The organism is Chlamydia poikilotherma, from assembly GCF_900239975.1.
GTDB lineage: Bacteria > Chlamydiota > Chlamydiia > Chlamydiales > Chlamydiaceae > Chlamydia > Chlamydia poikilotherma.
In genome coordinates, this window is sequence record NZ_LS992154.1 from 403,701 (window position 1) to 519,043 (window position 115,343).

Here is a 115,343-nt window from a genome sequence, read left to right on the forward strand (position 1 = left end):
GGGAAGACTAGAAGAAATACATCCACAAGCTATAACTACAGCTCCACCAATCATCGTGCCGATCAAAAGTATAATAGCTAAAACGTAGGAAAAAGAGCTTTGCTCAATGAAAATAGCAACTTTTTTTTGTAACATTGTAGCATCCCGTTCCACATTGAAAAGAAGGGAACATTGACTAGGTAGGGATAGAAGAGTTGGAGAAATAGAATTAGAAAGACTTAATACCACAGAATTCCTTAAAATATAGTGGTGAAATTTAAAGAATGTATTCATTTTATTCAATACGTAACATAAAGTAATTCTTTTTAAATTCTTTTTTAGTTTTTTATGAATAAAACTGTTGTTGTTGCTATGTCTGGAGGCGTAGATTCCTCCGTAGTTGCCTACTTATTAAAAAGATTTACCCCTTATAAAGTTCTTGGCCTCTTTATGAAAAATTGGGAAGAGGAAGATAGCGACGGCCTTTGCTCTACAGCTAAAGATTATGAAGATGTGGAAAAAGTTGCTAATCAATTAGATATTCCTTACTACACAGTATCTTTTGCTAAGGAATACCGTGAAAGAGTTTTCTCTCGTTTTCTTGCAGAATATTCTAAAGGTTATACACCTAATCCCGATGTTCTTTGTAATCGCGAAATAAAGTTTGATCTTCTTCAGAGAAAAGTCCGCGAATTAGGGGGAGATTTCCTAGCTACAGGTCATTATTGTCGCTTATCTTCAGATGGCAATGGTGTTCATTTACTTCGTGGTATAGATTCTCAAAAAGATCAAAGTTATTTTTTATGTGGGACACGAAGAGAATCTCTGGATAATGTACTTTTCCCTTTAGGAGATATGACAAAAACAAAAGTACGCGCTATCGCCGAAGAAGCTGGATTAGCTACCGCTAAGAAAAGAGATAGCACAGGTATCTGTTTTATTGGGAAACGTCCATTTAAAAATTTTCTTGAAAAGTTCGTGCCCAACTTAGAAGGAGATATTGTGGATTATGATTCTCAGAAAATTGTGGGCCGACACGAAGGCGCCTACTATTACACGATAGGGCAACGACGTGGGTTAGATCTGGGTGGCTCAGAAAAACCTTGTTATGTTGTTGGTAAGGATATAGAGAAAAACATTGTATATATAGTACGTGGGGAAGATCACCCTTTACTCTATCAGAAAGAACTTAAAGCTAAGGAATTGAATTGGTTTGTATCTTTAGAATCTATAACGCAATGTAGTGCAAAAGTACGTTATCGCTCTGCTGATGAAGAATGTGAAATTCTTTATTCCAAGGGGAGTGGTGAAGCACAAGTACGGTTTTCTTCTCCTGTTAAGGCAATCACCCCGGGGCAAACAATTGCCTTTTATGATGGGGAGAAGTGCCTCGGGGGCGGGGTCATAGAAGTTTCTATGATTCCCCATTTGGTATAGTTACAGCAACACTTTCAGCAGCTTGTTCTTCATCACGTTCAAAAGTAACGCGATCTTCGAAAAGATTAGCGCGAAGTTTTCGTGCTTCTTGACGGCAAGATTCTTTAAGTAAAAGTTCTGCGAGAGGGTCTTCAAGATATTGCTCAATAACACGACGTAAAGGTCGTGCACCCATTTCTGGAGAATGTCCTTTCGTGACTAAGAAAGAAATCACGGAGTCTGGAATACTTAATGCCATTTGGTAATTTTTTAAACGGGAGTCCAGTTTACTAATTTCTAAATGGATTATTTCAGATAAGGCATCTTTTTCTAAAGGACGGAAGATAACACTTTCATCTAAACGGTTGATAAATTCCGGTTTTAAATGTTTCTTCACAGCATGTTCAATTTTTTCTTGAATCACTTTATAGTCGAAATTCGATCGAGATCCAAATCCAATCTCTCCGCTTTTCTTAATTAAGTCTGCACCTAAGTTAGAAGTCATGATAATAATCGCATGACGGAAATCAATCTTACGACCGAATGAGTCTGTAAGACGTCCTTGCTCTAAGATCTGTAACATTAAATCCATAATGTCAGGATGTGCTTTTTCAATCTCATCGAATAGGACAACACAATAAGGTCGGCGACGCACTTGCTCTGTAAGATGACCACCCTCCTCATGACCAACATATCCTGGAGGTGATCCCATCATTTTTGTAGCAGCAAATTTTTCCATGTATTCAGACATGTCTACTTGAATTAAGGCATCCTCACCACCGAACATCTCAATAGCCATTTGTTGAGCAAGTAATGTTTTGCCAACTCCTGTGGGACCTAAGAATAAGAAGGAACCTGTAGGACGATTAGGATCTTTAATCCCTGTTCTTGAACGACGAATAGCACGGCAAATACTTGCTACAGCTTGATCCTGGCCAATAACTTTTTTACGTAAAGTATCTTCTAATTTAAGTAGTTTTTCACTTTCTGCTTCAGTAAGTCTTGCAGAAGGAATTCCTGTTTGTAATGAAACTACTTGGGCGACAGCCTCTTCATCTACAGGAATCTGATGTTCTTCTTTGTGATTTTCCCATTCCTGTTTCATATTGGAGAGACGTTCTCGAAGCTTTTTCTCCTCGTCACGCAATCCCGCAGCTTTTTCATATTCTTGAGTTCCGATAGCTTGTTCTTTAGCAAGTTTCGTAGTTTCAATCTCAGCTTCGAGTTTCATTAACTCTGTAGGTTGATCCATGGTATTTACGCGTACGCGAGCTCCAGCCTCATCTAATAAATCAATAGCTTTATCAGGAAGGAAACGTCCGTGAACATACTGGTCGGACAATGTGGCCGCAGCTTTCAAAGCTTCTTCAGTAATAGCAACGTTGTGATGCTCTTCGTATTTCTTTTTCAGCCCACGTAGGATTTCGATAGTCTCGTCTACACTAGGTGGTTGGACAATGATTTTTTGGAATCTACGTTCTAAAGCAGCATCTTTTTCAATATGCTTGCGATATTCATCAATTGTTGTTGCTCCGATACACTGGATTTCTCCACGTGCTAATGCAGGTTTTAAAATGTTTGAAGCATCAATAGCGCCTTCAGCAGCTCCAGCACCTACAATAGTATGCAGTTCATCGATAAATAAAAGGATGTTGCCATGTTTGCGGACTTCATCCATAACAGCTTTGATACGTTCTTCAAATTGACCGCGATATTTCGTTCCTGCAATCATTAAAGCAAGATCTAAAGTAATTAAACGCTTCTTACGTAACGTATCAGGAACTTCATTAGAAATGATTTTTTGTGCTAATCCTTCAACAATAGCAGTTTTCCCCACACCGGCTTCACCGATAAGTACGGGATTATTTTTTCTTCTACGGCAAAGGATTAAGATTAAACGTTCAACTTCCGCAGAACGGCCAATAACAGGATCAAGCTTAGATTCACGAAACATCTCTGTTAAATCGTAACCGTAGGCTTTTAATGCTGATAGCTTATCACTTTTTTCTCCACCTAGGGTATGGCCTAAAGAAGAAGATTTGGAAGAGGAGGAAGAGTTGCCTCGAGGATTAGAAGAAGATGCGGGAGGGAGTTGAAGATTGAATGTTTCTAATTCTTTAAGAACTTCTTTGCGAACTTCTCTAGGATCAATATGTAAGTTTTCTAAAACTTGTAAAGCAACACCGTCAGCTTGATTTAAAATCCCCAAAAGGAGGTGTTCAGTACCCACATAATTATGTTCTAAAATTCCAGCTTCTTCATTTGCTGATTCAAAAGATTTTTTTACTCTACCGGTAAGCGCAGGGTCGCCATAAACCTGAATTTCCGGTCCATAACCGATTAATCTCTCGACTTCTTGCTTGGCAGTGTCAAAGTCTACTCCTAAATTGCGTAAGACATTTACAGCTACACCTTGGCCTAGTTTGAGTAGGCCTAAGAGTATGTGCTCTGTGCCTAGATAGTTATGATTTAACCTCTGAGCTTCTTTTTTAGCCAATTTAATGACTTGTTTTGCTCTGTTAGTAAACTTCTCAAACATAAAAACCTAAAAGACCGGGTAGAACTTTCCTTAAGCATATACGAAATTTAAAATAATGATGCAACTCTTCGATAAATAGATAAAGTATTACTGAGACAAAAGAATTTTTTTCACGAAAATAGTAAAGAATCCATCTCCTATGCTATACTATTTCTACATTTTTAACGAATGATTCACGACTGACACATCTCTCTATTTCATTATGACTGTTCGCATAGTAGATTCCGGAAAAGGAAGTTCTGAGGCCCATATGGCCAGAGATAAGTATTTGCTAGAACACCTCAAAAGAGGAGAAGCGATTCTCCATCTCTATGAGTGGGGGAGCCAATATCCTCTCACTTACGGCTATTTTATGCGTCCAGAAAAATTTTTAATTGATAATAGGGCCGACCTCGGCATGGACGCGGCTATCCGACCTACGGGAGGAGGCTTTGTTTTTCATCACGGAGACTACGCATTTTCGTTATTAATGTCATCGGAACATCCTATGTATGCACCAACTGTGTTGGAGAATTATTATACTGTTAATCAGGTGGTGTTACAGGTTTTGAATAAGGTTTTCCGTATCAAGGGCACGCTCTCTTTTGACGAGGATACGCATCATCCTCAGACATCTAATTTTTGTATGGCTAAAGCTTCAAAATATGATGTTTTAATGGGAGATAAGAAAGTAGGGGGTGCTGCTCAGCGTACCGTAAAACAGGGATTCTTACATCAAGGATCCATATTCTTATCTGGGAGTTCATTAGAGTTTTACCGAAAGTTTCTTTTGCCTGAGGTTATTGATGTTATAGTCCCTGCAATTGAAAAACGGGCATTTTTCCCTCTAGGTCTGTCAGCGCCTTCTTCGGATCTTTCAGAGGCAAGAAAAGAAATAAAAGAAGGGTTAATTCAAAGATTTTCAAGTGGCCATCTATGAATAAAATGCGATGGGGTTTAGTTATTGCACTCTTTTGTTCATTTATAACAAAAGATACTTTTGCCTTTACGGTGCATTTTCCTGACTCTAAGGAGCATGTGGGTGTTATTGTTCATGATAATAGTATTGAGGTTTACGAAAAGCTTTTATCAGCAATAGATGTTGCCGAGCACTATGTTGAATTGTGTCCCTGCATGGCTGGTGGAAACATACTAAAGGAGATCGTTGAGCATGTAGATACGCGTATGTCTGAAGCTCCTCGTCTGTGTGCTTATATACTTATTCAGCCTACGTTGATTGATAGTAAGGATAAGCAAATCCTTGAAAATGCAAGATTGAAGTGGCCCGATAGATTTTTTTATTTATTTACTGGATGCCCTCCAGGGTCGAGTATTCTTGCGCCCAATATTATAGAAAGTCATGTTAAGATTTCTATCGTGGATGGGAAGTACATTTTTATTGGGGGAACAAATTTTGAAGATTTTATGTGTACTAAGGGGGATGCAGTTCCTGAACCTATCGAGTCTTCACGTTTAATTATAGCAGGAACTCAAAGACCTAGAGCTTTTCGTGATCAGGATATCTCTATTAGCTCTGTGCAACTCGGGACAGAGTTAAGAAAGGAATTTCACGCGCATTATGGTCTCTGGAGCGCTTATGCAAAAAAACCCTGGTTTAATAAAAATCTCGATGATTTTCGGATACTCTCTTATCCAGAATTAACTGTTGAAGAAGCAGAATCTGCATATTGCAATGCCATTGAAGGAAGTCCTGATCTTGTAACGACAGATCTTAAAAATATTCGTGTGATTTTTTCTGGTCCTGATGAAAGTAAAAATGCAATCACCCAGGAATATGTGGATTTAATAAATAGGTCAGAGAAATCTATCAAGATTGCGAATATGTATTTTATTCCCAAAGATGAAATTATTGAGAGTTTAAAATCTGCATGTTTCGATCGTGGTGTCCGATCGGAAATCATTACTAATGGATGTACAGAAAATAGTCCTAGTCTTACAGGAGTATATGCTTGGGGTAATCGTATGAACTATTTCTTTTTATCTTATGGCGAACGTCCCTCAATATGGAAAAAATTCATATTTTCTAGAAAACAACCTAGTAGTTCTCTGTCTGTGAGTGAATATTTTGTTCCGGATACGCAGCTACATAAAAAATGTATGATTGTGGACGGGCGTTTCTTTGTAATAGGTAGCTACAACTTTGGTAAGAAAAGTGATCTTTTTGACTATGAAAGTATTGTTGTAATTGATTCTCCAGAAATTGCTCAAAAAGCCAGCATTGTCTTTAAAAAAGATTTAAGCTTATCCCAACCTGTAGATAATTCTGAGATTTTTGATTGGTATTTTAATCCTGTTCACAATCTCATTGGTCATTTACAAATTAATTTTATGCCTGCTTAAGCTTTGAATAAAATTCTATAAGGAAAAGAGAGAGGTTCTTTCTTTTCTGTTTCTCAGGGGATCCTTCTTGGTTTTTTCCGATCAATAGTTTACACTAAGTTTTTTACTGTTTATTCCAAGAGGGTGGCTTTGCTAGCGTTCTTTTATAAGCATCAGAAAAAATTCATTGGTTTAGTTATTGTCGGTGTATGCGTATCTGGAATAGGTATAGGCTGGGGACGCTATCCAGGAGAATCTGCACGTAATGGTTCTAGGAAAGTTGTATTTTCCATATCTGGGAAAAAATATTCCGAGAGAGAGTTTTTAGCTATTAAGAGATTTTTTATAAATGAGGCTTACCCCTTCACAGGAAATCCTCAGGAATGGAATTTTTTAAATGAAGGATTACTTACAGAGCGCTTTTTAACAAATAAAATTGGGGAAAAGCTCTTTTTAAAAATCTACTCTCAAGATTATCCAGCTTTCAGTAAAGAGAAGCGTTATCAAGCTTATCGAAGATTTGATACTCCTTTCATTTCTTCTGAAGAAGTTTGGAAGTCTTCAGCTCCTCGCTTATATCAAGCTTTGACGACCTTACAGGAAATAGATAATCCTGTATCTCCTGAAGGGTTTGTCGCTAGAGTTCAACTTTTTTTAGAAGAGAAAAAATTTCCCCATTATATTCTTAAACAGATGCTTGAATATCGTAGACAGATGTTTAATCTTCCTCAAGATGCTGCCCTGGCTCAGGGGAAGGATCTACGCTTATTTGGTTATAAGAATATTGCCGATTGGTTTGGAGATGCATATGTTTCCGCTGCTGTTGAAGCTTTACTTCGCTTTGTCAATGAGCAGAAAAAAAATATTGCTATGCCTTCTTTAAAAGAAGCTCGACAAGATTTTGAAGATAAGGCCCAACATGCATTTACTAAATTAAGTAAACATGCTGGTCTTACTTTAAATTTTGACCAATTTGTGGCTTCTTATTTTGATTTCCTTGGAATGAATGAATCAGAATTTTTTAAAATGTATCGTGAGATACTTTTGTGTAAGAGAGCCTTTTTACAATTAGAGGGTAGTGTAACTTTTGATTATCGTCCTCTGCAAGAATTTTTCTCTATGGGTAAAGATTCTACATCTGTAGAAATGGTTAAGCTGCCTCGTGAATACCAATTTAAGAATAAAGAAGATCTAGAAGCTTTTGAAACTTATATCAATCTCGTAGGCGTTCCAGTTAAGGATTGTCTTGATGTTCCACGTTTTGCTTTGCCTGTTAAAACTATAAAGGCCAAAGAACCGAAATTAGTGGGTCGAAGATTTTTAGTTTCCTATAAGAGTATAAGACTTCAAGATCTGGAAACGAAAGTGCCTATGGTGGAGGTACACCAGTGGCAACAAAATCCTGAGAATTTCCAAATTCTACTTCAACAGTTTCCTAAAATTGAAACATGCAATTCGAGTAAGGATTTCCAAACTCTTAAACCCTCCCTTGTGGAAAAGATATATTCCTTCACCAGAAAAGAGATTTTAAGAGCGCATCCCAAAAGAATTCTGGAAGGCCTAGCTCAGTGTAAGCACGAGAGTCATGAAGTTTTCCTCTCTTGTGGAAAAGATAGTATCTTAGAAGGAATTTTGGATGGAAATGAGCTAGCTACATTATTATTAGATAATGAGATTTTAGAAGCCTACAGTCAGGATGGTGAACATTACTATACATTTATCGTAGATACGTGTTTTGAAGGTGAAGAAGTAATTCCTTATCGCGAAGTGTTGCGTAAGGATCTAGCTAAAACCTTAATTTCTTCACATAAAAACTCCTCACAGATCGATAAGGTGATTTCCGCTTTGAAATCTCGATATCAAGAGGAAGAGGGCAAAAATCTCTGGCAAAAGCGGCTATGGTCTTTGATAGAAGAATATAAAGACGGAACGTATCAATCAGGAACTCTATCTTGGAATCTTGAAAAGTCTATAAAAACATTTGCTCGTGGAGATCAAAATATTCCTCAATCTTATCCTGTTTTAGCTTCTATGGAAGAGGGGACATTATCAAATATTGAATTTAATCCCGAAGAAGGCCCATTTTTCTATAAATGTTTATCACATCAAACATGTGTTGATCCCGCTAGTGTAGAGAAGCTATTCCTTGCTAAGGGTCATTTAAATGAAGAAATTCTTGGGAATTATATAGAACATTTTATTGATGAAGGAGTCAGATAATGTGGGATTCTGATTATCATGTGTGGATTCTACCGATTCATAATGATGTTGTCCGTTTGGGATTGACAGCTAGAATGGGAGAAAACTTGGGCCAAATTCTTCATATTGATTTACCTGCACTAGGTAGTTTTTGTAATGAAGGTGAGATTCTAGTTATATTGGAGTCTTCAAAATCCGCTATTGAAGTTTTAAGCCCTGTTTCAGGAGAAATTATAGAAGTTAATGAGAATCTAAAAGAGAATATAGAGCTTCTTAATAATTCTCCTGAGGAATCTGGGTGGTTTGTGGTTGTTAAACTCAATCAAAAATTGAATACAGAAAATCTTATTCTTAAAGATTAGTCAGGTTAATATTTCAAAAAAAGTCTTGTATTAGTTATATTTTTTTGAGCTTTGATAAGAGTTTTTTTTTATTTTCTGAAGGAGTAAAATTTTTCCCTAAAAGAGTTTAAACATATATTTTATCATGTCCTCATTAATAGTTGGCAGTATCTCTACTCCTATAGAGATAAAGAGCGTTCAGTTGAGACTTTCAAATCAGCTTAGGGTATTAACCACCATTACAGTAGTGCTAGCTTTAGCTGTGATAGGTCTCGCTTGTTATGGGCTTTTTGGCACTTCCCTGATAGCAACACAATTAATGATATGGATTATGAGTGCCTGTATGACTTTGGTGGCCCTGATTTGTTCTTGTGCGAAATATCATCTTCTTCGTCGTTATGAAAAAAACCTCCTTAGTAGTGGGGAGACCATACAGGAATAGATAAAGGAATTATGACTTATGATGATTAACATCCAAAGATTTCAACGACCTTCTCCAGAGAATCCGAATACAGCAACTCTATTATATCGACTGCATGAGGGGCCTTTAGGTGAACCCGAAGGATTGCGTACTTTTCGTAGAGTATTATCAGCGCTTATGACCGCCTTAGCAATACTCATCATGATAGTATTCACCATTCAATCGCCAACAATTACTCCCGCAGCATTGTACACAGCAATTTTCTTTGCTTGCTGTACTCTTGTATGTATAGCAATGTTTCTGGTAAAACACGTATTCTGTCAGTTTCCAGAAATTGCTAAAGATACTATTGAGATCTCCTTTAATAGTTGATCTACTGCGATTTTCCCTTTTTTATATTCGTTGCTTTTGATTTAGCCGCACGTTGTTGTTGTGCTGTTCGTACTTTTTTCACAGGTTTCAGATCTTTTGTTGCTATAGAAGAAACATTGGATGTTTCTAGGATGTCCGATGTTGACGTTGTTGCTGATGGCTTAGAGATATCAATGCCTGTAAGACTCATAAAGGCCATAGCTATAAGTCCCGTAGTAATGAAAGAGATTCCCATTCCCTGGAGGTTTTTAGGAATATCAGAATAGGCTAGTTTTTCTTTAATAGTTGCGAATAAGACAATGGCTAACCACCAACCACATCCAGCACCTAAAGAGAATATCATCATAGGGATAAATGGGTAGTTGCGTGTGATTCCAAAGAGCACTCCTCCTAAAATTGCACAGTTTACAGCAATTAATGGTAAAAAGATCCCTAAGGAGAGATAGAGATTTCTGGATACCTTTTCTAAAAGTAATTCCAAAATCTGTGTAAAGGCCGCAATAACTACAATGAAGATAATTAGCTCAAGGAAATTTAGATTTACGTTCGCTAATGAAGGAGATATCCAAGTCAGAGCTTTAGGCCCTGTAATAAATTTATGTACCACCCAGTTAATGCTTCCGGTAACTGTCAGCACTAATGCTACAGACATTCCTAAGCCGTTAGCAGTAGAAACTCGTGCTGAACAAGCAAGATAGCTACACATCCCAAGAAAATTCGATAGAAGGATATTTTGGATGAAGGTTGCTTGTAAAAAGATGCCAAAGACATTTAGCCATGTATATTCGCCTAACCACATAAAGCTACCTCTTTCCCTTCTTAGATCTAAGAATATTCACCCCCCAAATCATAATGCCTAAAAGGAAAAATGCTGAGGGAGCTAAAACCATTAAACCAAAGTTTTCATAGCCGTCAGGATGAGCTTCAGAAGCATAAAAACATTTTGGGATAAGTTGTAATCCAAGAATAGTACCGAAGCCGAAAAATTCTCTTATTATACTCACAGAAACTAATACCCATCCATAGCCTAATCCCGATGCGAAACCATCTAAAAATGCTGGAATAGGGGGTACATTTCTTGCTAGACTTTCAGCTCTTCCCATAACAATACAGTTCGTGATAATCAATCCAACGAAAACGGACAGTGTTTTTGAGATATTAAAGAAAAAGGCTTTTAAAAACTGATCAATAACAATCACGAATAAGCTAATGATAATTAGCTGAGTAATCATACGCACGCTGTCAGGAGTGGCTTTTCGTAATAAGGATACAAAAAACGAGGAACATCCTGTGACAAAGCTTACAGCAAGGCCCATAGTAATGGCTGTGCTTACTGTTGTTGTTACAGCAAGTGCAGAACAAATCCCTAAAATAGCAATTAGAGGTTGGTTATTGTCCCAAAGAGGATCAAGGAAATAACTCTTGTATGATTTATTTGCTGCCATTGTGATCTCTCTGGTTATTAAGCTTAGCGAAAGACATCAACAAACTACGATAGGGAGCTAAAGATTGTGCATAAGCCTCAGTAACACCATTACACGTTAATGTTGCTCCAGAAATACCATCGATTGATGATAGTGCTTTTGGAGATGTTCCAAATGCTGATTGTACTGATCCTTTAATTACCTCAAGACCTAGAGGTGTTGTAGCGAAATCTGTATTTTCTGATGCTGCTTGTAAGAAGATTTTCTTCCCATAGAATTGCTTTTGCCAAAGGGGATTGGCAATATTAGCTCCTAATCCTGGAGTTTCAGCTTGTTGATACCATGCGGTTCCTAAAACGGTATCCCCGTTATTTTCTACAGCCAGATAACCGTAAATAGGTCCCCACAAACCAAATCCTGAAATAGGAATAATAATAGCGCGAACTACTGAGGGATTTTTAATAACCTCAGCAGCGCTCATCATTCTAGCTTGTTCAGTATTTGCTAAGATTACGTAGAATAGTAATAAGGGCTGTTGATAAAAATGGCCATTTTGATGTTTTTCAATAAATTCTGTAACATTGATGTTTTTTTCTTCGAAGGAAAACATTTGACCACGTTTATCCGCAAGTAGGGGATGAACAAATCCTTGTGCGTACGAATCTAAAACCGAGCTCGTGACAACAGGCGCACGTTTATCTGCAACTTTAAGTAGGTGGGAGGTTTTGTCATATATAGCGGGTTGCCAAGAATCTTTCTCATAGATTTGAAATTTTCCGGAAAAATCTAAAACATGTGCTGCCGTTAGCATTTGCTGATTGCGATCAAAAATAGCTGCTCTTTCTTGGAAAGGGGCTAAGATATAGTACACAGTAGAAAGGAAAACGCTAGAGAATAAACTTAAAGCAAAAATGAAAAGTACAACATACCATGTTTGATTCAGATGGGATTTAGATTTCTCTGAAGACATAGTTTTATATTCTCCTTCGTCTATACTTTCTTATAGCAAAGTAATCAAGAAGAGGAGCAAATACATTTCCAAGAAGGATGGCAAGCATAACTCCTTCGGGATATGCTGGATTTATTAATCGGATAACAATTGTCATACAACCAATAAATAATCCGTAAATCCATTTTGCTAATTTCATGGTTGGGGATGATACAGGGTCTGTAGCCATGAATACAAGACCGAAGGCTAAACCTCCAAGGAATAACTGCCGGTAGGCTGGAATAAAGAATTTTGCAGGAGCCCAAGCTCCATGTTTTCCAACAATAAGAATGCTAAAAATTTTAAATAACCAAGCGGTGATGAAGGCTCCTATACCGAAGGATACCATTGTTCTCCAAGAGGCAATGCCTGTAACAATCAGGAATATAGCACCGAGTAAACAAGCAAATGTTGATGTCTCTCCTAAGGAACCAATAATATTTCCCCAGAATAAATTTCCCGAAGAGAACTTCCCTATACCGTAGATAACATCAGTAATTGAATAAGCTGAATCGAACTGTGTTGGCAATAAACCCAGTCCCCCTTCACTAAGAGGAGAGGTCACAAAATTTTGTAATTGTTCTAAAGTGAGTTTATCTAACACCAATCCAGGATGAGACTCTGTCCAGATAGAAAATTGTGAGTGTATCACACTTTCTGTAGGAACATGCGTCATATGCAATATGTTAGAAGCTATAGCATCTACGTGGACTTTTTTTACGGCGGGAGGTGTAGAGTTCAATGTTTGCAGGCAGGTAGATTGAGAGAAGCCATCAATAATCGATTTCCCTGCTGTAGAATTCATAGCAAGAAGGCTTTCTTTAATTTTTGTTGGGTTACTCCCTACCCAAACATCTCCACTCATCTTTGCTGGAAATGTGAAAAACAGGAAAGCTCTTCCTGAGAGAGCAGGATTGAGGATATTCATTCCTGTTCCACCAAACAATTCCTTGCTAACGACAACACCAAAAGCAATTCCTAAAGCAGCCATCCAATAAGGAATTGTTGGTGGCAATGTTAGGGGATAGAGAATCCCTGTGACGAGTAATCCCTCAGCAATTTTATGCTTTCTAACGACAGCGAAGAGTACTTCGCAAACACCTCCTACCGAATAGCTAATTATCAGTAGAGGAATAAAAATTTTACATCCTGTCCAAATAATGGCAAATAAGCCGATATCGTGGAAGATGAATGAGAGATAACTACGAAATCCAGAGATGTGTAAGAATGATTCCATGAGTTGGGGATTTACCGACCCATAGACTAAAGCTTGAACTCCTGAATTCCATATGGCTAAAAATGTTGCTGGAAATAGGGCGATAACAACAAGCATCATCCAACGTTTAACATCTACAGCATCACGAATGAACGGAGGAGATGAAGATTTATGGATGGGCTCGTAGCAAAACGTATCAATAGCGTCTGCAACTGGAGTAAAGCGTTGAAACTTGTCCTTTTGACAAATTTCCCAGATGGAATTAACAAATCGTTTAAGCATTGCTACTGAGAGGGAAGTTGAAGCTTGTACACGTTCAAGAACGTAACAAATTGGTTAGAATTTTAGGAATAAAAATTTTCCGTGATTCAGAGATTCTTTAGTTTTTTTCTTAGTTTAATTTTCCCTAAGCTCTGTTATGGTTGCCGAGAACCGGGAGAATTTTTATGCCGTGGATGTTTGGAAACTTTAAAAATAGAAAAAGTAACAGGACGTTGTCCGCATTGTTTTCACATTTTAGGAATAGATGAAATAGCGACTTGTCGGGAGTGCCTTCCATCATTTTCTCGGAAATCTTTTTGTTTATACGTTCCTTCTGTGAAAGCGCTTTCCCTATATTCTCAGGCTTGTCTTGGTAAATTACCGGCTATCAAATTTTTTACAAGAGTTATAAAATATCAGTGGGAATTTTACGAAATTTTTCCTAACAAGATTTTTTATCTAATAACAAAAATTCCTAAAGACTTTGCGAAACAGTTATCTAAAGAAACAGGAGTTCCTTATCAGGGAATTTTACCTTTACCATGCCAATTAAATAGTTTGAAAAAATACATAGACGCAGGACCTATATGTATTTTATCTGACTATCCGTTATCTCGTGAATGGCAGAATACTATTGAAAGGCATGCTCCGCGACCTACGATACTTATAAGTCTTTTTCTTTCTGAGACTCTTCGTTGATTCCAACAATAGCTACATAGCCTAAAAGACGTACTCCTTCATCAACGCATAAAGTTCCTGCTTGGATATCGCCTTTAACCATCGCTTCACCGCGGAGTTCTAATTTTCCACTAACTGTAATATTACCTTCAACAACACCTTCAATAATTGCTTCTTGAAGTTGTATATCAGCTTTTACACAACCTTTAGGACCTATAACTATCTTCCCTTTAGAAACTAAAATACCTTCAAAAGTGCCATCAATGCGCAATAAACGGTCAAAAGCTAATTCACCTTTAAATGTTACACCCTCTCCAAGGGTTGTTTCAGGTTCTTCTGAAAATAAGGGTAGGGGATCGACTTCAGAAAGTGGAGGCGTCCATTTTTGTGGTTCCTCACTTATAGGATAAGAAGAAGATAGCGGGCGCGTTTCCGAAGATTTTGGAGAATCGAAAAGGTTCGGAGGAGAATCTAAACGCTCAGACCTGGGATAGGGATAATTAGAATGTGAAGATGTTTCTTCTTCGTATAACGTCTGAACATCTTCAAAAGGACTTTTTCCAGTTCTACGGAACATTAGGAGTTCTCCTAGATTACCCAACAATGTGGTTTTTACATAAACTAATTTGACGCGTTAGAGTTTCATCTTTTTCTATTTTCTGTTCTATAGTTTTGCAAGCATAAAGTACTGTGGAATGAGTTTTTCCAAAGGCAGAACCTATAGCAACTAGAGAATCTGTGATTAAAGTTTTCGCGAGATACATAGCGACTTGCCGAGCTAAAACAAGTTCTTTAGAACGTGAGGTCCCCTTAAGATCCTGTAGCTTTACTTGAAAAACAGTAGCAACACTTTTTAATATACTTTCTACAGAGACTTTTTGTTTGGAAGGAGATCGGAAAAGCTCTTTTAATGTATCTCGAACAATACTTTCTGTAAGTGTTTTTCCAAATAAACGACAGTAGGCAGTGAGCTTATTAATAGCTCCTTCAAGTTGTCTAACATTTCCATAAATATGATCGGCAATATAGAAGGCGATTTCATTAGGAATAAGCAGACCTTTTTGTTCTGCTTTATGTTGTAAAATTGCTACACGAGTTTCTAAATCAGGAATTCCTACGTGAGCCACCAATCCCCATTCCATTCTAGCAATGATACGCTCTGATAATTTCAGTTGTCCTGGAGGCTTATCGCTAGTAATAACGATTTGTTTATTTAAATTAATTAGAGTCTCAAAAGTATTACAAAACTCTTCTTCAAAATTTTGTCTATTTTGCAAAAACTGGATATCATCGACAAGAAGTAGATCTAAAGAACGGTAAAAATTCTTCATTTTATCAATAGACTTCAGTCTGAGGTGTTGCACCAGATCATTGATGAAAGCTTCTGTAGTAATGCAATGAAGGCGAAGGTTTTTATGATGTTCTCTAACGTAGTGACCTACAGCATGGAGTAAATGTGTTTTTCCCAGGCCTACACCTCCATGGATAAATAGAGGGTTATAAGAGCGTCCGGGACGTCCTGCTATACCTACAGCTGCAGATTTGACAAATTGGTTTGAAGGGCCTTCTATGAAATTATCAAAACGGTAAACTGCGTTTAATTTTAATTCAAAGTCTTTAGATTCTTCAAAAGTTTCTGCAGGACTCTCTTGCTGCTCTCGAGGTGCAACAGGTTGCATAGGAGCTTTTTTGATTTCTGCAACAACAAATTCTAAAGCTGGCTCTCCTTGGGCATCAAGGGGAACGAAAGAACACAGATCTTGTTTATAATTATCAAGAAGGTAGTTTTGAACAAAGATATTGGGAACTTCTAAACGGATTTTTTCTTGAGTCTCTTCTATAATTTGAATAGGAGAAATCCAATTTTCAAAAGCCGTTTTGGAGCAACGTGTCTTAACATAATTCACAAACTGTTCCCAAGTACTACAATCGCTACAGGTTAACATGCTGCTCTCTTTAATATATCGAGAATTTTCTTATAGACGGGCAACTTATGCTCGTTTAGGAAGAAATTGCCAATGTACCATTGCTATTGATAAGCAATCAACAGTTTTTCTGCAAAAAACAGAAGGACGATTTCAAATGAATCAGGAATTACTATAAATACGAACGTAGCCGTTCTTAATAAATGTGGGCAAGATTAATTAGAAAGAGCAACGGGCTTCTTAATCGTTTTTTTAGGGTAGCTCATAAGCAAAGCTTCGGCGTCATTAGCAATTATAGAATCATCGCACGATGTAAGATAGACAGCTATGGCAGAAGCTTCGTCAATGCGATTCAAACAAAAGAGAGCTTTAGTTTTGTTTAGTAATGTAGGAAGATGATCTCCTTGCATCCGCAAAGCTTGATCTAGGACTCCTAAAGCTTTGGCATTCTCTCCAATTTGCAAATATAATCCGCCAAGAGTTTGGAAGTCATAAATACTTAATGGATCTAAAATAACCAAGGCTTCAAAAAAGAGAATGGCCTTTTTGTAATGTCCTTGACGAAGAAACATATATCCAGAAATGCGTAACTCTTCGAGTTCTTCATCTCCCCATCCTAAGATGGCTTTCCATTCATTATCCAACATATTTTAGCCTTGAACAAATTGAAAAATACGAGAAATAACATAATCGATCATGATATTAGAAGATTTCAATCCTACGTCAATAGCTTTGAGTAAGATTTTTCCCTCTTGAACGATAATGTCTTCTTCAGAATCAGAAGCTTCTTCTTCCTCTTCTTCGCTTTCTTCTTGATCTTTGTAAGAAAGAAAAGGTGTTACACGACTTTGATAAGAGAATTTTCCCCGAGTCAGAACCTTTAAATAGGAAGAAATTTTCTCTAAATCATCGTCTTGTTGATCAGGAGATCCTAATGAAGGTGCTAAATAAGGAGTCGAGAACCGCTGTTTATGGAAGTTATTTGGAGGCGAAAAGAAAGCCCAGTGGGTTTTCTTATTCGTCTGCATAAGAGAAGATAAAGCCGAAGGTTTTGGCGTCATGTCCAAAATTTGGGCATGTTTGGCCACATCACGGATCGTCAAACTTTCCATGTGAACTTCCTTGCGGAAATCATTCACTACTTTATTGTTAGACGCGTGTTTTTCGTAAACAGAGGTACTGTAATTAAAAATTTCTACCATAATACAGCCTTTAAAACCCTACTTTCTAAATCATAATAGGGTAAAGGAAAAAGTCAATAGTCTTAATTATTCTTAAAATCAAAAATAACAAATAATAGAAATCTTTCCCCATTCTCTCTAATGGTGTATATTTTTCTGGTGTTGTTGTTTTTAGAATGATTTAGGCATTTTTGTGTCCGAGACTCCTTCCCATATTCCGGTATTAGTAAACGAATGTTTGTCGTGGTTTTCTAATCGAAATCCACGATCTTTCTGTGACGTCACTGTAGGGGCTGGAGGTCATGCCGAGGCATTTCTTTCTACCTATCCTTCTATAATCTCTTATGATGGTTCTGATCGTGATACATCAGCTTTATCGTTAGCAAAGGAACGTTTGGAAAAATTTGGAGATCGCGTACATCTTCGTCATGCCTCATTTGAGGATCTGGCTAAAGATCCTAGGGAAGATGTTTATGATGGTATACTTGCTGATCTTGGGGTTTCCTCTATGCAGCTGGATACTTTATCTCGGGGTTTTAGTTTTCAAGGAGAAAATCATGATTTAGATATGCGTATGGATACTTCTAAGGGAATCACCGCAAGTGAAGTGTTAAACACGTTTCGAGAAGAAGAGTTGGGTAAGATTTTTCGTGAATATGGAGAAGAACCACATTGGAAGAATGTAGCTAAAGCTGTAGTGCATTTTAGAAGACATAAGAAAATTATTACTGTCAAAGATTTAAAAGAAGCAACTGGAAAGGTTTTTCCTTCATATCGTTTGCGTAAGAAAATTCATCCATTAACTTTAATTTTCCAAGCTTTACGTGTCTATGTAAATCAAGAGGACGTGCAATTGAAAATATTGCTAGAGTCTGCTATGCGTTGGCTTGCTCCTGAGGGGCGTTTGGTGATTATTTCATTTTGCAGTTCGGAAGATCGTCCTGTGAAATGGTTTTTTAAAGAGGCTGAGAAGTCGGGACTAGGAAAAATTCTTACTAAGAAAGTCATTATGCCTACCTATGAAGAAACAAGGAAAAATCCTCGTTGTAGATCGGCAAAACTTCGTTGCTTTGAAAAGAAATCCTTATGAATAAATATCGTTTTTTTCGCTTGGTTTTTTGTTTCTGTTTTCTAGGTGGTTTACTTTATTCCTATATTAATAAACAAAATGATCTGACTAAATTACGATTAGAAATTCCTTCTTTATGGTCGAAATTACGCCAAAGAGAACAAGAAAATATTGCTTTGGGTTTTCTTATTGATACAATAGAAAGTCCTGAACATCTCATGCATATAGCAAGCCTTCCCGAATATCAATATCTCCAATACCCTACAGAAGATAGTGTTTGTGTTGTGACCTATGAATCATCGTAAATACTTAACAATGATTACTTGCGGGGTGTTGCTCTCCTACTCTTTCCTTATTGTGCGTTATTATAAAATTCAGATTTGTGAGGGAAAACGTTGGGCTGCTGAAGCCTTGGGGCAACATGAATTTCGAGTTAAGGATCCTTTTCGTAGAGGAACGTTTTTTTCTCAGATGAATGTGCGTAAAGGAGATCCTGAGCAGCGACAGCCTCTAGCTGTCGATATTACTAAATTTCATCTTTGTTTAGATGCTGTAGCAATTCCAGAAGAACATCGCGATATCGTTGCTGAAAAAATATTTAATCTTGTTAGCGATGGGGATTATGGAAAGTTGCGCAGAGAATTTGATAGGAAGTCTAGACATAGAAAGTTATTTTTATGGCTGGATCGTGCTGAACGTGATCGAATTCTTTCTTGGTGGCGCGGTTATGCATCTAAATCTAAAATACCTTCTAATGCTTTATTTTTTATGACCGACTATCAAAGGTCGTATCCTTTCGGAAAACTTTTAGGCCAAGTTCTCCATACTCTTAGAGAAGTGAAGGATGAGAAAACAGGCAAAGCCTTTCCTACTGGGGGATTAGAGGCATATTTCAATCATATTCTTGAAGGAGAGCCTGGGGAGCGTAAGTTTCTTCGTTCTCCTTTAAATCGTTTAGATCTTGATAAGGTTACAAAAATTCCTAGGGACGGATCGGATATCTATCTGACTATTAATCCGTGTATACAGACAATTGCTGAAGAGGAATTAGAAAAGGGTGTGAAAGAGGCTCGAGCTAAGGGTGGGCGCCTAATTTTAATGAATGCCTATACTGGGGATATTTTAGCCTTAGCACAATACCCTTTTTTTAATCCTGCAGAGTATAAGGATTTTTTCAATGACAAGGAAAAGATAGAGGATACGAAAGTAAAATCAATAAGTGATGTTTTCGAACCGGGTTCTATTATGAAACCGCTTACTATTGCTATTGGATTGCTTGCAAATGAAGAGATGTTAGAAAAATCAGGAAAGCCTTTATTCGATCCCTCTGAACCTATCGATGTTACTCGTACCGTTTTTCCTGGAAGAAAGCAATTTCCACTTAAGGATGTTTCATTAAATCGTCGTTTAAATATGTATATGGCGATACAAAAATCATCTAATGTCTATGTTGCGCAACTTGCCGATCGTATAGTACAGAATTTAGGAAGCCATTGGTATGAAGAGAAGTTGTTATTATTGGGATTTGGAAAGAAAACAGGAATAGAATTGCCTGGAGAGGCATCGGGATTAGTACCATCGCCAAAGCGGTTTCATATCAATGGTGTTCCCGAATGGTCTCTATCGACACCGTATTCTCTTGCTATGGGTTATAATATTCTTGCCACAGGAATACAGATGGTGAGAGCTTATGCGATTCTTGCTAATGGTGGTTACAACGTGTGCCCTACTTTGATAAAGAAAATTGTAACGACTTCTGGACAAGAATATGTATTGCGTCCTCAAGTCAGGGGAGAAAGGATTCTTTCTCAAAATATCGTGGATGAAGTATTGAGAGCTACCCGATTTACTACATATCCTGGAGGCACAGGATATCGAGCTTCCCCTAAAAATCATTCTAGTGCTGGGAAAACAGGAACAACAGAGAAACTTGTTAATGGAAAGTATGATAAGCATCGTCATATTTCTTCATTTATCGGGATTACACCTATATATCCTGCAGAAGAAACCAGCGTTCCTCTTGTTATGCTTGTTTCTATAGATGATCCTGATCACGGAGTTCGAGAGGATGGCACTAAAAATTATATGGGAGGCAGGTGTGCTGCCCCGGTATTTAGTCGTGTCGCTGATCGTACATTATCTTATCTAGGGGTTCCCGAAGATAAACAGAAATATGATTACAAGAAGGAAGTCGCTTTTATGAAATCTTTGTATGAGGAGTGGAATCGTTCGGGGAAATAAGCTTATATTGCTAAGTTTTGATAACCGCGGGCTTGAGAAAATTCCTGTTTTTTCTCGCAAAGAGAGGTTAGCAACAATATAATTGTAAAAATTATTTTTAACACCTGTATAATTAAGCCCAGGCCGAGTGTTTCAAAAATTCCTGCAAAGGTATGAAAAGCAATATCTACTTTACTATCTGTTTTAGTGGGCGCTGCAAAAATGCTAAATAGTTTGGCTGCTCCTAGGATATTCCCTAATATGGGGAGCGCACGCGCGATGGTTTCTAAAATAGAGTTTTTATTATTCAACAACCAGTCATTATGCATGATACCCTGACGGTTGCGTATGCATCCCCATTGAATGATTTTGGGGAATTTTCTAGCATGGCAACAAATTGCTCATTATCTCTATAAAAACAGCTATTTTCTATTACATTAATCTTAGGATGCCGGCTCATCTTCGTCCTTTTAGAGTTTGCTTCTAATCGGAGAGGATTTTATCAGTAAACAGACTCCTGTTACTATAAAAATATCATATTTTTTTGAGCAGAGGAAAAAATTAGATGGACTATTTTAATTGTTGTAAGTAAACTAGTTCGGCGGTAATTTTTTTGAGCATTGTTGATATTCGAAAGTTTATTTACAACCCATGAGTGCGGACGAAATTTTTTTTCTACGTTCATGGAAAAAAGAGTATCTACAGACACATTAAGAACAATTTTGTATATAGAAGGGGTCATTCCTTGAAAGAGGAACGTCAGGCTAAAAAATGAATTTAAAAGAACTCCTTAACAACATAGAAGCAAAAGTTTATGGGAAAATTTCTCCCATGGAGGTAAGAAATCTTACCAAAGATTCCCGTAATGTTGGATTGGGAGATATTTTTATAGCTAACAAGGGGAAACATTGTGACGGCAATGATTTTTCAGCTCTTGCTATTGAAAATGGAGCTATTGCTATAGCTTCTTCAATTTATAACCCTTTTCTATCTGTTGTTCAAATTATCTCTTCAAATCTTCCTCGTCTTGAAGCGGAACTTTCTGCGAAGTACTATAATTACCCTTCTAAAAAACTCTGTATTATAGGTGTTACGGGTACCAATGGGAAAACTACAGTTTCCCATTTAATAAAATTCCTGTTTGATGCTTGTGGCAAGCCTTCAGGCTTGATAGGAACTATCGAGCATATTTTAGGGAACAATCGTATCCAAGATGGTTATACCACTCCGGAATCTTGTCTATTACAAAAGTATTTAGCTGAGATGGTGAAAAATCATCTAACATCTGCGGTTATCGAAGTCTCTTCCATAGGTCTTGTTTTAGAACGTCTCTCTCTCATCGATTTTGATATTGGAATTTTAACTAATATCACTCTTGATCATTTGGATTTTCATGGTTCATTTGAAGAATATGTAAATGCGAAGCTTAAATTATTCTCTATGCTTCCCGCCACGGGACTAGCTATCGTAAATAGTGATTTATCTTATGCTTCACGATTTTTAGAAGTCACTCAAGCACAACCTATTACTTATGGTATTGAACGGCCGTCAGATTATCGAGCTGCAAATTTAAGATCTTCTCCTTTTGGAACAGACTTTGATTTGATCTATAGAGGGGAATCTTTCCCATGTCGCTTACCTTTAATAGGAAAACATAACGTTTACAATATTCTTGCGTCTGTTGCTGTCACGCATCAAAGGTGTGATTGTGATTTGGAGAGTCTGATCTCTTTAGTAGCAAATATCGAATCTCCTAGAGGACGTTTAGAACCTATATTTTCGGGATCTTGTCCTATTTATATTGACTACGCACATACTCCGGATGCTTTGGAAAATGTGTGCAAAACACTACATACTTTACTTCCTGAAGAAGGAAGACTCATTGTCGTTTTTGGATGTGGAGGAGATAGAGATCAGAGTAAACGCAAAATTATGGCTCAGGTAGTCGAAAGATACGGATTTGCTGTTGTGACTTCGGATAATCCCCGAGGGGAAGATCCAGAAAACATCATCAAGGATATTTGTTCGGGATTTGTAAAAAGAAATTTTTCTATCGAAATCGACAGAAAACAAGCAATTACATATGCTTTGTCCATTGCCTCAGATAGGGATATAGTGTTAGTGGCGGGGAAAGGGCATGAGACATACCAGATCTTTAAACATCAAACCATCGCTTTTGATGATAAGGAAATTGTGCGCGAGGTATTGTCATCTCATGTCTAATCGCTATACATTGCTTACTTTCTGTATCTTTGGAATGACTTTTGGAGGAATTGCAGCTGAAAGTGCACCTCCTCAGCGCGTACGTCGCAATGAAGTGATCTTTATTGACCCAGGACATGGGGGTAAAGATCAAGGCACCGCGAGTAAAGAATTTCATTATGAGGAAAAGTCTTTAACCTTATCTCTTGCGTTTTCAGTACAGAGTTATCTCAGGAGAATGGGGTATAAGCCAGTTCTTACCCGAACATCGGATGTTTATGTAGATCTAGGGAAAAGGGCGGCTTTAGCAAATCAAAACAAAGCTGATATTTTTGTCAGTATCCACTGTAACTATTCGTCTAACACATCAGCTTTTGGTACTGAAGTATATTTTTATAATGGTAAAAATAATGTTGCTTCCAGAAGCCGTGCTTCAGAAGCTCTAGCTAAGAATGTCCTAAACGCAATGCAAAAAAACGGGGCGTTGAAAAATCGAGGAGTGAAGAACGGAAATTTCGCTGTTATTCGAGAAACAACCATGCCTGCGATTTTAATTGAAACCGGATTTCTTTCTAATTCTAGAGAACGAGCGGCGCTTTTAGATGCACGTTACCGAATGCATATAGCCAAAGGTATAGCCGAAGGCATCCATACGTTTCTTACTGGTCCTAATTTTGAAAAAACAAGTTTAGCGAATATTAAGGCCAGAAAACTTTCTGCAAAGGTGAGTTGAATTTCTAATGAGAAAAAATGAAGGGAAGAAGGGGTCGTCCTCGATGCGATTCGAACGCATGGCCTGCTGCTTAGGAGGCAACCGCTCTATCCTGCTGAGCTACGAGGACACCAGGTCCAGTACTTTATCAAGTTAGATTAAAGAAGTCACGCGTTTGCCGTTATTAAATTAGAATATGAAAGCTTACAATTTTTTTGTCGGACTATAAGATGCAGCAATCATAAGTTTTGACAAATATGAATTTTCGTTACTTATAACGATATAGAACAACTACGTATTTTTAAAAAATGTCTTGAATCCAAAGGATGAATAGATATGATACGCATATACTTCAAAAGTTTATTATTTAGGGCTACTCAACAAGTTACTTTAGGGCACTTTAATTAGGAGGCAACGGCTAATATGGCTACCATGACCAAGAAAAAACTGATCAGTACAATATCACAGGATCACAAGATTCATCCGAATCATGTGCGTACTGTAATCCAAAATTTTTTGGATAAAATGACAGATGCTCTAGTCAAAGGTGATAGGTTAGAGTTTAGAGATTTCGGCGTTTTACAGGTTGTAGAAAGAAAACCTAAAGTAGGGCGCAACCCTAAAAACGCTACTGTTCCCATTCACATTCCTGCAAGACGTGCCGTGAAATTTACTCCAGGAAAAAGAATGAAACGCTTAATCGAGACTCCTTCGAAGCATTCCTAATTTCGTGCCTTTCTCTTTTATCTAATTTATCAGGGTCAAGTTTTTAGGATTACTTAGGGACTTGACTCTAAAATTCTTTGTTATTATTGTCTGGACGCAATCCGTTTCTGAGTAAAAAATTGTGAATAGTGATGGGATCACAGCTAAGATTGCAAGAATGTATCGAAGTGTTTCCCCATTCGAATTTTGATTCGCAGGTTAAGCAGTTAATCTATGCTTGTCAGGATAAGAAACTTCGCAATTTTGTTTTTAAGTTTTTCCGACACCATCCTTTATTAAAAGTTCACGACATAGCGAGAGCAATTTATTTGCTTATGGCTTTGGAAGAGGGGCAAGATTTGGGATTAGATTTCTTGAAATTAGAACAAGAAGGTTCTGGAGCCACACGTTTATTTTGTCGTGGGGGTTTCCCTTGGAAAGGTCTTCCTTATCCAGGAGAACATGCAGAGCTTGGACTTTTACTTTTGCAAATCTCTAGATTTTACGATAACAGTTTAAAATATGCTGAAATGATGAACTCTTTCCAACAGGCATTATTTATGCATGAAGCTACAATTTTTCCTGCTTTATGGAGCCAAGAATATACTCGATCTATAAAGGAAAAGACCACATTAAGTAAATCCTTTCTATATCAGCTAGATCAACAGGTAGCTAGTGAATATAGCTTTACAGATCCTAATCTGGGATTTTGGATGCAACGAACACGTTCGGCATCCATTTTTGTTTCTGGATCAGGATGTAAAAGTGGTGTCGGAGCTTATTATTCCGGAGACGTGGGTATAGTAAACTACGGTCCGTGTTGTGGAGATATTAGTGATTGTCAGGGGTTTGGCCTTTGTGGTGCTGTTAAAGATTTTTCAAGTGTAGAAAGTCATGGTGTTACGGAAATCTCTTTTCTTTGTGCTACAGCACTTCCTTGTCGCAGGATTACAGGATTTTCTTACCTACAAGATGCTTATCTAGGAGCAAAAATTCGTCATCATATCAAGATCTCAGAAAGGCAGTGTGAGGTACGCTCTTTGATAGAAGAAGACCCTTGCAAATCTACATTTTCGATTTTCTGTAGGGGAAAAAGTTGCCAAGTAGTTGAGGGTCCTAGATTGCGGTCAAGTTCTCTGGATTCCTATAAGGGGCCGTCAAACGATGTAATAATTCATGGAGAAAGGGATTCCCTGCGTATTTTATGTTCCAGTCCCCATATGGAAATTTTTTCTTTACAGGGAAAAGAAAGGTTTTGGGGAAGTAATTTTTTGATTAATATTCCTTATCAAGACGCCAGCGTCTCTGTTGTTTTTGAAAAACGCAATTAATAGTTTATTATTTTTTTGAAAGTTCAGAATAAAATAATCTTATAATTGTTTTTTAAGAATTATTTGTATTAAAATTAACCTTTCTGTAAGAGGAGAAAACGTTATTATGGAGCTTCTTCCCCACGAAAAACAAGTGGTAGAGTACGAGAAAACGATAGCCGAGTTCAAAGAAAAAAATAAAAAAAATTCTTTACTCTCCTCCTCAGAGATACAGAAATTGGAAAGGCGATTAGATAAGTTAAAAGAGAAGATCTATTCTGATTTGACGCCGTGGGAGCGTGTGCAGATCTGCCGTCATCCTTCTCGTCCTCGATCGGTGAACTATATCGAAGGGATGTGCGAGGAATTTGTCGAGCTTTGTGGAGACCGTACATTTCGCGATGATCCCGCTGTTGTTGGGGGATTAGCTAAAATCCAGGGCCAACGCTTTATGCTTATTGGTCAGGAAAAAGGATGTGATACCTCTTCTCGTATGCATAGAAATTTTGGGATGCTTTGTCCCGAAGGTTTCCGCAAAGCCTTACGCCTAGCAAAAATGGCAGAGAAGTTTGGTTTGCCTATCATTTTCTTAGTAGATACCCCAGGAGCCTTCCCCGGTCTTACCGCCGAAGAACGTGGTCAGGGGTGGGCTATTGCTAACAACCTTTTCCAATTAGCTAGATTAAAAACCCCGATTATTGTTCTTGTTATTGGCGAGGGATGTTCCGGAGGTGCTTTAGGAATGGCAATCGGCGATGTGATTGCTATGTTAGAGCATTCCTATTATTCTGTAATTTCTCCTGAAGGTTGTGCCTCTATTCTTTGGAAAGATCCTAAAAAGAATAGTGAAGCAGCTGCCATGTTAAAAATGCATGGTGAGGATCTCAAGCAATTTGCTATTGTGGATGTTGTAATTAAGGAGCCGGTGGGTGGGGCACACCACGATCCCGCTACTGTATATCGCGATGTTCAAGATTTCATTCTTAAGGAATGGTTACGGTTAAAAGACCTATCGATAGAAGATTTATTAGAAAAGCGGTATCAGAAATTTCGAACTATAGGTCTCTATGAAACTTCTTCTGAAAGCGGTCCTGAGGCATAAAAAGCATCTTACGCTATTAGGTTTTTCTCTACTTGCTATTTTAGGACTAACCGTCTCTTCTCAAGCAGAGATTTTTTCTTTAGGCATTATAGCAAAAACAGGACCGGATGCTTTTGTTCTTTTTGCTCGCAAGGAAAACAATCGTCTTGTAAAGGCCTCTCAGTTAAGCCAAGAAGAGGTTTTAGATAGATGGTCAGACATCTCTCCTAATTCCGACACGATAACTTCTGCACAAGCAAATGCGTATATTTCTCGTTATGGAAGAGGAACCACATCCATAACTAGCAGATTGTCACGTCTTATTTCTCAGCATATAGATCTATCACGTTTCGGTTCCTTAGCCTTATTTTTAGTCATTGTCGCAATTTTTAAGGCGATAACTTTGTTCTTTCAGAGATTTTTATCCCAGGTAGTTTCTATTCGTGTAAGTTGCGATCTTCGTAGGGATTATTTCAAAGCTCTACAAAAGCTTCCGATGACATTTTTCCATACTCACGATATGGGGAATCTTAGTAGTCGCGTGATTACTGATTCTACAAGCATTGCTCAAGCAGTAAACTCTTTAATGGTTAACTATGTTCAAGCTCCGATAACCCTGACATTAGCTTTAGCAGTATGTTTATCGATATCCTGGAAATTCTCTCTTTTGGTATCGATTGCTTTTCCTGTATTGATTCTTCCTATTGTAATCATTGCTAGAAAAATCAAAGCTTTAGCGAAGAGAATACAGAAAAATCAGGATAAATTTTCTTCGGTGCTTTTAGATTTTCTTGCAGGAATTGTCACTGTAAAAGTTTTTCGTACAGAGTCTTTTGCTTTTAAGAAATATTGTGACCAAAATGACCAGATTGCTGCTCTGGAAGAAAAAAGTGCAGCCTATGGTTTGCTCCCACGCCCACTATTACATACAATAGCTTCTTTATTCTTTGCTTTCGTTGTGATCATTGGTCTCTATAAGTTCAATATTCCTCCTGAAGAGCTAATTGTATTTTGTGGGTTATTATATCTTATTTATGATCCTGTGAAAAAATTCGGAGATGAGAATACAACTATTATGAAGGGTTGTGCCGCTGCGGAAAGGTTCTATGAAGTGCTTTCCCACCCAGATCTTCATAATGAGTCTGAAGATAGTGAAGAATTCTTAGGTTTAACAAGAAGCATAGAATTTCGAGACGTTTCTTTTTCTTATGATAATGAAAAGACAGTTCTCAAGGATCTGAACTTCACGATAAACAAAGGTGAGGCGATTGGTATTGTTGGCCCTACAGGAAGTGGGAAAACAACGATTAGTAAATTATTGCCTAGACTATATGAGATATCGCTGGGAGAGATTCTTTTGGATGGAATTTCTATTAAAGACTATAGCAAATCTTCTCTTAGGAATCATATTGGCTGTGTTTTGCAAAATCCGTTTCTATTTTATGATACTATTTGGAATAACCTTACTTGCGGTAAGGACATCCCTGAAAATGATGTCATTCATGCATTAAAGCAAGCCTATGCTTACGAATTCGTTCAAAAAATGCCTCAAGGAGTACATAGCCTTCTTGAGGAATCCGGAAAAAATCTTTCTGGAGGACAGCAACAAAGATTGACTATAGCGCGAGCCTTATTGAAAAATGCTTCTATCTTGATTTTAGACGAAGCTACATCTTCTTTAGATGCTATTAGTGAAAACTATATCAAAGAGATCATTGGGCAGCTAAAAGGTCAGTGTACTCAGATAATTATTGCTCATAAGCTCTCTACTCTTGAATACGTAGACCGGGTAATTTATTTAGAGCAAGGTAAGAAAGTTGCAGAGGGAATAAAAGATGAGCTTTTATCTTCATGTCCTGCTTTCTTAAAAATGTGGGAATTATCAGGAACTAAGGCTTGGGAAGCGTCTCCAACAAATTCAGAATTAATTACACCGTTCTCTTTTGGCTAAAGCAAGAATTAGATTTGGCTAGGGATAGAAGCTTCTACAATAGCATAGATAGAAGAGGTGAATGCGTAAGAAAGCTTTTCAGCTAACACATCTCTATGTTTTTTAAGGTATTCCCCGCCTTCTTGCGTAGCATAATCTGAAATAATTTTTATCATCATGCAACGTAGGTTATGATTTTTGCATAATCTGGCAATAGCATATCCTTCCATATCTACAAGCTGGAATGTCTCGTGAAATCCATGTTTATAAGGAGTGTGTGCAGAAACTAAAGTGGCTTTTGGGAGATTAGGAATAGCTATGATCTCTAATTCAATTGCAGAATCGAGTTGTTCTGGGGTGGTTTTGCTAAGCTGTGATACACTATTGATAGTATAGAAATTCTGCAAAGGAAGATCTGGAGAACAGCTTCCAGCGAAGCCAAGATTCACACAGGAATCATAATTTTCTAATTTAATGTCTTTTAAAGCTTTTATAACGCCATCTTTTCCCCATTGTTCTAAAAGGATCATATCCATAGCTATAGACATATGAGAGTCTCGGCATTGATAAAAATTTTTATCAGTTCGAATGAAAGCAAAATCTTCAATGAGAGATTTAGCTTCATTCATATCCGCGAGAATAAGAAGAATTTTACAAAGGTAATTAGATAAGGCAGCTGACATAATTTGATAATGTATAGAGAGATTTTTTCCCTGAATTAGATAATACAAGAGTTTCATCGTTTACATATGTATCGATGAACTTTCGAATAACTGCGGTATCTTTATTTCTAGAATATTCTAAAGCTTTATTTTCAGAACCTTTAGGATCTTTTAATGCTAGAAATAGAGATTTTCTTAATGCTAGGGTTAAAATATCTACAATAGTTTGTGGAACTGTTTTTGACACAACAAGGCATCCTAAAGGTAAGGGAAGTTGTGTTCTCTCTTCCCATAGTTTCCCAAGATCTGCTCTTAAAAATAATTGTGTATTGTAGCTGAACCTTTCCTCATGAATGATCGCACCTGCATGTACATCATTACGTAAAATGGCCTCAAGGATCTCGCTATATTTCATAGGGATGAGTTCGGCATTAGGATAGAATATCTTACAGAGTAAATGTGCTGTTGTTGTTTCACCAGGAGTTGCTATAGACTTTAGAGGTGCTATAGGATCGGAAGCTAATACTAGAGGTCCTACACCGCAACCAATAATTGTGCCTACTTCCATAAGAGTATAATTATCTGCAACTTTTGGAAATAATGCCGCCGATATTTTTATTAGAGAAAAGCGATTTTGCAAAGCTAATTCATTTAATGTTGCAATATCTGCAATAGTGATTTGATTTAGTAATGAGAAACCTTCATGACGTTCTAAAAAAGAACGAAATAAAAAAATGTCATTAGGGCAGGGTGAAAAAGCAGCTGAGAGTATCATGTCATTTGTTTCATTAAGTCGATAGCAGCTTTCATATCTTTATCCAGGTTGCCTTGATTTTCTAACCATTGGATATAAGATGCGGGGACTTCAGTTAGGGGTTTACCTCTATATTTTCCGAAAGGCATTTTAAATGCTTTAGGATGACGGCTCTCTTCCATTAGAGCAAGTACTTGTTCCGCAGACAGATCTCCTATAAGTGCTGAAAACACATTGTGGAGGGTAATCACATCGTCTAAAGCGCGGTGGGCTTGGTTTTCTGCAAAACCATATACCTGACGTAAATATTGTAAATTATGTTTGGGTAAGTCTGGGCGATATTTCTGTGCCCATTTTAATGAATCTATTGTCCTTAAAGATAAAGATTCTAAGGAATGTCTACGACATTCCTTTTCAAGTAGTGGGAAGTCGAAACTATCATTATTATGTGCAACAAGAACAGCTTCATTTCCGCAAAAATCACAAAATTGCTTGTAGGCTTCTGGAAATTTTGGAGCAGAGGTCACTGTAGATGTAGTAATCCCATGAATTTTTGATGCTTCCTCAGGAATAGGAATTTCAGGATTTACATAGGTGACAAAGGATTCTTTAGTAGCGTTGTTATAGGCAGCAATTTCTATAATACGATCTTTATCTATCTGTGTTCCTGTAGTCTCCGTGTCGTAAAAAATTAGTGCTGTCATCAAATCTTCCTAATTTATTCCTGTCTTTCTTTACGTGCTTGTTTTTTCAATTCGTCAAGATTCATATTTCCTGAAGATATCAAACCTATAGCGTGAGAAAAACTATCGCAAACCAACCTAATTGTGTCGATATATACGCGCAATAATGTTTCATTAATTTCACCATTTAGACAAGGAACTACTAAACGATAGAAAATTAATCCTTGTTCTTCATCCATTCCAAATCCAGGAATGTCCACATCTCTATTTAGCAAGTGGAGCAGGCGTGCTGTAGGTTCTTTGTGGTTGTCATAGAGTTGGTAAGGGAAGTAGCAGATCATCTGAAGAATTTCTCCTTCACTACGAATCACAAAAAACAAAGGTAATTCGTGATCTTCAGCTTGGATATTGATATAAGTTAATCCGCTTTCTCTTTCTAAAAGAGGCTCTAATCCTGCATGTGTGAGATATTTTGATAGATTATTTTGATTTAAAGACCATGTTGTCATTTAAAACACTCCAAATTGTTCATAAAATATGCTTAAAATTCTTTGTCAGTAAGCTTAGAAACCCGAGTACTATCTACTTTTTGATTCTTATGAAATTTCCGTATACTCTTGCTAAGAAAATCAGAAGTAGATGAGGGTTCTTTTTTTTCATTTTGTTGTAGGAGTTCATTGATATCTGTATCGGGAGGAAATTCTGAAAGTAGTGTAATTTTCTCTGCCGATTCTGCAATGACAAGAATTTTGTTTACCACGCGAATGATGTAGATACAAGTTTTTTGATTTAAGGAGCGTCGATCAAGAATTTTAATTGTTGAAGTATTTCCAAAACCTTGACCTTTAGATTTTAGGAACTTCTTAAATGCCCACACCCCAATACCAAATAGTGTAAGAAGCAATATTAAAGATCCTAGCATCTTAAACATTTCCAGCTTCATATTTTCTGGAAACATTCCTTGAAGATTTATTTGCTCGCTAGAAGTATCAGCAAGAGCAAGATCGTCCATGCAAAATGTTAGATAAGAAAAAATTTTATAAGGCATATTTAAGACCTTTTTGAGTTTCTATAGTCATAGAATAACTAAGAAACAATTTGATTTTAGGACATTCCACTAACGAATTGTTTTCGATGAGTTCTTTATAAGTTAATGTTTGATAGGTTCCAAGAATAAATTAAACTGTAACTTTGTATATTCCTGCAAGAACGATGTAATTAAGATGACTAATTTTGAAATTTAACAGAATATACTTGAATCGATCTTGAAGGGTTTTTAATAGTTTCTTTCTTGATCGTGTTTTATGTTGATTTTGTTCTTTAGAATAGATGTAATTTTTTAATGATCAATCTATGCTGATATTGGAATGTATAGGAAAGTCATGATAAGTTTAAGGGGAGTGGTAAGATTGCTTTATGGATAGATTACTGATTACAGATATAGATGGTACAATTACGCATCTTCCACATCATTTAGATCCTGAAATTGTTAAGAATTTACATTACCTTCATAATTCTGGATGGCAAATATTTTTCCTTACCGGAAGATATTTTTCTTATGCGAATCAGTTATTCAAAGACCTTTCGATTCCATATTTATTAGGATGTCAAAATGGTGCTTGTGTTTGGTCGTCTGAGGAGAATAAATTTCTTTATTTTCAAGATATTCCTAATGAGATTTTATATGCATTAGAGATGTGTGTGGAAGATGGTGATGTGATTTTATCCATAGAATCTGGGGCTGTGAACCAAGATCGATATTATCGATTTACATCCTGTCCTAGTGAAAAGGAACTCTTACGTCATTTAGATCCTGTATATTTTCCCTTTGCAAAAGATAGAGAGAGGTTAGTAGAGAGTAAAAAGCTCTCTAGAGATTATCCTCATGAGCTGTTTGCTGTTGCAAAAATTTTTGGTAAAAAAAATGAAGTAGAAAAGATACAAGAAAGAATTATCAAGTCTAAAGAGTTAGTTGAGAATTTGACTATCACATTCATGAGATGGCCTTTTGATTTTGATTATGCTATTTTATTCATGACAGATAAATCCGTATCTAAAGGTTATGCTGTTGATCGTATTGTCGATTTGGTCTACGAAGGTGAAAAACCTTTCATTATGGCTTCTGGGGACGATGCTAACGATATTGATTTAATTGAGCGTGGAGATTTTAAGATCGTGATGAATTCTGCTCCGAAACACATGCACGGCATAGCGGATTTCCTTGCCTCCCCAGCGAAAGATTTGGGAATTCTTCCAGCGTGGGAGGCTGGTATAGAAATGTATCAAAGAATTAAGAATTCTTAGGGAGCATTTCAGGACCAATTCCCATAATATTTGCTCCATGATCTACATAAAGAGTTTCTCCGGTAATGGCACTGGCTAGCGGAGAAACTAGAAATGCGGCTGCTGCCCCAACTTGTTCCGTGGTCATCGGCTTAGGAATTGGAGTCCAATTTAAATAATAATCTACCATTTGTTCGATAAATCCGATAGCCTTCCCTGCACGGCTCGCTAGAGGGCCTGCAGAAATAGTATTTACACGAACTCCCCATTTTCTTCCTGCTTCCCAAGCAAGCATTTTGGTATCACTTTCTAATGCGGCTTTAGCTGCGCTCATACCGCCTCCATAGCCAGGTACTGCGCGTGAAGAAGCTAAATATGTTAAGGAAACACTGCTGCCACCAGGATTCATAATAGGTCCAAAGTGTGCTAATAAGCTAACTAGAGAATAACTCGAAGTGCTTAATGCAGCTAGATACCCTTTACGTGATGTTTCCAAAAGTGGTTTAGAAATTTCCGGACTGTTGGCTAGAGAGTGGATTAAAATATCAATATGACCGAAATCTTTCACAACCTGTTCAACAACCTCAGAAATAGTATATCCTGAGATCCCTTTGTAGCGTTTGTTTTCTGCGATATCTTGAGGAACATCTTCAGGTGTATCGAAACTTGCGTCCATGGGATAAATTTTTTTGATTTCTAGGAGATTTCCGTCGGACAACCTTCTTGACTCATCAAATTTCCCTAAATCCCAAGATTGAGAAAAGATTTTATAAATAGGTACCCAGGTTCCTACGATGATAGTAGCTCCTGCTTCTGCTAATACTTTAGCGATTCCCCAGCCATAGCCCTGATCATCACCAATACCTGCTATAAAAGCTACTTTGCCAGTTAAATCGATCTTTAACATTCGCCAACCTTGTTTCTAAGTCCATACTGATATGAGGAGGTTAGCAGATTCTTTTATTATTACGAAACTCTTTGAAAATCTGTTTTGATCGATAGTCATCTAGGTATTTTCCTGTCTTTGTCTTCCAAACTGTCAATTAAAATTTTTATTTACATTTTAATTTCACTGCCATAAACTCTCTGCCCCTTGCGTAAGTTTGCAAGGAGAATCCTATGTTTAGTGTGATCTGTAAGTGAATAGGATAAAATTAAAATAGGAGAAAAATCATGGCATTTCCATTGGGGAATATTCGTTCTTTTTTAGGTTTTGGAGAACCTCAAGAAGAACCAAACGCTACAGAGAACACATCATTGGTTTCTACTGTTGCTGAAACAGTGTTGACTAATTCAACTACAACACCTACTTCACAAACATCGCCAAGTACTTCTACGCTGACCTCTTCTGCTTTTGTTTCGGAAGCAGGGGATGCTGCTATGGTTGCAGCTAATGTAGCTTTATCAGCTTTAGATGCAAGCTTAGAAGATGTATATGTAGATATGGAGCCAGTCCGACGTGATAGCGCGTCACAAACAGATCAAATAACTTGTGAAGAATTTTTAAAAGAAAGGTATAGAGATCAAGTTGTTTTCCGAGATCATGTGAGAGATGTTATTTCTTATCGGTCTGCTTCATGTGGAGCTGATCTTTTTGCACGATCGTCGATACTCACACAACCTCCTCGTGCAAGTATGGAGTGCTTAGATGATATTTCGCTTTTTGAAGATGCTGAGACGACACCTTTAGCAGCTACATCAGAGTCTACAGAGAATAAATCTCCAATATTACGAACACAAGTTTTTGGTTTTTTCATAGATCTTTTAAAGCAAGATTTACTTCACGATAATATTAGTGGGGGTAGGGTCAAAACTTTCTTCGATTATATATCTGGAGGTATGACGAAAGAAGAGTACAAAGAGTTATTGGATTTAATTAAAGAGGGAGATTTTACCTCTACCCAAGATATTACTAAGTTTTGCGACATATTTATGTCGACACCCGTATTCAAATGTTCAAATGAATTGCAGACCTTATTTACGTTCTTTAAAGGAGAAGGGGGTGCTGTTACTTTGGTCATGTTGCACGAACTAATGGGTATATTGACGGGAACGTTTGGTTTGCCGCTTCCTGAAGGATTGAGCTCTTTCTTACTTGCACTAAAAAATTTATATGAGACTACACATCCTGGCGGGGAATCGAACATAGCTGCTGCAGTATCCATTGTTTCTTTAGTTGCCGGGGTATTACAAAGTGAAACAACACGTCGTGTTATGCAATCATGTTACAATGGTTGTGCAGATTCTTGTTCTGGAAATTGTGGTTGTTCGGGTTGTGGATGTGCTGATGGTGCTGTAGGTTGTGGAGGCTTTGGTTCATTCTTATGTGGTCTTTTCGCAGGATGCTTCAATTTAGATACTCGTCGAGGTGGTATTACAGAAGAAGAATTTAAGAAGTTAGAAAGCAAATATAGCTCTGCTGTAGTTTTGATTGCTTTAAATAATTTGGGTGTAAACACAGTAGATCTTCTTGCTGGTAAGCAGGTAGTGTTGCCTAATTTAGATCAAGTTAAGTCTGAATGTGAGTCTGCTTCTAAAGATCTTAACCGTATTATAAAAAGTAAAACTAAAGAGATGTGGGCAGAAGCTGCGTCGAATTACTCTAATCTTTTGTCTCACCCAGTTCTTAAAGAGGGAATTATTGCAGGTTTGTCCGATCGTCATATCATTATTAATGATAATAGATTGCGAGCAAAAGTGCTCATAGATTGTTCTTGGGGATCTCATGGATTTGTTTCGACTAACGAACCTTTTGATTCATCAAGATTGGTAAGTTCTCTTACTTCTCTTGTTGTTATGAAACGTGGGGAGAAGGTACATCGTAGATTAGGTGCTGCTGATGCTTCTGACGTTATGACTTGTGTATCTAGAGTACTTTCTGCATCTGTATCTACGGGAAATAATATTTGGTTGTCTACTGAAGACCTCATGACACTAGTTTGTGTCGTTTTAGCATACAGAAATCTTTCTGTTGTTGATGGGGAAGGTTCTGATAATACTAGAATTCATGATGTTCAGGAGATCAAAGATCTCTTCGCCGTAGTTGAAGAGAATCGCATTCGAGTAGAAAGGAATAAACCAAGTGATATCAGAGCTAGTATGAATGCTTCCATTCTCTACACTCATATAGCTAGAAACGCATCTAAGAAAGAAAACAACTACAGAGCTTTTAAAGATAGAGCAAGAACTGAAGTTAGGGACAATCTTGTTATTAAGATGTCAATGCCCTGGATGAGAGCTTCAGGTTTGGTATTAAAGAATGCCTCTGCAAAAGGACGTGATGAAGTGGATCGTCCTGTTGTAAGATCTCCAAGAGTTTCTGGAGGTATCTATGTTGCTCAGCAATATAGAGAAACTTCTGTGTAATTTAAGTACATTAAACCATTTTTGAAAACTAACAAATCCGAGCATGTAATAACTCAACCACAGTTGTTTATAGGTGTCTCAGCCGTAAAGGATACCGAAATAAACAACAAATATGGTTATTACATGCTCATTTTTTTAATTCAAATTTTTTATATACATTTCGTCTTATCTTCTCTAATCTCCCGTGGACTAATTTTTTAAAAATCAATGACTTTGGGTTAATTTGCCCTGTGTTTGTTGTTTTAGTTAAGGAGAATAGAAATGACATCGCCTATAGGTAGAGGTAATACGAATCCCAGTTTTATTTTTGATAATGGCAGTTCAAATACTGGTGGAAATTCTACTAACGAGATCGGAAGAGGAGCGCAGCATTTAGGAGGGGTTAGGAGGGCAGCTGCTAATATTTATGGTTGGTTTCAACAAGGTGGTGGAGGTTCTACATCCATGCCTAGGTCAATTCGATCCCCCGTTCCTACACAACCTGTGTCTGGGATTAGCGCACCACAAGTAAGTGCTCCGACTTCTGGAGTTGATCCTGGAGTACAAGCGCTTTTAAATTTACTCATGCAACATACGGGACCTGCGGTTACTACACAACCTGTGTCTGGGATTAGCGCACCACAAGTAAGTGCTCCGACTTCTGGAGTTGATCCTGGAGTACAAGCGCTTTTAAATTTACTCATGCAACATACGGGACCTGCGGTTACTACACAACCTGTGTCTGGGATTGGCGCACCACAAGTAAGTGCTCCGACTTCTGGAGTTGATCCTGGAGTACAAGCGCTTTTAAATTTACTCATGCAACATACGGGACCTGCGGTTACTACACAACCTTTCTCTACAGGAAACCAAACACCACAAATGCTTCAGGCACTTTTAAATTTATTTGTACAGGGTTCTGGAGGTGTTTCTGGTCAAGGTTCACAAATGCTAATAAGTTTGCTGCAAAGTATTACGTCTACTTATGGGCCTTACCAGCAAGGGTTTGGAGCTTTAGCAAACTTAGTGAGCGGTCAGGGAACTACTTCATCTAGTATAGGAACAGCTGTACAAGCATTAAGTGGATTAGCGAGTTTGGCAGGTCCTGCAGGTACTGCTGTAGGATCGTTAGCTTCTATTCTTGCAGCAGCAGCAACCAGTGAGTCTGCACGTCGAGGTGGGAGGTTCTGCTACGATAACTGCCATACATGTTGTGAGGGAAATTGTTGTTGTCCTCGATGTGGATGTAGTGATGGACAATGTGGTTGTGGAAGTTTAGGAAGGTGTTTATGTGGTCTATTCGGGAATTGCTGTGGTGTCCAAGTTGATTCAAGAAGAGCTTTAGAGGAAGAATTACAAGAAATAGAGAATGAGTTTGGTGATTCTATATTTTTGATAGCATTAAGCAATCTAGGTATGGATACCGTCGGTCTATTATCTGGAAGTACGGCTATAACACTTCCTGATATGGGTGGAATTCGAGAGGAATGTAGGAATTGCTCTAGGGATCTTCCAGGGATTTTGAAAAATAAAACGAATGCTATGTGGGGCACTGCTTCACAAGACTATTCCAAGATTTTGCAAAATACATTTTTACGAGGAAGTCTTGTTTCTGGAATGGCAAGTTTCTGTGATATCAATACTAATCAATTAAAAGATTGTGTGCGCATACTTTATAAATGGGGGGGAAATGGAGGTGTTACAGCTGCATCATACTTTGATATGGAAAAGTTAGCCCTTACTCTTCCAGACCTTACCGTGACCTCACGTCATAATTCAGCAGTAGGACCCCTAGGTGTGATTACAGCTGCAAATGTAATGCAGGATTTAGGAAAGGTTTTAATGAAAGCATCTCACGGAGGACGCCAAATTTGGATCGATGTCAGTGAGTTGATGACTCTCGTATGTATGATTCTTGCTTATCGAGGTATCTGCGTTGTTTCTGATGCTACAACTTCTGAAGGAGCAAGGATATATGAAGTAGGTGAAATGCAGCAGTTCTTTAGAGATGTCGATAATTGTCGGTTAATGAATGAACGTAATCGTGCACCTGCTCCTTATGTTTCCTCAGTAAATCCTTATGCAGATCTAGCAGCGAGATGTTTCGCTGAACACGGTCAACGTACTGAGAGAATGAGAAATCCTGGAGACGCATCTAGACAACAGCTACTAACAAACCTATCTAGTAGATGGATGTTAGCAGCAGGTATTACTTCCATGACTCCTGTTACAACACAATCTCCAGCTTTAACAGCTCCTATAATTACACGTGCTCAAGTTAGTAGACTAGGAGGGATATCATCTACAGTAGGGGGACAAAACGAGCGTGATTATTATCAGGAAGGCGCGCGCCCTCGAATAGGCAATGGCACTAATCAAAGAGGGAATAGTCAGGGACAGGGGGACAGAGGTAACAATAATGAAGGAATGAAAGAAACTCGAGTTTAACGTTTCTGTAGTAGGTGGGGGACTACTTCTCTGGGATCTCCGGATGAGGATGCTGTAACATCTATCTTTTCTTGAGAAAATGGCGATGTAAAGGTTAGGGCATGTGCATGGAGTAGAGGACGAAATACATTTCTCGGCTGTACTTTCTTGCCATAATCTACATCGCCAACAACCGGATGGCCTAAAGTTTGCATATGTAGACGGATTTGATGTGTCCTTCCTGTAATTGGTTCACAGCGTATTAAAGTATAGTGTTTATAAGTACGCAGCACGGACCAATTTGTAATTGTTAACTTCCCATAATCTTTATTTGTATTTCCGAAAATTACAGCACCGCAACGGCGTAATTTAGGAGCAGTGTGAGAAATTAACGTGCCTGAAGATTTTTTTGGATGACCAAAAACTAAAGCAGTGTATTGTTTATGTATTTTTCGTTTCTTGAACAGTTCTGCGAGGGCATTAGCAGCATTTGCATTTTTGGCAAACAGGATACATCCCGTGGTGTCTCTATCTAGCCTATGGACTATATTGAGTCCCGTTGTTTTTGCCAGATCTTCCGTAGAGATGTGCGAAGGTTTGTCATAGATACAACAATTTGGATCTTCCCAAAGGATTTTTGGTTCTGATCTTATTTGCAAGGTTAACGTAATGCAATCTCCAGGTTGAACTTTATAAGATTCGAACCTTTCTAAATGACCGTTTACACGACAACCGTGATAACGCACCGAATCAAGAATGATATGTTTTTTATAATCGGGAAGCCGAGAACGTAAGAAAGATGATAATCTTTCTATATGATCAGCAACCCATGAGAATTCTTTCATAAAGTAGCAAAAATTAGAACTTAGGTAAAATTTTACGAGAATTTGTATGGCAAAGATAGCTTTTTCTGAAAGAGCAAAGAAATTTCCTGTGGAAAAGTTAAAAAAATGGTTTGCAGATAATAAGCGTAGCTTCCCATGGAGAGACAATCCTTCACCGTATAATGTCTGGGTTTCCGAAGTAATGCTCCAGCAAACTCGAGCAGAAGTTGTAGTAAATTATTTTCTTGAGTGGATGAAGAGGTTCCCAACTATAGAAGCATTAGCGACCGCTAATGAAGAAGATGTGATCAAAGCTTGGGAAGGTTTAGGTTATTACACTCGAGTACGGAATCTTTTGTATGGAGCCCGGATGGTCATGAAGGATTTTGGAGGAGAACTTCCTGACGATCCTTTAGATTTAATGCAGATAAAAGGATTAGGCCCATATACGGTGCACGCCATTTTAGCTTTTGCTTTTAAAAGAAGAACAGCTGCAGTAGATGGCAATGTTTTGCGGGTACTTAGTAGAGTATTTTTAATAGATGCTTCTATAGATTTAGAATCTACTAAAACTTGGGTATTTAGAATTGCCCTATCTCTTTTGCCCGCTAAAGATCCACAGATAGTTACCGAAGCTTTGATAGAACTTGGAGCGTGTATTTGTAAACGTGCTCCGAAATGTGAAATTTGTCCTTTAAATACTATGTGCGGAGCTTATAAAGAAGGTCGGCAAAAATCTCTTCCGATACGTCATGCTAGGAAAAAAATTGTTACATTATTTCGTTGGGTAGCGATTGTTCTCTATGAAGATGCTATCGTTCTTGAACAAAGAAAACCTGAGGAGATGATGGCTGGTTTATACGAATTTCCTTATATAGAGGTTGAGTCTTTTGATGGTCTTTCGGATATAGAAGGGATTATCCAAGAAATGGAGAAACGTGTAGGAACTCCATTAGTGTTTTATGGAGAATTAGAGGAACAACGTCATGCTTTTACCCATTATAAGGTACGTCTTATTCCGAGAATTTTCCGTGCAAAATCTAAACCAAAATCTGAGTTTCTCTATCCTATAGAGATCTTAGATTCTTTACCTTTCTCTTCCGGACATAGGAAAATAAAGGCTTGGTTATTAGAAAATGCTTATACTATTCCTAATCCTGAACTTGTGAAGGTTTAAGTTCATGAAAAATATAGACTTTTCTCAATTGATAGAGCTTGTTAGAAAAATGGTCGCCGATGGTATTTGTCCTTGGACAGATCATCAGGATTTTGACTCTATACTTAGCCATATTCTCCAGGAGTGTAAGGAGCTTTCGGAAGCTGTTCATGAGGGCTATTCTATTAAGGAAGTCACCTCGGAAGCCGGGGATGTTCTTACTCTTGTGTTGTTGTTGTGCTTCAAGATGGAATTTCTAGGAATGTCTTCATTAGATGCAATTATTAGTGAAGCTCTTGCTAAAATTCGTCGTCGTGCTCCTCATGTTTTCGATCCAAGTAAAAGAATTTCTTATGAGGAAGCAAGAACGGCATGGGCTCTTGCTAAACTCGAAGAGAAGAGTGAAAAATAGGACATTTACTAAAAGGCTTTCCTCTTTAGTAAAATTCACTGAGTGTGTTATCAAAGAGCGGTAAGTTGGGGACCTTTTAAGAGAAGAGACCTACGAACCGGGTCAGGACTGGAAGGTAGCAGCCCTAAGAAGAGCTTTCTTTTGCTAGAAGTGTTTCTCCAACTTACTCTTTTTCTTTTTCAATTTTAAACTGATAACATTCCGATATTTGTAATGTTGAATAGTATATGCAATACTATGGGCGCAGCAATATGGCGTTCTTTTTCGTAAAGAAACCCTGTAAGTAGAGAAAAAATTAAGAGAACAGGGACAAATACCAGGCTTCCCCAAGAATGCTCTACGTGGGTAAGAGCGAAGATTACTGAAGAATATAAGAGAGCATAAATTCTGTTCATTTTATTTTTCAGAAATGTTTGTAGAAAACCTCTGAAGAATATTTCCTCAGCAAAAGGAATTAAAATCCCTAAACTTAAAATAAATCCACGATCATATACTGTAGATGTCAGTGTATCTTGGACTTCTTGAGTTAATGTTTGTTCTTGTAGGGCCTCGATAGGCAAAATGAGCATTAATCCTTTATTTAGCACGAGACCAATGATTTGAGTAATAGGGATTACAATAATCCACATCCGTATTGCAGAAAAAATTGCGCCTAAAAATGTTGCCTCAGGCCTATTCGCTGAATAAATTACACTGCGTGTAACTTCAATAGGTAGTCCTAGAAGATAAAAGATATAGGCAGATGCTAGAAAGATCCCGTGTAATGAGCGTGCAGCGATATCAGAATCCGCTCCTATAATAAAAGGAATTAATCCTGGAAGAAACAAAAGGACAACTCCGACAAGAATATGTCGTAGTTGTAATGGAGTTTTTTCTGAGGGTTTTGGCCAAGTAAAAAAATTTCTCGATACAACAGCTGCTAGAGCTAGAAATATAAGAAGGAATAACCAAGAATGGATCATAAATTACGAATAATTTGCACAGACATAACCTTCAACTCTGGCGACGACTTCTCGAAATAGACGGTGATGCATAAGCCCCATAGGTGTAGATTCAAAATGTTTCGTTTGCCATCCGTAACGATGATAATCACTTACTGTTGTAGCAATAGGCTGGCTAGATTCAATGATTTCTTGATAGATCATCGAAACCTTATTGTGACGAATATCGAAAACACGAACACGAACAGAAGCTGTTATAGAGTCGTTGCCAAACATATCTTGTGATGTTTTTTGCTCTAAAAGTTCTGTAGCGACCACAAACTCTGCTGGAAGAAATTCGACTATCGCTTGTGGAGAAAACTCGGGAACCACAGGAGAATAAAATTGCGAGACGACCCGTGGAGATGCAGAATGTTTAATTAAAAATAATTTTTCGGAAGAATGGAATCTCTTGCCAATCTCTTGAGTGAATTCTGCTTGTAAATTCCATGGAAGTACTTCGGAGACTTTCCCAGAACGGTAAAATACTGGTAACATAGCAACAACGCCCTTAGCCTTACTTCCTGATTTGTAAAGCTTAGGATGATAGCTTCCCGATGCTGGTAGAGAACAGCCAGATAGGTTTATAGACAAAAGTCCACAAGAAACTAATAAGAGGAGTTTTCGCATAATTGCTGTCCTTACATTAACGAATACCGTTTGCTCGGGTATTGAATTTTACTTTTGTAAAAGCACCCTATTTTTTCAAAGGAATTCGTGTTTGCCTATAGATAGGGATACTGAGTTATTCTTCCTGTTAAGTTATAACAAAGAAAAAAATAAAAACAAGTCCCGAAATCATAGAAAACCCAGATTCATTTCTATAGGTTTTCGTTATTTTACTTGAGAAGATTCTTGCTGATGATGCGAACAAGGACAATCCCATTCTTTAGGAATTAGAGTGCATCCGGGAATTAATAGCGCAGAGGATGAGAATACAAGAATAGAAAGAAACCATTTCATTACTATACATATCCTTAACATTGTCTTTTTCTATCTGTTCATAAACGTAAGAATACTTTTATGCAAAGTCTATTTAAATATTTATTTAGAATGAATTTAATCTTTTTTAGATGTCTATAGGGATAATCTGAGATTAATAAAAAAATGCCCGTGATCTTATGGGCATAATTTTTTAATAAAGAAAGATTTAGAGAATCTTTAGGATTAACTAATCCTCAGTTTTAGAAGAGGACTGGTCCACATTTTCATTAACGTTTCCAGAATTTTCTACATTTTGGTTGTTCCCATCGGTAGGACCAGATTTTTTATCCTCGTTGCTAGTTTGGTTAGAACTGCTCTCGGTTTTGTTGCTTTCATCTACAGGTCCTTTTGACTCGTCACTTGATGTCGGGTTCCCATCTAGACTTGTTTTTGTTTTTTCTATATCTACTTCTTTAGGAGTCGATAATTCCGATAATTTAGTCTCTCTCAGATGAGAGCGATATTGATGAAGTACTATTAATAAAACTATAGCACAGAGTATCGCACCTGCTGTTAAGGCCCAGAGTGCAGTAATTCCGGTTACAATGGCGCAGACAATGCCAATTGCAGATAGCAAGGCAGCGGCTGCCATAACCACGATAGATATGATGTTTGATCTTTGTATTTTCTTCTTAATGTCTAAAACAGACTTATCTAAATTAACAAAATCAGTACTTGTTGAGACAGAGGTCTCAGATGTAAACTCTGGATTTGGTAATGAAGGTACAGATGATGTCATAATTTTCACCTAAATTAGTGTTGATTTGTAAGCATTCTATGGGAAATTATGATTTTAAGTCTTTTAATTAGTGAGATTTAGTTTAATTTGTTCTCTTTTTCCAGAGAAACAACGCACTAGTTTAAGAAGCGTACTTTGCTTTGTTAGCTGCTTATTGCTAACGGTTTCATGTAATACTCTGGTGACTAGCTTAATTGAATCTTGTGTTAGGTTCATAGAACATTTGTAAAGGATTTAGAAATAAAAAAGGAACCGCAGACGTATGTCTCGATTCCTTAATATTCCTAAGAACGTAATAAATGTCTTACTGTTGGTTAAGAAGCTCAGCTCCTAATCCATTAGCAAAATCTGGCTCAGTATTAGCAAATCCTAGCGCTGGAGTGCTAGGGTAAGAGGTGTCACCAAAAGGTACAAAAGAGAGTTTGGGACGTGCTCTATAAATTACTAGAACTAAAATTACCGAAAGAACGAGAGCAACTACAGGTATGGCCCATAGACCCACAATCCCAGTAACAAGAGCGGCCGCTATACCTGCAGCGGATATTAATGCTGTAACCACAATCGTAATGGTAGAAAGGGCTTTCGCCTTTCTTAATCCTCTCTGATAAGCTTCGGGAGAAATAAAACTCTGTGGTTTTACCACTATGTCCGGAGTTAAAGAAGATGACATGCTTTTATCCAAAAATTAAAGTATTAACTACATTATTCTATCAAAAATAGTTTTTTAAGTCTTTTAATTATGAGTATTTTAGTTTACTTTAATTCCCTAGAAAAGAAGAGAGGAGATTCTATAGGGATACCTTTCTCCCTCACTACAACAACTGTTAAGAATGTGTTAGGATTTTTCTCTGAAAATTCTTGAAGAGCAACGACGAGAGCAGCTTTTGCAGCTTTTAGATGTAAACTATCGATAGGAAGGTCTTCGTCGTCATACCGGTCTCTTCGATTTGCCTCAGAGAATAATAGAGGGATTTGCACCATGGTTGCAGGAATTTCCCCAGAAATAGCTTCTTCAAAACATTTTATATAGGTTTCTTTACATACATGGAAAGCTGTTCTTGGATCATAATATTCTGGTGTTAGAGGATTATAAACGTGAGAGAAATAGAAAGGTAGGCCGGTATTTGGAGGGTTTCTTACTCCTTCGGTAGTTTCCCAGATACATTTTTTTGAGCAGGCTCCTGGGGTTAATATAGTACTATTATTCGAGGTTTGTTTTGCCTTCTCCCAGCAGCTAGCGCTTACAGTTCTATAGAAAGAATAGCGTCCCCAGAATAGATCTTCTCTGTTCATTTCCGCATCAGCAGGATTTACCATCATTAATGTGCACTCAGAGGTTATTCTAGGTTGCGTGGTATCACCAACAGTGGAAATTAGAATAATTCCTGGATTGCTATTTAATCGCCACACGACCTGCTGTATGCTATCTGGAAGAGGACGTATTCCATAGGGAAGATTGCGCCAACGAGACTCTGTCCATAAAGTTGTCAATAGGTCATCATATTTAGGAATAGTAAATGGTAGAATACCTACATGCGATTCTCTTTCAACGGGGCTATGTTCTCCCCAGGGTAATCCTAGAGGAATAGAAGAAGTTGTTTTTGTGGCCATAGTATTAGATTGCGTATTTATCAAATCTAAAAGACAGCATAACACCATTAAAATGGAAGCTAGAGATAGGATTAGGATAAATGCTGCTGAGGGGAATGCTATAGCAAAAATAATGCCCGATAAAATTAAAATCCCGGCAAGGCCAAGAATACATCCTAAGAGCTTTTTCTCATATTTTTTTAAGAATTGAGAACAGGTTCTAGATGGATCAACATCAAACGATGGAATATCTGATTTTAAAGATGCTAGTTGTATTGACATTTGTAGTTTTCAAACGTGTGATGATTCTATTTTAATCGGGATCATTTCAAAAGATTCCCGACTTTAACTAACTATTTCCTGCAGGATAATAATTATAACTCAAGTTTTTCTATTTTAGCCAATTAGTATTAATTTTTTTTTAAAAAACAAGGAAATATAAATATAAAAATTTCTCTAAATATTATCGTTTTGGTATATCCCAGAGAGAATACTGAATTATAATTTTCTATTGATTGAACTAATCAGTCTCAGAGAAGCTCTAATTTTTTTATCCGTGTTTAGTAATTTATAGTTTCCATGCAAAATACTGTAGATTTCGATTATTTTGGTCTAAGCGATATTGGAATGGTGCGTTCTAGGAATGAGGATTTTTGGCAGGTAAATCTGTCCTCAAGAGCTGTTGCTATTGCAGACGGTATGGGAGGATGCCTAGGAGGTGATGTAGCTTCTCATGAAGCTATTTTTAGCTTAATGGAATTGATTGATGCCAGGCAATCGCAGTTAGCGGAGTTTAAGGATGATCAGTATAGAGAAACATTGAGGATAATTCTTTCTGAAGTTAACGGCTTAATTTATGAGCACAGTCTCATGGAATCACGTCTTCAGGGTATGGGAACTACATTGAGTTTCATGCAATTTCTTAGGAACAAGGCTTGGTTGCTTCATGTTGGAGATAGTAGAATTTACCGCTTGCGTGGCGAAAGTCTTTCTTGTTTGACAGAGGATCATTCTTTAGCAAATCAGTTGAAAAATCGTTATGGGCTTTCTAAACAATCAGATAAGGTGTATCCTTATCGCCATATTCTGACTAATGTTTTAGGAAGTCGTCCTTATGTGATTCCCGATATCAGGGATATTTCCTATAAGAAAGAAGACTTGTTTGTTTTTTGCTCGGACGGCTTGACAAACATGGTTTCTGATGCAGATATGCGGGATATTTTACTTCAATCTACGACCTTAGAAGAAAGTGGAAATATTTTAATTTCCCTAGCAAATAGTCGTGGGGGATCTGATAATGTTACCGTGGTGTTAGTCCGAATACAGTAATATCCGATTTAAGGAACTGTACAATGATCTACTTGGATAACAACGCCATGGCTTCTCTAGAGCCAGGTCTTTTGCATTTTCTACAACAACTCTTTCATGAGGGGATTTACGCCAATCCTTCGAGTGTACATAGTCCAGGAAAAAAATCTCGCAAGATAATTCATGAAACGACAACGTTGATTCAGAAGACCCTATCTTTTCCTGGGCAGGTAATTTATACTTCGAGTGCTACGGAAAGTTTAAATTTAGCTATTGCGAGTCTTCCTAAAGGAAGTCATGTGATTACATGCAGTTGTGAACATCCTGCAATAATAGAGCCTTTAAAAAATGCCAATCTTTTCGTTTCGTATTTAGATCCTCAGCTTGGAAACTGTACAATCAGTCCAGAACAAATAGAAACTGCTATTATACCAACAACCTCAGCAATCGTATTAGGATGGGTAAATAGCGAAATTGGTGCGAAAATAAATATAGAGGTGATTGCTGATATTGCTAGGAAGCATAATTTACAATTTATTGTAGATGCTACAGCAATTATCGGTAGAGAAAAAGTAACCATTCCTAAAGGTGTCACTATGGTTGCTTTTAGTGGACATAAGTTTCACGCTTTATCGGGAATAGGAGCTCTTCTTATATCTCCAGGATTTAAAGTTTCTCCCTTGCTTTGGGGGGGCGGTCAGCAAGGAGGTATACGTTCTGGAACAGAAAACCTCTGGGGGATTGCTTCATTATACTATATTTTCAATATGCTTACGGAAAAACAAGAAGAAATAGCTTTAAAAATCTTACAATATCGCAATTATTTCGAGGCATGCTTAAAAGAACGTATTCCTGAGGTTAGAATTCATTGTGAGTATCAACCTCGTGTGAATAATGTTTCCGCTATTGCTTTCCCTCTATTAGAAGGTGAGGTGATGCAAATAGCTTTAGACGTTGAAGGTGTAGCTTGTGGTTATGGATCAGCTTGTTCTTCGGGAGCTACTACAGCTTTCAAATCTTTAGTTGCCATGAAAATTGATCAGGATATATCTCTAGCTACCTTAAGGTTTTCTTTTTCTCATTTGCTAACACAAGAAGATCTTGATTTAGCTATAGAGAAGATTATAAAGGTGAGTACCCATTTGAGAAGTGCTTGGTAAAGTTACGAAAGTAAATTTTTAATAGAGACGCTTTTAATTCCATATAGCGATACTTCTTTAACTTCTAGAAGAAGATTATCAGTAATTACTGACGTTCCAATTTCTGCAGGAGTATCGAGTAATTGTAAAACTAACTGTGCTAGAGTTTCTACTCCATAACGCGTAAGTTCAATTCCCAACTCTTTCTGTAGATCTTTTAATGGTGTATTTCCAGGAAACGTTCTTTCTATTAAAGAGACAGTTTTAGGCTTTAGTTGAGCGATATTTGATGTGTTAAATAGGATTTTAAAAATCGCATTTAAACTCAGAATACCCATAGGTTCTCCAGAAGAATTCAATACGACAGCTACGCTAGAACGGTTATCTCTAAATTCTTTCAATATACGTATCAGTTTAGATTTTGCTGTGATAAACCAGGGTGAATGGAGATTATGAATTAATGCATCGTCAGGATTTTTATTCACAAAATCTTTAGGGAGCGCTATCCCTATCACATTTTTACGTGCCTTATGGTATACTGGGATAAACTCCATATCAGTGTTTTTTATCTTACGACATAAATCCTTAACATTTGCCGTAGAAGGCAACATTGTTACCAGATCTAAGGGTTGACATACCTGTTCCGCGGATGTCGCACTTAAAGAGAAAATATTTGTGGCAATAACATTAAAATCTTGTTCTTCATGATGTGTTTCTAAAGCTTTTTGAAATTCATCACGACTTAATGTTGAGTTCAACTTCTCTTTTTTTATTTTTAGTAGATAGTAAATTCCTTCTGTAAGACTCCCTATGAATTGAATTAATGGATAAAATAGATAGTGAGAATAATACAGTATAGGAGCACCCCAAAGTGCTAACTTCTCAGGAATTTTACGTGATATCGTTAAAGGGAAAAGCTCAGCAAAAATTACGACAAGAAAGATCTGAGTAAAAGGAGCGTAATCTGGAGAGAATCCCAGAGCTTTATAACAATTCCTAGCTGATTCAGAACTAATTTGAAGAGCTATGTTCACTCCAAGCATCACGGTCCCGAATAAACGATAAGGACGACGAATAAGAAAATTAATATAACGCGCTTTCTTATGATCTTTTGTTAGATAGTATTGGAGGCGTACACGATTGAAGGAAACGCAGGCCATTTCCATCATAGAATAGAATCCTTGAAGGACAATACATAAAAAATTGACCCCAAGCCAAAAGAAAGGAGAATCAGTCATGCATTTTCCTTATATACACTCGGCGTATGCGATTAGGAGCAGCGTCCAAAACTTGAAACATAAGATTGTTCCAAGTAAGTTTTGTTCCCGTAATCGGAATAGATTCCATCTGTTCAGTTAACCATCCTCCTAAAGTTGCACTATTGTTATTTGTAGGGAGATTGATATTAAAAATTTCACTGAGATCACTTAGTTCTAAAGTGCCTGCTGCGATAATAACATCTTTTCCTGACATTGTATAAAGAACTTTTTCACTTCGTTGATCTATGATCTCTCCAGAAACAATTTCAAAGAGATCTTCTTGAGTAATTAATCCTTCGATTGAACCATATTCATCAATGATCATACCTAAAGTTTCATCTTCAGCAGCAAGATGACAAAGAGCAGTTTTTGCTGATATTGTCTCAGGCATATAATATGGCTTATTCAATAAAGGCAAAAGGTCTTCAGATGATTGTAAAGGTTTACCATGAAGTAGCAAAGCTTTCGCTGTACAGATTCCTAATAAGTTTTGTAAATTGTCATTACATACAGGAACTCTTGAGCAATGTTGCTGAGAAAATAGATCATAGAGATTATCCAGAGGTGTTTGAATATCATAGAACAAAACATCTTGACGAGGTTTCATACGCTCTTTAACACTACAATCACTAAGAGATAGATAACCGTATAGCAGACGACTTTCATCCTGATTAACAACACCAAAGTCTTTGCAACTTTGTAAAACCTCCTTCAATTCCTGAGGTTGAATAATATCTATCTTCTGAGCTGAAAGAATCCATTGTACAATATAATTAATCCCGCTAATTGCCCAATAGAGTAGAGGTCGAAATACCTTTGTAAACACTAAAATAAGAGGAGCAACAAAAGAGGCTATCTGTGTGTTAAATGGGAGGGCTACCGCCTTGGGTAAAATTTCACATAGAATCAGAGTTAAAGCTAAAGGGAAACCAACAATAAGTAACCACGAAGCTTTGTCACCAACAAGTATAGCTACGCAGTTTTGAATCCCAATATTTAATCCGATATCAAGAAAGATTAAAGTAATGAGTAGATGGTGGGGATGAGAGAGTAGAGAAGCTACTAACTGCTGCTTTTTATATCTAGAGCGCTTGTAATGAGAAATTAAAGAGGTTGGGAGAGAGAAAAGTGCTATCTGGGATAATGAAATAAATCCAGAACACAGGGTAAAACATATGATTAGAAAAATCAGAACAGTAGAAATCATGCTTGTGTCTCAATCCATGCTCTTCGATTCTATAATCGGAGAGAAACATACTTTAGTATAGCCCTTGGGAATTAACCCTAGTCTACGAATTAAAGCAGATTCAATCACTGCAGGATCATCCCAATGTTGAATATGCAATCGAAGTTCTTTTTGTTCTTCTTCAGCATAAAGGATTTTCTCTTGAAGTCCTGATACACGCTTCTGTAAACGCATTTCCTCTTGTTTCAGTTCATGAATAGCACGGTCATACATAAATCCACTAATAAGCATGCAGAGGATTAACCACCAAGAGTTAACCACAATTTCTTCAAGGCATCTCTGCCAGGGAACTTTTTGCATCTTCTAACTTTAAACAAAAGGAACAGTAATTCCCTGCTGTTTTTGATACTTACCTTTTCTTTCTGCATAAGAAACCTCACACATCTCGTCTGCTTCAAAAAACAAGACTTGAGCTATTCCCTCATTAGCATAAATTTTTGCTGGAAGGGGAGTGGTATTAGAAATTTCTATGGTAACGTATCCTTCCCATTCAGGTTCAAAAGGGGTTACATTAACAATGAGTCCACAACGTGCATACGTGGATTTCCCTATACACATTGTTAAGACGTTTCTTGGAATACGAAAATACTCTACACTATGAGCAAGAGCAAATGAATTCGGAGGAATGATACAAACATCATCAGTAATAGAGATAAACGTATCTTCTGTAAAATGCTTTGGATCGACAAGAGAATTATATACATTAGTGAATACTTTAAACTCTCTAGACAAACGAAGATCATAACCATAGCTGGATAGACCGTAGCTGATTAATTTCTCTCCAGTTTCTGCGTCTGTATTTATTTGGCCATCTGCAAAAGGCTCGATCATTCCGTGAGCCAGTGCCATTTTACGGATCCATTTATCTTCTTTAATGCTCATTTAGAAACCTTAGTAGTTAGATTCTATAGAACGTTTTCATAGTATTTTGATTTCATAGAAACCATAATCTTGGCTATACCAGGGATACAGTTTTCTATACGACAATAGAATACATCTTTCGTCGGTATATGCAAATACCTAAAAAATTCAAAGGTCTTTTAACTTTTGAAATAGAATACACTGTCTCTCTAGAAGAGAAGAACTTTGTATTCGATGCGATTCTACGGCGATGTTAGATAATAGCGTAGGAAAAAGGCAAATCTTATTTTTTTCTTAAGATTTTTTTAATCATTCTTAGCTATGAGCATCCACTCCTAAGTTTGTTTTTATGCGAGAGAGCTATCTTAATTAGTTTTGTTCTCATTTTTTAAGATATTCTTATCTATATTTTTCGAAGGACTTAGTGTTGACGTTATAGAATTAGCCTATGTATAACGACATTTTGGCAGACGTGTTATGTGATGGAAATTTCAAAAAAAACTAAAGGTCTTATTTTTTTCTAAGATTTCTTATGAAGAATAGTAAATAATGTAGCTCATGCACATTTCTTAGAAGACAGAAATTCCTATCCTTTGTGAGACTAAGAGAAATGCGGTAACATATGACACATCAGGTATCTGTCTTACATCAAGATAAAAAGTTCGATATTTCTTTGCGGCCCAAGGGATTAAGGGAGTTTTGTGGTCAGAAGCAACTTACAGAACGCTTGGAATTGTTCCTTCATGCTGCTGTGCAACGCGGAGAAGTTCCTGGTCACTGTCTTTTTTTTGGGCCCCCAGGATTGGGTAAAACATCACTTGCTTATATCGTTGCTCATACCGTGGGTAAAGGATTGGTCGTTGCTTCAGGACCTCAACTTGTTAAACCATCTGATTTATTGGGATTGTTAACAAGTTTGCAAGAAGGTGATGTTTTCTTTATTGATGAAATTCATCGTATGGGAAAAGTTGCCGAAGAATATTTATATTCTGCAATGGAAGATTATAAGATTGACATTACTATTGACTCAGGTCCTGGTGCGCGATCTGTTTCTGTAGATCTTGCTCCTTTTAGTTTAGTAGGAGCAACGACACGTTCTGGAATGTTAAGTGAGCCCCTGCGTGCTCGTTTTTCCTTTACCGGACGTATGTCATATTACTCGGATGAAGATTTGACAACCATTCTTAAACGATCTTCTAATTTATTGGGAATTGATGCTGATTCTTCAGCATTACATGAAATTGCCCGAAGATCTAGAGGAACACCTAGATTAGCCAATAATCTCTTGCGTTGGGTTCGGGATTTTGCTCAAATGCGCGAGGGTAATTGTATTAATGGCGACGTAGCCGAAAAAGCTTTGGCTATGCTATTAATAGATGATTGGGGATTAAATGAGATTGATATTAAACTCCTCACCACAATAATAGATTATTATCAGGGTGGCCCTGTGGGTATTAAAACTTTATCGGTGGCCGTAGGAGAAGACATCAAAACCCTAGAAGATGTGTATGAACCTTTCTTGATTTTAAAAGGTCTATTAAAGAAAACATCTCGAGGAAGAATGGTTACCCAAATTGCTTATAATCATTTGAAAAGGTGTTCAGATAACTTGCAGAGTTTAGGAGAAGAAAAGTGAAGATATTGAAGTACATCCTTTTAGGACTTTCCTTCAGTATGGGCGTAGCCGGGTATACAGAAGTTAAGGTTTCTGATACTTTTATGGTTCAACCTATTGTTTCCGAACCTAAAATTCGCGTTCTTCTTTTGAATGAGAGTACCACCGCTTTAATAGAAGCTAAAGGTCCTTATCGCCTTTATGGTGACAACACGTTGTTGCAACATTCACCTCAAGGTTTGCGTTGCGCTGCCCATGCTCTTTACGGAGGTGTCCGATGGGGAGAAAATTTTCCTGGAGTCCAATGTTTAAAGATCGAACCTATTGATGATTCTGCATCACTATTTGTAAACGGTCTACAATATAAGGGAGCTCTCTATATTCATAAGACGGATAAGCATTGTATTGTTGTGACTAATGAGCTAACTGTTGAAGAGTACCTAAAATCAATTCTTTCTACAAAATATCTCAGAGAATTAGATAAAGAAGCTTTATCAGCATGTGTAATTTTAGAAAGAACGGCTTTATATGAAAGGCTTCTTGCTAAAAATCCTCAAAACTTCTGGCATATTACAGGATCTGAAGATAATTACGCGGGTTATGGAGCTACACGACAATTCTATGGTGTTGAAGATGCCGTAGATTGGACATCGCGATTGATTGTTGATAATCCTGAAGGATTGATTATTGATGCTGATGGCTTGCTTAAAGCTAATATTGATCGTCTTGCTGTAGAAGGTTACAATGCACGTCAAATTCTTGAAAAATTCTATAAAGATGCCGATTTCGTAGTTATAGAATCTTGGAATGATGAAGCTAATGAAATTAGCTAATATGACTTGTGTAACTTATAGCAACTAGCATCATATAAGAATCTAACAATACTTTTTCTGATAGGCTTTCTGATGCAAAATCTGAACTATCTGCTATTTTTTGATAAGGAAGAAAATTCTCTCTTATTTTTGGTAGGTTAATTTCTATCCTTTCTTCTCCTGTATAGAACGTTGTGAATAGGCTATACTTGGAACATTTAAGCTCATAAGCTAAAAATTTACTAGGATTCCAATGTTCTATAGGATTCGCGTTTGCATCGAGCCAGGTAATATTTTCATGATTAAGGAATCCTTTATTGAAGATTTCCTTATGCTGTTTTCTGAAACGAATGGCTTTACAGACAAAATCAAAAAGAGAAGTATTTTTAGACAATTCATTCCAAAGGAAATGATTGGCATCTGTATCTAATGCCCAACGGTTATTGTTTCCTTTTCCCGTGTGACCATATTCATCTCCTGATTGTAGCATCGGAATCCCTTGGGAAAGGAATAAGGTTAATAGAAAATTACGCATCTGACGTTCGCGTAAAGCAAGAATTTTCGGATTTTTGGTTTCTCCTTCTTCTCCAAAATTGTAGCTATAGTTTGCATTGTTTCCGTCACGATTATCCTCTCCATTTCCTTCATTATGTTTGTCATTGTAGGAAACTGTATCGCGCAAAGTAAATCCATCATGACTGCAAATATAGTTAATCGAATTGCAAGGAGAGCCTTGTGGATAGAGATCTTGAGATCCGGAAATCCTTGAAGCGAAGGCGCCAACAAGATGTTGATCTCCATTTAAAAAGGATTTTATAGTATCACGATACTGTCCATTCCATTCGCTCCAACGTGGACTTAAGGTAGGAAAATAACCCACTTGATACAAACCAGCGGCGTCCCAAGGTTCGGCAATGATTTTCGTTTTTGAAAGCACAGGATCATAGCTGATAGCGTGTAAGATTGGTGAGAAAGGAACGGGATTGCCTAAGGGGTCACGTGAGAATACAGAAGCAAGATCAAAACGAAACCCATCTACATGCATCTCCTGAACCCAATAGCGTAGGGAATCCAAAATCCATTGTGTAGTGGGCGTGTGGTTAGTATTTAATGTGTTCCCACATCCTGAATAGTTAGCGAATTCTCCTTGAGAATTCACCATATAATATGAAGAAAGGTCTATCCAAGGCAAAGGGCAAATTGTGTTTTCTAATCCTGTATGATTAAAAACAACATCGAGAATTACCTCAATATTTGCCTTATGTAAAGCTTTCACTAGAGTTTTAAATTCTCTGATTGGTGCGCAGGGATCTGAACCATAAGCATAGCGTCGACAAGGAGAGAAAAAGTTTACAGGAGAATATCCCCAGTAGTTGCAGAGGTAAGGTCTGTTAGCAGTTCGAAAAGGGTGGTAAGTTTCATCGAATTCAAAAATAGGGAGAAGTTCAATAGCGTTGACCCCAAGTTTTTTTAGATAATCTATCTTTTCGATAATACCTAGAAAAGTCCCTGGATAACGTACTTGAGAAGAATTATTCCAAGTAAAAGAGCGGACATGCATTTCATAAATGATTGATTCTTCTTTGGGTAAATTGAGACAGCGATCTCCTTCCCAAGAAAACTCTTCATTTTTTAAATAACTAAAGGCATAGTCTCGAGAAGTTTTTATAGAGCCGAAAGTTTGTGGAGAACGGAGATTTTTTGCATAAGGATCAGAAAGGTATTTTTTAAAATTAAACTTAGCTGTTGCGTTTGTAGGACCATCTATGCGAAAAGCATAAGACCACTGATCAGAAATCCCTTCCACCTCTATATGCCAGATAGCTCCCGTGCGGTTTTTCTCATGTGACAAAACTATTTCTTGGATATGGAAATTCTTATCGGCAAGAGCAAGAACTACTTGAGTGGCTTGTGAAGAAAATAACGTGAAACGATAACGGTTAGAAGAAAGCCGAGTTGCTCCCAAAGGTAGTGGAGAGCCTGGATAAAAACTAATTTTGCCCATTGTCAACTCGATAGCACAATGGGTTGAGAAAAACAAGAAAGTTTTTGATTTTAAGTCTTTGAAATCGTTTACTAACAAATCTACAATATGTTAACTTAAAGAAATAACAATTATCACAAGGAGATTCCCTCATGTCCAGGCAAAATGCTGAGGAAAATCTAAAAAATTTTGCTAGAGAACTAAAGCTCCCTGATGTAGCTTTTGATCAGAACAATACGTGCATTTTGTTTGTTGATGGCGAATTTTCCCTTCACCTCACTTACGAAGAACATTCTGATCGTTTGTATGTCTACGCTCCCTTGTTAGATGGTTTGCCAGATAATACTCAAAGAAAATTAGCTTTATATGAAAAGCTTTTAGAAGGATCTATGCTTGGTGGACAGATGGCTGGAGGCGGCGTTGGAGTTGCTACTAAAGAACAACTCATTTTAATGCACTGCGTTTTAGACATGAAATACGCTGAAACAAATCTTTTAAAGGCCTTTGCTCAATTATTTATTGAAACTGTGGTAAAATGGCGAACTGTTTGTGCTGATATTTGCGCTGGTAGGGAACCTTCTGTAGATACTATGCCTCAAATGCCTCAGTCTGGTAGTCCTGGTGGAATACAACCTCCTCCTACAGGCATTCGTGCGTAACTTAATCCAGGGTGCGTCACGAGTCTTTCTCTATATGGCAAAGACGCTCCTTGTTCCTAAATGTGATTGTTTGATTTTTTAAATCGAAAGTGCGTTGAGATTTTCTAGCGTTTTCTTTGATTCAGTTAATTCTATGATTTAAATCATAGATGGGATGTTTTGTCTGTTTTTAAGTATCCTCTACTGTTCTTTTTTCTTATTTTCCAATGACTCATATTGACGATATTACTTGGCAGATGTATAACACATTGTCTTGTGAATATTAGCTTCTAAGATAAGCTGACCAAGACTCTGATATTGAATCTTAGGTTATAGGCCATACCTAACTAGATATTTTAAAAAGCATTTCGTATGTGCGTGTTCTCGTGAACAGTACATAACGCCTTTCAAATAAACTGTGGGTAGTTCAAATTTATGGATAGAATTACAAATAACATGATTTTCTCGATAAATTCATGGTATGCGTAAGAGTGTCTTTTGTCGTATCTTTGAGGTAATAATTAAGGCTACTTATAACAGAAGTTAGATTTCAAACCTTTAGGCTTAAGGCTTGTAGGTATGTCAGATTTTCGTAATATTAACAAGGCAATACGCCTTCTGCTTGCTATAAGGAAAGAAGCGTTAGCTCTAAAGGAAATTTAATAGGTGATTTTATGATGTTTGGTTATTTTGTCGGTTATTTAGGAGCAGATCCTGAAGAAAGAATGACCTCGAAAGGTAAACGCGTAGTTGTATTGCGTCTAGGAGTAAAATCTCGCATAGGAACTAAAGATGAAACTGTGTGGTGCAAATGTAATGTCTGGCACAACCGCTATGATAAAATGCTCCCTTATTTGAAAAAAGGATCAGGGGTAATTATCGCAGGAGATATCTCTGTAGAAAGTTATATGAGTAAAGATGGAACTCCCCAATCTTCTTTGGTGATCAGTGTCGATACAATTAAATTTAGTCCTTTTAGTAGAAGCGAATCTCGTTCTCAATCAGCTGAAGACAGCTCAGTTCAAACGTCTTACGAAAATGTGTCTGTGGGATTTGAGGGAGAAAGTTTGGATGCTGAAGCTGTAGCGGATAAAGATATGTACGCTGGCTATGGTCAAGGTCAACAATATGTATCTGAAGATGTGCCTTTTTAATGGCTAACGAAATAACGATTTTTATAGAGAGGTAATTTTGGTTCTATTTCATTCTCAAGCGTCTTGTAGTAAACGTGTTAAAGCTGATGCAATTGTTCTTCCTTTTTGGAGGTCTAAAGATAAAGTTAAATGCGCAGCTTCAATCGGAAAAGAATATGAATCACTTTATAAAGTTGCCTTGGACAACTTCTTAGCAAAAAGCGGAGAAGTCGAACTTATTTATAGCTGTGGACAGGGGAAAGAGAAACGTCTTGTACTTCTAGGATTAGGAAAGAACGAAGAGCTAGCTTCTGAAGAAGTTTTAGCAGCTTATGCTAAAGTAACACGTGTGTTACGCAAGGCAAAATGCACAACGGTGAATGTTGTACTTCCTACAATTTCTGAATTACGTATTTCCATAGAGGATTTCCTTGGAAATCTAACTTCTGGGATCCTATCTTTAAACTATAATTATCCTAAATACACTAAAGAATCATCGAAAGATCCTTTATTGACTAAAGTCAATGTAATGGGAATTGTTCCTAAGATTGCAGATAGAATCTTTAGAAAAGAAGAAAGTATTTTTGAGGGTGTTTACCTGACCCGAGATCTTGTGAATGGTAATGCAGATGAGGTAACGCCTCAAAAATTAGCAAATATTGCTAAGGGATTGGCTAAGGAATTCCCTAGCATTGATGCTAAGATTTTAAATAAGGATGCTATTCTTAAAGAAAAAATGGGTCTTTTAGCTGCTGTTGCTAAGGGATCTGCTGTAGATCCTTGTTTTATCGTTTTAAGCTATCAAGGTAAGCCGAAGTCCAAAGATCAAACCGTACTTATTGGAAAGGGCGTAACTTTTGATTCTGGAGGCTTAGATCTTAAGCCAGGCAAAGCTATGTTGACTATGAAGGAAGATATGGCTGGTGCTGCTACAGTATTAGGTATTCTTTCAGGAATAGCTACTTTAGAGCTTCCTGTAAATGTTACTGCTATTATTCCTGCTACAGAAAATGCTATAGATGCTGCTGCTTATAAGATGGGCGATGTCTATACAGGTATGTCAGGATTATCAGTAGAGATTGGCAGTACAGATGCGGAAGGTCGTTTAATACTTGCAGATGCAATGACTTATGCTTTAAAACATTGCAAGCCTACAAGAATTATTGATTTCGCTACATTAACAGGAGCGATGGTTGTCTCCTTAGGAGAGGATGTAGCTGGCTTCTTCTCTAATAATGATGTATTGGCACAGGATCTTTCAGAAGCTTCAGCAGAAACTAGTGAAGCTTTATGGAGACTTCCTCTTGTTGAAAAATATGACAAAGCTTTGCATTCTGATATTGCTGATATGAAAAATATTGGTAGTAACCGTGCGGGAGCTATTACAGCGGCACTTTTCTTAAGACGTTTTCTTGAAGATCAACCGGTAGCTTGGGCGCATTTAGACATTGCAGGTACTGCATATCGTGAAAAAGACGAAGATTTCTATCCAAAATATGCTTCTGGTTTCGGTGTTCGTTGTCTTATTTATTACATAGAAAAATTTCTATCCAAGTAGTTGTTATTAAGCTTCTTTTGATTTAGTAATGCGTATTTGTTTTTAAATTATTAAAAATAAATACGCGTTTTATTAAAGTTTTTTCAATTTTCTGCCGATAGATGAGGTAAGTAATTACCTGTCTAATTAGGGGAAATGAAAATGTTAGGAGTACAAAAAAAACGTAGCAGCAAGAAAACAGCTACCAAAGCTGTTCGTAAACCTGCTAGAAAAGCTGCTGCTAAGAAGACTGCTACTAGAAAGCCTGTTGCTAGAAAGACAGTTCGTAAGACAACTGCTAAGAAAACTACGGCTCGCAAAACAGTTAGAAAAACTACGGCTCGTAAGACTGTAGCTAAGAAGACTGCTACTAGAAAGCCTGTTGCTAAGAAAGCAGTTCGTAAGACAACTGCTAAAAAAGCTACTGTTCGTAAGACAGTTGGAAAAACTACGGCTCGTAAGACTGTAGCTAAAAAAGCTGCTACTAGAAAGCCTGTAGTTAGAAAAACTGTTCGCAAGACAGCTGCTAAGACTACAGCTCGCAAAACAGTTAGAAAAACTACAACAGCTCGTAAGACTGTAGCTAAGAAAACTGTTGCTAAAAAGCCTGCAGTTAGAAAAACGACAGTTCGTAAGACAGCTGCTAGAAAGACAGTAGCAAAGCCTGCTATCTCATGCCACAAACATCATAGACATACAGCTTCTTGCAAGCGTGTGTGTTCTTCTTCAGCTAAAAGAAGATGTGGTTCTAAAAGCCGTGTTCGTACAGCTCATGGCTGGCGTCAACAGTTGATGAAACTTGTTTCCCGATAGAAACTAGATCCATTAGACGATAGACGATGGTGAACGGTAAGGGTATAAAAAACCTCTTACCGTTTTTTTTTGCCTACATTGTAGATTCTACAGACTCCCTCTGTACAGTTAGATGAGTAAAGGGTATAGTAAATCTTTACGCGTATATGTGCTAGGAGGTTTAGGAGATGCAAGAATACACTTGCTTCCAAAATTTTTCCAAATTCTATAAGGAAAAGGCTCCTGCTCTTACAGTCATTGGTTCAAATTCTGAAGAGGATAAGAACGTATGTATAGAGCTTCTTGTTTCTGGGAAAGCTCAAGAATTCGATGCTTCGGGATTAACAGTTAGTGATTTATCAAAATGGACAGAATCTTATGGATTATTTGCCTCGAAAGAGGTGATTTCTATTTTTCAAACTGAGAAGTTACCTCAACAAACTCGGGATTTTCTTATCCGTTATGCAAAAAATCCTCACCCACATCTCACTATATTTTTATTCACTACGAAACAATCCTTTTTTCAATCTTTACTTAAGGAATTAGTTTCTGCTGCTTCTTTATCACTATTTGGTGAGTGGCAATCGGATAGAGAGAAGCGTATGACTATTCTTCTTTCTCAAAGAGCTTCGTCTCTGGGAATAACTTGTTCTTTGGCTTTAGCTTCGGCATTTATTAAGAAATTTCCTCAGGGAGAGATGCATAACCTTATTGGTGAATTTCATAAATTACTTTGCTGCATAGGGAAAAAACAAACATTAGAGTATGGAGATATTGAAAGTTTCGTAGTAAAAAAAGAACAGGTGTCTTTGTGGAAATTGCGTGATGCTATTTTGCAGAGGAATGCTTCAGAAAGTCAGATATTACTACAAGCTTTGCTTTATGAACATGGAGAAGATCCTCTAGGATTGATAGCTTTTCTTCGTGGTCAGTGTTTATATGGTTTACGTAGTTTAGAAGAAGAAACAGGGGATAGAAAACATCGGTTTTTTATTTCCTACGGTAGAGAACGACTCCATCAAGCGCTTAGTCATTTATTTTATGCCGAGAGTATTATTAAGAATAATGTGCAAGACTCTATAATAGCTGTTGAGACTTTGCTGATTAGGATGACAAATTCATGACTTTATATATTTTCCCAAATACTTTAGGTAATCGACGTGTGGATCTTCTGCCTGCAGTTATCGGAGAGATTATTCCTAAGCTTCAAGGTTTAATTGCCGAGAGTGATCGCGGGGGACGTGCATTTCTTAGTCTGTGGAAAGTACAAGAGACACATAAGTTTCCCATTGCGGTATTAAATAAAAACGATCGTTCTGTAAAAGCTTGGGATTTTTATCTAGAGCCTATTATAAAAAAGCAAGAAAACTGGGGATTAGTTTCTGATTCTGGGCTTCCTTGCATTGCAGATCCTGGAGCAGGACTTGTACGTCGTGCTCGTGCTCTTAATTTATCGATTCAAGCGTTTTCGGGTCCATGTTCTATAACCCTAGCGCTTATGTTGTCAGGATTACCTGGACAAAACTTTACTTTTTTAGGGTATCTTCCACAAAATCCTAAGGATAGAGCACGTTGCATAAAGAGTAGCTCAGGAAAACAACATACGCAAATATGTATCGAAACACCATATCGCAATGTTCATACCTTCCAAGCGTTACTAGGAATTTTGCCAGGATACACTGAGTTATGTGTAGGTATAGACATTACTGGAGATCAAGAGTTTGTCTCTACAAGATCGGTAGATACTTGGTTGCGATCTACAGATCTTGATAAGGTGACTGAACAAATTACAAAGACACTAGCGATTTTTCTATTTCACACTCCCGGGTAATCTTGCTTAGAACTGAGGTAGAAACCTTTACTTGAAAGGTTTCTCAATGCAATTCCTTAGATATCCATCTTGCTGCAACAAGAACCTTCTGAGCAGCAGCTTTCAACAAGGGTTTGCTCTTGTTTTACAGGAGTATTTTCTGCTTTTTTAGCAAGCGTTGCATAATGGTTTTTTATATTACGCATTTTCTTACAAAGAACAAATGGTTCTATGATTGACCAGGCAAATAGGATAAGAATAGGTGTGCCCATCAATTTTATATAAGATGGGTCCATGGAAGGCACGTCTTTACGCATCCTTATTTTCCCAGACGCCATAGCAACGATATAGAGCACATTCCACAATATGGGTGTGGCAATAATAATAAAGGCACATAGATATACAAGATTTTTGTATTTTCTGAAGTGTTTCTTAGGAGCTAAGGGTTCATTTTTAAATAAGATTCTATAAAAAATTAGTACTGGAATGGAAGGTGATAGGAAGAAAATCAAATTAACGATCGTCGACATAATACTTTGTTGGGGCACAACATTCTCCTTGTTTTTCGATCAATATACCTTAGCTTTTCCTCTGTAAATCCGTCGACATTTTTATTATTAAATAATTTTATATTTAAAAAAGTTTTTTTGTTCTATTTGTTTATTAAAAATTGATCAATGTAAATTTTAAAAATGAAAAATATAATTAAAGATATAAAAGCACAAAATTCTGGAAAAGCCATTCCTAATGATCAGATTCAATTTTCCTGCGGAGGTGATGGTGTTACCGAGAATGTTATGCGTAAACCTTGGAACGTTTCGAATCAAAGAATTACAAATATAGCTCGTGGATCTGGAAATCCTGCTAGTGGGAGTATCACTTTAAAAAGTGATCTTAGTGATTATCTTCAAAAGGGAGGTGTCACTACAAGAGGAGTCTTTCTAAGGACAACAGGTGGCTTGATGATTGGGGATATCGATATGGGATCTACCCATACTGTAGTTGGTTTGCCTATATCATATAAAACCACTATTGTTAATGATAATGATACGGCTTCTGTAGGTATGGTCTCAGAAGATATAGGTTCTCTTGCTGATAAGCTAACCGATCTTATCAATCAAATAAACGATCTCTCTTCCGCAGGTGGTTTAGATAAAATCATAAAAGATTTAGGAACACCATCTGGTGGAACTTTAACAAAACCGAACGAGGCTCAATGGTTAGTGCGTGCTGGAGGAAACTCTATGGCTGGCGATTTAGGATTCAAAAAAAATGAGCAAAGTACACCTACAGATCCAGAGCCTACTATTAAAAATCTTGCAATAACAGGTTCTGTAGCAAGTGGTGGTTCTGCTGTTGGAGCTATTTCTACGGCAACTCCAAAAGATAAGCTTCAAAGGATTGTTGCTGTAAATGACCTTACAGAAACCCTAAATGAGATAGTGAAGAATACTACATATCCCAAATGGACGGGTATGGACGTTTCTTTTGTTTGTTTAAAACAAGTCGCCAGCAGTTCAACTCCACCATCTTCTACAGATTATGAAAAATCTAGCAATGCTGATAATTATATAACAACAGTAGATGCAAACAGTGTTAAATTATTGCGTAGGGGCATTTATTGCGTTTCCTTTATCTATGATTTCACTCAACCAAATCCTCCTTCTACACCACCTGCTCCAGCTACAGATGTTAGTTGTGCATTAGCTATTACTCCTAAAAGTGGTACAAAAACAGAATGCTATAAAGTGACAGGTAAGTCTGACACTACATTCATAGGAAAGACTTATATTTTTATTGAGGATGCTCAAGCATCCACGGAAGCAACACTGAGTTTCGAAGTCACAGCTACTTCATCAATTGCTAAACAAACATGGACAGTATCTTTTATAGGCGCTGCTTATTAAATTATAGAATAAGGCTAAGAAATAAACTTAGCCTTATTTTAAGAAACTACGGTGTAGCTGTGAATGTTGATGGAAGTAAAGTTACTTGCCATGACCATGAGCTAATCTCAAGAGTTGAGGAGCTGCCTGTTGGTGGATTGAATTTCAATTTAAGATCAGAAGCATTTTGAACAGGAATTTGACAAAATAAATTTTGTCCCGAGCTTAAAGCAGCAACACTATAAACAACAGTATCTGTTGAGGATGATCCACCACCTGTTGTTGTCGATGGATTTAATACCACACTAATATTTGCAGTTGTATTTCCAGTCCAATTAGCTGTTACAGATAACGAGAGAATTCCTGGAGCAAGAATTTTGATAGTTTCTGTATCAGAGTCTTCTATCTTTAAATACTGTTCTGTTATTGGGGTGGTAATCGTGTTATTAGTTTTTGGAGTTCCTGTTGGTCCTGAGCTTGTTGCTCCAATTACATTAGAACCCTTGCTTATAGGTTTCGGAAAAGGTGGCCTAGGTACGAATGGCGATGGACCTGGTGCGGGAGGGGGCGGTGGAGGAGGAGATGGAGGTGATGTGGTCACTGTTTTCCATTCAAAATAGTCCGTCACTGAGGTTGTGCCGCCCTGAATTGCATTCCCTAATAACCCAATTTGTGGTGTTGTGACTTTAGCTTGTAAGTATTCAACATTTACTGCGTCTTTAGCATTACTTGGTGTTCCTAATCCTTTAATAGTGTGATTTTTCATCTCTAAATCACCTGACATCGTACTTCCTGCAATTTTTACAAATAGCGAAGTGTCTGGTGGGGGTGGCGCATCTGGATCTGAGTTATTCTGAGTCAGTCCTAAAGCTGTTTCAATAGTGCTGACTTTTGAGGATACATCAGAGATCTTTTGTACTGCATCATTAATATCAGGGTTATTCGTGACTGTATTAGCCGTATCCATAACATACTTTACGGTTGCAGCAGCTGATGGATCTAAAGTAGTCGATCCTGCACCCCCAGTTGTAGGCATGAGTATATTGATAATTGAGTGACCGCTCATATCAATATTCCCCGTCATGGTTCCACCTGTTGTGGGAAGGTATCCAGATTGAGGATCATTTTTTGATACATAATTAGACTTTAAATAATCTAAAGATACCGCATCTGAGTCTTGTCTAGGGTTAGGTAAACCACTAATATTTTGGTTATTCATATTAATGGTTTTCATTGATGTGATTGTTGTCTCTGTCAGAGTAAATAAAGATGGATCAGGATTTGTCGTTGCTCTTGTTCTACTAGTAGTATTAGATGATAAATCTGTAGTTTCGTTATTATCTATTTTATCTTTCATATTTTTAATAACAATTAATTGTTGTTTTTAATAAATGCTAATAACAATTATTAATGTTTTATTAAATTAAAAAGAAAGATTCATGATTTCTTCAGCAATAGTATCATGAAATAATCGACCCTGTTTATTTAAGAATAAGAACTCATTATCGAGATCAAACAGTTCTTTAATTAGAGGAATGGACGTGAGAGATTGTATTAGTGAAGATGGGAAATCTTTTAATCGCGCTCCTTTGGTAAGACGTAATCTTAAGGCCAGAGCTTCTTTTATACGTTCTTCTTCTGGTAGGGATTCTCTAGATTCATGAGTGGGAAGATTTTTCCGCACAGCACGTAGATACTCTGAAATTCTTGAGAAATTTTTCGAGCGTATATTATCAGTATATTGTGATGCAGAAACGCCTAACCCTAAAAAGGGCTTATCTGTCCAGTAGTAGAGGTTATGTTTTGATTCAGCTTGAGATTTTGCATACGAGGCAAGTTCATAGCGAGAAAATCCCCGAGAAGATAGAAGTTCTTCAGCTGAGAGACTCATAGCTGCTAATATATCATCATTAGCAATAGAGGGAGCTAGAATACGACGGTGCTTATAAAACGATGTATGAGGATCTAAGGTCAGATTATACAGCGAAATATGCGAAATAGGTAGAGTCAGAGCTTGATGGAGATCTGAAAGAAAATCTGACAAAGATTGTGTGGGGAGACCATAAATAAGGTCTATGGAGATGTTATTAAATTCATGTTCATAGCAACGGTGGACAGCATCTATAGATGCTGCTGCGCAGTGTATTCTTCCTAAGGCTTTAAGAAGGGGATCATGAAAGGTCTGTGCTCCAACACTAATCCTATTAACTGGAGTTAGAGTAAGATCTCTTAAATACGCTTCCGATAAATCCTCGGGATTTGCTTCCAAAGTGATTTCCTTAGCATGAGGAGCTAGGACTTTACTTATGTTATGTAAATGATGGGGAGGAATTAATGAAGGTGTTCCTCCACCAAAAAATACAGTATCGATAAAATATGTGTCTTGAACAGTAGATAGCTTACTCAATCCTTCTTGAAGAATCGCATTGCAGTACAAACTTACAGATTCCGGATTGTATGGAATCGTGTAAAAGCTACAGTAGTGGCATTTCTTTGAGCAAAAAGGAAAATGAATGTAAAGGGCTAAGGGTTTTTTACCATTCATTAGCATCGGGGTCAACAATACCCCCGCGTCTCCAACGATTACGATCACTGAAAGGATCTTCGTCATCATCACTGGAATAATCGATTTCTACAGCTCCTTCTTCGCGATCTTCATCGGGAAGTTCGATCTCAACAGTTTCACCTGGATCAATATCGATTTCTGTTTCTGTAGCTTCAACAAACTCCATGTCTGACATGCTTGGTCCATCAGGATAGACAGTTTTTGCAGGACTACGTCTTGGAGTAACAAACTCCTCAACTTCGCCACTTTCTTTTAGAAGTTGCAGGCGCTCCTTCTCTTCGTGGATTTTATTTTCTAAAGAACGTATTTCTTCCTTGTGTCTATCGATTTCTTTTTTTGGAACTAAACCCAATTGCATCCACTGGGTTAAGTCACGTAATTCAGATTCGAGTTTTTTTAGACGTTCACTTTTCATCTAGTGGGCACCATCCTGTATTCTAGAGAGCAGATGTAATGTATCCCTTGCTTTTGTTCAATAATAGAAAAAAAAGCAAAGATTGTTTTTTTTGAAAAATAAAAATTTGCTATGAAACGAAATTCAGATCGCATCTATCGAGAACAAACATCATATGGATTCCGAGTTTGCTGGACAAGTCCATTCTTCGGATATGGACTGGATCGAGGCTATGTTTCAAAGGTTTCTAAATCATGAAACCTTGGATCCTTCATGGAAATATTTTTTTGAAGGGTACCAATTAGGTCAAGAAGGCGCTAATTCAGCATCTTCTGGAAATGAAGAAGCATACACTACTTTGCAAGAAAAGAAAGCCCAGTTTCTTTGCATGATATACCGTTATTACGGATATCTACAAAGTCAGATTTCTCCTTTATCTCCTGTTAATCCCTCTCCTTTAATTCAAGAAAAGATCAAGAATATAGATCTTAATGAAATTGTCCCTTCTTTAGGTCTTCTTCCTCAGCCCAAGGTTCCTGTCCGTGATTTGATTCAGGCATTAAAAAACTTTTATTGCCGAAGTATTTCGGTAGAAACTCTTACGTGTTCTCCTCAATTACAAGAATATGTATGGAAGCTCATGGAGAGCAAGTCTCCTCAAAGATCTCCAGCCGAGCTTTTGCGCACATATCAAGATATGTGTAAAGCGACATTCTTTGAGGAGTTTCTACAGATAAAATTTACGGGGCAAAAAAGATTCTCTTTAGAAGGTGCTGAAAGCTTAATTCCTATGCTTGAACATCTTGTGCACTATGGTGTTGCTCAAGATATCACGAATTACATTCTTGGCATGTCTCATCGTGGACGATTGAATGTCTTAACAAATGTATTAGGTAAGCCTTACTCTCATGTATTTATGGAGTTTGAGGATAATCCTATAGCTCGAGGTTTAGATGTTGTCGGAGATGTGAAGTATCACAAAGGGTATGTTTCTAGATCTCATAGCAAAAACGGTGAGGAGGTAACTTTTGTTATGTTGCCAAATCCTAGCCATCTGGAAGCTGTAGACCCCGTTGTTGAAGGTGTTGTTGCTGCTTTACAGCATCAAGTAGATTCAGGAAAAGAACACTCATGTTTGGCGCTTCTTGTTCATGGAGATGCTGCATTTTCAGGACAGGGAATTGTTTATGAAACTTTACAACTAAGTCAGGTTCCAGGGTATTCTACGGGGGGAACTCTCCATATTGTTGTAAACAACCATATAGGATTCACTGCGCAACCTAGAGAATCAAGATCGACACCTTACTGTACTGATATTGCTAAGATGTTGGGGATTCCTGTATTTCGTGTGAATGCTGAAGATGTTACTGCTTGCCTGCAGGCTATAGAGTATTCTTTAAAAGTACGTGAAGAGTTTAATTGCGATGTTATCATCGACTTTTGTTGTTATCGGAAATATGGTCATAATGAAAGTGACGATCCTTCAATAACAGCTCCTTTGCTTTATGATGAGATTAAGAAAAAATCGACGATTCGTGAGATTTATAGAAAGTATCTATTAGATAATTATTCTTCAGAAATCTCTGAGGATGATCTAAAAAAAATCGAACAAGGCGTTCAAGATATCCTCAGCAAAGAATTTCAAACATTGAAACAGGAAGAAAGTCAAACTTTACCTAAAATAGATTGTCGTCATTGTGATCGTATGGATCTCGGTGAATTATTAGTAAACGATATCGATGTTTCCTTAAGCAGGGATACGGTATTTCATATAAGTTCTAAATTATGCGGTCTTCCTGAAAATTTTACACCCCATCCTAAGGTTAAAGCTCTTCTTGATAAGAGAATGAAAATGGCTAATGGGGAAATTGGTTATGATTGGGGAATGGCTGAAGAGCTCGCTTTTGCCTCTTTGTTAATAGAGAAATTTTCCCTACGTCTTTCGGGACAAGATGCTATTCGTGGAACCTTTAGTCAGAGGCATTTATTGTGGAGTGACGTGAGATCCGGAGACACCTACACGCCCTTATATCATCTGTCTTCTGATCAAGGATCTGTAGATATCTATAATTCTCCATTATCAGAATATGCTGTTTTAGGCTTTGAGTACGGTTATGCTCAACAAGCGGAGCGTACCCTTGTTTTATGGGAAGCGCAGTTTGGAGATTTTTCTAATGGAGCGCAGATTATTTTCGATCAGTATATTTCTTCTGCAATTCAGAAATGGGATTTACATTCTGATCTTGTTGTTCTCTTGCCTCACGGTTATGAGGGCCAAGGTCCAGAACATTCTTCAGCACGTATAGAAAGGTATTTACAACTAGCTGCAAATTGGAATTTTCAGGTTGTTATCCCTTCAACCCCTGTGCAGTATTTCCGTATACTTCGTGAACACACGAAGAGGGATTTATCCTTGCCTTTGGTGATCTTTACTCCAAAAATGCTTTTGCGCCATCCTGAATGCACAAGCTTTATAGAGGAATTTACTGTTCCTGGAGGATTTCGTCCTATCCTTGAAGATGTAGAACCTAATTACGATGCTAAGGTTTTAGTGTTGTGCTCTGGAAAGGTATATTACGATTTTAAAGGATATGTACCTCAAGAACGTAAGAAAGACTTTGCTTGTTTACGTATTGAGAGTTTGTATCCCTTACATCTGGAAGATCTCCTCTCTTTGATTAGCAAATACTCTAAAGTTGACCATTATGTATGGCTTCAAGAAGAGCCTCAGAATATGGGAGCTTTTGATTATATATTCATGGCAACTGAAGAGATTTTTCCTAAAAAACTTACATGTATAAGCAGACCAAGAAGTAGTTCCACAGCTACAGGATCTGCACGTCTTAGCCAACAAGAATTTTTAACATTAATGGAAACATTATTTTCTCTAGGTAATGTATGATTACAGAAGTACGCATTCCCAATGTCGCTGAATCCATAAGCGAAGTAACAATAGCTTCTCTTTTGGTGACTTCAGAAAGTCTCGTTCAGGAGAATCAAGGCATCATGGAGATCGAAAGCGAGAAGGTAAATCAGCTTATCTATGCTCCCACATCTGGAAGGATTGTCTGGTCAGTTGCTGAAGAAGATGTTGTTGCTGTTGGAGGGATCGTTGCTAGAATCTATGATGCTAACGAAGCTGTTCCTGATAGCTCTATAGAGGAAATGCCTGCTACTGAACTTGTAGATGCAGAGATTATCTGTTTCCCAAGATCTAAAGCTCACGAACCTCCTGCAGAGGGTAAAAATTTTGTCCCTTTACGTGATAAAATTCAAAATACATCCCCATCTTTAGGATCTAAAAATGAAGTTCGTGAGCGTATGTCCTCAATACGTAAAACGATTTCTCGTCGTTTAGTTTCTGCTCTTCATGAATCGGCAATGTTAACAACATTTAATGAGATTCATATGACTCCTCTTATGAAACTTCGTAAGGAGAAACAAGAGATCTTTTCTTCTCGTTATAATGTGAAATTAGGCTTGATGTCTTTCTTCATAAAAGCAGTTATTGAAGGGTTGAAAGCTTATCCTCGTGTGAATGCATATATTGATCAGGATGAAATTGTCTACCGTCAATATTATGATATTTCTATTGCTGTAGGAACAGATCGTGGTCTTGTTGTTCCTGTGATTCGTGATTGTGATAAGCTCTCGAGTGGGGACATTGAAGTAAAACTTGCAGATCTAGCAAGTAGAGCTCGTGATGGTCTGATTTCTGTTCCAGAACTTGAGGGAGGAAGCTTCACTATTACTAATGGTGGTGTTTACGGTTCTTTACTTTCTACGCCTATTATTAATCCGCCTCAAGTGGGGATATTAGGCATGCATAAAATAGAGAAACGTCCTGTAGTTATCGACAATACCATAGCTATTGCCGATATGATGTATGTTGCTTTTAGCTATGATCATCGTATTATTGATGGGAAAGAAGCCGTAGGCTTTCTTATCAAAATTAAAGATGCCATAGAACAACCCGAAAATCTGCTTGATCTGTAGGTTTGTTATCTAGGAAGAAGAAGAACAGCCGTAATGTTATTCTTTTTTATTGGTGTATCTATCACATTAGGCTCCGGATAATAGTTGCGATAACGAGAAGAGAAGAAAATCTCGTGCTCAGTATATGTACACCTTTCGGAGATTGTTATTTTAGAACTAGAAATCCCCTGATCTAATAACTGTTTTCTGGCTATAGCTCGGAAATCCATATGATTTTCTTTCGGCATAAAAGTAAAGAAGCTTGGAGGAAAAAGTTCTCTATAATCAGGGTAAATAGCGTAATCAGGTCCTAAAGAAGGACCGATAACGACAATTAAATCTTGAGGACGTGAGTTATAAACACGTTTTAATGTGGCTATTGTTACAGCATAAATATTCCCCACGAGCCCTCGCCATCCTGAATGGACATTGGCGACAACATGCTTTTCTGGATCATAAAAGATAGCTGGTTGACAATCCGAATGACGGATATGTAAAGAAATCAGGGGATCTTGGGTATACAATCCATCTGCGGGGCATCCTGCAGGGGTCGTATACGTAGCATGGCGTAAGCTTGTACCGTGTACCTGATGAAGGTCGCAGAAACGTTCGGCACCTAGGTTTTTGCGGATCTGTTCGTTTTTAGGAACATAGACGTAGCCTTCCGCATCTTTTTGTTTGGGGAATAATCCATGACCTAGGGGTAGATCAGAAAGTTCTGGAAAGGTCAGTTTAATTAGATTATTTTCAGAATTCGATTGCGTCATAGTTAAAAAACCTATTATTCAGGATCTTTCCATACACCATGTTCTTGTAAAAGATGGACAAGCTCTTCTTCAGCATCTTCCATAGGAATATGCGCTTTCACGCATGTGTGTTTTACATAGAGGTCGATCATCCCTGTTTTAGATCCTACAAATCCAAAATCGGCATCCGCCATTTCTCCAGGTCCATTAACAATACATCCCATAACAGCAATTTTTAATCCTACAAGATGTTTTGTTCTCTCTTGAATACGTTTTGTCACTTCAGGAAGATCGAAGAGCGTTCTTCCGCATCCAGGACAAGAGATGTATTCTGTTTTTACTAAGCGTACGCCGGCACTTTGTAAAGTGCCAAAGGCTATTTCTCGAATAGCGGGTAGAGGGATGTTAGGAAGATCCAAAATTACAGCTTCCCCTAAGCCATCGAGAAGAAGGGCTCCGAATTCTGTAGCTATAGATACAGCGGCTTCACACTCGTCATCAAGATCTTTTGAAAATACTAATTTCACAGGTTGCCCTTCACACTGTTTCTTTTCGAAGAATTCTCTTGTACTGTGAATAAACGGAGTTGTAGCGTGACAGTGAACGAAGGGAGCGCTTAATACCTGCTCGCTATTCCAGATTTCTTCGTTATAAGCATAAAGACAAGGGACTTCATGATGATGAAAAACCAACATGTGTTCTTTTAATTTTTCGACAAGAGAGGTTCCTATAAAACTTTTCGGAACAACTATTCCATCAGGGGTTGTGAAGTCTTTTTTCCCGTTTACAGGATTAACACCGAGTTGCTCAAGTAGCTTGTCAATAGGATTATTTAGAAGATGTTCTTCTGTAAGTTTAATGAATACACCATAAACAGAACCCCATGGGGTTGTTTTTGTGATTTTCTTAGAAGCATTGACGAAGCTTTCTGAGTTTTCTAAAGCGAAAGGGTTTTCCTTTTTAGGAAGATTAAGATACATCGTAGTATGCTTTAGCAAACTTTCGCAGACAGGAATTTCTGTAGTAGGACAGCCGGTCAATGAGCAGCGAATAGTATCTCCTAAACCTTCTGTTAGGAGAGTGCCAATACCCACTGCAGACTTGATAATCCCATCCATACCCATCCCTGCTTCGGTAACGCCTAGGTGTAGGGGATAATGCCAGCCACGAGCATCAAGATCTTTTGCTAGTTGACGATAAGCAGCAACCATGACTTTTGGATTGCTAGATTTCATAGAGAAAACAACATCGCGATAGCCAAGTTTTTCACACACCTCGATATATTCAAGAGCAGAAACCACCATACCTTCTATAGTGTCTCCATAACGTTGCATAACACGTTCAGAAAGGGAACCATGATTCACCCCAATTCTCATGGCTTTGCCTAAGCGTTTACACTTTTCTACAAGAGGAGTGAATTTCTCTTCCAATCGAAGAAGGCTATCGGCATAGTTTTTATCTGTGTATGTTTTTCCAGTGAACATATTGCGTTTGTCAACGAAATTTCCTGGATTAATACGTACTTTATCTACGAAATCAGCAACATGCATAGCTGCTTGAGGAAAGAAATGAATATCTGCTACAAGAGGAATATCAATCCCCATAGCAAGTAAACGTTCTTTGATATGTTCACACGCCTGAGCTTCTTTGATTCCTTGTACAGTCACGCGAGCGATTTCACATTTGGCTTCTACTAAAGCACAGATTTGTGCAACTGTAGCGTCAACATCTGCAGTCGGTGTTGTTGTCATAGATTGTGTCTTTATCGAATGCTCACTGCCCACATAAAGATTCCCAATTTTAACTGAGTGCGTATAACGTCTAGTAGCTTGTTTTTTAGAGGGCGAAATAACCATAAAGACCTAAAATAATTTTTATTGTGGGCGTAAAGATTTATTAAGAGAGCAAAACAGCTCTGGAGTAAAAACGACAATAAATTTAACCCATTTAAGGGTATTCATCAAAAAGAAAAGAAGAGATTCAGTAAAGGAAAATCTTGGTTCCAATAAAGACATTAGATTTGAAATAAAATTTCTATTTTTAAAATTTTAATTTCAAATGAAATGTATACAACTTATTCTTATGAATTAAGAATGGTCAAGGTTTAGTAATAGACCATTCTTCAGTAGCGTAGAGTGAAGATTCGCGATAGAAATTTTTAAGAAAAGTTTTTCTTTAATCATCATCGTCGAAATCATCGATTTTTCCATAGACTATAGGTTTGTCTTGGCGCAGGGGATTACTTCCTATACCGTACAGACAAACAGTTAGATCGCTATTTTTATCATTGGCTATTTCAGATAAGGCTAAAGATAACGCTACTAACACCCTACTTTCGAATTGTACATCAAGCGGTGCGAATGTGTTGATATAGAATTCATTGTTGTGATCTTTTGGGAACATGATATCGTGTCCATAAATCCCAATATCGTGTACTCCATCTGAAATTAAGGATTTAAAGAGGTCGATAAACATCTTTTTTTGATCTTCGAGGCTTCCTTTCCCGTAAAGAGGATGTCGTTTATCACCAGGTCGTTCATTAGCTGTTTTCGGATAATGTCCAAAGGGATTCCAGATGTTAATGAGGTGCTTGGGGTTATCATTTTGGTGGGAGGAGTATCTAGAATTTATCCATTCCGTGCGTCTCCATTGCCCAGGAGTTTTAGGTGTTTGGGAAAATGCTGTTAAGTTTGTATTCCAATTGTGATCTCCAGCTTCGAATCTAAACATGTCTAGAGCGCTATTGTGAATAGTATTAGGATGTGCAAGATCTGCTTCAGGTGGTATGAAACAAACCCGAGATATCTCTGTACCGTCAGCTACAAGCGGAGAAAAGAATGTTGGAATTTTAAAAGTTGCCAACCTAACGTTAGAGTTGCTTTTTGTTGTGAATACATTGATATCTTCTACGCCAGGAGCTTGCATGTCTTTGGGTAGAGAAAAACTTTCCTTAAAGTTTGTTTTCAAAGTCTCAGCAAGATCATTAGAAATAAAATCATAGCTTCTGCTTTTTTCAAAAGCACCCCGGATTCTTTTTCTAATACTTCCCTTAGTGCTATTAGGTAAAAGTCCTAGAGATGTTCCTAATAAAATTGTTCCCAGAGTAATTCCTACGGCCGCAGCAACTGCTAGGCCTGGGACTCCAAGTGCTCCTAAAGTAACTCCACAAGCAATTCCGGCAACTAGAGCAATTCCTCCTAAGATCGCAAGAACCTTCTGAGTAGTCTCTCTGGTGCGTGGATTATATAAAACTCTATTCAGATATCCTTTTAAAGAAGGACTCTGCTTAGGAATTAAATTAAATATTTGATGTGGTGGTAGCGGATTATTATCCGATGAAATTTTTTTTGGCGACATAATTAAAATTATAAATAATATTAAAAATAAAGTAATTTACTTTTGATAATTTTTATTTAATAAATTTATTTTATGTTCAAAATTAGTTGTTTATAATTTCTATTTTATAAAGGAAGTCCTAATCCAGGAGAACTTACAACAACCACGTTCATGATTGTTTCGGGATTTGAGGTTGCGAATTTAGCTAACGCGGCAACTAGACCTGTTTGTATAGCTGATTTCCAAGAAGCGGCTTCTTGAGGATTTTGAGAGAGCTGAGGCGGTGCTGTAGATATTAAGGGTACTTGAATCATATCAGCGCCTTGATTAACAGCTTCGTTTAGACAATTTGTATAGGCAGTTTGTGCTAGGGCAAACGCAACCACGGGATGGTGATTATGAGATTCGGGATCAGGTCCTTGAATGAAACCTAGAAAATTTGGTAATCCAAGTTTCTTCTTATTGCTAGATCCGTCAGAGTTTTTCCAGGGTATAGAAATACACTGTCCCTCTTGTATAGTAGGAATTTCACAAAAAATGTTTAATGCATCTAAGTTTGAAATACTTGTATTATTTTCTAACGCGATCAGAAGGTTACAACAGCAATGAACACGCGGAGAATAGATAACTCCTGTGGTCGCAAATAGAGCTGTCTTTGAATGCTTAATTTTCCAAGCTTTATTAAGTAGAGAGGGTGTGGTTTCTCCAAAAATACCGGGTAAACTATTCCAGTCTGTAATTACCTCTCCGTATTGTTCTAAGATTTTTGTGTGCTTTGTATTTTCATTAATTTCAATGAGAGGGGGCAAACTCTTAGGAAAAGATTTTATATCTGTTCTTGTGGGTGTTTTAGTTTGTAAACACGATCTTCTAAGAAGGAAAATGGATATAAGGAGTAGAGGAATAGCTAAAGAGCAGATAGAAAGAAGAGGGAGGATTCCTGTAATTACAGAAGTAATAACTGCTCCAATTGTTGCTAAACCTGTAATGATAATCATAATAATGTGGAAAACTTTTGATATCTCACAACTTTGTTTAGGAAGTATCTCAGATGAATGCTGTGTTTGTTCAAAAGATGGAACAATAGAGATAGTTGTCATTTAATCATAAAGTAAGGTGCTTTAACGTTAGCCGTGTATATTCGCAATGATCGAAGGAAAAATCATATAATTCTAAATTTTCAAGCGAAAGTAACACTGTGTTATAGTTTTATGTGTATTTTTTATTAATTGCTTATATCTTATTATCTAATGTCTGTGGATATAGTAGATGCTGTCCAATAAAGTTGGCAACTTAGATTTTAATTAGGAGACTATTCTTGAAAGATCTTTATAATTAAATAGCAGAAAATCTCTAACTAGTTTCTTCAAGTATATTTAGGCAGTAGATGATCAGAGGGTCTAAGAAAAGAAATCATCTTTTTTATGTAGATAAAATTATCATGCACCTCAAATAAGATTCTTATTGAAGATGCATGACTTTTTGTATTTTATCTTATTCTACCCTAAAGGAGGATTGTCGATGTCGGTAACGACAATAATTATCTCCGCGTTAGGATTTTGTGTTGCAAAGTTTTGAGCGGCAGTTACCAAAGCAGCTTTTACAGCATCTATCCATAGATTGCGAGCACTACGTCCATTTATAACTAGCTTGTCAGATGGGGCAAAGGCATTGGATGAGAGAAGAGGTACCTGAACATACTTAGAGCCTTTTTGTAGAGCCTTAGCAAGGCAGTTCTCGTAAGCCTGAGTAATAACTTCATAACATCTTTCTGAACTATTGTTTAACTGGTTAGCTGTAGGTCCTAAGAGTTGTGCAAGAAATGCGGGACCCTCAGGTTTATTATCATTATTCGTTCCGTCACGATTTATCCACTTACCAGCGCTACATTCACCCACTTGTAACCGGTTCTTATTTTCTTTAGAATTTTCCCATCCCTCTGAACTTACTGCTCGTGTGAAGTAGTAGTTTGTCCCACTACCGTTCTTGAACATGGTCGCGTTGGCAGCATTTACCAGCATGGGGCGAAGACCCGTTGTCGAGAATCTCGGTTTAGTAATATCGCCGCAGGTAGATACTAGGGTAGTTTTAGTATTCGGAAACTTCCAACCTTTGAAGGTGGTAGTAGCATCGATGGCATCGAATCTCGGTGTATTAATAGAATTTGAGGATGGCAGTTGTGTCCAACCATTAAGTAGTTGTTGAGCACTAGGAATAGGTAATAAGGATGCAGGTGCATCCGTAGGCGGTGTTTGAGTTGCGGTTGTGGGTAAATCCTGAGGTTGTGTTGGGGCTGGTGCAGGAGTTTCTACCGGAGTGGAAACAGGATCGGGTTCTCCTTCGGTCTCTCTGACCGGTTGAAGTGAAGTTGGTGGGGTGAATTCCGGAATAGTTAGGTCGGGATGTATAGGGATTTCTTCTTCTATAGGTTGGGGAAGAGGGGCAACTCTTGTGGGTTTCTTATTGAGAAGAACGCAGCAGGCTACAGCGATTATAGAGAATACCACCACAGCGGCTGCAAGAGCTGGCATGGCCAGGGTAATAGCTAAAGCTAGGGTTGTCACAAACCCTACAAGAGATAAAGCAGCCACGGTAGCAAGAGCAGCTCTCTTAGCAACTCCCTGTTTATTTTGTATTGGAGAAAAGGATGTCCCAAGAATAGGATGAGACGATCCGTGAGTATTGATAGGTGGTAACATTAAGATATGGATTGTTTTTAAAAGCTAAACATAATCAATATTTTAAAGCATATCTCCTCTAAGATATAGGAAGTTTTTTTTCAAGAAATTTGTCTCTGAAAGGCAGAAAGAGAAGGAGAACATCTCGGCGTGCAAATGAAATTTTTTATTTCTCAATTTAATAAACAAAAATATTAAGATATTTACAATTAAGCAAATGTAAATATCTTAATATTTCTTGTTGTTTTAAAAATAGAACTTAAAAGGTGACTTTAACGCATCCACCATTGATTTTACACTGGCAGGCTAAACGTTCGTTTGAATCCTCAGGTTCACCAAGAAAATCTTTTTCTTCATCAGTGAAATCAGAAAGATTTTCTTCTCCTTCTAAAACTTCAATAACACATGTACCACAGACGCCCTCAGTACAAGCGAAAGGAACACCCGAAGATTCACAGGGTTCAGCAATACTAGAACCATTTTCCAGCTCAAACTCTTGTGTTTCGTCATCGGATGAAATGATTAACTTTGCCATTGGATTTCCTGAAAATCTTTTGTTATAAAAACTAAACAATTCGGAGTAGAGGGATTCGAACCCCCGACCTATTGCTCCCAAAGCAACCGCGCTAACCAGGCTGCGCTATACTCCGTACAAATGTCTCTAAGAAATAAAGACGTTAGCATAGAAGAAAATAGTCTACAAGATAAACATAAACTAAAATTCGCTATTTTGTGACATAAGAGTTTTTCTTGAAGATATATATTTTTTGTCATTATTTAAGAAAATAGGAGAGTCTCAGAAGGGAGGAGCTTGGTGACAAGCAAACAAGAGAAACTATGGAGAATGGCTCTCATTCCCTTGGGTATTCTTCTTTCTTTTTTAATACCTTTACCTCAAGGGATTTTAGATGCGGGTCTGTGCATCAATTTTATCCTGTCTTTAACTGTTGTCTTTTGGGTGTTTTCTTTAAAGTCTAGTCGTGAGGCTAAGCTTTTCCCCTCATTATTTCTATATCTTTGCTTATTTCGTTTGGGATTAAATCTTGCTTCAACCCGATTGATTTTATCCTCGGGTTGGGCCTCACCTATGATTTTTTCATTAGGGAATTTCTTTTCTCTAGGAAGTTTGGGAGCGGGAACTGTTGCTTGCTCTCTATTTTTTCTAGTTAATTTTCTTGTGATTGCTAAGGGATCGGAAAGAGTTGCTGAAGTTCGTGCCCGATTTATTTTAGAAGCGCTTCCCGGTAAACAGATGTCGTTGGACGCTGATCTCTTATCTGGAAGATCCTCGAGTATTGATGTTGAAAAACAAAAACAAGATCTTTTTGAGGAGAGTGATTTTTTTTCCTCTATGGAAGGAGTATTTCGTTTTGTAAAAGGAGATGCAATTGTTAGCTGTATTTTACTTGTTGTTAATTCCATAGCTGCTTCTTATTTTTCATACTCTTTAGATGGTGTTGCGGATAATTTATGGCTGACAGTTGTGGGAGATGCTCTAGTAAGTCAAGTGCCGGCCTTATTGACATCGTGTGCCGCAGCGACATTGATATCCAAGGTGGGACAAAAAGAATCCCTGCTTGAGCATATAACGGATTATTATGAGCAAGTAAGGATTCATTTTAAAACAATTGCTGTTTTACTTTCTTCATTACTATTTGTTCCAGGAACTCCTAAGGGGCTTGTAATCACCTTTGTCATTGCACTATTTGTTACACATAAACAGAAAAATAATATTCAAGGACTGGAACTTATACCCGAAGAGTTTCAACAAATGCATCTGTTGATTCCAACGGATTATAAAGGAATAAATCCTAAGGAAACATATATTCAAGCCTGTGAGACTATCTTCAATGAAATAGGAGTTTTGTTGCCTAAGGAAATAAGGATTATTTATACTGAGAAAAAAGCTTCTTTACGGTATGGTGGGCAATATTTTTCTATCAAAGAGATCTCTTTGATTCATCTTTTGCCGCTATTAAGAAATCTAGCTCCAGATGCTATTCACGGAAAACATATTAAAATTCTTATACGAGATACACAAAATGTTTTTGGAATCTCCGTTGACGAGATTATTCCGAAAAAAATTTCTGAAAATTCTCTTCTTTTTTTAATAAAAACTCTGGTTAAAGAACGTATATCCTTAAGATTGTTCCCTAAGATACTGGAAGCAATAGCGTTGTATGGATCTCATGAAGACAGTCTGGAAATTCTCTCTGAGAAGATCAGGAAATACTTAGGGAAACATATAGGAAGAGCTCTTTGGGATAAGGAAAATATTTTAGAAATTATCACTGTAGATTCACATGTAGAACGAATGATAGGTGACTTATACTCAAAATCTAATCCCTTAATGTGTGATAAGGTTGTTCATCAGGTGCAGCATTTACTTGACCAATCTGAGGATGGAGGGTTCCGAGCTATCATTACCGGATGCGAATCTCGTTTTGAATTAAGAAAAATGATCGAACCTCATTTCCCAGATCTTCTTGTTTTATCACATAATGAACTTCCTGAAGAAATTCCTATTTCCTTATTAGGATCTGTTTCAGATGAGGTTTTGATACTTTAGTTATGAAATTATTCTAATTAAAACGAATAAATTATTTTAATTAGAATATTGTTTAAAATATTTTTTTTATTTATTCTTAAAGTAATTACTGAAGAAAAAAATTTGTGAAAACACAAAATACGCAAAACGTTTCTGAGATTTGGGAATTATATTGGGAGAATCGAGCGATTGAGCATCGAGATACTCTGATTGATTTTTATTTACATTTAGTCAAATGCGTGGTTCATCGTTTGATTTCAGGTATGCCTTCCCATGTAAAAACTGAAGACCTATATGCTTCCGGAGTTGAGGGATTAGTACGCGCTGTGGAGCGTTTTGATCCAGAGAAAAGTCGTCGTTTTGAAGGATACGCCCTATTTTTAATAAAAGCTGCGATTATTGATGATTTAAGAAAACAGGATTGGGTTCCTAGAAGCGTTCATCAAAGGGCAAATAAGCTTTCAGATGCAATGGATACTCTAAGACAGTCTCTAGGAAGAGAGCCCACTGACGGAGATCTTTGTGAGTATTTCCAAATTTCCCAACAAGAACTTTCTGGTTGGTTCGTTTCAGCGCGTCCTGCATTGATTATCTCTTTGAATGAGGAAAGACCTTCGCTATCCGATGGGGAACCTGGAGTAGCTTTAGAAGAGCGTATTCCTGATGAACGAGCGGAAACAGGATACGATATCGTCGATAAGAAAGAATTCTCTTCGTTTTTAGCAAATGCTATAGAGGGACTAGAAGAGAAGGAACGAAAGGTCATGGCCCTATATTATTACGAAGAGCTAGTTCTTAAGGAGATTGGAAAAATCTTAGGGGTTAGCGAATCGCGTGTGTCCCAAATTCATTCCAAAGCACTTATTAAACTTCGAGTAGCTTTGTCAGCCTTCCTTTAAGAAAGGGATCGGGATTCTTTCTTAACAGGAAGTGCAAAGTTTATAATAACTCCAAGACTTAAGCATAGTCCTCCGGCAGCACTTAACAATAAGAACCAGAGATTTGTAGTAAGTATTAAAGCTGCACAGCTTCCTACTACAGCTAAAATTGCTAGAGTAATAAGAACTATGGAAGTGATGCGTACACACAAGGTGGAGGGAATAAATTTCTTTGTTTTACTTTGTACTTGTTGAATGCTTGCAGTGTTGATTGAATTTGAAGTTATAGCAGCCACAAGAAACCTTTAAAAGATAAAAAAATCGATACATTTTAATATAAAAAACAGATTTTTTTCTATTGTTTTTTCTTCATGATATTAAATTTAGAAGGGAATCTTGCATATAAGAAGTCCGATGGTTAAGATGGTACTTCAATTATTAAGATTTTTTTGTAGTCGCCATGCGGGATTTCATAAGACATTTGAGGGATCGAGGAATTCTAGAAGATTTTTCCTCTGGATTAGACAGTGTAACCTCTCCTACTTCCGCATATCTTGGATTTGATCCCACAGCAGCCTCTCTTCACATTGGACATTGGATAGGGATATGCTTTCTACGTAGAATGGCAAATTTTGGTATCACTCCTGTGGCCTTAGTAGGCTCTGCTACAGGGATGATAGGAGATCCTTCTGGGAAAAGTATAGAGCGTACCCTATTGGAAAGTAATCAGGTAGTGCATAACAGTCAGAAGCTTTCTGAATGTCTCTCTCATTATTTGCCTGGAGTGCAAATAGTGAATAATATGGATTGGTTTAAAAATACTACAGTCATTGATTTTCTTCGAGATGTAGGGAAGCATTTTAGATTGGGAACAATGTTGAGCAAGGATACAATTAAACAGCGTATCCAATCTGAAGAGGGCATTAGCTATACTGAATTTAGTTATATACTCTTGCAATCGTATGATTTCGCCTACTTGTTTGAAAAGCATGGTATATCCTTGCAGTGCGGGGGAAGCGATCAATGGGGAAATATTACCTCTGGAATTGATTATATTCGTCGTAGAGGATTAGGACAAGCCCACGGCTTGACTTATCCGTTATTAACAAATAGCCAGGGTAAGAAGATCGGAAAGACTGAGTCGGGAACTATTTGGTTAGATCCTACTCTAACATCTCCCTATGAGCTATACCAGTACTTTCTAAGATTGCCAGATTCAGAGATCCCTAAAATAGCACGTACTCTAACTTTATTGAGTAATCAGGAAATTTTTGATCTAGATCAGGAATTTCTTTCGGATCCTATCGCTGTGAAAAAGTTTGTTGCCGAAACTATAGTAGCTTCTATACATGGTGAAGATAGACTCAAGGAGGCCGAAGCAGTTACTCAAAGTATGCATCCTGGTAAGGTATCTTTAGTTTCTGAAAAAGATTTCCAAGATCTTATTTCTATGGGACAGGGAGTGTCTTTAGAGAGATTACAGACTATTGGCAAACGATGGGTAGATCTCTTTGTTGAAGTAGGATTTTGCAACTCTAAGGGAGAAGCTAGAAGATTGATCGAACAAAAAGGTCTCTATGTAAATAGAGACGCTATAGCGGATGAGCAAAGTGTGTTTGAAGACTCTCAATTGTGTTACAATCAATATGTTTTATTAGCACAGGGAAAAAAGAAAAAATTAGTTTTGCGTCTAATTTAAGTGTTGAGGAGGACTAGTGGCAGAGCAAGCAGATATTGGGCTAATTGGTTTAGCTGTTATGGGGAAAAACCTTGTATTAAACATGATAGATCATGGTTTTTCTGTTTCTGTCTACAATCGGAGTCCAGAGAAAACTCAAAAGTTTCTTCAGGAGAATTCTCAAAGCACAAACCTTCAGGGGCATGAAAATTTAGAAGCTTTTGTTTGTTCTTTAAAACGTCCTAGAAAAATCATGCTTATGATCAAAGCAGGAAGCCCTGTAGATGAAAGTATTGAATCATTATTACCTTATCTTGAAGCCGGAGATATTATTATTGATGGAGGAAATAGCTACTATAAAGATTCAGAAAGACGATGCCGGGACCTTAAGGAAAAAGGCATTCTTTTTATAGGCATGGGGATTTCCGGAGGTGAGGAGGGAGCTAGGTACGGCCCTTCTATTATGCCTGGAGGCAATAGTGATGCTTGGCCAGCTATAGCGCCTATTTTTCAAGGTATTTCTGCTAAAGTTAGCGGTAACCCCTGTTGTTGTTGGGTTGGACCTGGAGGGGCAGGACATTATGTAAAAACTGTACATAATGGCATTGAATATGGAGATATCCAATTAATTTGCGAAGCTTATGGGTTGCTAAGAACACGTTTAGGTATATCTCCTGAGTCTGTATCAGCAATTTTTTCTGAATGGAATAGTCGGGAATTAGAAAGCTACCTTATGAGAATTTCCGTAGAGGTACTTTCTTTAAAAGATTCTGACGGCTCTCCAGTTATTGATACAATTTTAGATGTTGCAGGGCAAAAAGGTACGGGCCGATGGACTGCAATGGATGCTATTGATTCTGGGGTTCCTCTTTCTTTGATTATTGAATCTGTATTAGCACGCTTTCTTTCCTCATGGAAAACTGTTCGAGATCAGGCAGCAAAAGAGCTTCCTGGTATTCCTATAGTTTTTGAAAAACCTAAAGATCCTCATCTTTTTATCGAAGATGTATTCCAGGCGCTATATGCTTCAAAAATCATTAGCTATGCTCAGGGATTCATGCTGTTAAAACAAGCGTCAGAAGAGCATCAATGGAACCTGAATTTGGGAGAGTTAGCTTTATTGTGGAGAGGAGGATGTATTATCCAAAGCGTATTTTTAGACGCTATCCACAAAGGTTTTGAAAACGAACCCGAAGCACCTTCACTAATTTTACAAACTTATTTCAAATCCACATTGCAAAACTCTGAATCCGGATGGCGTAGAACGATTGCTTATGCAATTGGCTCAGGATATCCTGTACCTTGTTTAGCAGCTGCTTTGACATTCTATGATGGTTACCGAACAAAAGATTCCTCAATAGCCTTAGCTCAAGGATTGCGAGATTATTTCGGAGCGCACTCGTATGAACGTAAGGATAGGCCTCGAGGAGAATTCTACCACACAGATTGGATAGGCACTAAGACTACAACGCTTGTAAAATAATTTTTGAAAAATGTAGGGGTTCTGCCGTAATAACGAGCTCTCCTGACAAGTCTCTTGTTTCTTTAGGGGTACTTTGGTACCCCTTCCTTTATTCTAAAACTATTTGAGTTTCGACTGCTTGCGTGATAATAACAAACAAAGATAGTAAGAGTTTTATCCCTTGAAAATCTTGATTCTTGGGTAGAAAATGAACTAGTCTATTTTAAGAACTTCAATAAAAGCAGTATTCGGAATAGAAACTTTCCCAAACTCTTTCATACGCTTTTTACCCTTCTTCTGTTTTTCCCAGAGCTTGCGTTTTCTCGTAATATCCCCGCCATAACACTTTGCTGTGACATTTTTTGAAAGAGCACGAATTGTTTCCCGAGCGATTACTTTTTTATTGATAGCAGCTTGAATAGGAATTTTAAATAGTTGCTGTGGGATTACATCAACAAGCTTTTCACAAATACTTCTTCCGCGAGCCTCTGCTTTATCTCTGTGTACTAGACACGAAAAGGCATCAACAGGTTCGTCATTGATTAAGATTTCAAGCTTTATAATTGATCCCTTGCGGTAATCTCCTAAACGGTAATCAAAAGATCCATAACCTTTGGTTACAGATTTTAATTTATCATTAAAATCAGAGACGATTTCATTTAAAGGTAGATCATAAGAAAGGACTAACCTATGTTGATCTAACATTTCTGTCTTTAGGCATACACCGCGCTTATCTAAACACAGATTCATAATGCTACTTAGGTATTCTTGAGGAGTGATGATGTTTACATGTACCCAAGGTTCTTCCAAATGCTCAATAATTGAAGGATCAGGATAGGCTGTAGGGTTATCTATTAATAGTGTTTTTCCGTTTTTTAAGATGACCTTATAGATGACGCTGGGTGCTGTAGCAATAATATCAAGGTCAAATTCTCTAATAATTCTTTCAAAAATAATCTCTAGATGCAGCAAGCCTAAAAATCCACAGCGAAAGCCAAAACCTAGAGAATGGCTACTCTCTTGCTCTATAGTTAAAGCAGAATCATTAAGCTGTAAACGGCCTAAAGCATCTTTTAAAGTGTCAAAATCTGATGAATCAATAGGATAAATTCCAGCAAAAACTACAGGATTAATTTCTTTGAACCCGTCCAAAGGTACTTTTGCTGGATGTTTTACTGTAGTGACAGTATCACCGATTTTCACATCTTTTACTTTTTTCAAATTAGCAATGAAATAGCCTACCTGACCTGCTCTTAGTGACCCTTCAATTAAAGTGGCTTCGGGAAGGAAGGCTCCAACACCTAAAACTTCAAAAGCTGAACCTTTTGTTGCCATAAAGGTTATACGATCACCTTTTTTAATTTCTCCGCTGATAACACGAACATAGACCATGATCCCTACATAAGGATCGTAATGAGAGTCAAAAATTAAAGCCTTTAGTTCGGTTTCTTTAGGAAGTTTTGGAGGAGGAATTAGTTCAATTATTGCCTCAAGAATTTCTGAAATTCCTTCTCCAGTTTTTGCTGAACAGGCAATCGCATGGGTAGTGTCTAATCCTATGTAATCTTCGATTTGTTTCCGAATTCGTTCAGGATTAGCAGCAGGCAAATCAATCTTATTTAAAATAGGAATGATCTCTAAATCACGCTCTAATGCTAGATAAACATTGGCTAAACTCTGAGCTTGCACACCTTGAGCTGCGTCAACAATGAGTAGGGCTCCTTCACAAGCAGCTAAAGATCGTGATACTTCATAAGAAAAATCCACGTGGCCGGGGGTATCTATGAGATTAAGCTGATAAACTTCGCCATTGTATTCATAATACATAGTTACGGGGTGGGCTTTAATAGTGATGCCACGTTCCCTTTCAAGATCCATAGAATCAAGGAGCTGCTCACGCATCTCTCTTTGCTCAACTGTGCTCGTACTTTCAAGTAAGCGATCAGCAATTGTAGATTTTCCGTGATCAATATGCGCAATAATAGAAAAATTTCGAATATTTTCTAATTTATACTCTTTCAAAATACAACAGGAGTTTTGTCAGTTTCAGAGAGAGTCATGTTAGACTGAGGATAGTTAGTTGTCAATACTACTAGAATACAAGAAGGTGAGTTTAATTTATTTACGAAGATTAAAATAGAATAATACTTGTATTTGCAACTTACATGTTTTATTGTTTTCAGAACATTGTGTTGTAAATATAGAAATCTAGAAATTCAATAATTGTAATTTAATATTTTGATTTTTATTTTATTTAGTATGACTCATGAGATCTTCGAATCTTTTTGTTCTCCAAACACTTCCAAAACAAGAAGTGGTTTGTCGATACATGCAATCGAAGAGACCGACAATATTTCAAATAATTGTACTCGTTGTTTCGAGTATTTTATGTATTGTTTCAGGTCTGATTTTTTTATCAACTTTACCCTCATCAATGAATCTTACTGTTTCTTTACTCCTCGGTGGTTTAGGTTGGTGTATTCTATCTTTTGTCACCGCGCAGCTTATAATTAAGCATTCGCAACCAAAAAACATCCAAATTCCTTTAGGGTTTCGCCAGGTGATTAAATCAAAATTCCCTAAGGTTTTTTTTGATTTAGTAACCACTCAGGACTTAGATATTATGAGATTTAGAGAGTTAGTAACTTCTATTTCTAATTTCAGAGGGTATCCAGACTCATCAGTTAAGAATAATTTGGATAAACTTTCTTCACAGTTAAGAAATGCTATAGAAGCTTTTAGTGTTAAGGATTTAGATAGAGAAATCAAGAATCAGGAGATTCTTAACTTGGATGACTTATTTGTAGAACATTGCCCTCTATATTGGATGAAACGTTTTATAGAGTTAGGTGATGATGAAGTGTTAAATGAAAATGAAATAAGACGCAGCTGGGACCATTCTGGAGCCTATTGGTTTTCTGAATTAGGCTTGATTCATGAGTCTTCTGATAATAATTTAAAACCACAAACAATTTTTAACCTTCATTTGTATGGACTTGTTCAAGAAATAGACGAATCAGAATACTCGTGTTTGATGTATCATGTTAAAAATAATACTTGGAATCATCAAGATGTAGCAATGATAGTTGATAGATTATTGATTGTTTGCCAGGGAGATTATAGCAGATATATTAGTGAAAAAGATAAAGATAAGACATCTACAGAGCTTCGTGTAGAATTTACAGAAGAAGACGTAAAAAGCCTTCTTTTATGTATGTGTCTACACGGGTTGTCTTGGAGGCAATTAGAACTCATTCGATCGACACCAATTTCTTCTTGGCAATTTTTATCATGGATAGATAGATCTACTCCTAAGCGAGGTATGCGCATACTTGCTGGATGTTTTCTGAAAGATTTTATTAACGAATCTAATCCTAATTATGAATCTGGTATTGCTCTATCAACTTATTCAGAATACAGAAATGTTACTCAATATAGAAGGTATAGAAATCAAAAAGATGCTAATGCCCTTAGCAATATTTGTTGCTATTTTAGTCATCGAATGAGGTTTCATAAGAAAAAAATAGAAGCAGATCTCCATTTAAAGAATATTATGAATTTTCATAGATACGTTGTTGATGTAAGAACTGGAATAAGAACTAGAATTTCTGAAAATATTTAAAGACAAAAAAATCCTCACTTGTGAGTACAGGTGAGGATTTTTTCTATTAAGATCCTTGCTTCAATTATGAAGAAGCATTCTCAACAGCTGGTGTTCCCTGAATCGTTGGCGAAGAACTAGCGGCTTCAGAAGCAACAGCGGCCTCTTCTCCTGCAAGTTCTTGTTCTTTGATAGCAGATTGAATTAAGAACAGCTTATTAAGTTTTGTTGCCGAGACTAACCACACAGCAATAATCGCAAAGAGGGCTACTGCTAGGTAAGGAGTCATGGCTCCAATACTTCCGCAAACTACTAGAAGACTTTGTTGAATTAAAGAACCTCCGGATTTACCGAAACGAGCGGCAACTACGTCAATAGCGGCCTTTCCTTTAACTTTTTGTTCTTGATCCAATGGAATGTAAGCCATTTCTTTGGTCGCGTCAAATAGAGCATACTTTGTAGATTTAGATAGAATATTTTGGATAGCTCCCACCATAACAGCAAGCATTAATGGTGAGGTTCCTAACATAGCTACGATTCCTGAAGCCTGATCTCTAAAGATAACTAGAACAAAGAAAAGCACGCCTGTTAATAATACCATAACCGGTGTTACAAGAGCTCCTGTTAACCAACCAAATTTACGGATAACGTTACCGCCAATAAATAGCATTACGATAACAGAAACGACTCCGGTCCAGAATGAGAAATTACCCATAAATTGACTATATTCGTTAGCATTTGGGTATTGCATCTTTAATTGGCTTTTCCAGGTGACTTCTACGAGATTAATGCAAATCCCGTAACAAATAACAAGGAGAGCTAACAATAACATGTAAGGGGATCTTGCTAAATAGGCAAAGCTTTCCTTCATGCTCATCTTTGGTTTGGATTTTTTAGCTTTGTTTAATTCTTTAGGATCATAGAATCTAGGATCAGTAAGAACACACTTATTCATCCACCAGTAGCATAGGATAATAACACCACCGGAAAGAATAACCATACTCATTAAGAGATAGAGAGAGAGTCCCCAAGGATCTGTATTTCCTGCAGCACTAGCACGTAGCTTAGAAGCCCAGATAATAGAACGTCCAGAAGCTAGTAAAGCGATATTGGCGCCTACTCCGAATAAAGCGTAAAAACGCTTAGCTTCGCTGATTTTGGTAATTTCATTAGCAAAACCCCAGAACATCAAGGAGAGCATAACACTTCCCCATAGCTCGGAAAGCACGTAAAATGCGGCAAAGGTCCAATTTCTTAACATCGCGACACAGCCCATCAATCCTTGAGGGAGGATAGTTTGTAATTTGTCGGCGAAATCCGTTGGATGTAAAATGTGGCGGAACGGATAAATTACTGTTGGAAATAGGGCGAAGAATAAAAGAAATGGGGTGATAATTGTGTAGAAGAGGGCTGGTTTACTTAAAATGTTGCTTAGCTTGGCGTAGATAAGCATAAAGACAACAGCGCAAGGAACGACAAGCCACAATTTGATGAAGGGTATAGCCTCTGCACCAGAGCCGGGAGCCGTTACGATAAGAGTGTCTTTTGTATCACGCAATACGGTGTAGTTGAACGCAATACAGAAGAACATTAGGAACATTGGCAGCACCTTTTTTAGCTCATGCATGTGTATTGGCCAAAGAAAGGAGCGCAATTTTCCAAAAGGTTTTTCCGCTGTTTGTGTCATATTTACCCTCTGAAATAGCTTGGTTTTATAATTTATAAGTTATTAATAGTTTTGTCTTTAAAACAATTAATTTTTGGTTTTTTAGCCTTATTAGCATACCAATTTTTTTCTCTATTGACAAGAAAAAAGGAGAGGAGAAACCGGAGACTCTCCCAGAGCACTCGAGAAACCAGGGAAAATCGGCTAAAATATTTATTTTACTTAGCAGGTCGTAGGGTCTTTTTAAACAAAAGACTGAGGAGAATCCAAATTTGAAGAAGTAGTTCTTACAGCTTCTACATATGCATTCCATAGCTCAACGCTAACCATTCCATTGCGGATGGAACGAATAAGCTCTCTTTTTAAAGAAGGTAGGGGCTTTTTTGGGCTAAATCGTGCTAAGAGATCTTTATCTCCTACTTGTCTGGCTAATTCTAGAACACGTTCTATATCAGTTTTTGTGAAGTTAATAAAGTCTCTGCGTTTTTTGGATCCTCTAGGAGCTCGAGGTTTTGGATTAATGGCTCGTGGTGAATCAGATTCTAAAATAAATGTTTTTAACATTTTTAGAAACTGCTCGGGGGCGGCGCTTTTCATTTTTTTTAATGTAAAATGGTGCATATAGCCACCACTCGGTCCAGGAAGATAGCGACATAAATCGTTTTCCTTATCTCCGCAGACCTTTCTAATAGCTTTTAAGATCAGTTTTTCAATTTCTTCATTTATATTCGACTGTTCTACGGCCATGAAACCCACCTTTATAACTTGCTAAATCTTCGTAAAAATTAATCGATGCTTACTTTACAAATTTTATAAGAAAGAATTTGGCATACTTTCAATTTAACGTTTAGAAAAATAAAATTAAAGTTCTGTTTATTTAGAGACGTAATTTATGTTGGATTTTGCTTTTTTTCGCAATGTTATTTTCCGGGAAAAGATCGTTTTGTTTCATAAATAACTTTAAAAGAAACAATCATAAGGACAAGAAGTCTTGCTATAACATTTGTTTCTTTATAATTAAAAGCCTTTTCATTGCTATGAAACTTGTTTTTTTCTTTCTTTTATAAAATGCAAAAAACATGAAATTCATCTTTCTGATTTTCTTTCATTGTTTTCATCTTTATTAATTCCTGCACAAAATTTTCTAAATAAATAGTGGGATTTTTTTGTCTCTTTTATATACCTTATGACTTTCATTGTTCCGATTTTATTAGTTTCTTGAGGATAATCTCCCTAAATGGAGGCATATGTTGTTGGCACGTCTGTTCAAAAGAGTAAAACTTTCAATCTCCTTAGTTTTAATTTTTATTGTTTTCGGATGCTCTTCTTCTAAGGTGCACAATAGTGATAATAAAATTTATGTATTATCCATGAATCGGATGATACATGATTGTGTGTCTAGAATTGTAGGAGATAAACTTTGTTCAATAGTTCTTATCGATGGAGCTATAGACCCTCATGCATACGAAATGGTCAAAGGTGATGAGGATAAAATGGCGATGAGTAGGCTAATCTTCTGTAACGGTCTCGGTTTAGAACATACAGCAAGCCTACGCAAACATTTAGAAGGTAATCCTAAAGTTGTCAATATTGGAGAACGATTAATATCCCGTGAAGTATTTTCTCCTTTGGAAGAGGACGGATTTTATGACCCACATATTTGGACAGATATTAGTATTTGGACAGAGGGAACTAGAGAGATAACCGCCGCTTTAATTGCTGAATTTCCAGAATATGAAAAAGAATTTACTGCTAATTCCAAGGAAGTAATAGAAGAAATGCAAATGTTGGATATTTGGGCAAAAAGATCTTTGTCTACAATACCCGAAGAATCTAGATATTTGGTTTCAGGTCACAATGCTTTTAGTTATTTTACAAGACGTTATCTAGCGACTCCGCAGGAGGTGGAAGCAAATATTTGGAATAAGAGATGTATTTCTCCTGAAGGAATATCTCCTGAAGCCCAAATTAGCATTCGCGATATCATGCTTGTGGTAGATTATATTCATGAACATAATGTTACTGTTATGTTTCCTGAAGATACTTTAAACCAAGATGCGCTTAAAAAAATTGCTTCATGCTTAAAAAAAGGACATAGTGTTCGATTGGCCAGCCGCCCTTTATATAGTGATAATGTTAAAAATGACTACTTTAATACATTTAAGCATAACGTTTGTGTAATTACTGAGGAGCTAGGAGGAACTATTTCTTGAATAGACAAAATGAAATTGCTTGGTCAGTACATGATCTATGTGTGAACTACGATCATTCAGATGTTTTATGCCATGTTTCCTTTTCTTTAAGAAGAGGATCCTTGACCGCAGTTTTAGGCCCTAATGGTGCGGGAAAGAGTACACTTTTAAAAACTTCACTCGGATTAATACGACCTTCTGCGGGCCATACTTTGTTTTTTGGAAATAAGTTTAAAAAAGTGCATCAACGTGTTGCCTATATGCCACAGAGGGCTAGTGTGGATTGGGATTTTCCTATGACAGTTCTTGATCTTGTTCTCATGGGTTGTTATGGATACAAGGGCATGTGGGGAAGAATAACGGCTGATGATCGCAAGGAAGCTTACAATATTTTAGAGCGTGTAGGTTTATCTACTTTAGCTAATAGGCAAATAGGAAAACTATCGGGCGGACAGCAGCAAAGAGCATTTCTTGCTCGAGCTCTTATGCAAAAAGCAGATCTATATCTTATGGATGAATTATTTTCTGCTATAGATATGGCTTCGTATCAGACTGTCGTAGATGTGTTGCGTGATTTGCAAGAACAAGGACGAACTATCGTTGTTGTGCATCATGACCTTAGTCATGTACGCCAATTATTTGATCACATTATCTTATTGAATAAGCATCTTATTTGTTCTGGACCTGTCGATGAATGTTTAACTAATAAAAACATTTTTCAAGCTTATGGGTGTGAACTAGAGCTTTTAGACCGTACTCTTAAACTATCTAGGGGAAAGCAACAGGGAGCGTATTAAATGCTCGATTGTGTTTTTATTGATTCTATTTTTTTGTCGAGCTTTATAGCTGTCACTTTAATTTGCATGACAACTGCTTTATGGGGAACTTTGCTGCTTGTGGGTAGACAACCTCTTTTGAGCGAAAGTCTTTCTCATGCTTCTTATCCGGGACTGCTTTTGGGGGCTTTATTAAGTTATAAAGTATCTTTTTTTACAGATTCTATTATTTTAGTGATTGTTTTTGGTTGTTTGGCTGCCATTTCTGGTTATGGAATTATAGTATTTTTAGAAAGAGTATTAAGAGTTCATAAAGATGCTTCTCTATGTTTTGTTCTCGTTGTTTTTTTTGGTATAGGGGTTATTTTAGCCAGCTATGTCAAAGATTGTTGTCCCTTATTATATAATCGTATCAATGCCTATTTATACGGACAGGCGGCTACTTTAGGTTATGTGGAAGCTAAACTTGCAGCCTTTGTTTTTCTTATTTCCTTAGTGACTTTGTGGTGGTGGTATCGTCAAATTGTTGTGACTATCTTTGATAAAGATTATGCTTCAACTTGTGGATTGAGCACTCATGTCTCTGGAAGCATTGTTCTTATATTTATTTCCCTAGTGATTGTAAGTGGTGTACGTTCCGTAGGTATTGTATTGATATCTTCAATGTTCGTTGCGCCTTCCTTGGCAGCCCGTCAATTATCTGATAGGTTAAATGTCATTTTCCTTCTTTCCTGTTTGCTTGGAGGAATCTGTGGTGCTCTTGGTAGCTATGTTTCAGTGGCTTTTAGTTGTAATGTTTCTGGACATACAGGTGTAATTACTTTGCCTACAGGTCCACTTGTAGTTGTTATATCCGGTTGTTTAACTTTTCTTTGCTTGCTGTTCTCTCCAAAATCAGGATGGGTAATACGCTACATACGTAGGAAACGTTTTTCATTTTCTAAGAATCAAGAACATTTGCTGAAAGTATTCTGGTACTTGCTAGAAGATCAATTACCTGAAGTCGGGGCACGTGATTTTGTTTGTTCTCATAAATATCAGGAATATTTTGGACCTAGGCCTTTCCCAAGATTTAGAATTTGGCTTCTTGAATGTCAGGGTTTTTTAAAACATAGAGATTATCGCTGGGGTCTTAGCGAGAAAGGAAAGATCAGAGCAAAAAAGTTGGTTCGAGCTCATAGATTATGGGAATGCTATCTCGTACGTTCTCTAGAATTCAAGGAAGAAGATGTTCATGGTTTCGCAGAAGAAATGGAGCATGTTTTAACAGATGAATTAGATTATGCGATTACAGAAATGTTAGATAATCCTCATTACGATCCACATGATAAATTAATTCCAGAGAAACCAAAAAAGAAGGAGGAACTATGATAGGAGCCTTTTCCCCATATCATGGGGTGTCCTTTATTCAATTTTTCATTGTATTTTTCTCAAGATTTTTTTCTGGAGAATTGTTTCTAGGACACTTGTTTATCGATGATATTCAGGTTGTCGTATTCTTGGCTATTGCTCTTTCCGGAGCATTTGTAGGCAGTTTTTTAGTTTTAAAAAAGATGGCAATGTATGCTAATGCTGTTTCTCATACAGTATTATTTGGCTTGGTAAGTATTTGTTTGTTCACTCATCAATTAACATCATTATCTTTGGGAAATCTTACTCTAGCCTCTGTTTCAACCGCTCTACTTACAGGTTTTCTTATTCATTTTATAAGAAATATTTTTCGGGTTTCTGAAGAGGCAAGCACGGCTCTAGTATTCTCTTTATTATTTTCAATGAGCTTAATTCTTCTAGTATTTCTAACACGTAATGCACACATAGGAACTGAACTAATCCTAGGTAACGCAGATTCATTAACTTATGGCGATATTTTTCCTGTGTATACTATTCTTTTAGTTAATCTATTTGTTTCCGTGATTGGATTTCGTAGTTTTGTTTGTGTTTCTTTTGATTCAGTATTCTCTTTTTCTTTAGGGATTCCTGTAAAAATCATTGATTACTTAATCATTTTACAATTGTCAGCAAGCCTAGTAGGAGCATTTAGAGCCGTAGGGGTTTTAATGGCTTTAGCTTTCTTATTAATCCCTGGACTTATTGCTAAAGTTTTTGTTGTTTCTGTACGGGGCATGCTTTTTTGGTCTTTAATTTTCGGTGCTATTACAGCATTAATAGCTCCTGCATGTTCTAGAGCAATTTTAACATCATATGATGTGGGATTATCAACTTCAGGCATTTCAGTTTTTGTATTAATGGCTTTTTATGTTGTTGTTTCTTTATTTCATTATGGAAAGAAGTTAGCTTATAAAAAATTTTATTCAAAAAATAGCCTGAATACAGAATTGACAACTCTCTAATCCAGGAGTTATGATTTTTTTTTCAATTTGTTAAGGTTACTATTTGAAACATTTAGCTATTTTCGGATCCACTGGAAGTGTGGGGCAGCAGACCTTAAAAATTATTCGGTCTTTTCCTCATTTATTCAATGTGGTTGCTCTTGCTTCATACGGTAATAATAAGGATTTATTTTTCGAACAAATTCGAGAGTTCTCTCCTTCTATAGTTTCTGTATATGACGAACAAATTTATTTTAAAATTCGTAAAGAATTTCCTGATATCAAAGTATTTCTTCGTGAAGAAGGATTATTAGCAGCTGCTACAGCTGCAGAAATTGATACTATTGTTGCTGCATCTTCAGGTGTTGTAGCTTTACCGGCAATTATAGAAGCAATGAAACTAGGGAAAACCCTGGCATTGGCAAATAAAGAAGTTTTAGTTTCTGCTGGTGAGATTATCAAAGGGCTTGCTAAGCAATATCAAACAACGATTTTGCCTATAGATAGTGAGCATAACGCCCTATATCAATGTTTAGAGGGGAGGAATACTTCGGAAGTGAAAAAGTTATTGCTAACTGCTTCCGGAGGTCCTTTATTATACAAGTCTAGAGAAGAATTAAATCGTGTAACTATTGAAGATGTTTTGAAGCACCCTATATGGAATATGGGGGCTAAAATTACTGTAGATTCTTCGACATTGGTAAATAAAGGCTTGGAAATAATAGAAGCCCATTGGTTATTTGGATTGGAAAATGCGGAGATAGATGCTGTAATTCATCCTCAAAGTTTAATTCACGGTATGGTAGAATTTCAAGACGGGACGGTGTTTTCTGTAATGAATCCTCCTAGTATGCTCTTTCCTATACAACATGTATTAACCAATCCAAAACGTTGTCCAGCACCTCACAAAGGGATAGATTTTTCTATAAAACAAACATTAGAGTTTTTTCCTATAGATGAGGAGCGTTTCCCAAGTATTGGTTTGGCTAAATGGGTATTAAAAGAGAAAGGATCTTCGGGACCATTTTTTAATGCTGCTAACGAGGTCTTGGTTCAAAGATTTTTAACAGAAGAAATTGCTTGGTGCGATATTCTAAATAAGTTAACAAGGCTTATGGAAAATTATAGAGTTTCTTCGTGTACTTCATTAGATGATGTTTTTGCTGTTGATAAAGAAGCTCGAGCCCTTGCTCAAGAGATATAACCCGGTACGTATATGACAATAATATATTTTATTCTTGCAGCCCTTGCTTTGGGGGTTTTGGTATTGATCCATGAATTGGGTCATTTACTAGCAGCCAAGTCTGTAGGTATGGCTGTTGAGAGTTTTAGTATTGGTTTTGGTCCGGCTTTATATAAAAAGAAAATTGGAAATATAGAATATCGTGTAGGTATTTTCCCTTTTGGTGGTTATGTTCGTATCAAGGGCATGGATAAAAGAGAAAAGGGTATAGATGCCGATCCTGATTCTGTTTACGATATACCTCAAGGTTTTTTCAGCAAATCTCCATGGAAAAGAATCATTGTTCTTGCCGCAGGTCCTATAGCTAATATTTTATTGGCTTTTGTTGCCTTTGGAGCATTGTATATTTCGGGGGGTAGAAATAAGGCTTATTCTGAGTATTCTCGTATTGTTGGTTGGGTAAATCCTATTTTAAAAGAAAAAGGTCTAAATCTTGGTGATGAGATTCTTACATGTAATGGCAAACCCTATTACTCGGATAAAGACGCCCTTACCTCAGCTTTATTAGATAGACATCTATCTTTCAGGGGAGTCCATCCCGCGTATCTTTCAAAAACTTCTACCGAATTTTCCTTGGATACAGAATTCAATGTTAATAAAGATGGTATCCCTCTTGCTGGAGCTAGCTATCTTTTATACCGTCATCAGGAGCCTATTTCAAAAGAATCTCCAATGTATTCAGCGAACATATTACCGGGTGATCGATTAGTATGGATGGATGGACAAATCTTATTTTCTCCTATGCAAGTTTCTCAGATACTTAATGAAGCTTATGCATTCGTTAAAGTTTCTCGTTATGACAAGGAATTATCATTACGTATTCCTAGGATGTTAGCGAGCACATTATATCTATCTCCTTATGTAAGGAATGAACTTATCGATAATCAGTATGAAGCCGGCATTAAAGGTAAATGGTCTTCTTTATATACTTTACCCTATATGATCAATAGTTACGGTTATGTAGAAGGAGAATTACAGCCTATAGATCCAGAATCGCCATTTCCTCCCATGGAAGATAAATTAGAATTAGGGGATCGTATTTTAGCTATAGATGGTACTCCTGTTAGTGGAAGTACCGACATTTTACGTTTAGTTCAAAACCATAAGGTCTCAATAATTATTCAAAAAATGAGTTCTGAGCAACTGCAGGATGTAGATTCTTCAATTGCTGACGAAAGGTTTATCCGTTCTTATGATCCTAAAAACTTATTAGCAATTGTTAATTCGATAGGAAGTGCTCAAGAAGTACGTGAGTCAGGTCAATATCGTTTGTTATCTCCGATTCAACCTAAACCATGGATAAGCATTTATTCTGATGATCTTTTAAATAAACGCCGTGAAATGGCAAAAAAATTTAAGAATCAGGATCAACAGCGTTACTATCTAGATAGAATAGAAATAGAAAAACAAAAATTATCTCTTGGAATTCCTTTGAAGGATATGACAATAAAGTATAATCCTACTCCGGATGCTTTAATCATTAATATTTCTAAAGATAGTCTACGTACTATGAAAGCTTTAGTTGTAGGGCGACTGAATCCTCAGTGGTTATCAGGACCAGTGGGGATTGTTCATATGTTACATAAAGGATGGTCCTTAGGAGTTTCCGAAGCTCTATTTTGGATTGGGTTAGTAAGCATCAATTTAGCGGTTTTAAATCTTCTTCCGATTCCTGTATTGGACGGAGGCTATATTTTACTTTGCCTCTGGGAGATGATTTCAAGACGTCGTTTGAATATGAAGCTTATTGAAAAAATGTTAATCCCATTTTCTCTATTATTGATAGCTTTCTTTATTTTCCTAACGTTTCAGGATTTATTTCGTTTTTTTGCTGTGAGTTAGGTTTCCAGGTTTTGGGAAAACCATAAAGATTGTAAGGGTGAGAGCCGAAACAATGGATAACGTAAATATCCTTGTTTTTGCTCGTATTTAGTCTAGAGCTCTTCTGTTTATTTTCCTTTACCTTTTGCTCTATTTCCTCGGGAACTTGTTCTATGGCAGCAGTTTTGCTGCCGTGTTTTAGAAACTCCCTCATGAGGAAAATAGATTTCCTGTTTGTGATGATATAGGTGTGGTTTGTGTTAATCACATATCCTTTGTGTGGAGTATCTAAGGAAGTTTCTATCGTACACACTTTCCCATCATTTTCATATTCTAAACGGAAGGGAAGAAATCTGCTGCGTTTATTTCCACTAAGTATAAGAACTTCTACTGTAGAAGGGAGCTTACCGACATCAAGCATTTTTTTTGGGCAATAGGTAAGTAACTGTCTACCTAATTTTCCCCCAAAAATAAATTGTACAATGGCTAAAGATCTATAACGTCTAGCTAATGTAGATCCTGCATTTGGAGGAGCCATCAATATGGCTTTACCATACTTTGCTTCTTGAGGGCAGTCAGGTTTGGCTAAGGCCACTCGAACGATAACACCTCCTATAGAATGTGTTACAAAGTTGATGGGAACACCAGGTTTTAACTCTGCTATCTTTTTAATTAATTTAACAAGATGATCTGCATGTCTTTCTAATGTGAATTTGCGAGTTTCATAGTTCCAGATAAATACGTCGTAATTTTCTTTTTCTAAGACATTACCAATAGGTTTTAACGACCTGTAAGATCTTAAAAACGCATGAACGCAGATTACCGACTCTTTTTGCTGAGATGTTTCTCTAATCCCACCAATTCCTGAAGGAAGTGTTTGAATTATAGAAGTATCCGCCAAAAGGGATATTCCAGATATTAAGAATAGTAAAATTAATAATAATTTATTCATTTGCACACCGATATAATTATTTTAATAAGTTTTTTATTAAAAACCAGTGCGTTTAATTAACTTCTTTTAAAAAATAATTAAGCAGTTAATTATAAAAGCAATAAAAATCACTATTTAATAATCGAATGAGGATAAATTGATATTTGAGCTTGATTAACTGAAAAGATCTTACTAGTTTCAGATAATGTTTGATGAGGGGTATTTGTAGAGGTCATTAGGGTTTGTCCTAGAGTAGGAGCAAGGTCGAGTAATTGTGAGATTCTGTGATTGTCTAACCCTGCATGAATATCGTCCATACAGAATAAGGGACATGTATTATAAATGTTTTTTATATAAAGACATTCTGCGAGTCTAAGAATGGCGAGTAAACTGTGTTTTTGCCCTTCGCTAGAGAATTGTGCAACGGGGAGATTGTTAATCATTAGAGTAAAGTCCTCTCGGTGAGGGCCTACGGATGTGGTTCCTAAATCTAAATCACGCTGTAGTGTTGTTGTTAGCTGTTTTCGAAGTTCCTCAGCAATAATCTCCTGAGAAATCCCATCATGTTTAATTAGTGAGCTTTTGAATTTAATACGCAGTTGTTCTGATAAGGAATTACTCCATAATTCTTGAACTAGTTTATTTAGTTGTTGGCAGCAAGAGTATCGGCTTAAGGTTAGATATGCACCTAGAGTGGCAAGTTGCTCATTCCAAACTGTTAATGTGGAAGTTTGTTTAGTTTTGAGTAGAGTATTTCTTTGTAATAAGGCGCGATGATAATAAGATAACGAATGTTTATATTGAGGATCGCATTGAGATAAAAGTAGATTAAGAAATAGTCTACGGTCTGCAGGAGCTCCGGAAATCAAAGAGCGATCTTTAGAGGAAAATAGAACAATAGGTATTATGCCTATCAATTGTGATAGGGTTTTTATAGGAGAGTGGTCACAAAGAATTTTTTTCCCTTGCTTATCTACATAGGTAGATAGTGTATGAGGAAATCCGTCTTTTTCAAAGGTCATCTCTAGAAAAAAATAAGGAGAGCCAAAGAAAATAGCCTCTGTAAGATGTGCAGTACGGAAAGACCTGCCTAAAGACAAAACATAGAGGGCTTCAAGAAGATTCGTTTTACCCTGGGCATTTTCTCCAAAAATGTAATTCATATCTGGAGAGAAAGCAATCTCGGTTTCTTTATAATTCCTGAAATTTTTAAGACGCAGGGAAATAATCTTCATTAATCATCATGCAATCTCATCGGCATAATAACGAATAGGCTACGGGTAGAATCAGTAATAATTCCCGGATTATAAGAATCTGAAATGCCTAAGCGTACTAACTCATCTTTACTATGTTTTAAGATATCGAGGAAGAAGAAAGGATTGAAGGCAATTTCTAATAGCTCTCCAGAATAGTTTACTGCCATACTAACCTTGCCCTCACCAACCTTTGTACAGTTTGCTGTTAAAGTGAGTTCGCCGGGAGTAAAGGTGAACTTTACGGAATGCGAAGATTCATTGGTAAATAATGCTACTTGTTTTAATAAGGTAATTAACTCTTCTCTGTGAAGGTCTAATTGTACACTGCTTTCTGTAGAGATTACTGGAGAAAAATCAGGGAATTCACCAGAAAGTAGTTTAGTAATTAATAGTGTGTTACCACACTCTACAGCAATTTTTGCTTGATCTAAGAAGATAGTAGCTTCAGAATCTTCGGAACAGAGTTTAATGATTTCTTCAACAGCTTTAATAGGAATGATATAATCACCAGAAAAGCTTTTATCTAAAGAGATCTCGGCATCGGTCTTTGCTAATCGTTTCCCATCCGTACCTACTACAGTAACACTACCATTAGCAATGGTTAATAAAACTCCTGTAAGAACATAACGACTTTCTTCTCGAGAAACGGCGAAAGATGTGCGTTGTAACATTTCTCTGAGTTGTTCTGCAGGGAGAGTAAATCGTACAGAATTTTGGATATCGGGAAGCATAGGGAAGTCTTCTTTGCCCATGCTGAGTAGACGGAAGCAAGAAGATCCTGAGGTGATTTTTGCCATTTCTCCAGTAGTTGCAGAAATTTCAAGATTAGCCTCTGTTAGTTCCTTTACTAGTTGAAAAAATCTTTTAGAGGGAATGGAAATAGCGCCAGATTCATAGACTTTTGCCTGAGCTACGCATCGGGTGCTTACCGTAAGATCTGTAGCGGTAAAGACAAGCTCGTCGTTACATGTTTCGATAAGTACATGGGTGAGCACAGGGATAGGAGTATTTTGAGGAACAACGCTTTGGATTTTTTTTATAAGATTTCCTAACTCATTTCGGGATACGACGAACTTCATATTTTCCTACAACTGTAAGTCATTAAATTCAATCCTGCCCCTAAGAGAATAGGGGGTTCCTCAGGATCTTTTCGAGAAAGTTTCCTGGGATAAAGCAGGATATTACTATAAAGGGATTTTATGGTCTTCTAGATATTTCCTAGGATTTTTCTAATCTAGCTACTTGCTAAGTTCAAGAAAGAAAATTGGGTTTTTTGTTATACTTCTTCCCGACTCTCTAGGTTGAGAAATTGGGAAAAATTATGGCCAGTAAGGAAATTGTTTCTAACCGCAAAGCCTTACGTAATTATGAGGTTTTGGATACTTTAGAAGCTGGAGTTGTGCTTACCGGAACTGAGATAAAGTCCTTACGTGATCATGGTGGAAACCTTGGTGATGCCTATGTGGCTATTTCCAAGGGTGAGGCGTGGTTATTAAATGCCAGCATTGCTCCCTACCGTTTTGGTAATATCTATAATCATGAGGAACGAAGAAAACGCAAGCTTCTTCTTCATAGATATGAGATTCGAAAATTAGAGGGTAAAGTAGCTCAGAAGGGAGTAACGATTATTCCTCTAGGAATGTTTCTTTCTCGAGGGTATGTAAAAATTCGTCTTGGCTGCTGTCGTGGTAAGAAAGCTCACGATAAGCGACAAGCGATTATGGCTAGAGAGAAACAACGAGAAGTAGAATCTGCTATGAAGCGTTATCGTTGATGAATACTGTGATATGATTTTCTTTTGCCCAAGCCAAAGCTTCTGTTTTTGTAGAGAAGGTCATGAGTACTGTAGCCATGGCATCAGCAAACGCACAACTCGGATGAATAACAGTTGCAGATACAATAGGGTAATTGTGTAGTTCTAAGGGTTTCCCTGTATGGGGATCTAAGATGTGCGTATAGATTTTGCCATCTACAAACCATTGTTGATGGTAATTTCCGCTTGTGGCAGCTGCAGTATTTTTTAGTTCTATGATTTCGGATGTCGCTGAAGAAGCGATACGCCAGGGTCTTCCTGAGGGATGGCACCCTGAAATTTTAATTTCTCCTCCCCATTCTACATAACTATTAAAACAAAAGCTCTGGCAAGTTTCTAATAAACAATCGACAGCAAATCCTTTTACCGCACCACAAAGATCAAGTTGTAGATCAGAGTGTTTTTTAGTAAGTATTTGGTTGTCTATATCAAGATCAATATATTTCCATCCCGAATGTTCGTAATAAGATTTCCATACTTGTTCATTGGGGATCGAATGTTGTTTAAGATGTAATAGCCAAAGAGTTTTTAACGGTCCTAAAGTAGGATCAAATCTCCCACCAGATATGCGGTAAAAGTTGTCTACCATTTCTAAGAAATTACATAATTTTTTAGATAAAGGAATGGCTACTCCTGCAGGTGTGCGATTAATTTTCGAAAGTTCCGATTCTCTATTCCAGTTATTGTAAACAGTATCAATAACATGAAAGACTGCATTGATTTCTTTTTTTAGCTGTTCGGTTTCTTGATATGATAAATGCTTTCCTATGACAATACGATAGGGCATTGTCATTGTTTCTCCTTCCAAAGTCGTAAGCTTTGGGTTGCTGCATCCATTAAGAATCGAGGAGAAAAGAATTAGAAAGAGGACTTTTTGTAACTTTCCCATGTATTTTTCATCAACATTGCGACTGTCATAGGTCCCACACCTCCAGGTACCGGAGAAATAGCTTTGCATTTGGCAACAATATTATTGAAGTCTACATCGCCAACTAATGTGTACCCTTTCTCGTTATTTGCTGTCACTCGTGATGTGCCTACATCAACAACAACAGTTTGAGGAGACACCATATTTTCTTTAATAAATAAAGGTACACCTACAGCTGCAATAATAATATCCGCTGTTTTTAGAATCTCAATAAGGTTTTGTGATTGGCTATGAAGTAAGGTTACTGTAGCGTTTGTTGAAGGATTTTTTTGCATTAACATAGCAGCTAAAGGCTTACCAACAATATTACTTCTTCCAACAACAGCAACGTGACGTCCAAGAAGAGGAATCTCATAGTAATTCAGTAATTCAATAATGCCCGCAGGTGTGCACGGATTGAATCCTCCTAACTGCCCCAATAGAAGTTTTCCCATATTAATAGGATGAAGACCATCCACATCTTTTTCGGGAGCAATAGCTTGAATCACAACATTTGCATCTAAATGTTTGGGCAAGGGAATTTGTACTAAGATACCATGAATAGTAGGATCATTATTTAATCTGTTAATAAGCTTAAGAATGTCGGTAAGAGTAGCATCAGAAGGTAATCTATGAGCTTTGGATATCATACCCAGATCTGTAGCTTTTTTTATCTTCATTCCAACATAAACTTCGGATGCTGGATCATTACCGATCAACACTACTGCAAGACCGGGAGGTGTTGTGCTGTCAGAGATTTCCTTTTTGATTGTTTCTAAGACCCGCTCGGCAACGGGTGAACCTTTTAGTAACATGAGCGACTCCTTAAGAAGCCTCTCATGTTACGGATTCCTTGAGTTATTATACAAGGGAGTAGGTAAATTATTCCGCTATAGATGAAATCGATAGTAAAAGCGTGTTTTGCATCTAATAGTAAGGAATGCAGACTCCAATTAATTTTATGATTAAAAAAGGCAAGGGTTGGGTAGGAGAAATAAGAAAATACTAAAACAAATATAGAATTAATAAGGGGTATCGATAACCACCTATCATTAAGAAAGATTTTATGCATTTTATGGAGAAGAGCTGAGGTAGTGATATATAGAAATGTATGAATTCCAAATAGATATGAAGATCCAATATCACAAAATAGGCCAAGAATTAAGGCGTGAATTAGTATTTCTTCTTTGGGTAATCTATAAAAATTAGCTACTAGATAGGGAGCAAAGAAAATTGGGCATAGGTCAGGATAGTATTGAGGACAGATAAAGAAACTCAATACAGAGAGAGAAAGACATTGAAAAGATACTAACCGGTCCATGAGGGGATACAAGGTGGGTTCACTAAAGTTCATAGCAAGATTCAAGATTGTTTTCTCTTATTTTCTTAATATTGTCTTTATTTTTCTTATTTATTCTTCCAAACATTCTGTTAGTTAGAAATTTCTATTAATTTAAATTAATTGCTTTGTTTAATTAATTAATTTTTAACTAAAATTAATTTATAGGTTTGATTAGAAAATTTTTATTTCTATGAGCGGGACAAAAAAGAAAAGAAATAGACGAGATTTGTCTCGGGTAATTCAGAAGAAGACAGAGCAGCTTTTGAATAAACCTAAAAAATTAAAAGGAAAGAAGTCTAAGTTTCTTATTTCCAAAGATCAAAAACAACTTCGCCATCGTGCTGAGAAGTATGACAATTTAGTACGCTCCCTATTAGATAGGAAAACTCATGATTCTAATCATGTTTTAATTTTTAACTATCAGGATGGTTTCGTTTTTACCGATATTAATAATTTTGGAAAGTATTCTGTAAAGCTATAAGTATGAACTTAAAAAGCTAATAAAAACTTGCAGAACGGGACAAACCCGTAATAAGGCTGAGGTTAGCCTGGGCTAATTTTTGCGCTCCAGAAGCTGCTGCAATATTGAGATCTCCACAATCTCAATATTGCCGGACAGTTTGGTACGAGTACCTCATCTGGAACGACGGCGGCGCACTTTCTTGCGCCTACCGGCTCTCTTCCCTCCTCCCTTATTTTTAGGTTTTTTCGCAAGGTGCCGCCACCTTGCGTTTTTTTTTGTCTTTTTCTCTTTTAATTGTTTCTTAAGTTCTTTTTTTTGAATTAATTATTTTTTATTTTAAAATTAAAACATAACTAATGAGTATTTTTTAAAAACTCTGAGAATAAATTATGTCAATTTCTGGAAATAGTAATATTTCTCCTTCAGGACCTGATAAATGGGACCCCGCAATTATGGGGAAACAACCGGAGTCATTATCGGGTCCTAAAGAGTCCGTATTTTCTGAAACAAAGGAGACCTCTTCTAGAAAGCAGGAGGCTATGATTCAGTCTGGAGCCAGTGCGAATTATGAGACTGATCTCCAGATTAATGAGGGAAAATATCGAAAGACTCAGGAAAAAGCCTCGTCCTCTCCTAAATCAAAATTGCGCGGTGCCTTTTCCAAAGTTCGAGCTAGTGTTCAGGGATTTTTATCGGGATTTGGTACAAGGGCTTCTAGAATTTCTGCTCGTAAGGCAGAGGCTGATGGAGAAGGAAGATCTCTGTTGCCCAGCGATATGGAAATGGTCAGTAAGAAGGGGAACCGTATTTCTCCAGAAATGCAGGGATTTTATTTAGATGCATCTGGGATTAGCGACACCTCTTCTGACGTTTCTATGCTTTCTCTAGAGTCGTTGCGATCCACGTCCTTAGCCTCATTATCGATATCAAGGGAGGAGATCAGTGCTGCAGAAACTTCTTCAATAGCTTCATTTCAGACGGCTAGAGCGTCGATAACAGAGTCTACAGTGACTGCCTGGACAGTGAATCGCCTAGGTGGAGAAATGATTAGCACAATCTTAGATCCAAATATAGAGACCTCTTCTTTATTGCGCAGAGCTTCTCTTGTTGGTAATGAGGGTATGATAGATGTATCGGATTTAGAAAATCGCAGTCTTAGCACAGATATGCGTGCAGAAAACACCTCAAAAAATACAAAAATTATTGATTCAGGTCGTGATGCTGGCAAAGTTGAGAATGTGGATTTAAAGGGATCGGGGATTTTAGAAACCTCCGCGAAAGAAGCTGAAAAGAAAGAAAGTCGAGAAGATCTTTTAAAAGACCAGCTTGCTATAGCAAAAATGATGGCAAGTTTACTATCTTCCGGGGCTTCTGCGTCTGTTTACGTGCCTTTAGGAGCTACATGGTCAGGGGGAAGTACAAGCTTTCCTCCTCCAAAATTTTCTGGGACAGTAACGCAAAGTTATAATGATAAACCGGAGCATTCTCCTATGGGAATCTCTAGTAATCAAGGACATACGGATTTTTCATCTATAGATAAATCGGGAAATATGGTAAAAAGTTTTCCGTTATTTGCAGATCATAGTGAAAAACCCTACCGTTTCCCTACCGACCCCTCTTCTAATGATACCATTCCGGATTTAAGTCGCGAGGGGAATGTAAGTTTTTCTGTTCTTTCAGATAATGACCCGGTATTTTCACCAGTTCCTGAAGAAAACCCTGAACCGAAATACGATGCTTCTGCAGGATCAACGGGATTTGATACGGTAAGTTCAGCATATTTATTTTCCTCTCATCAGGGAATATCTTTGCTAGCACCACTGCCGCGTTCTTTATCTGAATATAAACATGAAGTAGAGAAGCGAAAAGGCCCTGGAGCACCGCCAGATCCTTTAATTTATCAATATCGTAACGTGGCTATAGACCCGCCATTGATTTTTAGACCTCCACAACCATTTGCTTCCTCATCGCGTCTTGGGGTGCAAGGGAAGCCGGAGGCTGCTTCTGTGCATGATGACGGAGGAGGATCTGGAGGAGGATTTTCAGGACAAAACCGGGATCGAGATAACAGGCGTTTTTCTGATAAAGATGAAAAAGGCAAATCTATGGAATTAGATTAGGGAGATTCAAGTGCGTATAATACCTTTTGATCCTTACGGAGCATTTCTTCTTCAAGGAGTAAGTAAAGATCCACACAGCAATATGCCATTAACTCAGAAGATCTCTGATGAAATAGCTAAAAATGAAGCTATGCGTTTGGCTTTATTAGCTATTGCTGATCAAGAGAAAGACGAAAGACAGAGAAGACATCGTTTTAAAATTCTCAACCGTAAACAGGCAAAAGTTCTTCTATCCCAATTGCGTAACGTAGATTTAGATTTTAGAAGTTTGAAAAATGCGGGCTTTAAAGAAGATGAAGATAGCCAAGAAGATCGTGAATCTCAAAAATACGAGAAGAGTTTCAATATAGCTAAAAGTAAAAAACCGGTAAAAATAGGGGCGTCTGCAGCTCAGGCTATTGCTAATGCCGCAGAAGCTTGGGTTATTGCTCGCAATAGGGGCGTCTTGGATATGGCCTCTCTATTGTTTTGGAGTAAAGATGATGAATGTTAGGCAGCACGTTTTTCTTTAGGCAGTTGAATGACTTTTTGATCCTCATCACTAATCGGGTAAGAAAGAGCACTTTGTTTCTCTAGATCTTCCCAGATTCTATTCAATTTTTTCACTTGTTTGTTTGTAAGATTATCTAGGATAAGCATGTCTTCGGAATTTATACAAAATCCGGCTTCTGACCAATTTACAGATCCCGCAATCAGAATTTTTTGATCCACAATCGCAAATTTATGATGTAGACGATAAGGAGTTGTTTTCGTGTGTAGTGTCAGACTGGAATCTTTTAAAGCTTGAATCTGCTTGATTGATAATGTCTTAAAATCTTTATCAATCAAAATTTTCACGTCTACACCGCGTTTTTTAGCCTCATTAAGCTCACGAAATACGGGAGGATAGGTTAGGGCAAACATGGCTAATTGGATGGTTTTTTTTGCAGTCCTTAGTGTTTGTAAAACTGCTGACAATGCTTTTCCCTGATCGCCTGGTAGAGAGAAGTATTGTACATTTTGACCATCGACAACACAATTTCCGCAGGACTCATCCTTAATATATTGACAAAGTTCCTTACTTTTTAAACCAATGATTAAATTGCTATCTTGAAGAAAGGAAACATGTGTATAGTTTGCCGATCCTAGCCAAACTTGCTTGTCGTCTATGGCTAGGGCTTTTTGATGCATTAGCTTTCTTCCTTCAGAAGGATGTTCAACTAATGTTACATGGTTGTTTTTAGGGAATTCTTGAATTTTTGCCATTTTTTCATAATGAATGGTGACATTGCGTTCTGCATTAGCTTGATTGGCAAGGCTTGTAAAAATCTCAGGAGCGGTCAGATGATAAATACGAAGAAATATACTTTTTTCTGCAGAATCTATGGCGTCGCAGATTACCTTAAGAGAATCATCACCACACTGTTTGGAATAAATCACAGGCTCTTGCGAAGCTGTAAAAGTTTGAAATGTATCGGGAGTTTGAGATTTCGTAAGAACACCAAAGAATAATAGTGATCCTACAATTAAAATGATTTTTAATTTCGAGTTTATTTTCTTTTTCATAGCTTTAGTTGGATTTAGTATTTCTCTTTTAAAAATTAGTAATAAGAGTTTTGTTATAAAAAAGTCATTATTTTTAAAGAAAACTTAATGCGTCAGCTAGAATAACTTAGATTAATATTTAGGGAAATACTCATTCCATCGATAGGAAACTTTTTGGATAGTTTCCTTGTCAGCTTCGACTTCTTTAGGATAGTCAGGCTTCATTAGGGAATTAAGGATGATAGGAAAAGTGTATTGAGGTCTGTGATTAATGACCTTATTGAAACGTATGTGCAAATCTGTTGCAGGAGCAGCACGTGTGAATGTTTTCCATAGGAAACTTTTTGGACTCGCTAATGTCTCTTGAAGATTTTCTGTAAGGACAATGAATGGCCACGAACGCAAATCAGTATGATCTAATAACGTATCGATATTTAATTGTTGCAGTGTAGTCTGAAGAACGAGACAACCGGGGCAAAAACTTCCTATATCGGTGATATTAGGGATGAGTTTTCCCCGATATTTATAGGAAAGATCACGAATTATTGGGCCTATACCCATGAAAATAGCTTTAGAACCTTTATTTAATTTAGGTCCTGTATAATCTAGAGTATCATTTGATGTTTCTGAGAAGATAAGTAGATCACGTTCGGGAATAATACGTGATAATATTGTTTCTAGAAGTTTAGGAAAGTTATCTAGATCGACATAGTGATCTGTTACCATTAGGAATTTTGTTAATGATAATTGTCCTTCTCCAAGAATTCTTAAAGATGTTGCTAAAGATTCTTTCCAGTATCTCTCTTTAACAACAGCAGCTGTTAGTGCATGAAATCCTGCTTCGCCATAGCTCTTTAATTGACGTACTCCTGGCATGACCATAGGAAATAGAGGTGAGAGGTATTCTTGAAGCTTATTCCCTAAGTAGAAATCTTCTTGATAGGGTTTACCTACAATTGTGGCAGGATAGATAGCATCTTTCTGGTGATAGATCTTTCTACATTTAAAAATTGGGAAGTCATGCTGAAGGCTATAGTAGCCAAAATGATCTCCGAAAGGTCCTTCAGGTTTCCGTATATTGCAAACTCCCTCTCCGATAAGGATAAATTCAGAATCGTAGATTAGAGGGTGTGGTGTATCAGGATCGTTTTTATAACGTAATTTAGATCCTTGTAAAAATGTACAAAAGAGAAGTTCTGAGATGTTTTCAGGTAGGGGAGCTATTGCAGAGAGTATCAAGAAAGGGTTTCCTGATAAAAACACTGTAACCGGAAGATTTTTATTATTCTCTTCCGCCTCATCGAAATGCATCCCACCTCCTTTTTGGATTTGGAAATGCAAACCTAAGGTATCGCTATCAAACCTTTGCATGCGATACATCCCTAAATTAGGAATTCCAGAACTAGGAGATTCTGTATAAACCAAAGGAAGTGTGAGAAAAGCACCACCATCTTCTGGCCAGCTTGTCAGCATAGGCAACTGATGTAAATCTACAGAAGCCATTTTTTTATGGGGAAACTTTGAGAAGCGAACTTTACGTAATCCTAAAGATAAGCCTCTAAGTAACAAATTACGACTTTTCCATAATTGAGATATCTTAGGAGGAGAAGATAATAAACGAATAGCCTGAGGTATTAAATCTTTAGGGACTCTAGAAAAGATTTGATCCACACGTTTATGCGTGCCAAATAGATTTGTAATAACGGGAAATGAGGTCCCTCGAACATTATGAAATAAGAGAGCGGGACCTTGATTTTCAATAACCCTACGATGAATCTCAGGAAGCTCCAAATAAGGATCTACAGGAGCAAAAACATCAATAAGGTCATTTTGGGATCGCAAAAGGGAAACAAGACGTCTTAAGGAAGACATGGCTATTCCCCTTTGTTATAAAGATTATAAACCTTTGCTTTTAGCTCTTGCTATTACTTTTTCTAAGCCAAGCTTATCGATAAGCCGTAGGGCGGAAGCAGAAATTTTAAGTTTAAGAAACTTATTTTCTTCTGTAGACCACAGTCTCTTGGTAACCATATTAGGGAAGAAACGACGTGGGGTTTTCCCTGTAACTTTTAAACCAATTCCTTTTTTCTTTTTTGCAATACCCCGGATGGTGTAGCTATTGCCACGGCGAGGTCTTTTCCCAGTAAGTGGACACTTTCTTGACATGATTTCCCTACATTAACTTCGTCGTTATCGCAAGAATAAGACATATATAATTGAAAAGAACCTATGTTAGACATTTTCTGATATATCTGAAAGATTTTTTCTTCAAAAAATTTTAATTATAGCTACTTAAAAAGAAATTTTTTCTTGATTTTACTTAGAATAGTAAGATCTAGATCTTAAAGATGGGAAAAGATATCCGCTATATTTGCGTTGAATGCATCGTGAGATAGAATTTCTTCTACGGAGGGTTTCACCCTATATACCCAATTATTTTTCGATAGGGTACCCGGCATGTTTATGCGTTCATATTTTAGATTATTGGATACTAAATCAGGACAAAGAGCAAGATAGTCATTAATTAAGTTAATATGAAAAATAGACGATGTTTTATGAGATAATGTAAGAATATGTTTTTGATCTTCTTCTGATAGGACTGGTGTGAAAAACATTCCTAGAAATTTCGCAAATTTTTGAGCTTCTTTTGGGGCATGACGCCACCATAGGGCTAGCGTATCAGAGTCGTGAGTCGATAAGGAAGTTACTGAAAGAGGAGAGTAGTTCTCTAAGGAAATAAAATTTCCGTCTCCCTCCCAGTTGCGCTCCCACCGAGGAATTCTTGTTCCACATATCCCTAATTTTAATAATGTTTGTTTTACATCTGTGGGGATACTTCCCAGGTCTTCTCCTATCGGAAGCATACGAGATGCGCGTAAGATCTGTGTAAGCATCTGAGTTCCCTGGCTAATATATTCTTCTGGATCTTCCGGTTGGAATTTTCCATTTCCTGAAGTATCCCAGACCCATAAGCGAAAGAATCCTACGATATGATCTAGTCTATATAGAGAATAAAAATTTTCTGCATAACGAAGACGAGCTTTCCACCAGGTATAATTATCTTGAGCAAGATTATGTATATTATAGATAGGAAGGTGCCAGTTCTGTCCCTCAGCATTGTAAATATCTGGAGGGGCTCCAGCAGATCCTGAAGAGGAAAAAAACTGTCTATAATACCAAACATCACAGCTATCCTTACTAATAAGAATAGGAAGATCTCCTTTAAGGAAAATTTGATTGTCATCTGCAAAAGCCTTTACTTGAGACATTTGTTGAAAGCAGAGATATTGTAGATAAGCAAAGAAGTCACATTCCTTTTCGAATTCCTTTTCGAATTTTGTGAAATTTTTAGTATCTGTATATACTTTAGGCCAATTATTTATAGGAGCTCCCTTTAGGTGATACTTAATCGCGCGAAATACTGTATAGGGGCGCAACCAATATTTTTCCTTTTCACAAAAAATCTGAAAATCTTCGTCTTTTAATGCTCCAATTTGAACTGCGTACTGATAGTAGTCGCGGAGAAATTCCCATTTAGCAGCTTTGACTTGTGGATAATGTACATAGGGAAGTTTAGAAAGCTGCTGCATAGTTCTTAGCTTGGCATTAGCATAGGCAACTGATTGAGCGTGGGGAAGACTTGCTAAGGAGAGATAAAGAGGATTAAGAGCTACTGAAGATATACTATTGTACGGGCTACTATCTTCACCGCTATCGTTAATGGGAAGAATTTGTATAATTTGAAATCCATGTTTTCGACACCAAGAGATCATAGGAATAAGATCTAGAAACTCTCCGATACCACAGCTATTTTGTGTATGTAGGGAAAATAAGGGAACGCAGACCCCTTGTTTAGGGATAGTTCCCAGAGTTTTCCAGCTTTGCTTAGCTGGGGAATTTTGGATATAGCGTAGAGCTTTAGAAAATGGAGTCATAAATCATACGAACCTAAAACCTGCATGTTTAGACAAATTTGTAGTTGTCAGTAGTTATAAATGATACATACCTAAGACATGTAGATCAGGAAGATTCCCAGTTTCTAATGCAGCGATCCAAATTTTTGCATGCATGGAAAATAGAGTTAGATAGTGGAAAAGCTTATCTCCATTTAGATAATTCATATTTAAAACATCAGATAGGTAAAGCTGTTGTGAGATTTCTCCATAACCAAGAATTCCTTTGATATTTGATTGAGGAGAAGCATTTACAGAAAGAGCAGCTTTAAAGATCCGTTCACGGAATACGTTTTCAGGAAGCATTCCAAGAATTGTTCCTAAAGCAATATCACCAGAATTTCCATCCTCTTCAAGTTGTACTGGAACTTGAGTATCGCTGAAACGAATCAAACATGCTTGGTTCTTATCAGGAACTAAAGAAGTATTTAATTTTGTTCCTAAGGATTCTAGAAGTTGTTCGAACTGATTTTGCATGGTAATCCGTAAAAATTAAGACCAAGGATAAGGTTTGGGGAAGTCTGTGGCTTTTGGGTAATCTTCATTATTAATATTCACTGCATCCAAAGCATTAGCCAGCATCGTGCCTAATTGCTGACGTTTTTCTGCTGAAGCAAATAATCTTGGAGAAGTTCCTCTTAAGGCAACGAAGAAGAGATTTAGCATGCCTGTAATAGCTTCTCTATCATCACCAACGAGATCTCGAACCCCACGTTCCATTTTTGAGGGTGTGGGGAATTTATCATTAATTAACTTAAAGAAAGTATCTGCTACTTTCTCAAATTTAAGATCAGGCACTGATATCCCATCAGCTTTTAAAGATGCAGTAAGTGTGGGTAGTTTCGTTTGAAAGAAATCATAACCAGTAAGCACGGATTGAAGATTACGGGTTTCCGTCATCATTACTTGTAATTTTGGAGGTGGAACCGAAGATCCTTCAGATTTTAAATCTGCAGCCATACCTTTAAGAATGAAAGAGGAAACGGTCCCCATTTCTTCGAAGCTATAACGTGATTGAAGAGTTGTTAATAATTGTTCACAGGAATGAAAATCAGAAGTTACCTGAAGATAGAGAGCTCGCAATCCTGGGGCGGAAGTATTTAATAGAGACGCATATTCTTGGGAGGCAAACAAAATATTTTTACCGCCGACAACAGCTTGTTTATTTTGTTGCGTGTGGTTTTGTTGTGCTTTAATTAAAGTGTCTTTTAAAGCACCTTTAGAAGCAGGCGTTGTTTGGACTAAGTAATCTAGAGCAATGCTTTGAAGTGCGGGATCAGAAAATTTAGATTTAACAAGATCTAAAACATCTTCTTCGGAGGAATCATCATGCAGAGAATCTCGAATGCTGCGTAAATCTTGACCTGAAATTTCCGCATTACTTTCGGTATATTTATCAGCAAGATCTGCGTCGGATTTATCTCCAGTGCCTTCGGATTTTTTCTCTGTCTGAGCAGCGCCTTTTCTTCTAGATTCTAGAGTCTGGAATTTTTCTTCTTTCTTTTTAGTCCGTGTCGCTGCCTGAGGATTTGATACATCCTGAGAATCCTTAATCATGCTGATGTCGGATTGCTCTTGGCCAGCCACAACTTCTCGGGCATCAGCTTGCGCTGCTGCAGCTTGCATTTTTGCAACGTCAACACCTTGTGAACCGCCTAAGCCACCAGCTCCTCCAGATGCAGCCATATACCCTCTTTAAGAATCGAAAGATACTTATTAGAAAATTTGAATTCTTCCTAATGGCTGGATACGAATCTCAGGGAGAATCTCTTGATATGAAATCACAGCAATATCGGGGAATTCTGTTTCTATTAATTTCCTTACATATCGTCTTACGTCAATTGCTGTCAACAGCACAGGGGGTTGACCTCCGGGAGGTGTTGGTGTAATCGTATTTCTCATAGATTTTAAGATGAGGTTTACGGAATCGGGATCTAAAGCAAGATAAGATCCTGCAGAGGTTTGCTTAATCGCTCCACGAATCATCTCTTCAATTTCTGGATCTAATAAATAAACAGAAATAGCGGACTGGCCCTGAGAAAATTTAAAGCTAATATAGAGTTTAAGAGAAGAACGTACGTATTCAGTAAGTAATACAGTATCTTTTTCTGTTTGTGCCCATTCACTCAATGATTCTAAAATTGTACGCAAATCTTTAATAGATATTTGTTCTTGGACTAAACGTTTGAAAATCTCAGTAAGCTTTTGTAGAGGAATAAGTCGAGTAACTTCTTTAACAAGATCAGGAAACGAACGTTCCATAAATTCAATCATAGAACGCACTTCTTGAATTCCCAAGAACTCTTGAGAACTTCTATGGAAGAAGTACGAAAGATGGAGAATAATTACCTCTAAAGGCGTCCAGTATTTAATCGCTGCTTTTTCTAAAATAGCTTTAGCATCTTCACTAACCCAAGCAGAAGGTAGGCCTGCAGCATTTTTATAAGTTAAGAAAGGAAGATTATATCTCTTGAGATTCTCTTCTACTTCATTAGTTAACACGTGATTTGGGGGAACCTTTCCTCGAACATAGGGAACTTCATTAAGAAGGATCATATAGTCGTATCCTTCTAGAGAAGGAGAATCCGTACGTACGTGAATTCCTGGATAACGAATACCTATATCTTGATAGAGAGCCTGACGCATTTTAGGAATCATATCGTCGATAAAGCTTTGCCCTGATTTTGTTCTATTTTGAATTAATTTAGATAGATCTTTACCTAACTCTAAAATTACCGGTAGGGTTAGTGCATAATCGTCTGGATTGTCACCAGCTGTTGCTGCTCCGTCAGCAGCAGCTCCTACTGTTGTTGATGCTCCCGATGCTCCTTTTTTAGTGGTATTGTTTTTCTTGGCAAGAAGAATAACGCCAAGAAGACCAAAGATAAAAGATAGAATCGAGAAGGACCAAAGCGGGAATCCTTTGAAGAATCCCACACCTAAAGTTGCTGCAGAAGCTAAAAGCAATGCTCTAGGTTCCTTAACTAACTGAGAAGAAATCTCTTTACCTAAATTCGTGTTTTTATCGCTAGAAACACGAGTAGTCACAATACCAGCAGTTAAGGAGATAAGTAGTGAAGGAATCTGAGAGACTAAACCATCACCAATAGATAAAAGGGTGTAAACGTGTGCAGCTTGAGCGAGATCCATTCCGTGCATAGCTACGCCAATAGTCAAACCGCCAACGATATTAATTAAGGAGATAACGATACCTGCGATAACGTCTCCTTTAATGAACTTCATAGCACCATCCATGGCTCCATAAAGCTCACTTTCCTTCTGAATCATTCCTCGTTTATCACGAGCTTGTTGTGCATCAATCATTCCTGCTCGCAAATCCGCGTCAATAGCCATCTGCTTACCAGGCATAGCGTCTAATCGGAATCTCGCAGCAACCTCGGCAACACGCTCAGCACCTTTAGTAACAACGATAAACTGAATAATTGTAATGATTAAGAAGATAATAAATCCAACAACGTAGTTCCCTCCAACGACAAAGTCTCCGAAAGCTTGAATGACGTGACCCGCATAAGCTTTAAGAAGAATTTGTCTCGACGAAGAAATATTAATTCCCAAACGAAACATCGTTGTAATTAAGAGTAGAGATGGGAAAACTGATAACTGCAACGCGCTAGGAATATATAAAGCCACCATCAATAAGAAGACAGAAACCGCTAAGTTGATAGTGATCATCAGGTCGACAATAGTCGGAGGTAGGGGCAAGATGATCATTAAAACAACGCCAATCATCCATAGAGCAAGGATGAGGTCGCTGGATTTATTGATCATGTTTAGGG

Annotated in this window: 106 protein-coding genes, 2 tRNA genes and 1 other RNA gene (2 of these 109 cut by a window edge); 51 read left to right on the plus strand and 58 right to left on the minus strand. The window is 37.3% G+C overall.

Annotated features, from left to right (window positions below; all coding sequences use genetic code 11):
* Window positions 1-228, minus strand: the 5' portion of a protein-coding gene (locus tag C10C_RS01805) for a hypothetical protein (protein WP_174222224.1). The gene continues 309 nt to the left of window position 1, outside the view; the window shows 228 of its 537 coding nt (coding positions 1-228); it begins with the start codon at window positions 226-228; the stop codon falls past the left edge of the window.
* A 99-nt stretch (window positions 229-327) separates the two neighbouring features.
* Here C10C_RS01805 and mnmA point away from each other — a divergent pair, with 99 nt between their 5' ends.
* The gene (mnmA, locus tag C10C_RS01810) at window positions 328-1,416 is read left to right on the plus strand and encodes a tRNA 2-thiouridine(34) synthase MnmA (RefSeq protein WP_117274153.1); all 1,089 of its coding nucleotides are present in this window, start codon (window positions 328-330) and stop codon (window positions 1,414-1,416) included.
* Here the strand turns inward: mnmA and C10C_RS01815 are convergent.
* A complete protein-coding gene (locus C10C_RS01815; protein WP_117274154.1) occupies window positions 1,394-3,934 on the minus strand; it encodes an ATP-dependent Clp protease ATP-binding subunit in 2,541 nt (846 codons plus the stop codon). The two genes, mnmA and C10C_RS01815, sit on opposite strands and share 23 nt — an antisense overlap.
* Before the next feature lie 202 nt (window positions 3,935-4,136).
* On the opposite strand from C10C_RS01815, the gene C10C_RS01820 reads away from it, so the two are divergent.
* The 6 genes from C10C_RS01820 (at window position 4,137) to C10C_RS01845 (ending at window position 9,586) form a co-directional block, all read left to right on the plus strand.
* Window positions 4,137-4,853, plus strand: coding sequence for a lipoyl protein ligase domain-containing protein (locus C10C_RS01820; RefSeq protein ID WP_117274155.1), 717 nt, complete (start codon window positions 4,137-4,139; stop codon window positions 4,851-4,853).
* On the plus strand, window positions 4,850-6,274 hold the full coding sequence (locus C10C_RS01825; RefSeq protein ID WP_117274156.1) for a phospholipase D-like domain-containing protein: 1,425 nt from the start codon (window positions 4,850-4,852) through the stop codon (window positions 6,272-6,274). The genes C10C_RS01820 and C10C_RS01825 overlap by 4 nt, the downstream gene beginning before the upstream one ends.
* A 129-nt stretch (window positions 6,275-6,403) precedes the next feature.
* Window positions 6,404-8,473 carry a hypothetical protein gene (locus C10C_RS01830; protein WP_174222225.1) on the plus strand — a complete coding sequence of 690 codons (2,070 nt, stop codon included), beginning with the start codon at window positions 6,404-6,406 and terminating at the stop codon, window positions 8,471-8,473.
* Window positions 8,473-8,814 carry a glycine cleavage protein H-like protein gene (locus C10C_RS01835; protein ID WP_117274158.1) on the plus strand — a complete coding sequence of 114 codons (342 nt, stop codon included), beginning with the start codon at window positions 8,473-8,475 and terminating at the stop codon, window positions 8,812-8,814. Before C10C_RS01830 ends, C10C_RS01835 begins: the two co-directional genes overlap by 1 nt.
* A 124-nt stretch (window positions 8,815-8,938) precedes the next feature.
* Window positions 8,939-9,235: a hypothetical protein gene (locus tag C10C_RS01840; protein WP_117274159.1), complete on the plus strand. Its 297-nt coding sequence runs from the start codon at window positions 8,939-8,941 to the stop codon at window positions 9,233-9,235.
* An 18-nt stretch (window positions 9,236-9,253) separates the two neighbouring features.
* The gene (locus C10C_RS01845; RefSeq protein ID WP_117274160.1) at window positions 9,254-9,586 is read left to right on the plus strand and encodes a hypothetical protein; all 333 of its coding nucleotides are present in this window, start codon (window positions 9,254-9,256) and stop codon (window positions 9,584-9,586) included.
* 1 nt (window position 9,587) lies between these two features.
* On the opposite strand, the gene nqrE is transcribed toward C10C_RS01845, so the two are convergent.
* Genes nqrE through C10C_RS01865 form a run of 4 tightly spaced genes read right to left on the minus strand, consistent with a single transcriptional unit; the run spans window position 9,588 to window position 13,496 of the window.
* Entirely contained in the window at window positions 9,588-10,385 is a 798-nt protein-coding gene (gene nqrE, locus C10C_RS01850) for an NADH:ubiquinone reductase (Na(+)-transporting) subunit E (protein WP_117274161.1), read from the minus strand.
* 4 nt (window positions 10,386-10,389) lie between these two features.
* Complete coding sequence (gene nqrD / locus C10C_RS01855; protein ID WP_117274162.1) at window positions 10,390-11,031, minus strand: NADH:ubiquinone reductase (Na(+)-transporting) subunit D; 642 nt, start codon at window positions 11,029-11,031, stop codon at window positions 10,390-10,392.
* A complete protein-coding gene (locus C10C_RS01860; protein WP_117274163.1) occupies window positions 11,018-11,980 on the minus strand; it encodes a Na(+)-translocating NADH-quinone reductase subunit C in 963 nt (320 codons plus the stop codon). Before C10C_RS01860 ends, nqrD begins: the two co-directional genes overlap by 14 nt.
* A gap of 4 nt (window positions 11,981-11,984) precedes the next feature.
* Window positions 11,985-13,496 (minus strand): Na(+)-transporting NADH-quinone reductase subunit B, encoded by a 1,512-nt coding sequence (locus C10C_RS01865; protein WP_117274164.1) that lies wholly within the window; start codon window positions 13,494-13,496, stop codon window positions 11,985-11,987.
* 81 nt (window positions 13,497-13,577) lie between these two features.
* On the opposite strand from C10C_RS01865, the gene C10C_RS01870 reads away from it, so the two are divergent.
* A complete protein-coding gene (locus tag C10C_RS01870) occupies window positions 13,578-14,174 on the plus strand; it encodes a hypothetical protein (RefSeq protein ID WP_117274165.1) in 597 nt (198 codons plus the stop codon).
* Here the strand turns inward: C10C_RS01870 and C10C_RS01875 are convergent.
* From C10C_RS01875 to C10C_RS01890, 4 genes are all read right to left on the minus strand, one after another.
* On the minus strand, window positions 14,140-14,730 hold the full coding sequence (locus tag C10C_RS01875; protein ID WP_117274166.1) for a bactofilin family protein: 591 nt from the start codon (window positions 14,728-14,730) through the stop codon (window positions 14,140-14,142). The two genes, C10C_RS01870 and C10C_RS01875, sit on opposite strands and share 35 nt — an antisense overlap.
* Window positions 14,731-14,746: 16 nt before the next feature.
* Window positions 14,747-16,099 carry a chromosomal replication initiator protein DnaA gene (gene dnaA / locus C10C_RS01880; RefSeq protein ID WP_117274167.1) on the minus strand — a complete coding sequence of 451 codons (1,353 nt, stop codon included), beginning with the start codon at window positions 16,097-16,099 and terminating at the stop codon, window positions 14,747-14,749.
* 194 nt (window positions 16,100-16,293) lie between these two features.
* Window positions 16,294-16,725 carry a type III secretion chaperone gene (locus tag C10C_RS01885; protein ID WP_117274168.1) on the minus strand — a complete coding sequence of 144 codons (432 nt, stop codon included), beginning with the start codon at window positions 16,723-16,725 and terminating at the stop codon, window positions 16,294-16,296.
* Between the two features lie 3 nt (window positions 16,726-16,728).
* Window positions 16,729-17,280: a DUF5399 family protein gene (locus C10C_RS01890; protein WP_117274169.1), complete on the minus strand. Its 552-nt coding sequence runs from the start codon at window positions 17,278-17,280 to the stop codon at window positions 16,729-16,731.
* 172 nt (window positions 17,281-17,452) lie between these two features.
* Between C10C_RS01890 and rsmH the strand changes: the two genes are divergently transcribed.
* From rsmH to C10C_RS01905, 3 genes are read left to right on the plus strand one after another with little or no spacing between them, the layout of a single operon-like run.
* Window positions 17,453-18,349 (plus strand): 16S rRNA (cytosine(1402)-N(4))-methyltransferase RsmH, encoded by an 897-nt coding sequence (rsmH, locus tag C10C_RS01895; RefSeq protein ID WP_117274170.1) that lies wholly within the window; start codon window positions 17,453-17,455, stop codon window positions 18,347-18,349.
* Entirely contained in the window at window positions 18,346-18,633 is a 288-nt protein-coding gene (locus C10C_RS01900; protein ID WP_117274171.1) for a hypothetical protein, read from the plus strand. Before rsmH ends, C10C_RS01900 begins: the two co-directional genes overlap by 4 nt.
* Window positions 18,620-20,569 carry a peptidoglycan D,D-transpeptidase FtsI family protein gene (locus tag C10C_RS01905; RefSeq protein ID WP_117274172.1) on the plus strand — a complete coding sequence of 650 codons (1,950 nt, stop codon included), beginning with the start codon at window positions 18,620-18,622 and terminating at the stop codon, window positions 20,567-20,569. Before C10C_RS01900 ends, C10C_RS01905 begins: the two co-directional genes overlap by 14 nt.
* Before the next feature lie 2 nt (window positions 20,570-20,571).
* Here the strand turns inward: C10C_RS01905 and C10C_RS01910 are convergent, their stop codons facing one another.
* Window positions 20,572-20,877: a hypothetical protein gene (locus tag C10C_RS01910; protein WP_231913643.1), complete on the minus strand. Its 306-nt coding sequence runs from the start codon at window positions 20,875-20,877 to the stop codon at window positions 20,572-20,574.
* 442 nt (window positions 20,878-21,319) lie between these two features.
* On the opposite strand from C10C_RS01910, the gene C10C_RS01915 reads away from it, so the two are divergent.
* A complete protein-coding gene (locus C10C_RS01915) occupies window positions 21,320-22,771 on the plus strand; it encodes a UDP-N-acetylmuramoyl-L-alanyl-D-glutamate--2,6-diaminopimelate ligase (protein ID WP_117274174.1) in 1,452 nt (483 codons plus the stop codon).
* Window positions 22,764-23,483 carry an N-acetylmuramoyl-L-alanine amidase family protein gene (locus C10C_RS01920; RefSeq protein WP_117274175.1) on the plus strand — a complete coding sequence of 240 codons (720 nt, stop codon included), beginning with the start codon at window positions 22,764-22,766 and terminating at the stop codon, window positions 23,481-23,483. Before C10C_RS01915 ends, C10C_RS01920 begins: the two co-directional genes overlap by 8 nt.
* Before the next feature lie 35 nt (window positions 23,484-23,518).
* Here the strand turns inward: C10C_RS01920 and C10C_RS01925 are convergent.
* Window positions 23,519-23,592 (minus strand) — tRNA-Arg (locus C10C_RS01925).
* Window positions 23,593-23,885: 293 nt separating this feature from the next.
* Here C10C_RS01925 and C10C_RS01930 point away from each other — a divergent pair.
* The 4 genes from C10C_RS01930 to C10C_RS01945 all read left to right on the plus strand — a co-directional run bounded on the left by C10C_RS01930 (window position 23,886) and on the right by C10C_RS01945 (window position 28,509).
* Window positions 23,886-24,188: an HU family DNA-binding protein gene (locus C10C_RS01930; protein WP_006344016.1), complete on the plus strand. Its 303-nt coding sequence runs from the start codon at window positions 23,886-23,888 to the stop codon at window positions 24,186-24,188.
* Between the two features lie 125 nt (window positions 24,189-24,313).
* Window positions 24,314-25,498, plus strand: coding sequence for a hypothetical protein (locus tag C10C_RS01935; protein ID WP_174222243.1), 1,185 nt, complete (start codon window positions 24,314-24,316; stop codon window positions 25,496-25,498).
* Between the two features lie 106 nt (window positions 25,499-25,604).
* Window positions 25,605-26,579, plus strand: coding sequence for an acetyl-CoA carboxylase carboxyltransferase subunit alpha (locus tag C10C_RS01940; protein ID WP_117274177.1), 975 nt, complete (start codon window positions 25,605-25,607; stop codon window positions 26,577-26,579).
* Window positions 26,545-28,509 (plus strand): ABC transporter ATP-binding protein, encoded by a 1,965-nt coding sequence (locus C10C_RS01945; protein ID WP_117274178.1) that lies wholly within the window; start codon window positions 26,545-26,547, stop codon window positions 28,507-28,509. Before C10C_RS01940 ends, C10C_RS01945 begins: the two co-directional genes overlap by 35 nt.
* An 8-nt stretch (window positions 28,510-28,517) precedes the next feature.
* On the opposite strand, the gene C10C_RS01950 is transcribed toward C10C_RS01945, so the two are convergent.
* The 5 genes from C10C_RS01950 to C10C_RS01970 are packed head-to-tail and all read right to left on the minus strand — an operon-like array spanning window position 28,518 to window position 31,635.
* Window positions 28,518-29,171 (minus strand): phosphorylase family protein, encoded by a 654-nt coding sequence (locus C10C_RS01950; RefSeq protein ID WP_117274179.1) that lies wholly within the window; start codon window positions 29,169-29,171, stop codon window positions 28,518-28,520.
* Complete coding sequence (locus tag C10C_RS01955) at window positions 29,152-29,925, minus strand: 1,4-dihydroxy-6-naphtoate synthase (RefSeq protein ID WP_117274180.1); 774 nt, start codon at window positions 29,923-29,925, stop codon at window positions 29,152-29,154. The genes C10C_RS01950 and C10C_RS01955 overlap by 20 nt, the downstream gene beginning before the upstream one ends.
* Entirely contained in the window at window positions 29,922-30,608 is a 687-nt protein-coding gene (locus C10C_RS01960; RefSeq protein WP_117274181.1) for a putative quorum-sensing-regulated virulence factor, read from the minus strand. Before C10C_RS01960 ends, C10C_RS01955 begins: the two co-directional genes overlap by 4 nt.
* A 14-nt stretch (window positions 30,609-30,622) precedes the next feature.
* Window positions 30,623-31,096 carry a type III secretion system chaperone family protein gene (locus C10C_RS01965; RefSeq protein ID WP_117274182.1) on the minus strand — a complete coding sequence of 158 codons (474 nt, stop codon included), beginning with the start codon at window positions 31,094-31,096 and terminating at the stop codon, window positions 30,623-30,625.
* A gap of 32 nt (window positions 31,097-31,128) precedes the next feature.
* Window positions 31,129-31,635 carry a FliO/MopB family protein gene (locus C10C_RS01970; protein ID WP_117274183.1) on the minus strand — a complete coding sequence of 169 codons (507 nt, stop codon included), beginning with the start codon at window positions 31,633-31,635 and terminating at the stop codon, window positions 31,129-31,131.
* A gap of 368 nt (window positions 31,636-32,003) precedes the next feature.
* Here C10C_RS01970 and C10C_RS01975 point away from each other — a divergent pair, with 368 nt between their 5' ends.
* Window positions 32,004-32,891 (plus strand): HAD-IIB family hydrolase, encoded by an 888-nt coding sequence (locus tag C10C_RS01975; protein WP_117274184.1) that lies wholly within the window; start codon window positions 32,004-32,006, stop codon window positions 32,889-32,891.
* Here C10C_RS01975 and C10C_RS01980 read toward each other — a convergent pair.
* On the minus strand, window positions 32,878-33,777 hold the full coding sequence (locus C10C_RS01980; RefSeq protein ID WP_117274185.1) for an enoyl-[acyl-carrier-protein] reductase: 900 nt from the start codon (window positions 33,775-33,777) through the stop codon (window positions 32,878-32,880). The two genes, C10C_RS01975 and C10C_RS01980, sit on opposite strands and share 14 nt — an antisense overlap.
* 266 nt (window positions 33,778-34,043) lie before the next feature.
* Here C10C_RS01980 and C10C_RS01985 point away from each other — a divergent pair, with 266 nt between their 5' ends.
* On the plus strand, window positions 34,044-36,236 hold the full coding sequence (locus C10C_RS01985) for a hypothetical protein (protein WP_117274186.1): 2,193 nt from the start codon (window positions 34,044-34,046) through the stop codon (window positions 36,234-36,236).
* 261 nt (window positions 36,237-36,497) lie between these two features.
* Window positions 36,498-38,663: a hypothetical protein gene (locus tag C10C_RS01990; RefSeq protein WP_117274187.1), complete on the plus strand. Its 2,166-nt coding sequence runs from the start codon at window positions 36,498-36,500 to the stop codon at window positions 38,661-38,663.
* Here the strand turns inward: C10C_RS01990 and C10C_RS01995 are convergent.
* Window positions 38,660-39,487: an RluA family pseudouridine synthase gene (locus tag C10C_RS01995; RefSeq protein ID WP_117274188.1), complete on the minus strand. Its 828-nt coding sequence runs from the start codon at window positions 39,485-39,487 to the stop codon at window positions 38,660-38,662. The genes C10C_RS01990 and C10C_RS01995 overlap by 4 nt on opposite strands.
* Window positions 39,488-39,533: 46 nt before the next feature.
* On the opposite strand from C10C_RS01995, the gene mutY reads away from it, so the two are divergent.
* The 3 genes from mutY to ffs all read left to right on the plus strand — a co-directional run bounded on the left by mutY (window position 39,534) and on the right by ffs (window position 41,199).
* Window positions 39,534-40,643 (plus strand): A/G-specific adenine glycosylase, encoded by a 1,110-nt coding sequence (mutY, locus tag C10C_RS02000; protein WP_117274189.1) that lies wholly within the window; start codon window positions 39,534-39,536, stop codon window positions 40,641-40,643.
* Between the two features lie 4 nt (window positions 40,644-40,647).
* The gene (locus C10C_RS02005; protein ID WP_117274190.1) at window positions 40,648-41,034 is read left to right on the plus strand and encodes a MazG nucleotide pyrophosphohydrolase domain-containing protein; all 387 of its coding nucleotides are present in this window, start codon (window positions 40,648-40,650) and stop codon (window positions 41,032-41,034) included.
* 64 nt (window positions 41,035-41,098) lie between these two features.
* Window positions 41,099-41,199, plus strand: an RNA gene (gene ffs, locus C10C_RS02010) — signal recognition particle sRNA small type.
* Between the two features lie 20 nt (window positions 41,200-41,219).
* On the opposite strand, the gene C10C_RS02015 is transcribed toward ffs, so the two are convergent.
* The 6 genes from C10C_RS02015 to C10C_RS02035 all read right to left on the minus strand — a co-directional run bounded on the left by C10C_RS02015 (window position 41,220) and on the right by C10C_RS02035 (window position 45,609).
* Complete coding sequence (locus tag C10C_RS02015) at window positions 41,220-41,996, minus strand: CPBP family intramembrane glutamic endopeptidase (protein ID WP_117274191.1); 777 nt, start codon at window positions 41,994-41,996, stop codon at window positions 41,220-41,222.
* A gap of 3 nt (window positions 41,997-41,999) precedes the next feature.
* Complete coding sequence (locus C10C_RS02020; RefSeq protein WP_117274192.1) at window positions 42,000-42,644, minus strand: CT253 family lipoprotein; 645 nt, start codon at window positions 42,642-42,644, stop codon at window positions 42,000-42,002.
* Between the two features lie 204 nt (window positions 42,645-42,848).
* A complete protein-coding gene (locus tag C10C_RS05265; RefSeq protein ID WP_275667693.1) occupies window positions 42,849-42,977 on the minus strand; it encodes a hypothetical protein in 129 nt (42 codons plus the stop codon).
* A gap of 208 nt (window positions 42,978-43,185) precedes the next feature.
* On the minus strand, window positions 43,186-43,737 hold the full coding sequence (locus C10C_RS02025) for a hypothetical protein (RefSeq protein ID WP_117274193.1): 552 nt from the start codon (window positions 43,735-43,737) through the stop codon (window positions 43,186-43,188).
* 304 nt (window positions 43,738-44,041) lie between these two features.
* A complete protein-coding gene (locus C10C_RS02030) occupies window positions 44,042-44,407 on the minus strand; it encodes a hypothetical protein (protein WP_117274194.1) in 366 nt (121 codons plus the stop codon).
* 83 nt (window positions 44,408-44,490) lie between these two features.
* Complete coding sequence (locus C10C_RS02035) at window positions 44,491-45,609, minus strand: hypothetical protein (RefSeq protein ID WP_117274195.1); 1,119 nt, start codon at window positions 45,607-45,609, stop codon at window positions 44,491-44,493.
* A 297-nt stretch (window positions 45,610-45,906) separates the two neighbouring features.
* On the opposite strand from C10C_RS02035, the gene C10C_RS02040 reads away from it, so the two are divergent.
* Together C10C_RS02040 and C10C_RS02045 are read left to right on the plus strand one after the other, a co-directional pair.
* Window positions 45,907-46,656, plus strand: coding sequence for a PP2C family protein-serine/threonine phosphatase (locus C10C_RS02040; protein ID WP_117274196.1), 750 nt, complete (start codon window positions 45,907-45,909; stop codon window positions 46,654-46,656).
* 23 nt (window positions 46,657-46,679) lie between these two features.
* A complete protein-coding gene (locus tag C10C_RS02045; RefSeq protein ID WP_117274197.1) occupies window positions 46,680-47,795 on the plus strand; it encodes a cysteine desulfurase family protein in 1,116 nt (371 codons plus the stop codon).
* Window positions 47,796-47,797: 2 nt separating this feature from the next.
* On the opposite strand, the gene C10C_RS02050 is transcribed toward C10C_RS02045, so the two are convergent.
* From C10C_RS02050 to dcd, 4 genes are read right to left on the minus strand one after another with little or no spacing between them, the layout of a single operon-like run.
* Complete coding sequence (locus C10C_RS02050; RefSeq protein WP_117274198.1) at window positions 47,798-49,012, minus strand: CNNM domain-containing protein; 1,215 nt, start codon at window positions 49,010-49,012, stop codon at window positions 47,798-47,800.
* Window positions 49,005-50,240: a hemolysin family protein gene (locus tag C10C_RS02055; protein WP_117274199.1), complete on the minus strand. Its 1,236-nt coding sequence runs from the start codon at window positions 50,238-50,240 to the stop codon at window positions 49,005-49,007. Before C10C_RS02055 ends, C10C_RS02050 begins: the two co-directional genes overlap by 8 nt.
* 9 nt (window positions 50,241-50,249) lie before the next feature.
* Window positions 50,250-50,579, minus strand: a complete 330-nt coding sequence (locus C10C_RS02060; RefSeq protein WP_117274200.1) for a hypothetical protein — start codon at window positions 50,577-50,579, stop codon at window positions 50,250-50,252.
* Window positions 50,580-50,588: 9 nt separating this feature from the next.
* Window positions 50,589-51,161 carry a dCTP deaminase gene (gene dcd, locus C10C_RS02065; protein WP_117274201.1) on the minus strand — a complete coding sequence of 191 codons (573 nt, stop codon included), beginning with the start codon at window positions 51,159-51,161 and terminating at the stop codon, window positions 50,589-50,591.
* 601 nt (window positions 51,162-51,762) lie between these two features.
* On the opposite strand from dcd, the gene ruvB reads away from it, so the two are divergent.
* Complete coding sequence (ruvB, locus tag C10C_RS02070; protein ID WP_117274202.1) at window positions 51,763-52,776, plus strand: Holliday junction branch migration DNA helicase RuvB; 1,014 nt, start codon at window positions 51,763-51,765, stop codon at window positions 52,774-52,776.
* Window positions 52,773-53,588, plus strand: coding sequence for a SpoIID/LytB domain-containing protein (locus C10C_RS02075; RefSeq protein WP_117274203.1), 816 nt, complete (start codon window positions 52,773-52,775; stop codon window positions 53,586-53,588). The genes ruvB and C10C_RS02075 overlap by 4 nt, the downstream gene beginning before the upstream one ends.
* On the opposite strand, the gene C10C_RS02080 is transcribed toward C10C_RS02075, so the two are convergent.
* A complete protein-coding gene (locus C10C_RS02080) occupies window positions 53,581-55,572 on the minus strand; it encodes a glycogen debranching protein (RefSeq protein WP_117274204.1) in 1,992 nt (663 codons plus the stop codon). The two genes, C10C_RS02075 and C10C_RS02080, sit on opposite strands and share 8 nt — an antisense overlap.
* A gap of 131 nt (window positions 55,573-55,703) precedes the next feature.
* Here C10C_RS02080 and C10C_RS02085 point away from each other — a divergent pair, with 131 nt between their 5' ends.
* From C10C_RS02085 to C10C_RS02110, 6 genes are all read left to right on the plus strand, one after another.
* Complete coding sequence (locus C10C_RS02085) at window positions 55,704-56,210, plus strand: type III secretion chaperone Slc1 (RefSeq protein WP_117274205.1); 507 nt, start codon at window positions 55,704-55,706, stop codon at window positions 56,208-56,210.
* A 653-nt stretch (window positions 56,211-56,863) separates the two neighbouring features.
* Window positions 56,864-57,343, plus strand: a complete 480-nt coding sequence (locus C10C_RS02090; RefSeq protein WP_117274206.1) for a single-stranded DNA-binding protein — start codon at window positions 56,864-56,866, stop codon at window positions 57,341-57,343.
* Between the two features lie 37 nt (window positions 57,344-57,380).
* Entirely contained in the window at window positions 57,381-58,880 is a 1,500-nt protein-coding gene (locus C10C_RS02095; RefSeq protein ID WP_117274207.1) for a leucyl aminopeptidase, read from the plus strand.
* Between the two features lie 141 nt (window positions 58,881-59,021).
* Window positions 59,022-59,672 (plus strand): histone H1-like repetitive region-containing protein, encoded by a 651-nt coding sequence (locus tag C10C_RS02100; protein WP_117274208.1) that lies wholly within the window; start codon window positions 59,022-59,024, stop codon window positions 59,670-59,672.
* Between the two features lie 167 nt (window positions 59,673-59,839).
* On the plus strand, window positions 59,840-60,775 hold the full coding sequence (locus C10C_RS02105) for a DNA polymerase III subunit delta (RefSeq protein WP_117274209.1): 936 nt from the start codon (window positions 59,840-59,842) through the stop codon (window positions 60,773-60,775).
* The gene (locus C10C_RS02110) at window positions 60,772-61,482 is read left to right on the plus strand and encodes an SAM-dependent methyltransferase (RefSeq protein WP_117274210.1); all 711 of its coding nucleotides are present in this window, start codon (window positions 60,772-60,774) and stop codon (window positions 61,480-61,482) included. The genes C10C_RS02105 and C10C_RS02110 overlap by 4 nt, the downstream gene beginning before the upstream one ends.
* Before the next feature lie 56 nt (window positions 61,483-61,538).
* On the opposite strand, the gene C10C_RS05230 is transcribed toward C10C_RS02110, so the two are convergent.
* Window positions 61,539-62,009, minus strand: a complete 471-nt coding sequence (locus C10C_RS05230; RefSeq protein WP_231913644.1) for a hypothetical protein — start codon at window positions 62,007-62,009, stop codon at window positions 61,539-61,541.
* Window positions 62,010-62,153: 144 nt separating this feature from the next.
* Between C10C_RS05230 and C10C_RS02120 the strand changes: the two genes are divergently transcribed.
* On the plus strand, window positions 62,154-63,368 hold the full coding sequence (locus tag C10C_RS02120; RefSeq protein ID WP_117274212.1) for a hydrolase: 1,215 nt from the start codon (window positions 62,154-62,156) through the stop codon (window positions 63,366-63,368).
* Between the two features lie 46 nt (window positions 63,369-63,414).
* Here the strand turns inward: C10C_RS02120 and C10C_RS02125 are convergent, their stop codons facing one another.
* The 3 genes from C10C_RS02125 to C10C_RS02135 all read right to left on the minus strand — a co-directional run bounded on the left by C10C_RS02125 (window position 63,415) and on the right by C10C_RS02135 (window position 66,328).
* A complete protein-coding gene (locus tag C10C_RS02125) occupies window positions 63,415-64,704 on the minus strand; it encodes a hypothetical protein (RefSeq protein ID WP_117274213.1) in 1,290 nt (429 codons plus the stop codon).
* A gap of 66 nt (window positions 64,705-64,770) precedes the next feature.
* A complete protein-coding gene (hemW, locus tag C10C_RS02130) occupies window positions 64,771-65,892 on the minus strand; it encodes a radical SAM family heme chaperone HemW (RefSeq protein WP_117274214.1) in 1,122 nt (373 codons plus the stop codon).
* Window positions 65,882-66,328 (minus strand): hypothetical protein, encoded by a 447-nt coding sequence (locus C10C_RS02135; RefSeq protein ID WP_117274215.1) that lies wholly within the window; start codon window positions 66,326-66,328, stop codon window positions 65,882-65,884. Before C10C_RS02135 ends, hemW begins: the two co-directional genes overlap by 11 nt.
* Before the next feature lie 154 nt (window positions 66,329-66,482).
* Between C10C_RS02135 and C10C_RS02140 the strand changes: the two genes are divergently transcribed.
* Window positions 66,483-69,209, plus strand: a complete 2,727-nt coding sequence (locus tag C10C_RS02140; protein WP_117274216.1) for a 2-oxoglutarate dehydrogenase E1 component — start codon at window positions 66,483-66,485, stop codon at window positions 69,207-69,209.
* Window positions 69,206-70,303, plus strand: coding sequence for a dihydrolipoyllysine-residue succinyltransferase (sucB, locus tag C10C_RS02145; protein ID WP_117274217.1), 1,098 nt, complete (start codon window positions 69,206-69,208; stop codon window positions 70,301-70,303). The genes C10C_RS02140 and sucB overlap by 4 nt, the downstream gene beginning before the upstream one ends.
* 5 nt (window positions 70,304-70,308) lie before the next feature.
* Here sucB and pgeF read toward each other — a convergent pair whose 3' ends face one another.
* The 7 genes from pgeF to C10C_RS02180 all read right to left on the minus strand — a co-directional run bounded on the left by pgeF (window position 70,309) and on the right by C10C_RS02180 (window position 77,692).
* Window positions 70,309-71,049 carry a peptidoglycan editing factor PgeF gene (gene pgeF, locus C10C_RS02150; RefSeq protein WP_117274218.1) on the minus strand — a complete coding sequence of 247 codons (741 nt, stop codon included), beginning with the start codon at window positions 71,047-71,049 and terminating at the stop codon, window positions 70,309-70,311.
* Between the two features lie 14 nt (window positions 71,050-71,063).
* On the minus strand, window positions 71,064-72,884 hold the full coding sequence (locus tag C10C_RS02155; protein ID WP_117274219.1) for a 4-hydroxy-3-methylbut-2-en-1-yl diphosphate synthase: 1,821 nt from the start codon (window positions 72,882-72,884) through the stop codon (window positions 71,064-71,066).
* A gap of 319 nt (window positions 72,885-73,203) precedes the next feature.
* Window positions 73,204-74,385: a hypothetical protein gene (locus C10C_RS02160; RefSeq protein WP_117274220.1), complete on the minus strand. Its 1,182-nt coding sequence runs from the start codon at window positions 74,383-74,385 to the stop codon at window positions 73,204-73,206.
* Between the two features lie 104 nt (window positions 74,386-74,489).
* Window positions 74,490-75,464: a hypothetical protein gene (locus C10C_RS02165; protein ID WP_231913645.1), complete on the minus strand. Its 975-nt coding sequence runs from the start codon at window positions 75,462-75,464 to the stop codon at window positions 74,490-74,492.
* A gap of 399 nt (window positions 75,465-75,863) precedes the next feature.
* Window positions 75,864-77,063 carry a macro domain-containing protein gene (locus C10C_RS02170; protein ID WP_117274221.1) on the minus strand — a complete coding sequence of 400 codons (1,200 nt, stop codon included), beginning with the start codon at window positions 77,061-77,063 and terminating at the stop codon, window positions 75,864-75,866.
* Between the two features lie 238 nt (window positions 77,064-77,301).
* The gene (locus C10C_RS02175) at window positions 77,302-77,577 is read right to left on the minus strand and encodes a 2Fe-2S iron-sulfur cluster-binding protein (protein ID WP_117274222.1); all 276 of its coding nucleotides are present in this window, start codon (window positions 77,575-77,577) and stop codon (window positions 77,302-77,304) included.
* Window positions 77,578-77,617: 40 nt separating this feature from the next.
* Window positions 77,618-77,692 (minus strand) — tRNA-Pro (locus tag C10C_RS02180).
* A 194-nt stretch (window positions 77,693-77,886) separates the two neighbouring features.
* Here C10C_RS02180 and C10C_RS02185 point away from each other — a divergent pair.
* Both C10C_RS02185 and C10C_RS02190 read left to right on the plus strand, forming a co-directional pair.
* Window positions 77,887-79,611 carry an EscV/YscV/HrcV family type III secretion system export apparatus protein gene (locus C10C_RS02185; RefSeq protein WP_231913648.1) on the plus strand — a complete coding sequence of 575 codons (1,725 nt, stop codon included), beginning with the start codon at window positions 77,887-77,889 and terminating at the stop codon, window positions 79,609-79,611.
* 104 nt (window positions 79,612-79,715) lie between these two features.
* Window positions 79,716-80,489, plus strand: a complete 774-nt coding sequence (locus C10C_RS02190) for a FliA/WhiG family RNA polymerase sigma factor (protein ID WP_117274224.1) — start codon at window positions 79,716-79,718, stop codon at window positions 80,487-80,489.
* On the opposite strand, the gene C10C_RS02195 is transcribed toward C10C_RS02190, so the two are convergent.
* On the minus strand, window positions 80,486-80,764 hold the full coding sequence (locus C10C_RS02195) for a hypothetical protein (protein ID WP_117274225.1): 279 nt from the start codon (window positions 80,762-80,764) through the stop codon (window positions 80,486-80,488). The genes C10C_RS02190 and C10C_RS02195 overlap by 4 nt on opposite strands.
* 164 nt (window positions 80,765-80,928) lie before the next feature.
* Here C10C_RS02195 and tyrS point away from each other — a divergent pair, with 164 nt between their 5' ends.
* Window positions 80,929-82,167 (plus strand): tyrosine--tRNA ligase, encoded by a 1,239-nt coding sequence (gene tyrS / locus C10C_RS02200; protein ID WP_117274226.1) that lies wholly within the window; start codon window positions 80,929-80,931, stop codon window positions 82,165-82,167.
* Between the two features lie 16 nt (window positions 82,168-82,183).
* On the plus strand, window positions 82,184-83,629 hold the full coding sequence (gnd, locus tag C10C_RS02205; protein ID WP_117274227.1) for a decarboxylating NADP(+)-dependent phosphogluconate dehydrogenase: 1,446 nt from the start codon (window positions 82,184-82,186) through the stop codon (window positions 83,627-83,629).
* A 192-nt stretch (window positions 83,630-83,821) separates the two neighbouring features.
* On the opposite strand, the gene lepA is transcribed toward gnd, so the two are convergent.
* The gene (gene lepA, locus C10C_RS02210; RefSeq protein ID WP_117274228.1) at window positions 83,822-85,630 is read right to left on the minus strand and encodes a translation elongation factor 4; all 1,809 of its coding nucleotides are present in this window, start codon (window positions 85,628-85,630) and stop codon (window positions 83,822-83,824) included.
* Window positions 85,631-85,874: 244 nt separating this feature from the next.
* Here lepA and C10C_RS02215 point away from each other — a divergent pair, with 244 nt between their 5' ends.
* On the plus strand, window positions 85,875-87,230 hold the full coding sequence (locus C10C_RS02215) for a DUF1389 domain-containing protein (RefSeq protein WP_117274229.1): 1,356 nt from the start codon (window positions 85,875-85,877) through the stop codon (window positions 87,228-87,230).
* Window positions 87,231-87,294: 64 nt separating this feature from the next.
* Here the strand turns inward: C10C_RS02215 and npt1 are convergent, their stop codons facing one another.
* Together npt1 and ddbA are read right to left on the minus strand one after the other, a co-directional pair.
* Window positions 87,295-88,896 (minus strand): NTP/NDP exchange transporter Npt1, encoded by a 1,602-nt coding sequence (npt1, locus tag C10C_RS02220; RefSeq protein WP_117274230.1) that lies wholly within the window; start codon window positions 88,894-88,896, stop codon window positions 87,295-87,297.
* Window positions 88,897-89,118: 222 nt separating this feature from the next.
* A complete protein-coding gene (gene ddbA, locus C10C_RS02225; protein WP_117274231.1) occupies window positions 89,119-89,622 on the minus strand; it encodes a DNA binding protein DdbA in 504 nt (167 codons plus the stop codon).
* A 500-nt stretch (window positions 89,623-90,122) separates the two neighbouring features.
* Here ddbA and C10C_RS02230 point away from each other — a divergent pair, with 500 nt between their 5' ends.
* Genes C10C_RS02230 through C10C_RS02255 form a run of 6 tightly spaced genes read left to right on the plus strand, consistent with a single transcriptional unit; the run spans window position 90,123 to window position 97,258 of the window.
* On the plus strand, window positions 90,123-91,088 hold the full coding sequence (locus C10C_RS02230) for a metal ABC transporter solute-binding protein, Zn/Mn family (RefSeq protein WP_117274232.1): 966 nt from the start codon (window positions 90,123-90,125) through the stop codon (window positions 91,086-91,088).
* A complete protein-coding gene (locus C10C_RS02235) occupies window positions 91,085-91,864 on the plus strand; it encodes a metal ABC transporter ATP-binding protein (RefSeq protein ID WP_117274233.1) in 780 nt (259 codons plus the stop codon). Before C10C_RS02230 ends, C10C_RS02235 begins: the two co-directional genes overlap by 4 nt.
* Window positions 91,865-93,214: a metal ABC transporter permease gene (locus C10C_RS02240; RefSeq protein WP_117274234.1), complete on the plus strand. Its 1,350-nt coding sequence runs from the start codon at window positions 91,865-91,867 to the stop codon at window positions 93,212-93,214. It begins immediately after the preceding gene.
* Window positions 93,211-94,194, plus strand: coding sequence for a metal ABC transporter permease (locus C10C_RS02245; protein WP_117274235.1), 984 nt, complete (start codon window positions 93,211-93,213; stop codon window positions 94,192-94,194). Before C10C_RS02240 ends, C10C_RS02245 begins: the two co-directional genes overlap by 4 nt.
* A gap of 43 nt (window positions 94,195-94,237) precedes the next feature.
* Complete coding sequence (gene dxr, locus C10C_RS02250; RefSeq protein ID WP_117274236.1) at window positions 94,238-95,377, plus strand: 1-deoxy-D-xylulose-5-phosphate reductoisomerase; 1,140 nt, start codon at window positions 94,238-94,240, stop codon at window positions 95,375-95,377.
* A gap of 12 nt (window positions 95,378-95,389) precedes the next feature.
* Complete coding sequence (locus C10C_RS02255; protein WP_117274237.1) at window positions 95,390-97,258, plus strand: M50 family metallopeptidase; 1,869 nt, start codon at window positions 95,390-95,392, stop codon at window positions 97,256-97,258.
* Here the strand turns inward: C10C_RS02255 and C10C_RS02260 are convergent.
* The 3 genes from C10C_RS02260 to dnaN all read right to left on the minus strand — a co-directional run bounded on the left by C10C_RS02260 (window position 97,209) and on the right by dnaN (window position 100,503).
* Window positions 97,209-98,189, minus strand: coding sequence for an esterase/lipase family protein (locus C10C_RS02260; protein ID WP_117274238.1), 981 nt, complete (start codon window positions 98,187-98,189; stop codon window positions 97,209-97,211). The two genes, C10C_RS02255 and C10C_RS02260, sit on opposite strands and share 50 nt — an antisense overlap.
* Window positions 98,190-98,299: 110 nt before the next feature.
* A complete protein-coding gene (gene recF / locus C10C_RS02265) occupies window positions 98,300-99,403 on the minus strand; it encodes a DNA replication/repair protein RecF (protein ID WP_117274239.1) in 1,104 nt (367 codons plus the stop codon).
* A complete protein-coding gene (dnaN, locus tag C10C_RS02270; protein WP_117274240.1) occupies window positions 99,403-100,503 on the minus strand; it encodes a DNA polymerase III subunit beta in 1,101 nt (366 codons plus the stop codon). Before dnaN ends, recF begins: the two co-directional genes overlap by 1 nt.
* A 242-nt stretch (window positions 100,504-100,745) precedes the next feature.
* Here dnaN and smpB point away from each other — a divergent pair, with 242 nt between their 5' ends.
* The gene (gene smpB, locus C10C_RS02275) at window positions 100,746-101,198 is read left to right on the plus strand and encodes an SsrA-binding protein SmpB (RefSeq protein ID WP_117274241.1); all 453 of its coding nucleotides are present in this window, start codon (window positions 100,746-100,748) and stop codon (window positions 101,196-101,198) included.
* On the opposite strand, the gene C10C_RS02280 is transcribed toward smpB, so the two are convergent.
* Genes C10C_RS02280 through mreD form a run of 3 tightly spaced genes read right to left on the minus strand, consistent with a single transcriptional unit; the run spans window position 101,179 to window position 103,465 of the window.
* On the minus strand, window positions 101,179-102,126 hold the full coding sequence (locus C10C_RS02280) for an FAD:protein FMN transferase (RefSeq protein WP_117274242.1): 948 nt from the start codon (window positions 102,124-102,126) through the stop codon (window positions 101,179-101,181). The genes smpB and C10C_RS02280 overlap by 20 nt on opposite strands.
* The gene (gene folD / locus C10C_RS02285) at window positions 102,096-102,959 is read right to left on the minus strand and encodes a bifunctional methylenetetrahydrofolate dehydrogenase/methenyltetrahydrofolate cyclohydrolase FolD (RefSeq protein WP_117274243.1); all 864 of its coding nucleotides are present in this window, start codon (window positions 102,957-102,959) and stop codon (window positions 102,096-102,098) included. Before folD ends, C10C_RS02280 begins: the two co-directional genes overlap by 31 nt.
* On the minus strand, window positions 102,950-103,465 hold the full coding sequence (mreD, locus tag C10C_RS02290) for a rod shape-determining protein MreD (protein WP_117274762.1): 516 nt from the start codon (window positions 103,463-103,465) through the stop codon (window positions 102,950-102,952). Before mreD ends, folD begins: the two co-directional genes overlap by 10 nt.
* Window positions 103,466-103,676: 211 nt before the next feature.
* On the opposite strand from mreD, the gene ltuB reads away from it, so the two are divergent.
* The 3 genes from ltuB to C10C_RS02305 all read left to right on the plus strand — a co-directional run bounded on the left by ltuB (window position 103,677) and on the right by C10C_RS02305 (window position 106,562).
* Window positions 103,677-103,967: a late transcription unit protein LtuB gene (gene ltuB, locus C10C_RS02295; RefSeq protein WP_117274244.1), complete on the plus strand. Its 291-nt coding sequence runs from the start codon at window positions 103,677-103,679 to the stop codon at window positions 103,965-103,967.
* Window positions 103,968-104,338: 371 nt separating this feature from the next.
* Window positions 104,339-106,069 carry a hypothetical protein gene (locus tag C10C_RS02300; RefSeq protein ID WP_117274245.1) on the plus strand — a complete coding sequence of 577 codons (1,731 nt, stop codon included), beginning with the start codon at window positions 104,339-104,341 and terminating at the stop codon, window positions 106,067-106,069.
* Between the two features lie 10 nt (window positions 106,070-106,079).
* Window positions 106,080-106,562, plus strand: a complete 483-nt coding sequence (locus C10C_RS02305; RefSeq protein ID WP_117274246.1) for a hypothetical protein — start codon at window positions 106,080-106,082, stop codon at window positions 106,560-106,562.
* Here C10C_RS02305 and C10C_RS02310 read toward each other — a convergent pair.
* From C10C_RS02310 to sctV, 7 genes are all read right to left on the minus strand, one after another.
* Window positions 106,559-107,614, minus strand: a complete 1,056-nt coding sequence (locus C10C_RS02310; RefSeq protein ID WP_117274247.1) for a phospholipase D-like domain-containing protein — start codon at window positions 107,612-107,614, stop codon at window positions 106,559-106,561. The two genes, C10C_RS02305 and C10C_RS02310, sit on opposite strands and share 4 nt — an antisense overlap.
* A gap of 111 nt (window positions 107,615-107,725) precedes the next feature.
* Window positions 107,726-109,465 (minus strand): menaquinone biosynthesis decarboxylase, encoded by a 1,740-nt coding sequence (locus tag C10C_RS02315; RefSeq protein ID WP_117274248.1) that lies wholly within the window; start codon window positions 109,463-109,465, stop codon window positions 107,726-107,728.
* 24 nt (window positions 109,466-109,489) lie between these two features.
* Window positions 109,490-109,759, minus strand: a complete 270-nt coding sequence (gene rpmB / locus C10C_RS02320) for a 50S ribosomal protein L28 (RefSeq protein WP_006343133.1) — start codon at window positions 109,757-109,759, stop codon at window positions 109,490-109,492.
* A gap of 176 nt (window positions 109,760-109,935) precedes the next feature.
* Window positions 109,936-111,528, minus strand: a complete 1,593-nt coding sequence (locus C10C_RS02325; protein ID WP_117274249.1) for a 4-alpha-glucanotransferase — start codon at window positions 111,526-111,528, stop codon at window positions 109,936-109,938.
* A gap of 54 nt (window positions 111,529-111,582) precedes the next feature.
* The gene (locus tag C10C_RS02330; RefSeq protein ID WP_117274250.1) at window positions 111,583-112,023 is read right to left on the minus strand and encodes a CesT family type III secretion system chaperone; all 441 of its coding nucleotides are present in this window, start codon (window positions 112,021-112,023) and stop codon (window positions 111,583-111,585) included.
* Window positions 112,024-112,038: 15 nt separating this feature from the next.
* Complete coding sequence (gene sctW / locus C10C_RS02335) at window positions 112,039-113,232, minus strand: type III secretion system gatekeeper subunit SctW (protein ID WP_117274251.1); 1,194 nt, start codon at window positions 113,230-113,232, stop codon at window positions 112,039-112,041.
* Between the two features lie 30 nt (window positions 113,233-113,262).
* A protein-coding gene (gene sctV / locus C10C_RS02340) for a type III secretion system export apparatus subunit SctV (RefSeq protein ID WP_117274252.1) crosses the window boundary here: on the minus strand, window positions 113,263-115,343 show its 3' portion. Its footprint extends 49 nt past the window's final position; only the last 2,081 of its 2,130 coding nucleotides appear in the window; the start codon falls outside the window, past its right edge; its stop codon occupies window positions 113,263-113,265.

Excerpts from the sequence above, each read along its gene's own strand:
- mnmA (WP_117274153.1), top strand. The coding sequence starts at position 328 with ATGAATAAAACTGTTGTTGTTGCTATGTCTGGAGGCGTAGATTCCTCC.
- C10C_RS01815 (WP_117274154.1), bottom strand. The coding sequence starts at position 3,934 with ATGTTTGAGAAGTTTACTAACAGAGCAAAACAAGTCATTAAATTGGCT.
- C10C_RS01820 (WP_117274155.1), top strand. The coding sequence starts at position 4,137 with ATGACTGTTCGCATAGTAGATTCCGGAAAAGGAAGTTCTGAGGCCCAT.
- C10C_RS01825 (WP_117274156.1), top strand. The coding sequence starts at position 4,850 with ATGAATAAAATGCGATGGGGTTTAGTTATTGCACTCTTTTGTTCATTT.
- C10C_RS01835 (WP_117274158.1), top strand. The coding sequence starts at position 8,473 with ATGTGGGATTCTGATTATCATGTGTGGATTCTACCGATTCATAATGAT.
- C10C_RS01840 (WP_117274159.1), top strand. The coding sequence starts at position 8,939 with ATGTCCTCATTAATAGTTGGCAGTATCTCTACTCCTATAGAGATAAAG.
- C10C_RS01845 (WP_117274160.1), top strand. The coding sequence starts at position 9,254 with ATGATGATTAACATCCAAAGATTTCAACGACCTTCTCCAGAGAATCCG.
- nqrE (WP_117274161.1), bottom strand. The coding sequence starts at position 10,385 with ATGTGGTTAGGCGAATATACATGGCTAAATGTCTTTGGCATCTTTTTA.
- nqrD (WP_117274162.1), bottom strand. The coding sequence starts at position 11,031 with ATGGCAGCAAATAAATCATACAAGAGTTATTTCCTTGATCCTCTTTGG.
- C10C_RS01860 (WP_117274163.1), bottom strand. The coding sequence starts at position 11,980 with ATGTCTTCAGAGAAATCTAAATCCCATCTGAATCAAACATGGTATGTT.
- C10C_RS01865 (WP_117274164.1), bottom strand. The coding sequence starts at position 13,496 with ATGCTTAAACGATTTGTTAATTCCATCTGGGAAATTTGTCAAAAGGAC.
- C10C_RS01875 (WP_117274166.1), bottom strand. The coding sequence starts at position 14,730 with ATGTTCCGTAGAACTGGAAAAAGTCCTTTTGAAGATGTTCAGACGTTA.
- dnaA (WP_117274167.1), bottom strand. The coding sequence starts at position 16,099 with ATGTTAACCTGTAGCGATTGTAGTACTTGGGAACAGTTTGTGAATTAT.
- C10C_RS01885 (WP_117274168.1), bottom strand. The coding sequence starts at position 16,725 with ATGTTGGATAATGAATGGAAAGCCATCTTAGGATGGGGAGATGAAGAA.
- C10C_RS01890 (WP_117274169.1), bottom strand. The coding sequence starts at position 17,280 with ATGGTAGAAATTTTTAATTACAGTACCTCTGTTTACGAAAAACACGCG.
- C10C_RS01900 (WP_117274171.1), top strand. The coding sequence starts at position 18,346 with ATGAATAAATATCGTTTTTTTCGCTTGGTTTTTTGTTTCTGTTTTCTA.
- C10C_RS01905 (WP_117274172.1), top strand. The coding sequence starts at position 18,620 with ATGAATCATCGTAAATACTTAACAATGATTACTTGCGGGGTGTTGCTC.
- C10C_RS01910 (WP_231913643.1), bottom strand. The coding sequence starts at position 20,877 with ATGCATAATGACTGGTTGTTGAATAATAAAAACTCTATTTTAGAAACC.
- C10C_RS01915 (WP_117274174.1), top strand. The coding sequence starts at position 21,320 with ATGAATTTAAAAGAACTCCTTAACAACATAGAAGCAAAAGTTTATGGG.
- C10C_RS01920 (WP_117274175.1), top strand. The coding sequence starts at position 22,764 with ATGTCTAATCGCTATACATTGCTTACTTTCTGTATCTTTGGAATGACT.
- C10C_RS01930 (WP_006344016.1), top strand. The coding sequence starts at position 23,886 with ATGGCTACCATGACCAAGAAAAAACTGATCAGTACAATATCACAGGAT.
- C10C_RS01940 (WP_117274177.1), top strand. The coding sequence starts at position 25,605 with ATGGAGCTTCTTCCCCACGAAAAACAAGTGGTAGAGTACGAGAAAACG.
- C10C_RS01945 (WP_117274178.1), top strand. The coding sequence starts at position 26,545 with ATGAAACTTCTTCTGAAAGCGGTCCTGAGGCATAAAAAGCATCTTACG.
- C10C_RS01950 (WP_117274179.1), bottom strand. The coding sequence starts at position 29,171 with ATGTCAGCTGCCTTATCTAATTACCTTTGTAAAATTCTTCTTATTCTC.
- C10C_RS01955 (WP_117274180.1), bottom strand. The coding sequence starts at position 29,925 with ATGATACTCTCAGCTGCTTTTTCACCCTGCCCTAATGACATTTTTTTA.
- C10C_RS01960 (WP_117274181.1), bottom strand. The coding sequence starts at position 30,608 with ATGACAGCACTAATTTTTTACGACACGGAGACTACAGGAACACAGATA.
- C10C_RS01965 (WP_117274182.1), bottom strand. The coding sequence starts at position 31,096 with ATGACAACATGGTCTTTAAATCAAAATAATCTATCAAAATATCTCACA.
- C10C_RS01970 (WP_117274183.1), bottom strand. The coding sequence starts at position 31,635 with ATGCCTTATAAAATTTTTTCTTATCTAACATTTTGCATGGACGATCTT.
- C10C_RS01975 (WP_117274184.1), top strand. The coding sequence starts at position 32,004 with ATGGATAGATTACTGATTACAGATATAGATGGTACAATTACGCATCTT.
- C10C_RS01980 (WP_117274185.1), bottom strand. The coding sequence starts at position 33,777 with ATGTTAAAGATCGATTTAACTGGCAAAGTAGCTTTTATAGCAGGTATT.
- C10C_RS01985 (WP_117274186.1), top strand. The coding sequence starts at position 34,044 with ATGGCATTTCCATTGGGGAATATTCGTTCTTTTTTAGGTTTTGGAGAA.
- C10C_RS01990 (WP_117274187.1), top strand. The coding sequence starts at position 36,498 with ATGACATCGCCTATAGGTAGAGGTAATACGAATCCCAGTTTTATTTTT.
- C10C_RS01995 (WP_117274188.1), bottom strand. The coding sequence starts at position 39,487 with ATGAAAGAATTCTCATGGGTTGCTGATCATATAGAAAGATTATCATCT.
- mutY (WP_117274189.1), top strand. The coding sequence starts at position 39,534 with ATGGCAAAGATAGCTTTTTCTGAAAGAGCAAAGAAATTTCCTGTGGAA.
- C10C_RS02005 (WP_117274190.1), top strand. The coding sequence starts at position 40,648 with ATGAAAAATATAGACTTTTCTCAATTGATAGAGCTTGTTAGAAAAATG.
- C10C_RS02015 (WP_117274191.1), bottom strand. The coding sequence starts at position 41,996 with ATGATCCATTCTTGGTTATTCCTTCTTATATTTCTAGCTCTAGCAGCT.
- C10C_RS02020 (WP_117274192.1), bottom strand. The coding sequence starts at position 42,644 with ATGCGAAAACTCCTCTTATTAGTTTCTTGTGGACTTTTGTCTATAAAC.
- C10C_RS05265 (WP_275667693.1), bottom strand. The coding sequence starts at position 42,977 with ATGAAATGGTTTCTTTCTATTCTTGTATTCTCATCCTCTGCGCTATTA.
- C10C_RS02025 (WP_117274193.1), bottom strand. The coding sequence starts at position 43,737 with ATGACATCATCTGTACCTTCATTACCAAATCCAGAGTTTACATCTGAG.
- C10C_RS02030 (WP_117274194.1), bottom strand. The coding sequence starts at position 44,407 with ATGTCATCTTCTTTAACTCCGGACATAGTGGTAAAACCACAGAGTTTT.
- C10C_RS02035 (WP_117274195.1), bottom strand. The coding sequence starts at position 45,609 with ATGTCAATACAACTAGCATCTTTAAAATCAGATATTCCATCGTTTGAT.
- C10C_RS02040 (WP_117274196.1), top strand. The coding sequence starts at position 45,907 with ATGCAAAATACTGTAGATTTCGATTATTTTGGTCTAAGCGATATTGGA.
- C10C_RS02045 (WP_117274197.1), top strand. The coding sequence starts at position 46,680 with ATGATCTACTTGGATAACAACGCCATGGCTTCTCTAGAGCCAGGTCTT.
- C10C_RS02050 (WP_117274198.1), bottom strand. The coding sequence starts at position 49,012 with ATGACTGATTCTCCTTTCTTTTGGCTTGGGGTCAATTTTTTATGTATT.
- C10C_RS02055 (WP_117274199.1), bottom strand. The coding sequence starts at position 50,240 with ATGATTTCTACTGTTCTGATTTTTCTAATCATATGTTTTACCCTGTGT.
- C10C_RS02060 (WP_117274200.1), bottom strand. The coding sequence starts at position 50,579 with ATGCAAAAAGTTCCCTGGCAGAGATGCCTTGAAGAAATTGTGGTTAAC.
- dcd (WP_117274201.1), bottom strand. The coding sequence starts at position 51,161 with ATGAGCATTAAAGAAGATAAATGGATCCGTAAAATGGCACTGGCTCAC.
- ruvB (WP_117274202.1), top strand. The coding sequence starts at position 51,763 with ATGACACATCAGGTATCTGTCTTACATCAAGATAAAAAGTTCGATATT.
- C10C_RS02080 (WP_117274204.1), bottom strand. The coding sequence starts at position 55,572 with ATGGGCAAAATTAGTTTTTATCCAGGCTCTCCACTACCTTTGGGAGCA.
- C10C_RS02085 (WP_117274205.1), top strand. The coding sequence starts at position 55,704 with ATGTCCAGGCAAAATGCTGAGGAAAATCTAAAAAATTTTGCTAGAGAA.
- C10C_RS02090 (WP_117274206.1), top strand. The coding sequence starts at position 56,864 with ATGATGTTTGGTTATTTTGTCGGTTATTTAGGAGCAGATCCTGAAGAA.
- C10C_RS02100 (WP_117274208.1), top strand. The coding sequence starts at position 59,022 with ATGTTAGGAGTACAAAAAAAACGTAGCAGCAAGAAAACAGCTACCAAA.
- C10C_RS02105 (WP_117274209.1), top strand. The coding sequence starts at position 59,840 with ATGCAAGAATACACTTGCTTCCAAAATTTTTCCAAATTCTATAAGGAA.
- C10C_RS02110 (WP_117274210.1), top strand. The coding sequence starts at position 60,772 with ATGACTTTATATATTTTCCCAAATACTTTAGGTAATCGACGTGTGGAT.
- C10C_RS02120 (WP_117274212.1), top strand. The coding sequence starts at position 62,154 with ATGAAAAATATAATTAAAGATATAAAAGCACAAAATTCTGGAAAAGCC.
- C10C_RS02125 (WP_117274213.1), bottom strand. The coding sequence starts at position 64,704 with ATGAAAGATAAAATAGATAATAACGAAACTACAGATTTATCATCTAAT.
- hemW (WP_117274214.1), bottom strand. The coding sequence starts at position 65,892 with ATGAATGGTAAAAAACCCTTAGCCCTTTACATTCATTTTCCTTTTTGC.
- C10C_RS02135 (WP_117274215.1), bottom strand. The coding sequence starts at position 66,328 with ATGAAAAGTGAACGTCTAAAAAAACTCGAATCTGAATTACGTGACTTA.
- C10C_RS02140 (WP_117274216.1), top strand. The coding sequence starts at position 66,483 with ATGGATTCCGAGTTTGCTGGACAAGTCCATTCTTCGGATATGGACTGG.
- sucB (WP_117274217.1), top strand. The coding sequence starts at position 69,206 with ATGATTACAGAAGTACGCATTCCCAATGTCGCTGAATCCATAAGCGAA.
- pgeF (WP_117274218.1), bottom strand. The coding sequence starts at position 71,049 with ATGACGCAATCGAATTCTGAAAATAATCTAATTAAACTGACCTTTCCA.
- C10C_RS02155 (WP_117274219.1), bottom strand. The coding sequence starts at position 72,884 with ATGGTTATTTCGCCCTCTAAAAAACAAGCTACTAGACGTTATACGCAC.
- C10C_RS02160 (WP_117274220.1), bottom strand. The coding sequence starts at position 74,385 with ATGTCGCCAAAAAAAATTTCATCGGATAATAATCCGCTACCACCACAT.
- C10C_RS02165 (WP_231913645.1), bottom strand. The coding sequence starts at position 75,464 with ATGACAACTATCTCTATTGTTCCATCTTTTGAACAAACACAGCATTCA.
- C10C_RS02170 (WP_117274221.1), bottom strand. The coding sequence starts at position 77,063 with ATGTTACCACCTATCAATACTCACGGATCGTCTCATCCTATTCTTGGG.
- C10C_RS02175 (WP_117274222.1), bottom strand. The coding sequence starts at position 77,577 with ATGGCAAAGTTAATCATTTCATCCGATGACGAAACACAAGAGTTTGAG.
- C10C_RS02185 (WP_231913648.1), top strand. The coding sequence starts at position 77,887 with ATGGCTCTCATTCCCTTGGGTATTCTTCTTTCTTTTTTAATACCTTTA.
- tyrS (WP_117274226.1), top strand. The coding sequence starts at position 80,929 with ATGCGGGATTTCATAAGACATTTGAGGGATCGAGGAATTCTAGAAGAT.
- C10C_RS02215 (WP_117274229.1), top strand. The coding sequence starts at position 85,875 with ATGAGATCTTCGAATCTTTTTGTTCTCCAAACACTTCCAAAACAAGAA.
- npt1 (WP_117274230.1), bottom strand. The coding sequence starts at position 88,896 with ATGACACAAACAGCGGAAAAACCTTTTGGAAAATTGCGCTCCTTTCTT.
- ddbA (WP_117274231.1), bottom strand. The coding sequence starts at position 89,622 with ATGGCCGTAGAACAGTCGAATATAAATGAAGAAATTGAAAAACTGATC.
- C10C_RS02230 (WP_117274232.1), top strand. The coding sequence starts at position 90,123 with ATGTTGTTGGCACGTCTGTTCAAAAGAGTAAAACTTTCAATCTCCTTA.
- C10C_RS02240 (WP_117274234.1), top strand. The coding sequence starts at position 91,865 with ATGCTCGATTGTGTTTTTATTGATTCTATTTTTTTGTCGAGCTTTATA.
- C10C_RS02245 (WP_117274235.1), top strand. The coding sequence starts at position 93,211 with ATGATAGGAGCCTTTTCCCCATATCATGGGGTGTCCTTTATTCAATTT.
- C10C_RS02255 (WP_117274237.1), top strand. The coding sequence starts at position 95,390 with ATGACAATAATATATTTTATTCTTGCAGCCCTTGCTTTGGGGGTTTTG.
- C10C_RS02260 (WP_117274238.1), bottom strand. The coding sequence starts at position 98,189 with ATGAATAAATTATTATTAATTTTACTATTCTTAATATCTGGAATATCC.
- recF (WP_117274239.1), bottom strand. The coding sequence starts at position 99,403 with ATGAAGATTATTTCCCTGCGTCTTAAAAATTTCAGGAATTATAAAGAA.
- dnaN (WP_117274240.1), bottom strand. The coding sequence starts at position 100,503 with ATGAAGTTCGTCGTATCCCGAAATGAGTTAGGAAATCTTATAAAAAAA.
- smpB (WP_117274241.1), top strand. The coding sequence starts at position 100,746 with ATGGCCAGTAAGGAAATTGTTTCTAACCGCAAAGCCTTACGTAATTAT.
- C10C_RS02280 (WP_117274242.1), bottom strand. The coding sequence starts at position 102,126 with ATGGGAAAGTTACAAAAAGTCCTCTTTCTAATTCTTTTCTCCTCGATT.
- folD (WP_117274243.1), bottom strand. The coding sequence starts at position 102,959 with ATGTTACTAAAAGGTTCACCCGTTGCCGAGCGGGTCTTAGAAACAATC.
- mreD (WP_117274762.1), bottom strand. The coding sequence starts at position 103,465 with ATGGACCGGTTAGTATCTTTTCAATGTCTTTCTCTCTCTGTATTGAGT.
- ltuB (WP_117274244.1), top strand. The coding sequence starts at position 103,677 with ATGAGCGGGACAAAAAAGAAAAGAAATAGACGAGATTTGTCTCGGGTA.
- C10C_RS02300 (WP_117274245.1), top strand. The coding sequence starts at position 104,339 with ATGTCAATTTCTGGAAATAGTAATATTTCTCCTTCAGGACCTGATAAA.
- C10C_RS02310 (WP_117274247.1), bottom strand. The coding sequence starts at position 107,614 with ATGAAAAAGAAAATAAACTCGAAATTAAAAATCATTTTAATTGTAGGA.
- C10C_RS02315 (WP_117274248.1), bottom strand. The coding sequence starts at position 109,465 with ATGTCTTCCTTAAGACGTCTTGTTTCCCTTTTGCGATCCCAAAATGAC.
- rpmB (WP_006343133.1), bottom strand. The coding sequence starts at position 109,759 with ATGTCAAGAAAGTGTCCACTTACTGGGAAAAGACCTCGCCGTGGCAAT.
- C10C_RS02325 (WP_117274249.1), bottom strand. The coding sequence starts at position 111,528 with ATGACTCCATTTTCTAAAGCTCTACGCTATATCCAAAATTCCCCAGCT.
- C10C_RS02330 (WP_117274250.1), bottom strand. The coding sequence starts at position 112,023 with ATGCAAAATCAGTTCGAACAACTTCTAGAATCCTTAGGAACAAAATTA.
- sctW (WP_117274251.1), bottom strand. The coding sequence starts at position 113,232 with ATGGCTGCATCTGGAGGAGCTGGTGGCTTAGGCGGTTCACAAGGTGTT.